This is a genomic window from Pseudomonas sp. BIC9C (assembly GCF_034541995.1).
Classification (GTDB): Bacteria; Pseudomonadota; Gammaproteobacteria; order Pseudomonadales; family Pseudomonadaceae; genus Aquipseudomonas; species Aquipseudomonas fluorescens_CC.
The window spans coordinates 57,672-173,014 of the sequence record NZ_JAWDGM010000006.1 but is presented as its reverse complement, the minus strand read 5'-3'; the positions used below and the strand labels follow the sequence as shown (position 1 = coordinate 173,014).

The window sequence follows — 115,343 nt, the reverse complement described above, 5'->3', positions numbered from 1 at the left end:
GTCTCGCACATGAACCTGCACAAGACTTTCTGCATTCCCCATGGTGGCGGTGGGCCGGGCATGGGGCCGATCGGTGTTCGGGCGCATCTGGCACCGTTCGTGGCCAACCATCCGGTGGTGCCGATCGAAGGGCCGCATCCGCAAAATGGTGCCGTCAGCGCCGCGCCCTGGGGCAGCGCAAGCATTCTGCCAATCAGTTGGATGTATATCGCTATGATGGGGCCGCAACTGGCGGATGCCAGCGAAGTGGCGATCCTGGCCGCGAATTACCTGGCGCGGCATTTGTCGGGCGCGTTCCCGGTGCTGTACACCGGGCGCAACGAACGAGTGGCTCACGAATGCATCCTTGACCTGCGACCGCTCAAGGCATTGACCGGTATCACCGAAGAGGACGTCGCCAAGCGCCTGATGGATTACGGCTTCCATGCCCCGACCATGTCATTTCCAGTGCCAGGGACGCTGATGGTCGAACCGACTGAAAGTGAATCGAAGGCGGAGCTGGACCGGTTTATCGGAGCAATGCTGAGCATCCGCGCGGAAATCAACGAGGTGCAAAATGGCAACTGGCCGGCTGAAGAAAACCCGTTGAAAGGTGCGCCGCACACGTTGGCCGATATCACCGGCGTGTGGGAGAGGCCGTACAGTATCGAGCAAGCGGTCACGCCGGACGCGCACACCAAGGCTCACAAGTACTGGCCGGTGGTGAACCGGGTGGACAACGTGTACGGGGACCGGAACCTGTTTTGTGCGTGTGTGCCGGTGGATGATTACCGCTGATCTCCCAAGGCAACACATAACCCTTGTGGGAGCGAGCTTGCTCGCGATTGCGGTGTGACAGTCAATGAAGCTTTTACTGATCCACCACTATCGCGAGCAAGCTCGCTCCCACAGGGGGGCTCGGTGAACATGGGATTTGGGTGTGTCAGGCAAAAAAATGCCGCTCATGTGAGCGGCATTTCCCATTCGCGATACTTACTCAGAAGCCACGGCATTCTTCGCCAGGATCGCGTTCGCCAGTTCCATGTCCGTGGCTTGCAGGCCCGGGTTGGCGGCGCGGACTTTCTGTATGGCTGCTTCCAGGTACGGGCCGCGGATACCGCCGTCGCTGGCGACGAAGCTGCTGGCGTCGTCCTGAGCCGCGACGATCAGCTTGTTATCCCTGGACGTCAGATAGCTCGAACCGGTGGTTGCGCCGGATGTAAGAACGTTACGCCAAAAAGTATCGGCCATCGCCGAACCGACAGGCAAAGACAACAGGGCGACGGTAGCGACAGCAAGTTTGAAACGCATGAAAGGGTGACTCCACTGGGTTAACTACGCCGTTGGATTGCCAACCCCCAATCGAGTTCCGTGGCCGCCTATTCCGCCGCTTCGACCAGCAGGACTGCGCCTTGCTGGCCGACCACCCGCACGCGGCTGCCAATGGCCGTGTCCGGTCCGCGGGCCATCCACACGCCGTCGGCCACCTTGATTTTTCCGCGGCCGTCGACAATCGCTTCATGCACTACGAAGGTTTTTCCGATCAGTTCCTGGCCGCGCAGATTCAGGTGCGGCTGATCGCTCGGGCGGCTCGCAGTGCGCTGACGCCGCCACCAGTACAACGCGGTGGCGATCGACAGCAGGCCGAACAACAGGAACTGCCATTCCCAGGACAGGCCCGGCAAGAGGAAGGTCAAGACGCCCACGGCTGCCGCCGCCATGCCGATCCACAACAGGTAGCCGCCAGCGCCGAACACTTCAAGAATCAACAGCACCGTGCCCAGCGCCAACCAGTCCCAGAACGAAAGGTGCTGCAAAAATGCCAACATGGCGCGCCTCAGGCTTTCTTGTTATCGAAAGTGGCCTTGACGATTTCGCCAATGCCGCCCACCGCACCGATCATTGAGCTGGCCTCCAGCGGCATCAGGATCACTTTACTGTTGTTGGCCGAAGACAACTTGCCCAGCGCATCGATGTACTTCTGCGCCACGAAGTAATTGACCGCTTGCACGTTGCCGCTGGCGATGGCCTCGGACACCACTTTGGTGGCCTGGGCCTCTGCCTCGGCTTGTCGTTCGCGGGCTTCGGCCTCCAGGAAGGCGGCTTGACGGCTGCCTTCGGCTTCGAGGATCTGTGCCTGCTTCTTGCCTTCGGCGGTCAGGATCGCTGCAGCACGCAGGCCTTCGGCTTCCAGAATTTGCGCACGCTTGATCCGCTCGGCTTTCATCTGCCCCGACATTGCCGCCATCAGGTCGGCGGGCGGGCTGATGTCCTTGATTTCGATCCGGGTGATCTTGATACCCCACGGCGCGGTCGCTTCATCGACGGTGCGCAGCAGCTTTTCGTTGATGGCGTCACGCTGGCTGAGCATGGCGTCGAGTTCCATCGAGCCGAGCACCGTACGGATGTTGGTTTGCAGCAGGTTGCGGATGGCGTGCTCGAGGTTGTTGACCTCGTAGGCGGCCTGGGCCGAGTTGACCACCTGGAAGAAACACACGGCGTCGATCTGCACCGTGGCGTTGTCGGCGGTGATGACTTCCTGCGGCGGAATATCCAGCACGCTTTCCATCACGTTCATCTTGCGACCGATGCGGTCCATGACCGGAACGATGACATTCAGCCCCGGCTTGAGCGTGTTGGTGTAGCGCCCGAAACGCTCGACAGTCCATTCAAAGCCCTGGGGCACGACCTTGAAGCCCATGAGCAGAATGGCGACCACCAGGCCAACAAAAAGCAAAAGCACACTACCGATCTGCATAACGATTCCTTGTTGATGTGTGGATCTGTGGAGTTGCACTCGCTGGAGTGTAGCGGGGCCGTGCCGGATAAGAACAGCCGGCCTCAGTTCTGCTCGCTTTGGGGCGTCACTCGCAGAACCTCCTCGATGGTCGTCAACCCAGCGGCGACCTTTTGCGCCCCTGACAACCGCAGGCTGCGCATGCCTTCCTTGAATGCCTGCCGCCGCACGGCCAGCAGATCGGTGTCGGGACTGATCAACGCTTTGATGCCGTCGCTCAGTTGCATGATTTCGTAGACCCCGGCGCGACCGTGATAACCGGTGTCGCGGCATTCCAGGCAACCGACGGCACGCTGGGCATTGCCCGGCAATGGTGCCTGCCAGGGGCGGGTCAGGGTTTGCCAGTCGTCTTCGCCCAGCGTCAGCGGCGCCTTGCAGTGCGGGCACAGGGTTCGCACCAGTCGCTGGGCCATGACGCCAAGCACCGTGGCCTTGATCAGGTAATGCGGCACGCCGAGTTCCAGCAGGCGACTGATGGCACCGGGTGCATCGTTGGTGTGCAGGGTCGACAGCACCAGGTGCCCGGTGAGCGCAGCCTGGATCGCCATCTCCGCGGTTTCGAGGTCGCGGATCTCGCCGATCATGATGATGTCCGGGTCTTGCCGCATCAGCGCGCGCACGCCGGCGGCGAAGGTCAGGTCGATATTGTGCTGGATCTGCATCTGGTTGAACGCCGGCTCGACCATTTCAATCGGGTCTTCGATGGTGCAGAGGTTGACCTCTGGCGTCGCCAGTTTTTTCAGGGTGGTGTAGAGGGTAGTGGTCTTGCCCGAACCCGTCGGCCCGGTGACGAGAATGATGCCGTGGGGCTGGCGGGTCATGTCCTGCCAGCGGCGCAGGTCGTCGACAGAAACCCGAGCTGATTGAAGTCCTTGAGCAGGACTTCCGGGTCGAAGATCCGCATGACCATTTTTCGCCGAAGGCTGTAGGCAGAGTCGACAAGCGCAGCTCGACTTCACCCCCGTCCGGGGTCTTGGTTTTCACCCGGCCGTCCTGGGGTTTGCGTTTCTCCGCGACGTTCATGCGCCCCAGGGTTTTCAGGCGACTGACGATGGCCATGGTGACCTGGGGCGGGAATTGATAGACGTTGTGCAGCACGCCGTCGATGCGAAAGCGCACCGTGCCTTGCTCGCGCCGGGGTTCGATGTGGATGTCGCTGGCCCGTTGCTGGAACGCGTACTGGAACAGCCAGTCGACGATATTGACGATGTGTGCGTCGTTGGCGTCCGGCTCCTGGTCGCTGGCACCAAGGTTGAGCAACTGTTCGAAATTGCCGAGGGTACTGACTTGCGGGTCGGCGCTGTTCGCCCCGGTGACCGATTTGGCCAGACGGAAGAATTCGACGCTCAAGCGCTGTATTTCCACCGGGTTGGCCACCACGCGCTTGATCGGCAATTTGAGCACGTGGGTCAGGTCAGCCTCCCAGCCGCTGACATAAGGCTGGGCGCTGGCTACGGTCACCGCATCGCGGTCGATCGCTACCGCGAGGATCTTGTGGCGCTGGGCGAAGGCATAGGACATCAGCGGGGTCACGGCCGCGACGTTGATTTTCAACGGATCGATGCGCAGGTAAGGCTGGCCGGCCTGCCGGGCCAGCCACAGGGTCAGGCTTTCGAGGTCCAGCGGTTTGCCGGGACGGCTGAGGTCGTCCAGTTGTTGGCTGGCGATGAACTCCAGCGGATGCATCTGGCCATGGGTGGCGTTGCGGCGGCGGGCATTGAGTGCGTGTTCGGCTGAATCCTGGCTGATAAAGCCCTGGGCGACCAGTTCGCGCAGCACATCATTGAGATCCAGCCAGCGGTCCTGAAGGGCGATTTGTACGGACATGCGGGCTCCTTTTGAACGACAGTCCGCAAAGGATAGCCGTGGCCCGACTGACCGCTGGGCCACTACCCGACAAAGCCGTTTCGGCGTTTTTCAGCCTGTCGCTTGAACCGCTTCGGCCCATGGGGAATCAGCTTCTTGCAGCTCCACCGAACAGACGCTGATCAGGTTACGAAGTTTTTCCGCAATCACTTGCGCACGGTGCCAGCTCAAACCGTCGATGACGATCTCGATGACTAGCCAGTCGTCCTGGCGCTGCACGCTGACCTGCTCCGGCGTGAGCAATTGCAAGGCGAACAGGTTGAGGGCGCGACACAGCAGGTCGGGTTCTGCCTCGGCCTGCATTTGATAGCGAACGCGGCAATGGGTGCTGCTGACGTTCCACACATCGGCGCGGGCAGGTGGGGTGTTCACGGCTTCGAGATACGGCATGGTCAGGCTCCAGAAATACTGGAGAAATGTTTACATCCTGTGCCGGGTATTTCTTCTCTATGATTGGCTGTATTGCACAAATGAAGAATCAATCAATTCACTAGTTACTCAGTTAAGGGTTTTTTTATGCAAAGCGAACTGGACAGCTACGACCGCAAGATCCTCGCCTTGCTGCAAGAGGATGCTTCGCTTTCCAGCGCGCAGATCGCCGAGCAGGTGGGGCTCTCGCAATCGCCGTGCTGGCGGCGAATTCAGCGGATGAAAGAGGAGGGCATCATTCGCGGCCAGGTGACCTTGCTCGACCGCAAGAAAATCGGCCTGAACACGCAGATCTTCGCGGAGGTGAAACTCAATGCCCACGGGCGTTCGAACTTCACCGAATTCACCGAGGCGATTCGCGGTTTTCCGGAGGTGCTGGAGTGTTACGTGCTGATGGGGGCGGTGGATTTCCTGCTGCGGATTGTCACGGCGGACATCGAGGCGTATGAGCGCTTCTTCTTTGAGAAGCTGTCGATGGTGCCGGGGATTCAGGAGGTCAATTCGATCGTGGCGTTGTCGGAGATCAAGTCCACGACGAGTTTGCCAGTCTGAGGTTATTGCGGTGGATGTGCGGGCCTCATCGCTGGCAAGCCAGCTCCCACAGATACCGCACTGAACCTGTGGGAGCTGGCTTGCCAGCGATGGCGGTATTACAGACGCAACAGCATTTTCCAGGCGCGGTTCTGATAAACCGCAATCGCCTGCTGCTTGCGCGCATCCAGGACTTCGTCGGTGATCGACTCGTTGGCCAGCTGTGCCAGCTTGTTCAGCTCACCGTACAGGCGATCCATTTCCGGGATCTCCAGCACGCTACGCGCATGGTGCAGCCAGACCTGGATGCGTTCGATGCGCGGCAGTTGCTCGGCCAGGTCTTCCGGTTGTTGCTGGTAGCGCTGCAATTGCAGCGAGTTGGCTTCTTCGCCCAGCAGGCGCGGCAACCAGCTGCCCAGTTGCGCAGCGCCCTGGCGATTGCCACGGGTGTTGCGGTCGGCGGCCCAGGTGCGGGCCAGCAACCAGCGCGAGGTGCTCAGGGAGAACAGGCCCCAGCGCGGGTCTTCGAGTTCTTCGAGGAACTGCTCGGGTGCGGCCTTGCGCACGTCTTCATCGTCCAGACCGGCCTGGACCAGCGGACGCCAGTCCTCCAGCAAGGCATCGAGGGCGATACGCAGGTCGTGGGTCGACTGACGCGGAGCGGCCTGGCCCAGGCTGCTGATCAGCGCGCGCATTTCCGCGAGGTTTTCGACCCAGTCCTGCAACAGGCGCCAGTGACCGTTGAAGCGATACTGTTCGGCCAGACGCTGGCTGCTGCCGAGCAAATGCCAGCTTAGCGCGGCAAAGGCGTCGTCCAGCGGCGTTTCGGCGGTGATCTGCGGCGCTGGCAGGCTCAACGAATAACTGTGGGCGTCGTACAAGCGATAACCGCGCTCGGCCTTGCTGATGTCGCAGGGCATCAGGGCCAGTTTCTCGGCCAGCTCGGCGGCCAGTTCCAGCAGGGCGGCCGGCTCGCCTTCACGCAGTTCCAGTTCCAGCTCGCAGATTTCTTCTTTCTGCTTGCCGACCACGACGTGACCCAGGTCCAGTGCGGCTTCGATGACCACTTTGGTCTTGCCACGGCCCCAGGCGATTTCCGCGCGTTCGCGGACGAAGTCGGTGGTGAAGATCGGCTTCAGGGTTTTCTTGTCCAATTCGGCCAGTTCCTCGGGCCAGCATTCGCCGTCGAGTTTCTTCAGGTCGAGCTTGGCTTTGGGCAGGTTCCAGTCGTACTCGTTACGTACCGACAGACCGGCGACGCTCTGGCCGCGGGTCTTGAGGGTCTGGATCACTTCGTCGCCGTCCTTGCGCAGGCGCAGGGCGACCTTGGCCTGGGCCAGGTCACGCTCGGGCGTGTCGAAGTACTGGTTCATCAACTCACGGCGTTCCCAGCCACTTTTGTTGCGTTTTTTCAGTAACGGGTGCTCGCGCAGGGCGGCGAGGGTTTCGCGGCTGACGCGGAGTTTGATTTCGGTTTCTTTCTGCATGGCCGGAAAATCCAGGATCGGGAGCGCAGCCGGGGGAATGTGTGGCTGCCAAGGTCGTGCAGTGTACAGGACTCAAGGTTAGTACGCGCCGCGACGGTTTATTCCTGTCATCGGTTGGTTCTATGATGGACCTCAATTCGGGACCCGGGAGTCAGCGATGCCATTGCCATCGATGAAAGAACAATTCGCTGCGCTGATTGCTGCACCGTCCGTCAGTTGCACTCAACCCAGTCTCGATCAGACCAACCGCCCGGTCATCGATCTGCTGGCGACGTGGCTCGGTGAGCTGGGTTTTACCTGTGAGATCCAGCAGGTCAGCCCCGGCAAGTTCAACCTGCTGGCCAGTTTCGGTTCCGGCCCCGGCGGCCTGGTGCTGGCCGGGCACAGCGACACCGTGCCGTTCGACGGCGCGTTGTGGCAAACCGACCCGCTGAAGCTGACTGAAGTCGACGGTCGTTGGGTCGGCCTGGGCAGTTGCGACATGAAGGGCTTTTTCGCCCTGGCGATCGAGGCGGTCATACCGCTGCTCGATAAACCGTTCAAACAGCCATTGCTGATTCTCGCCACCTGCGATGAAGAAAGCTCGATGTCCGGCGCTCGCGCGCTGGCCGAAGCGGGGCGACCGCTGGGGCGGGCGGCGGTGATCGGCGAGCCGACCGGGCTCAAGCCGATCCGCATGCACAAAGGCATCATGATGGAGCGCATCGACATCCTCGGTCAGAGCGGTCACTCCTCCGACCCGCGCCTGGGCCACAGCGCCCTGGAAGCCATGCACGATGCCATCGGCGAACTGCGTGGCCTGCGCTTGTTATGGCAGCGCGAATTCCGCAATCCACAGTTTGGCGTGCCGACGCCAACGATGAATTTCGGCTGCATCCATGGCGGTGACAACCCCAACCGCATCTGCGGCCAGTGTTCGCTGGAATTCGATTTGCGGCCGTTGCCCGGCATGGACCCCAAGGTCCTGCGCGCCGAGATCCTTCAGAAGCTCAAGCCGGTTGCCGAGCGGCATCAGGTCAAGATCGATTACGCGCCGTTGTTCCCCGAAGTGCCGTCATTCGAGCAGGCCGAGGACGCAGAGCTGGTGCGCCTTGCCGAAAGGCTCACCGGCCACAGCGCCGAAGCAGTGGCGTTCGGCACCGAAGCACCTTATCTTCAGCGCCTTGGCTGTGAAACGCTGGTGCTTGGCCCAGGTGATATCGCCTGCGCCCATCAGCCGGGGGAATACCTCGAAATGTCACGTTTGCAGCCTACGGTGCATCTATTAAGGCAACTGATCGAACACTATTGCCTGACCCCAGCGGCTTGACTTTGTGGGAGCGGGCTTGCTCGCGAAGGCGTCGTGTCAGTCAACTCAGTGCTGAATGACCCACCGCTTTCGCGAGCAAGCCCGCTCCCACAGGGGTCTGTGATTTACATGACAAGCCGTATAAATTGCCGGTACCCAAACCCGTATTCATGAGGAGAGCGCGCGTGTCGCCAAGCCTGTTCCGACGATAACCATCAGCCCGCTGTGCGTTTTCAGTTTCGCCCTTTTTTCGGCTGCTATTTATTACAGGCCCAGGTTCATGCCCGAATACGTCAATTGGCTTCGTCACGCTTCGCCTTACATCAACGCCCACCGCGATTGCACCTTTGTCGTCATGCTGCCCGGCGACGGCGTTGAACACCCGAACTTCGGCAATATCGTCCACGACCTGGTGCTGTTGCACAGCCTGGGAGTGCGTCTGGTACTGGTTCACGGTTCCCGGCCGCAAATCGAGGCGCGCCTCGCCGCCCGTGGCCTGACCCCGCATTACCACCACGGCATGCGCATCACCGATGCCGCGACCCTGGAGTGCGTGATCGACGCGGTTGGCCAGTTGCGCATTGCCATTGAGGCTCGGTTGTCGATGGACATGGCTTCGTCGCCGATGCAGGGTTCGCGCCTGCGGGTGGCCAGCGGCAACCTGGTGACGGCACGGCCGATCGGCGTGCTTGAAGGCGTCGACTATCACCACACCGGTGAAGTGCGCCGGGTCGACCGCAAGGGCATCAATCGTCTGCTGGACGAGCGCTCCATCGTGCTGCTGTCGCCGCTGGGCTATTCGCCGACCGGGGAGATTTTCAACCTGGCCTGCGAAGACGTCGCCACCCGCGCGGCCATCGACCTGGGCGCGGACAAGCTGCTGCTGTTCGGCGCCGACCTGGGCCTGATCGACGAACACGGGCGCCTGGTGCGCGAACTGCGTCCGCAGCAAGTGCCGGCGCATCTGCAACGGCTGGGCAGTAACTATCAGGCAGAACTGCTGGACGCCGCTGCCGAAGCCTGTCGTGGCGGCGTGGCCCGCAGCCATATCGTCAGTTATGCCGAAGACGGTGCACTGTTGACCGAACTGTTCACCCGCGACGGTGGCGGTACGCTGGTGGCCCAGGAACAGTTCGAAGTGGTGCGCGAAGCGGCCATTGAAGACGTCGGTGGTTTGCTGGACTTGATCAGTCCGCTGGAAGAGCAGGGCATCCTGGTGCGCCGTTCCCGCGAGGTGCTGGAGCGCGAGATCGAGCAATTCAGTGTGGTTGAACGCGAAGGCATGATCATCGCCTGTGCGGCGCTGTACCAGATCGCCGACTCGGACGCGGGTGAGTTGGCCTGCCTGGCGGTGAATCCGGAATACCGCCATGGCGGTCGCGGCGATGAGCTGCTGGAGCGTATCGAAACCCGCGCACGGGCGCAGGGCTTGAAAACCTTGTTCGTCCTTACCACCCGCACCGCGCACTGGTTCCGCGAACGTGGTTTCGAACCCAGCAGCGTCGACCGACTGCCGTCGGCGCGGGCATCGCTGTACAACTATCAGCGTAATTCGAAGATCTTCGAAAAAGCCCTGTAACGCTCTGGCTTTTGTGGCGAGGGAGCTTGCTCCCGCTGGGCAGCGTAGCGGCCCCAATTGGGAGTCCTTCGGCCTGGAGCGCCAGCCCGGTCCAGCGGGAGCAAGCTCCCTCGCCACAGAGTTCGCGTTACTGCCGCACAAACTTCGCACTGACATACGGCGAATAATCCGGCAACACCGTTTCAACCTTCCCTTGTTCCTTCAAGAATTTCGCCGTCTCGCCAATCGCCTTGGCCGTGCCGCCATCCAGCAGCGCGGTGCTTTGTTGCGCCTTGGCATCCGGGAAGGCGGAACCGGCCAATAGCTCCGGAACATCGGCGGCGTTGGCACCCGTCAGTTTGGCGATTTTCTGGACGGGCACCGAATCAACGGTCCATTGGTCCTTATGGGCGGCATAGTCGGCGAACGAATCAAGGGTGACCCTGGTGAACTTTGCCACGACCTCAGGATGTTTTTCGGCGTAATCCTTGCGTGCCACCCAGACCTCAAAGGTGGGTGCATCCCATTGGCCTACCTGCGCAGCGTCGGTCAGGGTCTTGCCAGTCTTGCGGATTTCTCCCAGGGCGGGCGACCAGACAAACGCGCCATCGATATCGCCTCGTTTCCAGGCTGCCGCGATTTCCGCCGGCTGCAGGTTCACCACTTTGACTTTCGAGCCGTCCAGGCCCCAGTGCTTCAGCGCACCGAGCAGGCTGTAGTGGGAGGTTGAAACGAAAGGCGTGGCGATGGTCTTTCCAATCAGATCTTGCGGCTTTTCGATGCCGCTGCCGTTGCGAACCACCAGCGCTTCGGCGGCATTGATCTGGGCCGAGACGATGAACGCGACAATCGGCAGGTTGCGCGAGGCGGCAGCGGCCAGCGGACTGGAGCCGAGATTGCCGATTTGCACATCGCCCGAGGCAATCGCCGTGACCACTTCCGGACCGCTGTTGAAGCGCCGCCAGTCGATGGGCTGGCCGATGGTTTTTTCATAAAGGCCATCGGCCTGGGGGACTTTGCTGGGGTCGATTCCGGTTTGATAGCCGACGGTGAGGTTCGCTGCCTGTGCCGTGAAAGAAAATGCCAGCGATACACAAACTGTAACAATTGACCCGGATAGTGCGCGTTTGGTCGTCATGGGATCGCCTTTCGGTAAAAGATTTGTTTCCGATTTATGGCAGAAACTAATCGATCTAAAAAAGCGAAAATAAATACCGTTTAGTAATTAGCTTATGAGCCGAACCGTCTATTCTGGGGTAATCGTGCAGTGGGGAGCTAAATTCCTAAACGGTATTAGAAAAGAATCGGGTAATTCTTTTCAGGTTCATGACGAAATCATGACCCTGCAGGGACCAAAAAATCGGGGATTAGACTATGGTCGTAGACACACATAGTTACGATTGACTTGTGGGTCACGGTCTGGCGCTAATCGCGCATCTTAGGATTTCGGGCGACGACTCGAGACCAGGAATACAAGAATTAGAATCGAGAGGAGCTACACAATGTACAAGTCCACCTTGGCTTTGGCCGTGACCGTAGGGGTTTTGGCGCAGCAGGCAGGCGCCGCAGGTTTCCTGGAAGACAGCAAGGCTTCCATCAGCTCTCGCACCATGTACTACGACGCCGATATGCGTGAAGGGGCGAGCACGCCCGGTAACCGTCAGCGAGAAACCGCTGAGGGTCTGAAGTTCGACTACCTGTCCGGTTTCACCCAGGGTACCGTAGGTTTTGGTATCGACGCCCAGGCTCTGGTGGGTATCCACCTGGATGGCGGCAAGGGGCATCACCCGACCGGTAACGCCAACTCCTTCTTCCCTAGCGATGGCAAAGAGGCGGCCGACGAGTGGAGCCGTCTGGATGGCAACGTCAAGGCGCGCTTCTCGAAGACCGAAGCCCACCTGGGTGGCGCTCTGGCACCTAACCTGCCGATCCTGATCGCGAACGACAGCCGTTTGCTGCCGCAGACCTTTGAAGGTGGCACCATCACCTCCAAAGAAATCGACAACGTGACCTTCAACTTTGGTCAGCTGGAGCACGCGTCGGGTCGCGCCTCCTCGAACTCCACTGGCCTGTCTGTGGCTGGCGCGACTCAGGACAGCAACAAGTTCCTCTACGGCGGTGCTGACTGGAAGGTCACCAAAGACCTCTTGCTGCAGTACTACTATGCGAACCTGGAAGACTTCTACAAGCAGAACTTCCTCGGCCTGGTGCACGTCTACCCGATCGCGGCCAATCAGTCGTTCAAGACCGATATCCGTTATTTCGACAGCAGCTCCGACGGCAAGAACGGCGATCCGGGCTTCCGTTTCAACAACAACAACGGTTTCGCCAAGACCCCGGGCGAGGTCGATAACAAGACCTGGAGCGCCATGTTCACCTATACCCTGGGTGGCAACGCGTTCCTGCTCGGGCATCAACGTGTCAGCGATGACGGCGGCTTTGTATTCCTGAACCAGGGCAGCCTTGTCGATGACAAAGGTCGCCAGGAAGGTGCCGGCGGCTCCAGCTTCTACTCGTTCACCGATGCCACGGTCGGCAGCTTTATCCGTGCCGGTGAAAACACCACGTTCGGTCAGTACTCCTATGACTTCGCCTCACTGGGCGTACCAGGCTTGAAAGCTTCGATTGCTTACTTGAATGGCCAGGACATCAAGGCAACCAGCGGTGTGGGTAAAGACCTGAGTGAGCACGAGACTGACGCGCGTATCGATTACGTGATTCAAACGGGCGCACTGAAAGGGTTTGGTACGACGCTGCGTCACGGTACCTACCGTGGCAACACCAGCACCCTTGATCAAGACCAGACCCGTCTGATCTTCAACTACACCTACAGCTTCATGTAATAGCCACAAAAATGTATGGTCAGCCCATCTCCTGCAACCTCATTGGTTGTTTTCGGTAAAGCTGGCTTGCGCTAATGTATTCGGGCTCATGGTGAGCGTTGCTGTAACAACGCTCGGCCCTCGATGAGTAGCCGCTCCCGACTGTCCTGAAAAAGCCCTCAGCCTCTAAAGCTGAATTTTGTGCCAGGTCCTCAGTCGGGCCGTTTGCCGTTTACTGTCATCAGTCAGTGACGTCGCAAAAGCCGGTGATAAAGCTGTACGTTCAAGCGTTCGGATGTGGGTCGTACTGGCCGCCTTTGGCCAGTACCGCCCACACGATTCGCGCCAGTTTGTTGGCCAACGCGCACGCTACGACATTGGAATGTCGGCGCGTCAGCAGTTCTCGAACCCAAGGCCCCAGGGCATCTTCCCGCTTGTCGATATAACGCATGATGGCTCGCGCGCCCTGCACCAGCAGTTGGCGTATGTGCTTGTCGCCACGCTTGCTGATCCCCAATAGCACTGTTTTCCCTCCCGTTGAATACTGCCTCGGCACCAGTCCTAATGAAGCGGCAAAGTCGCGTCCACTTCGATAGTTCGACGCATCGCCCACATCCGCCAGTACTGCGCTGGCAGTGATCGGGCCGATGCCTGGAATACTCTGCAAACGACGCCCGGCATCGTCTTCTTTCAGCTGCTGCTTCAGGTCGGACTCGATGTCCTTGATTTCATCATTGAGCTGTTGAATTTGACGATAAAGACGCATCACCACGCCCTTCAAGCGCACAGGAACGGGGTGTTGTGGATCGTCCAGCAGCGCCGGCACGCGGTGCAACGCAATAACGCCAATAGGCAGGCTGATCCCGAACTCCAGCAGAAAGCCATGAATCTGATTGGTCGCGACAGTGCGATGGCCAATCAATGATTCGCGGACACGGTGCAGCGCTGAAAGCGTTTGCTGCTCTTGGGTTTTGATCGAGCAGAAGCGCATCGCGGGGCGGCTCGCCGCCTCGCAAATCGCTTCGGCATCAATGAAGTCGTTTTTGTTGCCTTTGACGAATGGTTTTACGTACTGCGGGGCGATCAGCTTCACCTCATGGCCCATTGCACCGATCTGTCGAGCCAGCCAATGGGCGCCACCGCACGATTCCATCACCACCGTACAGGCCGGCAGCTGGGCCAATGTGCTGAGCAACTGAGCGCGGCTGGTTTTCTTGCGTAAAACCTGATGACCTTTGGCGTCCTGGCCGTGCAGGTGGAAACTGTGTTTTCCAATGTCGATACCGAGAAGCGTCATCGTGTTCATGAGAGATCCTCCGCCGAAAACGAGAAAAGCCCTGCAAGCGTAAACCTGCAGGGCTTCTCGGTCAGGCTGACCATCTCATTAAGCCCCGTCCGTTGGCGGGGCTTTTTTTCGTGCCGAGCTTTATATTCCATAAACAAAGATGCTATTTCTTTTTTATTCTTTTTTGTTTTTTAATCCGCACACTAAAGTGCGTCTTCCGACACTCATCCCTGAGCTCGGATTTGGCAATTTCGTCCCTCGACAATCGATCAGGTTCAGGAATCGGCCTTGGCGCCGATACCTCGGTTCTGTCGTGGGAAGTCATATTCCATAACAATATTAAAAATACTCAAGAAATTCTTTTTGGCTTTAATGCCATGTATCCTGCGGCCCGCCAAACGACCGGCTCAGACGGTTTGCCGCGAAATTATGCATTCAGGATCCCGGGCAAACGATTCGGGACCAGGAACATCAGAATTAGAAACGAGAGGAGCGAAACATGAACAAGTCCACCCTGGCCATGGCTGTGGCCGTCGGGGTATTGGCCCAGCAGGCAAACGCCGCGGGTTTTATCGAAGACAGCAAGGCAACATTGGGGCTGCGTAACTTCTACATCAACACTGACAACCGTGACGGTGCCGGTGCCAACAAAAACGAAGAATGGGGCCAGGGCTTCGATCTGCGTTTCATCTCCGGCTACACCCAGGGCACCGTCGGCTTCGGTATCGATGCGATCGGCCTGTTGGGCGTCAAGCTGGATTCGGGCGGCGGTACCAACGGCGCCACGGCGACCTCTTACGGCGGCACGGTTTTCCCGAGCAAGTCCAACGGCGAGGCGGTGGATAATTTCTCCAGCCTGGGCCTGACGGCCAAAGCCAAAATTTCCCAGACCGAACTGAAGCTGGGCACCCTGCAGCCGAAAAACCCGGTGATCGTGACCAACGATGGCCGCCTGCTGCCGCAAACCTGGCAGGGTGGCCAGATCACGTCCGGTGACATCAAGGATCTGACGCTGGTCGGTGGCCAGATCGAAGCCGTTAAAGGCCGTAACTCCAGCAACAATGAGCAGATGTCGATTTCGGGCGCGAACACTCGCGGCACCAAATTCCGCGACAGCAACAAGTTCATCTATGCCGGCGGCGACTACAAGATCACCAAGGACCTGACTGCCCAGTACTACTACGGCAACCTGGAAGAGTTCTACAAGCAACACTTCCTGGGTCTGGTTCACAACTGGGCTATCGGCCCTGGCGTGTTGAAGTCGGACTTCCGTTACTTCAACAGCTCCGATGACGGTGCCAACGGTCATGACCCTCTGTTCTTCAGCACTGGCAACTACAGCGGTGCAGCCAACGGTAAAGGCAAAGTCGACAACAACCTGTACAGCGGCCTGTTCCTGTACAGCGTTGCCGGTCACACCTTCGGTGGCGGATACCAGGTCAGCAACGGCAGCAGCGACTTCCCTTGGCTGAACCAGGGCGACGGTTCGTCGAACTACACCATCACCGACTCGCAAATCCAGAAGTTCGGCCGTGCCGGCGAGAAAACCTGGCAAGCACGCTATGCGTTTGACTTCGCCAAGGTCGGCGTACCTGGCCTGACGGCGGGTCTGGTGTACCTGCATGGCGACAACATCGATACCGTTAACGCCAAGGGTGGCGAGGCGGCCAATGGTGCTTCCGAGTGGGAGCGCGATCTGAGCGTGGCTTATGTCGTTCAGGAAGGCCCGCTGAAGAACCTGGGTCTGGCGTGGAAAAACGCTACCTGGCGCACCGACCTGCCGAACACCCGTTCGCAGGACGAAAACCGCCTGATCGTCAGCTACTCGATCCCGCTGTTGTAATAGCGCTCGCGTAAGCGAAACAAAAAAGCCCCGCCCGGTACTGCACCGGGCGGGGCTTTTACATTTTCAAGACGGGTTCACCCCCGTAATCCCGTCTTGAAGTTCCCTCTTTGCAGCAACTCAAGGCCTTCTCGAACCTTGTGGCCGATGTTCGGCGGGTTGTGCGTGTACGTCCAGTGAACAGATCTTTAATATTTCTTTATGATCTAAATAAATCAATATTTATTCTTTTTAATAGATAAAAAACACAGGCACAGTGGAACCCATCAAGCACTCACAAGGAGCAGCACCATGGGTCTCAGACTTGGCGATATCGCCCCCGATTTCGAGCAGAACTCCAGCGCCGGCATCATCCGTTTCCATCAGTGGCTGGGCGATAGCTGGGGCGTGCTGTTTTCCCATCCGGCGGATTTCACACCAGTGTGCACCACCGAACTGGGTTTCACCGCCAGGCTCAAGGATGAGTTCGCGGCGCGCGGCGTCAAGGCTATCGCGCTGTCCGTGGACCCCGTCGAGTCGCACCACAGGTGGATCGAAGACATCAACGAAACCCAGGGCACCGTGGTCAATTTTCCGATCCTGGATGACGCCGACCGCAAGGTCTCGGACCTGTACGACCTGATCCACCCCAATGCCAACGACACCTTGACCGTGCGTTCTCTGTTCGTGATCGACCCGAACAAAAAGGTCCGGCTGACGATTACCTACCCGGCGAGCACCGGCCGCAACTTCAATGAAATCCTGCGGGTGATCGATTCGCTGCAACTCACCGACAACTTCAAGGTGGCCACGCCGGCCAACTGGCAGGACGGTGACGAAGTGGTGATCGTGCCGTCGCTCAAGGATGAGGATGAAATCAAACAGCGTTTTCCCAAGGGGTATCGTGCCGTTAAGCCTTACTTGCGCCTGACGCCGCAGCCTAATCGGTGAGCCATCAATATTTACGGTGAGGCTGATGCCGCCTTCGCGAGCAAGCCCGCTCCCACAGTTGACCGCGTAAGCCCTTGTGGGAGCGGGCTTGCTCGCGAAGGCGGCAGGTCAGACACCACAGGTTTCACAGTTAACAGCATCCACAAAGCAGGGGATTTCAGGCCGTTTCGACGGCCTGTTTTTTTGCCTGGAAGAAGTGAATTTTAATATCTCTAAAATGCATAACCAAATGAATAAATATGATTTATGGATATATAAATCAACTGTTAAGGTCACTCCATCGAAGTGAGATCGCAAACCGCGAATCGCCAGCACTACACAAGGAATCGTTTGAATGTTGGTTGTTTCACTCGGTGGCAGTCCCAGTCAGCGCTCTCGTTCCGGGGTGCTGCTGGATCGCTCCCGGAGATGGTTACAGGAGCAGGGCGTGGAGGTGGTGAGTTATCAGGTACGGGACTTCCCGGCCGAGGACTTGCTGCACGCACGCTTCGACAGCCCCAAGGTAATCGACCTGCTGCAACAGATTGAAAACGCCGATGGCCTGCTGATCGCCACACCGGTTTACAAGGCATCGTTTTCCGGAGCCCTGAAAGTCTTGCTGGACCTGCTGCCCGAACGCGCCCTGAGCCACAAGGTTGTTTTGCCAATGGCCACTGGCGGCAGCATCGCCCACATGCTGGTGGTGGATTACGCGCTCAAGCCGGTGCTGTCGGCATTGAAGGCCCAGGAAATGCTGCAGGGGATTTTTGCCGTCGACAGCCAGATCGCTTACGGCGAAGGCAGCTCGCTGGCGCAATTGGCACCGGAGCTGGAGCAACGTTTACATGAAGCACTGGAGCAGTTTTTCAGCGCCATGGCGCGACGGCCCAAGCCGCTCGATCCGAACCTGTTGAATGATCGTTTGTTGAGTGCTCGCTGGAGCATTTAAGCCTCACCGAAAATTGAAGTACTGGCCTTACTCGCCCGCCAACGGGCAAGCAGGTGCAGCCAAAACCCAACTGCAAAAAGGAGAGCGCCATGCGCCCTGTCATTTTGCGTCGTGGTCTGGTCGCTCTGTTTGCTGCGGCTGTCACCTTCGGCGCCATTACTCAAGCTCAGGCCGAGACTTTACGAATCGGCTATCAGAAATACGGCACCCTGGTGCTGCTCAAAGCCAAGGGTACCCTGGAAAAACGCCTCGCCGCCCAAGGCGTGGACGTGCAATGGACTGAATTCCCCGGTGGCCCGCAACTGCTGGAAGGCTTGAACGTCGGCTCCATCGACTTCGGTGTCACCGGCGAGACTCCGCCAGTGTTCGCCCAGGCGGCCGGTGCTGATTTGCTCTACGTCGCCTACGAACCGCCAGCGCCGCACAGTGAGGCGATCCTGGTGCCGAAGGACTCGGCAATCAAATCGGTGGCAGAACTCAAGGGCAAGAAAGTCGTGCTCAACAAAGGCTCCAACGTGCACTACCTGCTGGTGCGTGCGCTGGAAGACGCCGGCCTCAAATACACCGACGTCCAGACCGTATTCCTGCCACCGGCCGATGCCCGTGCGGCGTTCGAGCGTGGCAGCGTTGACGCCTGGGTCATCTGGGACCCGTACCAGGCTGCCGCCGAACAACAGCTGCAAGCGCGCACCCTGCGTGATGGCCAGGGCATCGTCGACAACCATCAGTTCTACCTGGCGACCAAACCTTACGCGCAAAAAAATCCCGAGGTGATCAAGACCCTGGTGGAAGAAGTGCGGGCGGTGGGCGAGTGGTCCAGGGCCAATCCCCAGGACGTGACCCAGCAGGTGTCGCCACTGCTCGGCCTGCCGGCGGATATCACCCTGACCTCGGTGAAACGCCAGGGTTACGGCGCGCTGTTCCTCACGCCTGAAGTGGTCGCCGCACAGCAGAAAATCGCCGACAGCTTTTACCAGCTCAAGCTGATTCCAAAGCCGCTCAGCATCAAAGACGTGATCTGGACGCCGCCGGCTGCCGTTGCCAAAGCCCAATAATTCGATTCCCCAAGGAGACCACTCCATGAGCCTCAATATCTTCTGGTTCCTGCCTACCCACGGCGACGGCCATTACCTTGGCACCGCCGAAGGCGCACGCGCCGTTGACCACGGCTACCTGCAACAGGTCGCGCAAGCGGCGGATCGTCTGGGTTTCGGTGGCGTGCTGATTCCCACCGGCCGCTCCTGCGAAGACTCGTGGCTGGTGGCGGCGTCGCTGATCCCGGTGACCCAGCGTCTGAAGTTCCTGGTTGCGCTGCGTCCCGGGATCATTTCCCCGACGGTGGCGGCGCGTCAGGCCGCGACCCTGGATCGTCTGTCTGGCGGGCGGGCGCTGTTCAACCTGGTAACGGGCGGTGATCTGGAAGAGTTGGCGGGCGATGGTCTGTTCCTGAGTCACGAAGAGCGCTACCAGGCCTCTGTGGAGTTCACCCGCATCTGGCGCCGCGTGCTGGAAGGTGAAACCGTCGATTACGACGGCCAGCACATCAGCGTGAAGGGTGCGAAGTTGCTCTATCCGCCGATCCAGCAGCCGCGTCCACCGCTGTACTTCGGCGGCTCGTCGGAAGCCGCGCAAGACTTGGCCGCCGAACAGGTGGAAATGGTCCTGACCTGGGGCGAGCCACCGGCCGCTGTGGCCGAGAAGATCGAACAGGTCCGCGCCAAAGCCGCCAAGCTCGGACGCACCGTGCGCTTCGGTATTCGCCTGCACGTGATCGTGCGCGAAACCAATGCCGAGGCCTGGCAAGCGGCGGATCGACTGATCTCGCATCTGGACGACGACACCATTGCTCGTGCCCAGGCTTCGCTGGCGCGTTTCGATTCGGTCGGTCAGCAACGCATGGCCGCATTGCATGGCGGCAACCGCGACAACCTGGAAGTCAGCCCCAACCTGTGGGCCGGTGTTGGCCTGGTGCGCGGCGGTGCCGGCACGGCGCTGGTGGGCGATGGCCCGACCGTGGCCGCCCGGGTGAAGGAGTACGCGGACCTGGGCATCGACACCTTTATTTTTTCCGGATACCCGCACCTGGAAGAGTCGTATCGGGTGGCGGAGTTGTTGTTCCCGCACCTCGATGTCGAGCGTCCTGAACTGCCGAAAAGTGCCGGCTACGTCAGCCCGTTCGGCGAGATGGTCGCCAACGACATCTTGCCCAAAGCCGCGTCCCAGAGCTGAGGCGCAGCCATGAAGAGAAAATCATCCACAGCCTGGCACCCTGGGCGTTACCGGTGTTGCTGCTGGCGGTGTGGCAGTTGAGTGTGTCGGCGGGCTGGTTGTCGACACGGATCCTGCCGGCACCGATTGCCGTGATCGAAGCCGGCGTGAGCCTGGTGCGCAGCGGCGAAATCTGGACGCACCTGGCCATCAGTGGTTGGCGTGCCGCGTTGGGTTTCACTATTGGTGGCGGCATCGGTCTGACCCTGGGCTTTATCACCGGCCTGTCGAAGTGGGGCGAGCGTCTGCTCGACAGTTCAGTGCAGATGATCCGCAACGTGCCGCACCTGGCGCTGATTCCACTGGTGATCCTGTGGTTCGGCATCGACGAGTCGGCGAAGATTTTCCTGGTGGCGCTGGGCACCTTGTTCCCGATTTACCTCAACACCTATCACGGCATCCGCAATGTCGACCCGGCGCTGGTAGAGATGTCGCGTAGCTATGGCCTGACCGGTTTCAGCCTGTTCTGGCAGGTGATTCTGCCAGGGGCGCTGCCTTCGATTCTGGTCGGCGTGCGTTTCGCCCTGGGCTTCATGTGGCTGACGTTGATCGTCGCGGAAACCATTTCCGCGAGTTCCGGCATCGGCTACCTGGCCATGAATGCCCGGGAGTTTTTGCAGACTGACGTGGTGGTGCTGGCGATCCTGTTGTACGCGGTGCTCGGCAAACTGGCCGACCTCGCGGCCCGTGGGCTTGAACGTGTGTGGCTGCGCTGGCACCCGGCGTATCAGGTTGCCAAGGGAGGTGCGGCATGATCGCGGAGCAACCTCCACGCCTGCTGCGCGGGATTCCGCTGGCGGTGCGCAAGCTGCAAAAAACCTTTGGCGCGCGGCAGGTGCTGCGTGAAATCGACCTGCACATTCCGGCCGGCCAGTTTGTCGCCGTGGTGGGCCGCAGTGGTTGCGGCAAAAGTACCTTGCTGCGCTTGCTCGCCGGTCTCGACCAGCCCACGGGCGGTGAATTGCTGGCCGGTGCCGCGCCGTTGAATGAGGCGCGGGAGGACACGCGGCTGATGTTCCAGGAAGCGCGTTTGCTGCCCTGGAAAAAGATCATCGACAACGTCGGTCTTGGCCTCAAGGGCAACTGGCGGCCGCAAGCGCTTGAAGCTTTGGAGGCGGTGGGCCTGGCCGATCGCGCCCACGAGTGGCCGGCAGCGCTGTCCGGTGGACAGAAACAACGCGTGGCGTTGGCCCGTGCATTGATTCATCAGCCGCGCCTGCTGTTGCTCGACGAACCCTTGGGGGCGCTGGATGCTCTGACCCGAATTGAAATGCAGCAACTGATCGAACGGCTCTGGCAACAGCATGGCTTCACCGTGTTGCTGGTCACCCATGACGTCAGCGAAGCGGTGGCGATTGCCGATCGGGTAATCCTGATCGAAGAGGGCGAAGTCGGTCTCGACCTGCATGTCGAACTGCCGCGCCCCCGGGTCCGTGGCTCCCATCGGCTGGCGGCGCTGGAAACCGAAGTGCTCAATCGCGTGCTGGCGCTGCCCGGTCAGCCACCGGAACCGGAACCTGTTTCACCCTTGCCTACGCAATTGCGCTGGGCTCAATAACTCAAGTCTTATCCCACGACAGGAATCAACATCATGACTATCAAAGCCATCAACGTTCGTAACCAGTTCAAAGGCTCCATCAAGGAAATCGTCCTCGGCGACGTGCTGTCGGAAATCGACGTGCAGACCGCGTCCGGCATCGTCACTTCGGTGATCACCACACGCTCGGTGAAAGAGCTGGAACTGGCGGTCGGCAGTGAAGTGATCGCGTTCGTGAAATCCACCGAGGTGTCGATCGCCAAGTTGTAAGCCGTGCGCGCAAACAATACCCCCGAAGGGTTTGAGCCCTTCGGGGTTTTTTGTGCGTGTGATTCAGTGCGATCGGCGGTGTGGCATTCGCGAGTAAGCCCGCTCCCACAGGGCAACGCATTCCAAATGTGGGAGCGGGCTTGCTCGCGAAGGGGCCGGTGTGACTAATAAAAATCTCAGGCCGGAATGCTGCGCTTGGGCAAATATGGCGGCAAATACAACCCGATGTAAGCATCAAACACCCGCATCCCTTCCTCGGCCATGCGCGGTGTAATCTGCCCGTGCTGCTGCACCGAACGCGCATACACCCGGTCGCCCAGCTCCATGGCCAGGGCGAACACATCGACATCACCCGGCAATGTCGGCAGTTCGAAGTGATGGTCGAACAGCTTGTGCATCAGGTCGCCCAGTTCGATGTCGTGCTGGCGGTCGGCCTGGGTGACTTCGGTCAGGCCGTGCTGGGCCAGGATGAGTTGGCGGGCGGCAGCGTCCTCTGCGTAGATGTCCAGCATGCGTTGTTCTACCAGTCGCGACAGATCGCGCCAGCCGTTCAAGGCATGGTGATCGATGGGGGCTTGCAGGCAGGCTCGGAACGCGGCGTGGATGTCGGCGGTCAAGGCCTCCAGTAACGCCGGCACGCTGGCGAAGAAATGGTAGACCGAGGAGGGCGGAATCTCCGCGCGCTCGGCGACGCTGTAGATCGACAGACTGGCCACGCCCTCGGCCGCCAGCAATGTGCGGGCCGCATCGAGTATCGAATCGATCCGCGCCTGGCTGCGGGCGCGGGGTTTGCGGGGGCTGGCAACGCGTGTCATGGGTGTCTCCTGCGGGGCAGCGGGCATTGTACGAGGCGGGTGGCACCTTGTCTGTATGGGCACCGCTGCCCGAATCAACTGTCAGGACTGTTTAGCCACCGACGTGCACACTCCGGCCGTTCAAGGGTTGAACCGGGCGTGCATTCATCGGATAGAGCGCCTGGAAAGCCTCCAGTTGCGCGCGGGAAATTTCCAATGGAGTGGTCAGCACATTCCAGCGCACGCCTTCGGTACAGGGAGGTGTTGTCAGGGAGCCCATGTAGGAATAGGCGTTGTGGTTTGCAGGTAATAGCTGCGCAAGGTTCATTGCTTCCAGGTTCGCAGTGCCGCCTGTACTTTTTGGCATGGCTGCCAGGATTGGCTCCAGGGTCGGGTTGTGTGCACCCTCTTCAAACAGCACGGCCACCACGGCCAGTTCGCCTGCAGCGTTGCGGTGAACCAGATGCGCGTCCAGAGGATAGGTGCGCCCCTGGATCATTTCTTCACTTGGCGTATGAAAATGCATTTGCACGAATGAGTAGTGACCGGATTCCAGGGTGATGCCTCCGGCGTCGACCGGCGTTACCTGAATGGTGTGGCCGTTGTTCGACACAGTGGCTTTGCTTGGCTGATAAGCAACGTTCAGCATCTTGGCGTCAGTCTTGACCGCGTCACGAATATCGATGGGCGACTGTGTTTGGCCAGACGAGCAGAGGCTGTACTCGTTCTTCAGTTCACCCCAGTTGTGTGGACCGGTGGGGGCGGAATAGCTCCATGGGGCCGTGTCGCCGGCGGCTGCCCAGGCGGTCGAGCACAAACCGGCGACGGTCAGAGTCATGGCTGTACCCAATAGCTGTTTTTTCATGTGTGTTCTCATGCGTAGTCAGGAAAACGGGAAGAGTCCCGGTGTCTGGAGTGTGAGGTGGTGGTCAGGGTGCAGATGTCGTCAGTGTCTGACGAATCCGTAGGAATTTTCCTTGGTTTTTTGGTCGTAAGCATTCCATAACAAATCGCGAGCAAAAAAAACGCCGCAGGCTGTGAGGCCGGCGGCGTTTTTTTTACTGCAACCGCTTACACGGTATGCAGGTACCAGTTGTACTCGAGGTCGGAGATGGAGTGTTCGAACTCCTCCAGCTCGCTCTCTTTACAGGCCACGAAGATATCGATGTCTTTCGGATCGATGTACCTGGCCATGACTTCGCTGTCGTCCAGTTCGCGCAGTGCATCGCGCAGGTTGTTCGGCAGGCTCTGCTCGTTCTGCTCATAGCTGTTGCCTTCGACCGGAGCGCCAGGTTCGACCTTGTTGACCAGACCGTGGTGCACGCCTGCCAGGACCGAAGCCATCAGCAGGTACGGGTTGGCATCGGCGCCGGCCACGCGGTGTTCGATGCGCACGGCATCGGAGGAGCCGGTCGGCACACGAATCGCCACAGTGCGGTTGTCCAGGCCCCAGCACGGCGAGTTCGGCACGTAGAACTGAGCGCCGAAACGACGGTAGGAGTTGACGTTCGGGCAGAGGAAAGCCATCTGCGCCGGTAGGGTCTCGAGCACACCGCCGATCGCGTGACGCAGTGCGGCGTTCTGCTCGGGATCCTCGCTGGCAAAAATGTTCTTGCCATCTTTATCAAGAATCGAGATATGGACGTGCAGACCATTACCCGCCTGGCCTGGATACGGCTTGGCCATGAAGGTGGTGTCCATCTCATGGTCATAGGCGATGTTTTTGATCAGACGCTTGAGCAGCACCGCGTAGTCGCAGGCCTTGATCGGGTCAGCCACATGGTGCAGGTTCACTTCGAACTGCGCCGGGGCACTTTCCTTGACGATGGCGTCGGCCGGGATGCCTTGCTCTTTGGCACCTTCCAGAATGTCCTGGAGGCAGTCGACGTATTCGTCGAGGTCGTCGATCAGGTAGACCTGGGTCGAGTGCGGACGCTTGCCGGAAACCGGCGAGCGAGGTGGTTGCGGACGACCGTTCACGTTCTCCTGGTCGATCAGGTAGAACTCCAGTTCGAACGCGGCGCAGATGGTCAGGCCCATTTCGTCGAACTTGCGCACCACATTGGCCAGCACTTCCCGCGGGTCGGCGAAGAATGGCTCGCCTTCGAGTTCGTGCATGGTCATCAACAGTTGCGCGGTAGGGCGCTTCTGCCATGGCTCGTTGCATAGGGTATCGGGGATTGGATAGCAGATTCGATCGGCGTCGCCGATGTCCAGACCCAGGCCGGTGCTTTCCACCGTCGAACCATTGATATCCAGAGCAAATAGAGAGGCCGGCAGGTTGATGCCTTTCTCGTAAACCTTGTGGAGGCTGGTGCGTTCGATGCGCTTGCCGCGCACCACACCATTCATATCCGCAATCAGAAGGTCAACGTACAGAACCTCAGGATGTTCCTTAAGGAACGCGTTCGCTTCGTTAAGCTGAACGGCACGCGGGGGTACCGACATGATGCAACACCTTTGTTGTTAAAAATATCAATCATTGATCTTTTCAGATTCCAGTCAACCCGAACGGCATGCCGAAGTCAAGCGAGGCCTTTTTTGCCCTAAAAAAGCGCTCGTGTGGCTTTTTTGAGGCACTTTAGGGTGTTTTTAATCCGCTGGACGCGGCGGCGGCCGCGAGCTTGAGCGGGCCGTGTTGTATTTTTTACGGGGGTGTTGTGTAAAAAAATGAACAAGGCTAAGCTCGAATCAAACCCATAACAGCAATAATACCGGGGTGCTTCATGTCTCGCCTGCCGATAATCGGCGTCACCGACTGCTCAAGACAGGTCGGTCGGCATGCTTATCACATCAGTGATGACACGTCTGTCCATTCCGTGGCCTCAGCGGTACCGGTGATCCTCCCATCCGTGACGGGTCAACCGTCCCCGTCCGTTATTCTGGACGGTCGCGGTGGCACCCCCATTACGGTTACTCCATTCAATATAGAACCGATTCACAATAGCGGCCTGACCATCGTTCAGGGCACCGCTCGCGATTCTGCACGCCCGGCCTCTGCGGCAGTGTTGGCAAACACGATAATCTGCCGCAGGAACGCTCTACAACGCGACGCCGATGCGTCAAACAACGCCTGACCTTAAAAGGGTCAGACAACTCAAGCCTAGAGGCATTTATGAGTAACAACCTCGACCAGCTCACCGATTGGTTGAAAAACCACAAGATCACAGAAGTCGAATGCATGATCGCCGACTTGACCGGGATTACCCGGGGCAAGATTTCGCCGACCAACAAATTCATCGCCGAAAAAGGCATGCGCCTGCCAGAAAGCGTGCTGCTGCAGACCGTGACCGGCGATTACGTCGAAGACGACATCTATTACGAACTGCTCGACCCGGCCGACATCGACATGGTCTGCAAGCCGGACGCCGACGCCGTTTACGTGGTGCCGTGGGCCATCGAGCCGACCGCCATCGTCATCCACGATACCTACGACAAGCAAGGCAACCCGATCGAGCTGTCGCCGCGCAACGTGCTGAAGAAAGTCCTGCAGCTGTACACCGACAAAGGCTGGCGGCCGATTGTCGCGCCGGAAATGGAGTTCTACCTGACCCAGCGCTGCGAAGACCCGGACTTGCCGCTCAAGGCGCCGATGGGTCGTTCAGGCCGCGCCGAAAGCGGTCGTCAGTCGTTCTCCATTGACGCCGCCAACGAATTCGATCCGCTGTTCGAAGACGTCTACGACTGGTGCGAACTGCAAGGTCTGGACCTCGACACGCTGATCCACGAAGACGGCCCGGCACAGATGGAAATCAACTTCCGGCATGGCAACGCACTGGACCTGGCCGACCAGATCACCGTGATCAAGCGCACCATGCGTGAAGCGGCGCTCAAGCACAACGTGGCGGCGACCTTCATGGCCAAACCGGTCGGCGATGAACCTGGCAGCGCCATGCACCTTCACCAGAGCGTGGTGGACATTGCCACCGGCCAGCCGATCTTTGCCGATGCCAATGGCAACATGAGCGAGCTGTTCCTGCACCACATCGGTGGCTTGCAGAAGTACATCCCGAAGGTGCTGCCGATGTTCGCGCCGAACGTCAACTCGTTCCGCCGCTTCCTGCCGGATACCTCGGCGCCGGTGAACGTCGAATGGGGCGAGGAAAACCGCACCGTCGGCCTGCGCGTGCCAACCTCCAGCCCGGACGCCATGCGCGTCGAGAACCGTCTGCCGGGCGCCGATGCCAACCCGTACCTGGCCATCGCCGCCAGCCTGCTGTGCGGCTACCTGGGCATGGTCGAGCGCATCGAGCCGAGCGCAGCGGTACAGGGCCGCGCCTATGAGCGTCGCAACCTGCGCCTGCCGATCACCATCGAAGACGCCCTGACCCAGATGGAAGAGTGCGACACCATCAGCCGCTACCTGGGCAGCAAGTTCGTGCGGGGCTATGTCGCGGTCAAGCGCGCCGAGCACGAGAACTTCAAACGGGTGATCAGCTCCTGGGAGCGTGAGTTCCTGATGCTCAGCGTCTGACAAACCAATTCCTACCTGCAACCGCGTCCCCTTGTGGGAGCGGGCTTGCTCGCGAATGCGGTGTGTCATTCAGCAAAAATGGTGGCTGACCTGGCCCCTTCGCGAGCAAGCCCGCTCCCACAGGGAGAACGCCAACGCCTGAATATCCAATAATTCGAAGAGGTGTCGATATGCGTCTATTGAAATCCATGGTCCCGGTCGCGCTGGCAGCGCTGTGCAGCGCCGGTGCCCAGGCTAAGCCACAAGTCAGTGTCTACAACTGGACCGACTACATCGGCGAAACCACCCTCGCCGACTTCCAGGCCAAAACCGGGGTCAAGGTGATCTACGACGTATTCGATTCCAACGAAACCCTGGAAGGCAAACTGCTTGCCGGTCGTACCGGGTATGACGTGGTGGTGCCGTCGAATCACTTTCTCGCCCGCCAGGTAAAGGCCGGTGCGTTTCTCAAGCTCGATCGCGAGCAACTGCCGAATTTCAACAATCTCGACCCGAAACTGCTGACGCTGCTGGAAAAAAACGATCCGGGCAACGCGCACTCGGTGCCGTATCTGTGGGGTACCAACGGCATCGGCTATAACGTCGACAAGGTCAAGCAGGTGCTGGGCATCGACCACATCGATTCCTGGGCCGTGCTGTTCGAACCGGAAAACATCAAGAAGCTAAGCGCCTGCGGCGTGTCGATGATGGACTCGGCGGACGAAGTGTTCCCGGCGATTCTCAACTACATGGGCATGGACCCGCGCAGCGAAAACCCCGAGGACTTCAAAAAGGCTGAAGCCAAGCTGTTGCAGATCCGCCCTTACATCACCTACTTCCACTCTTCCAAGTACGTCTCGGACCTGGCCAACGGCGACATCTGCGTGGCGTTCGGTTACTCGGGTGACGTGTTCCAGGCCGCTAACCGCGCCAAGGAAGCCAACAACGGTGTGAACATCGCCTATGCCATTCCCAAGGAAGGCGCCAACCTGTGGTTTGACCTGCTGGCCATCCCCTCTGACGCCAGCAATCCAAAAGAAGCCCACGCCTTCATCAACTACCTGCTGGACCCGCAAGTGATTGCCAAGGTCAGCGCTTCGGTCGGCTATGCCAATCCGAACCCGGCCGCCAAGCAGTACATGGACCCTGAGCTGGTCAGCAATCCCGAGGTTTACCCGTCCCAGGAAGTCCTCGACAAACTCTACATCTCCACCACGCCGCCGCAGTCGATCATGCGCCTGATGACCCGTTCGTGGAGCAAAGTGAAGTCCAACAAATGAATCAGTACACCAAGGAACACGCCCTCTCCTACTACGCGGCGTCCGCCAAGGGCATGAAGCAGCGTCCTGCGCTGGCCTCGAACCTTGAAGCGGATGTCTGCGTGGTCGGCGCGGGTTTCACTGGCATCAACACCGCCATTGAACTGGCCCAGCGCGGGCTCTCGGTGGTCCTGCTGGAGGCCCGGCGGATTGGCTGGGGCGCCAGCGGGCGCAACGGCGGCCAGTTGATTCGTGGCATTGGTCATGACGTCAGCGGCTTTGCCAGGCATGTGGGCGCCGAAGGGGTGCAGTACCTGGAACAGTCCGGGGTCGAATCGGTGCAAGTCGTGGCCAATCGCATTCGCGAACACGGCATTGATTGCGACCTGCGCTGGGGGTTCTGCGAGCTGGCCAACACCCCGGCACACTTTGCGGGGTTGAAGGCCGAGCACGCCGAACTGCTTGAGTCCGGTTACGCCCACGAAACCCGTCTGATCGAGCCTGGGCAGATCCGGGAGCAGGTGGTGAACTCCGGTGTTTACGCCGGCGGTCTGGTAGACATGGGCTCGGGCCATCTGCATCCGCTGAACCTGGCACTCGGCGAAGCGCAGGTCGCCGAGTCCCTTGGCGTGCAGATCTTCGAACAGAGCCCGGTACTGGAGCTGATTCACGGCAGCACCGTGCAAATACGCTGTGCCGGTGGCACTGTGCGTGCCGGCACCCTGGTGCTGGCCTGCAATGCCCATCTGGAAGAGCTGGAGCCGAAGCTCAGTGGCAAAGTGCTCCCGGCGGGCAGCTACATCATCGCCACCGAACCCCTGTCAGAAGACGCCGCCAGGCAATTGATCCCTCACAATGTCGCGCTGTGCGACCAGAAAGTCGGACTGGATTACTACCGGCTCTCGGCTGATCGGCGCTTGTTGTTCGGCGGTGCCTGTCATTATTCCGGGCGTGACCCGGCGGACATCGCTGCCTACATGCGCCCACAGATGCTCAAGGTCTTCCCGCAACTGGCCCGTGCGCGCATTGATTTTCAGTGGGGCGGCATGATCGGCATCTCGGCCAACCGCTTCCCGCAGGTCGGGCGCTTGAGCCAGCACCCGAACGTGTTCTACGCCCAGGGTTACTCCGGCCATGGCCTGAACGTGACTCACTGGTGCGCCAGGCTGCTGGGAGAAGCGATCCATGCCGGCCACAGCAAAGGCTTCGACGTGTTCAGCGCCGTGCCGCACATGACCTTCCCCGGCGGGCGTGCCCTGCGCTCGCCACTGCTGGCCCTTGGCATGTTCTGGTATCGGATGCGGGAAATGCTCGGCTGAAACCTGCACAAAACCCTGTGGCGAGGGAGCTTGCTCCCGCTCGACCGGGCTGGCGCACCAGTGCGCAGCACTCGCAAAAAGGTTAATTGTTATCGGACTTTTTGGGGCCGCTACGCGACCCGGCGCGAGCAAGCTCGCTCGCCACATATCCCCGTTTGCTCTCATCATCCTGCTCTGTATATCCCCTTGTTTCGACTTTCGATTTGCTCAATTGCAAGGCACTTCTATATTGAGGGGGTGCTCTGAATTTCCTGCCTTCTGTTGAGCCTGGCCCATGGCAACTACTGATCAGCTGATCATCTGCGAGCACTGCGACAGCGTGTACCAGAAAGTAACGCTCGCAAAACATCAGAAAACCCTGTGTACGCGCTGCGGCGGCGTGCTTCAACGCTATAACGGCCTCACGGTGGAACAGCGTCTTGCGTTGACCTTCACCGCGTTGATGCTGTGGCTGTTTGCCAACTTCTATCCGGTGATGAGCATCAGCCTCAAAGGCATGAAAAACAGTGCGACTTTGTGGGACTCGGTGCTGGCCCTGAGCCTGGGGCCCATCACGTTCATCGCCATGGTGGCGGCGATCGCCATGATCATCGCGCCGATCTTCCAGTTGTTGCTGCTGATCTGGGTGCTGGGCTTCGCCCTCGCCCGGCAACGCTCGCCCGGATTCAGATTCTGCATGCGCTGGCTGGAAGCCTTGCGGCCCTGGAGCATGCTCGAAGTCTGCCTGCTGGGCGCCATGGTCGCGGTGATCAAGCTCGCCGGGCTGCTCGACGTGCTGCCCGGCATAGGTCTGTTTGCCCTGGCTGTGCTGAGTCTGATGATGATCCGCATCGCCGGGCGCGATATCCGCGACTTATGGGACATTTTATGAGCACGCCTCCGTATGCCGACGAGCTCAACCTGTGCCTGTGTCACAGCTGCGGGCTGGCCTGCGACATGACTGGCGAACCTCACGAATGCGAGCGCTGCGGCGCGCCTTTGCATCGACGCAAAACCAATGCCTTGACCCGGACCTGGGCCTACATGATCGCGGCCCTGGTGTTTTACATCCCGGCCAATTTGCTGCCGGTGATGAACACCAAAATGGTCGGCCACGGTGCCGACAGCACGATCATGAGCGGCGTGCTGGAGTTCTGGGAGGCCGGGGCCTGGGACATTGCCCTCATCATTTTCATTGCCAGTATCGCGGTGCCGGGCGTCAAGTTCGTCGCCATCACATTGCTGCTGGTCACCGTACATCGCGACAGCGAGTGGGCACGCATTGAGCGGTCGAAGCTGTACCGGTTCGTCGAGGTCATCGGCTACTGGTCGATGCTCGATGTGATCGTGGTTGCTTTGGTGGCCTCGCTGGTGAAATTCCAGGCCCTGGCCGACATCGAGCCGCGTCCGGGCATTCTGTTTTTTGGTCTGGTTGTGGTGTTCACCATGCTCTCGGCGATGAGCTTCGATCCACGCATGATCTGGGATAAAGAACGGGAAAACCCACACAATGAGGAGGTCACGGATGAAGTCACAAGCCACTGACGGGCCGCAAGCCCCAGGGCCGGCGCCGGTCAAGACCCGCCGCTTCAGCGTTTCGCTGGTCTGGATCGTCCCGATCGTCGCGGTGCTGGTGGGTATTTCGCTGGTGGTTCACAGCATGCTCCAGGAAGGCCCGACCATCGTTGTCACGTTCAAGACCGGGGACGGCCTGACCGCGAATAAAACCGAGGTCAAATACCGAAATGTCGTGATTGGCCAAGTCTCTGATGTGGAACTGAGCAACGACCAGAAGAGTGTCAACGCCACCATCAAACTGGCCAAGCAGGCCGAAAGTTTTACCCGCGAAGATTCGCAGTTCTGGGTCGTGCGGCCGCGAATTGGTGCTGGCGGTGTGTCCGGTATCGATACGCTGCTGTCGGGCGATTACATCGGTGCCGATATCGGCCAGGCCAACGGTCGGGCTAAAAACTTCAAGGGGCTGGAAAACCCGCCACCCATCACCTACGGCGAGCCGGGCAAGCGTTTCACCCTGTTCACCCAGGACCTGGGGTCGCTGGATATCGGTTCTCCGGTTTACTACCGCAAGATCCCGGTGGGTCAGGTGGTGGCCTACGCGCTGGACCCGGACGGCAAGGGGGTGAACATTGAAGTGTTCATCCATGCACCCAATGACAAGTACGTCACCGAAAACACCCGGTTCTGGAACGCCAGCGGGATTGACGTGAACGTCGGCGCCAACGGTTTTGCGGTCAAGACCGAATCGTTGTCGTCCTTGCTGGTGGGCGGCATTGCTTTCCGCGCCCCCGACTACAGCCCTGGCGATAAACCCGCTGCGGCAGAGTATGCCTACGAGCTGTTCGACGACCCCCAAACCGCCCTCGCCCCACCAAGCGGCAAGCCGCAGTACCTGTCCATGCGATTCGACCAGGCACTGCGCGGGCTCAAGGTTGATGCGCCGGTGGAGTTCCTCGGTGTGGAAATCGGCAAGGTGGTGGCGGTCAATCTGGATTACGACGAGAAAAAACGTTCCTTTCCGGTCAATGTCGGCATCGTGATCTACCCGCAACGCCTGGGCCAGGCCCACGTCAAAATGATCAAGGCGCTCAATCATGATCCCAATGACGAAGCCGGGGGTGTGCGCCTGATCGGCACCTTTATCGACAACGGCCTGCGAGCCCAGGCCCGTACCGGTAACTTCCTGACCGGCCAGTTGTACATTTCCCTGGATTTCTACCCCAAGGCAGAAAAAGTCGCTTTCGATACAAACGCACGCCCGGTCGTCATTCCGACCATTCCGGGCAGCCTCGAGCAACTGCAGGAAAAACTCGAAGCCATGGTCGACAAGCTCAACAAACTGCCGATCGAGCGTATCGCCGGCAACCTGGATGGCAATCTCGTCGAACTGCGCAAAGGCATGATGCAATTCAACGGCAAGATCCTGCCTGGCGTGCACTCCACCTTGTCGGATGTCAGCAAGACGCTGGAAACGGCCAATTCGACCCTGCAATCCGCCAGTTCGACCTTGGCCGATGACTCGCCGCAGCGGGAAAAACTCGGACAAACCCTCGATGAACTGGGACGCACGTCGAGATCCTTGCGTGATCTTTCGGATTACCTGGGACGGCATCCGGAATCGCTGCTTCGCGGCCGTCCGGACAATGCCGCCCCCATGGACATGCAAGGGCCACCGCGCAATTGAACACAGGAGCATCACCCATGGCTTTTCCGCTGAAGTTCACCCTGGTCACCGCGATGTTGCTGCTTGCCGCTTGCCGCAGTGACCCGATTCAGTTCCACACCCTGACCCCGGCCCAGGTGGGTGATCATTCAAGGACCACCGCCGGGGTGATTCAGATCGAGACGATCAGCGTGCCGCCCCAGGTCGACCGTGCGCAGATTGTCATTCGCCAGGGCAACAGTGGCCTGGCAATCCTGGAAACCCAATGGTGGGGTGCGACCCTCGTGGACGAATTGCGCAGTGCGCTGGCCGATCAACTGGGCAACAGTCCGGTACAAGGCAAATATTCAGTGCGGGTCGATGTGCAGCGTTTTGACTCGGTTCCCGGCCAATACGCGTTGATGGACGTGAAATGGCGCCTGCGCAGTGCCGACACAGCCGATACGGCACGGGTGATTTGCCGCAGCACCTTGCAAACGCCGTCAGGCGTGAGCATCGACGACCTGGTGCTTGCCCAGCAAAACAACGTCAAGCGCCTGGCCGCGCTGATCAGCCAGGCTGCCACCAGACCACAGGCGAACTGCCCTTCGCCCTGAACGCCTTTTCCCGGCTACCGGACTGACGGCGACGGGTTCGCCGTCAGTCCGTACCATACGTCCCCTCTGTTTCCCGCTGTTATTTCGCAATAGCGCAAAAGATATCAATTCCCAGTAACAAACTAATTAGCCGCTGGAGTCTCTTATGCAAATTTTTCACATTCCTTTCACCGTTCCGACAGCTGTGCAGACTTAACTTTGGCAGCGGTCAATTCGCTGAACCTGGTCTCGGCGGAAATTTATCGTATTTATCGTGCTGTTCCACACGTTGTTCAACAGCACTTCCCTGCGCTCCAACTGGTGGACAAACTTGGTCAACTCCGTCTCGCGTAAACCGTCTTCGCGCCTGTCCAGATCGGTCATGGCCATTGGTGCATTAACCATCGCCGTGCTGGTCACCGGTTCTCTCCTGTGGCCAAAATCACCGACCAACCTGGCCCAAGAGGGCGCGCAAGCCCGGGCCCAATTGCTGCAACAGTGGGGTGCCGGCGAGATCGCGGTGCTGGTGCGTCATGCCGAGCGCTGCGACCGTTCCAGCAATCCTTGTCTGGGTCCGGCCGATGGCATTACCCGTGTTGGCAGTGAGGCGGCCGCCGGTGTCGGGCAAGGCCTGGCACGCCTGGGTTTGACGCAAACCGACATCCTGACCAGCCCGGTGACGCGCACGGTGCAGACCGCGCATTACATGTTCAACAGCGACCCACGGACCCAGGAGTGGCTGGCCACCTGCGGTACGACCCTGCGTAACGACGTCGTGGCGCACAAGGTGGCCCATCGCAACCTGGTGCTGGTGACCCACAGCGGTTGCATCGCTGATTTTGAAAAGCAGACCGGCTTCAAGCATTCGGCGAAGGACGCCGAGTACGCCAGTTCGTTGTTTGTCCGCATCGATGGCAATGGCCAACTGCAAGTGCTCGGCATTGTGAATGCCGAAGACTGGAACACTCTGTTACAAGAAAAAAACTGAAATCACTACGGATCGAGAACTTTGACTCTAAGGTATTTCAAGCCGGACTGAATGAAACCTGAACAGAACAGCGAGAAGTGTGATTGAGCTTCTCGCCGTTCAATATCACTCCGGTTTTCTTTCTTGCAAGTTGCACATCACACTTCAACCAGCCATCCAAGCGCCAAGGTCGAGACATGACGTCAAATCAGCCACTGCCAGATTTTGCTGGCCATTCTTCCCGCCTGCACACTCCAACGGTACCTGCCAATGAACGCTGGATGCTGTTCGCCTTGGTACTGGCGTTCATCGCATTCTATTTGCTGCCGCTGATGAGCCACGGCCTGTGGATTCCCGATGAAACCCGTTATGCCCAGATCAGCCAGGAAATGCTGCAGGGCGGGAACTGGGTCTCGCCGCACTTCATGGGCCTGCGCTATTTCGAGAAACCGATTGCCGGGTACTGGATGATCGCCATCGGTCAGGCGGTGTTTGGCGACAACCTGTTCGGGGTACGCATCGCATCAGCGCTGAGTACCGGGCTGAGCGTGTGGCTGACCTGGCTGATTGCCCGCCGGTTCTGGGGCGATCCGCGTAAAAGCTTTGCCTGCGCACTGTTGTACATGAGCTTCGGGCTGATTGCCGGCCAGGCCGGGTACGCCAACCTCGACCCGCAGTTCACCCTCTGGGTCAACCTGAGCCTGGTTTCCCTGTGGTTTGCCATCGACAGCCGGACCCTTCGCGCCCGCCTGGGGTCCTGGGCAGTCCTGGGTATCGCCTGCGGCATGGGCTTCATGACCAAGGGCTTTCTGGCCTGGCTGCTGCCGGCGGTGATCGCCCTGCCCTACATGCTCTGGCAGCGTCGCATCGGCGAGCTGTTGCGTTACGGGCCACTGGCTGTGGTGATCGCCGCGGCAGTCTGCTTGCCCTGGGCATTGGCCATCCATCATCAGGAACCGGATTTCTGGAATTTCTTCTTCTGGAACGAGCACGTACGCCGCTTCGCCGCCGACGATGCGCAGCACGCCCGTCCGTGGTGGTTCTACCTGCCGATGCTGGTCGTTTCCGCCCTGCCCTGGGCTGTGTTGTTGCCGACAACGTTCATCCAGGCCTGGAACGACAAGCGTCAGCCCGTCAGCGGTTTTCTCCTGCTCTGGCTGTTGTTGCCATTGGCCATTTTCAGCATGAGCAGCGGCAAGTTGCCGACCTATATCATGCCGTGCCTGTTGCCGCTGGCGCTGCTGATGGGCCATGCGCTGACCAGCCTGCTGCAACAGGCACGGGGACGGACGATTCGCTTCAACGGATGGCTCAACGTCGTCATTGCCACCACGGCTCTGATTGCCTTGCTGTACCTGCAACTGAGCAAAGAGATTTATCAAAATACCGAGATGTTCAGCCTGTCCCTGGCGTTCATCGTGCTGCTGGGCTGGATCATCGCCAATGCCCTGCAAATCCTGCGGCCGTTGACCTTATGGGCGATGCCGGCCCTCGGTATCTGGCTGCTGGTGGCGCTGCTTCCCGCCGCCATGCCGGGCCAGATTGTCGACAGCAAGATGCCCGACCGGTTTATCTCCGAGCACCTGGACAGCTTGAATCAGACCACCTCGCTGCTGAGCAACGACCTGGGCGCAGCCTCGGCCTTGTCGTGGTTGACCGGGCGGCCGGAGGTGGCGCTCTATAATGTCATCGGCGAGCTGAAGTACGGCCTTTCGGATCCGGCCGCGGCCTCGCGCAAAGTGACCAGCGAAGATGTCGGGCGATGGATGACCGAGGCACGTAAAAAAGGCTCGGTCGGGGTGGTGATGAGGGTCAATAGCGTCGACGAGATTCAGGAGGTCGAGGCACTGCCCACCGACGGCAAGCGTTATCAGCGCGGCAATCTGCAGGTCCTGATCTTCCCGCAAATCCAGCCCTGATAGCCGAGACGAAAAAAACCCGAGTGGCCAAACCGGTCTCTCGGGTTTTTTCGTTTGCGCCAGGTGCAATCAAGCCGATCTGCGTGGGTGGGGTGTTCAGCAACACAGCAAGGCCGGTACTCTTCGCGCCATCCATCGATAGCGTTTAACCACCGAGAGCCGTCAATGCCCGCTGCAGGTACGTTCCAGGGATCGAGCGTCAGAATCCTGATTTATCTTTTGTTCACGATCCAGCTTGTCTCCATGGGTGCAATGGAAATGAGCGGCCCGTTCTGGCCCATGTACCTGCGTGGGCTGGCAGGCTCCGAGGCGCTGTTCAGCTTCGCCAGCATCGCCGTCTACATCGGCCCCATGCTGGGCATCATGCTCACCAGCGCGTTCTGGGGGCGCATCGGTGACCGCCATGGACACAAGCTGATGATGATCCGCGCGCTGGCCGGCTTGTCCCTGACGCAGCTTGGCCTGGCCCTGTGCAGCGATATCTGGGTCATCCTGCTGTTGCGCTTTTTGCAGGGCGCGTTCGCCGGCTACATTGCCCCGGCCCAGGCCTATGGCGTGAGTATCGAAGCGCCGGCGCGGCGGGCGCGATTGTTCGCCATTCTGCAGATTTCGACCAATGTCGGTTCCTTGCTCGGTGCGGTGGTCGGCGGTCTGATTCTCGATTACGCGACGTTTTTCTGGATCAATCTCATCGCCTCGGCGCTGTGTGCGGTGTGCACCGTCGTGGCGGCGCTGACACTGCCGAATGTGCCGCCCGCACCGAAAGGGCCCGTGGTGGATGCAGCGGCGCAGTCCAACCGGCCGGACAGTCTCTGGCGACATTCGCCGCTGCTGCCGCTGTTGGGCGTCACGGGCATCCTGTTGCTGGCGCGGATGCTCCCGCAAACCTCGTTCTCGCTGTATGTCAGCTCGGTATTCCAGGTCAGCCATTCGGTGGTGGGTCTATGCTACGGCTTGCTGGCGCTGGGTTTCATCCTGTCGGCAAACCCATGGGCGCGGTATTTCGAAAACAGAAACCGACAGCAGACGCTGCACCGCCTCACCTACATCATCGTCGGCTGCGCCGGCCTGAGCGCCGTTGCCGCCCTCACCCGGCAGCCGCTTGTGTTCGTCAGCGCCTATTTCATCTGGGGCGTGCTGCTGGGGGCAACGACCCCGGTACTGATGGCGCAGATTTCCAAAGCCGCTGGCAACGCTCAACAAGGTTATGTAATGGGAATTGCGCAAAGCGCCCTGCAACTGGCGTCCATCGTCGGCATCTCGGTCGGCGGGCTGCTCAGCCAAGTGTACGGCTTGCAGTACACCTACCTGTTCGTTTGCGCCGCCTACCTGCTGGCCTTGATTCCCATCGTCGCCCTGCGCACTCGCGATACGCGCTTGCCATCGGGAGAGACCGCAGCGGGCGACTGACCGGGCAGGATCGCGCTTGCGTCAGAGGCAGGCTGTCCATTAGTATTGGGAATACTTCTCAATTACAAAAAAAATCATTCATGAGCGACGCCCTCCCCGCACCTCACAACAACCACCTGGACGCGATCGAAGCGCTCTACAGCGGCCATCATGGCTGGCTGTACGCCACGTTACGGAAAAAATTGGGCAACGCCATGGATGCGGCGGATCTGACGCAGGACACCTTCACCCGCATTCTGGCTTCGCGGGTAGCGGTCATTGATCAACCTCGGGCCTACCTGAGTTGCGTGGCCAAGGGCATCCTCGTCAATTGGTATCAGCGCAAGGCACTGGAACGCGCCTATCTGGATGCCCTGGCCTTGCTGCCCGCCCCTGAAACGCCATCACCCGAATTGCGCTTCATCGTGCTGGAAACCCTGCATGAAATCGATGCAATGCTCGATGCCTTGCCGCCATTGGTCAAACGGGCATTCCTGCTGTCGCAGATCAGCGGCCTGAAATACGACGATATCGCCGAGCAACTGGGGGTTTCACTGATCACCGTCAAACGCTACATGAAGCAAGCCTTCGTGCAGTGCCTGCTGCTGGTGGAATGAATGTCGACCTTGCGCAGTCATACCGAGCTCGATACCCAGGCGCTCGAAGAAGCCGCTGATTGGCTGATCCGCCTGAGCGAAGGCGAACTCGACGAAACCGAACGAGCGCAATGGGAACGCTGGCAGGTCAGCACGCCTGAGCGCCATCGCGCCTGGGCCCGCGCCCGGATGCTGCAAACCAAGCTTGGCGGGCTGCCGCCGGCGCTGGCGATGTCGGCTCTCGACCGTCCGAGCAGTCCGGCACGCCGGGTGGCGCTGGGCAAACTGGCAATGATTCTGGCGACATTGCCCGTGGGTTGGGGTAGCTGGAAGCTGATGCAATCGCAACAATGGACAGCCGATTACCGCACCGCCGTCGGCCAGCAGCGCCAGCTGACCCTGGCCGACGGATCGCAGATCACCCTGAACACCGACACCGCCATCGATGTGCTGTTTGACGCCAACCAGCGCCTTATCCGGTTGCGCGAAGGCGAAATCCTGGTGCAGACCGCCGCCGACAGCCTGCCCCAGGCGCGGCCGTTCCTGGTCAGCACACGCCAGGGGCTGATGCAGGCCTTGGGCACCCGCTTCACCGTCCGGGAACTGTCGGCCCGCACCCGACTCGCGGTCCTTGAGGGCGCAGTCCGGGTGCAGTTGGCCGACGCCAATCGTGCGGCGCCCTTGATCGTCAATGCCGGAGAACGTACCGATTTTTCGTCGCACAGTTTTGCTCAACCGAGTCCGGTTGACCGCTCCGTCAGCGCCTGGACCCAAGGCATGTTGATGGCCGACAACCTGCGGCTGGCGGATTTCGTGATCGAACTGGCGCGTTATCGCAGCGGCATCGTGCGCTGCCACCCGGCGATTGCCGATCTGCGGATCTCCGGCGCCTTCCCCATCCGGGAGACCCAACGCACCCTGAACATGCTGGTGCAGACCTACCCAGTCATCGCCACCGGTCATTTGAGCGGTTACTGGGTGACGCTCTACCCCGCCTGACGCCATGCAAAAAAAACTGCTACGCGGGTGATACTTTTTTTGATCTCGGCTGGCAAGGAAAGGAAGAACTTCTCAACCTCGTCGAAAGGGTCATCACTCCATGTTCGTTGCACGACCTCTGCGCTCGGATCGCTCACTCAAACTGGCGATCCGCAGCGCACTGCTAAGCCTTGCCCTGACCAGCGCCGCCACCCCTTACGCCCAAGCGGCCGAGCCGGCGCAACTGGACGCCACAGCCACCCGCACCTACAACATTGCCCCGGGCCCACTCGGTACGACGCTGTCGAAATTTGCCGTGGAGGCCGGCATTGCGTTGTCGTTCCAGCCATCGCTGACCGACGGCCTGACCAGCCCGGGCCTGTCCGGCACCTATTCGCCCCAGGAAGCCGTCAACAAACTGCTGGCTGGCAGCGATCTGGAAATCGTTGGGCGCAGCGACGGCAGCTACACCCTGGCGCGACGCCCCGCCAGCAGCGCCGGTACGCTGACGCTTGGCGCCACTACGGTCAGCGGCACCGATGGGCGCACCGACGGCTTGCCGCCGGTGTACCCCGGCGGTCAGGTCGCCCGAGGTGGCCGGCTCGGCCTGCTGGGCAACAGGGATGTGATGGACGCCCCCTTCAGCGTCAGCAACTACACCTCGACCCTGATGAAGGATCAACAAGCCGTGACCGTGGCCGACGTACTGGAGCGCGATTCTTCCGTGCGCTCCACCGGCCAGGCCGGTGGCGTGGTGGATTCGTTCTTCATCCGTGGCTTTCCGGTGGGTGAAGGCAACCTCGGCGAGCTGGCCTTCGACGGTGTGTACGGTGTCGCACCCAACTACCGGGTGTTCACCGAGTACGCCGAGCGCATCGAGGTGATCAAGGGCCCTGGCGCGCTGCTCTACGGCATGTCGCCCAACAGCGGTGTCGGCGGCGTGATCAACGTGGTACCCAAACGCTCGCTGGAGGAGGACCTGACCCGTTTCACCGCCAGCTACGCCATGAACGCCCAGGTGGGCGGGCATATCGACCTCAGCCGGCGCTTCGGTGAAAGCCGCGAGTTTGGCGTGCGCATCAATGGCAGCATGCAAACCGGCGACACCGCCATCGACGACCAGTCCCGTGACGTCGACATCGGCGCCATCTCCCTGGATTATCAGGGCGAACGCCTGCGCACCTCCCTGGACCTGATCAGCCAGAAAGAAGAGTTCGACGCCCCTTCGCGGCCCTTCCTGATTGCCAAGGGCATCGACATCCCTTCCGCCGCCAACGGCCGCACCAACGTGACACAGGAATGGGGCTGGTCCGAAACCCGCGACAAATCGGCACTGCTCAGCGGCGAGTACGACCTGAACGACGCATTGACCGTGTTCGCCCATGCCGGTGGCGGCAAGTCCGACGTGTCACGGATGTCCGACCAGACCCCGACCATCCTCAACAGCGCCGGTGACACGTCCTCGATTCCCGGTTACTACAAGTTTGAAGTCGAGCGCTATACCGTCGACGCCGGCGCCCGGCTGCGCTTCGACACCGGCCCGATCAGTCACAGCACCACCCTGCAAGTCACCCGTTACCGCGACGAACTGTCCCGCGGCATCATTTCCGGGCCACCCGTGCTGTCCAACATCTACCACCCGATCGATCGCCCAAAGCCGAACATCGCCACGCCTGACACACCGAAAGTGTCAGAGACCGAGCTGTCCGGTGTGGCGCTGGCCGATACCCTTTCGGTGCTGGATGAGCGCGTGCAAGTCACCCTGGGCCTGCGCAAACAGAACATCAAGTCCGACAACTTCAACCCGGCCGGTTTCGTCACCACGTCCTACGACGAAAGCGAAACCACGCCGATGTTCGGGGTGGTGGTCAAACCCTGGGACCATGTCTCGTTCTACTACAACTACATCGAGGGGCTGAGCAAAGGCGATATCGCGCCGGCCACCGCGTCGAACTCCGGCGAGATATTCGCGCCCTACATCTCCCGGCAACAGGAAGTCGGGGTCAAGGTCGATTACGGCACCTTCACCTCGACCCTCAGCCTGTTCCAGATCAAGAAACCGAGTGGCGAACTGGCCAATGGCGTGTTCTCGGTGCAAGGCGAACAACGCAACCGCGGCGTGGAGTTGAATGTGTTCGGCGAAATCGCCCAGGGCACTCGCCTGCTCGGTGGCGTCACACTGCTGGACGCCGAGCTGACCAAGTCCGGCACGCCCGCCAACCGCGGCAACAAACCGGTGGGTGTGCCTGACGTCCAGGCCAACCTCTGGGCTGAATGGGACACCCCCTGGGTCGAAGGCCTGACGCTCACCAGTGGTGCGATCTACACCGACAGCCAGTTCGTCAACCAGGCCAATACCCAGGAACTTGACGCGTGGACCCGTTTCGATGCCGGCGCCCGCTACACCACGCGTATCGCCGAGCACCCGACCACGTTCCGGGCGACCGTACAGAACGTGTTCGACCGTGAATACTGGTCCGGCGTTGCCTCATACGGTGCGTTCTCCCAAGGCGCGCCGCGCACCCTGCTCATGTCGGCCACCGTCGACTTCTGAAACGCCCGGCCCCGGACAGCGACCTGAGCCGTTGTCCGGGCTGGCCTTTGGTAAAGGATTCAACCATGGCATCTGTTCATCGACGCAGCCTCGCTGCGTTTTTGCTTGTCGGGCTTCTGGGCGTGGCGGCGTTCATATTGACACCGCTTCCTGCCAGCGCGGCGCAAGACCCGGCCGCCATGACCGTGACTGACCTGCTGGGCCGCAAGGTCAAGGTTCGCGTGCCGGTGAGGCGGGTCATACTCGGCGAAGGCCGCCAATTGTACCTGGTGGCCGCGCTGGATACGCAAAACCCGATCCAGCGCATCGTCGGCTGGCGCAAGGATTTGATCCAGTCCGACCCGGATACGTACCGCGCTTACCTGCGCAAATTCCCGGACATCGCGAAAATCCCGACCTTCGGCGGCTTTGAAGACGGCACGTTCGACATCGAGCAGGCCATCTCCCGGCAACCCGATGTGATCATCCTCAACATCGAAGCGCAGCACGCCACCGAAGACGCCCGTTACATCGAGAAACTCGATGCGCTGGGCATCCCGGTGGTCTATGTCGATTTTCGCAACAACCCGATGCAAAACACCGAGCCGACCATGCGCCTGTTTGGCCAGCTGTTTGGCAAGGAAGATCGCGCCGAAGCGTTCATCGATTTTCGCAACGAGCAGATTCGCCGGGTGACCTCGCTCATCGAGGCCCGCCAGCCAACGCGGCCGAACGTCTTCATCGAGCGCATTGGCGGTTACACCGACGATTACTGCCTGAGTTTCGGCGACGAGAACTTCGGACGGTTCGTCGAAATGGCCGGCGGCAACAACATCGCCAAAGGCATCATCCCCACGACCTTTGGCCAATTGAACGCCGAACAGGTGGTGGTGGCCAACCCGGACCAGGTGGTGGTCACCAGTGCCAACTGGCAGGCCTTTGCACCGGGCGGACACTGGGTCGGTGTCGGACCTGGCGCCGATCTGCAGCAGGCGCGCAGCAAACTGGCGTGGTACACCCGGCGCCCGGCTTATGCCGGGATCAAGGCGCAAAACGATCAGGCGTTTCACGCGATCTGGCATCAGTTCTACAACAGCCCCTACCAGTTCGTGGCCATTCAGCAACTGGCCAAATGGTTTCATCCGCAACTGTTTGCCGACCTCGACCCCGATGCCTCGTTTCGCGAACTGCATGAGCGGTTCCTGCCGGTCCCTTACGAGCCAGGCTATTTCGTCAGCCTGAAGAACCCGGAGGTCACGCCATGAGTTCTCTGGGCGAAGCGCCTGTGGTGCAGCGCGACGTGTACCGGCAGCTGGTGTTGCGCAAACGCTTGGTCCTCGTGGCGCTGGCCGCCTTGCTGCTGTGCAGCGTGCTGCTGGACCTGGCGCTGGGACCGGCGAGCTACAGCTTGAGTGAAGTACTGGGCGCCCTCTTTTCCCCGCAAACCGCACCGGCACAAGTGCGGGTGGTGATGTGGGACATCCGCTTGCCGGTGGCGTTGATGGCGGTGGCGGTCGGCGCCGCGTTGTCCCTGGCCGGCGCCCAGATGCAGACCATCCTCAACAACCCACTCGCCAGCCCTTTTACCCTGGGCATTTCCGCCGCGGCCAGCTTTGGCGCGGCCATGGGCCTGGCCTTCGGCGTGGCGCTGTTTCCCCTGGCGGCGCAATACATGGTCCCGGTCAATGCGTTCATCATGGCGATGCTGTCGGCGCTGCTGATCCACTTCCTCAGCATGCGTCGCGGCGTCACGGCCGAAACCATCGTATTGCTGGGGATCGCGCTGGTGTTCACCTTCAATGCACTGCTGGCGCTGGTGCAGTTCTTTGCCACGGAGCAAGCCGTGGCGGCCGTGGTGTTCTGGACCATGGGCAGCCTGACCAAAGCCACCTGGCCCAAACTCGGCATCATTTGCCTGGTGATCCTGATCACCCTGCCGATCTTCGCCAAACGGGCCTGGGCACTGACCGCCCTGCGCCTGGGCGATGACAAGGCCGCAAGTTTCGGTATCAACGTGCGCAGCCTGCGCTTTCAGACGCTGATCATGGTCAGCCTGCTGGCGTCGTTTCCGGTGGCCTTTGTCGGCACCATCGGTTTTATCGGGCTGGTCGGCCCGCACATCGCACGGATGCTGATTGGCGAAGACCAACGCTTCTTCCTCCCCGCATCGCTGTTGACCGGGGCGCTGATCCTGTCCGCCAGTTCGGTGGTCAGTAAAACCCTGATACCGGGTGCGATATTTCCGATCGGGGTGGTCACCTCGCTGATTGGCGTGCCGTTCTTCATTTCTCTGATTCTGGGCGGGAAGAAAAACTCATGGTGAAGATACAATTCGAGAACCTTGGCGCCCGCTACGGTCAGCGCGAGATCATTTCGGGCATCACCACGTCGACCTTCAGCGGCGGCCAGGTGGTCGCCGTGGTCGGGCCGAATGCCGCCGGCAAATCCACATTATTCAAACGCATGGCCGGGTTGATCGACGGTCCCGGCCGGGTCAACTTGCAAGACTCGAAAAAAGGCCATCAGGGCATCAGCTACATGCCCCAGGGCCTGAACGCCAGTGCCCGCCTGACGGTCTACGAATCGGTTCTACTGGCGCGCAAACAGCTGACGCCCGGCTGGACCGTCGACGACGACGAGTTGAAGCGGGTAGACCAGATCCTCGGCGCACTGGCCATCACCGAGCTATCATTTCGCAACCTGGGTGAACTCAGCGGCGGCCAGCAGCAACTGGTCTCGATTGCGCAAACCCTGGTGCGTGAACCGGAAGTGCTGCTGATGGATGAACCCACCAGCGCTCTGGACATGCACCGTCAGGTGCAGGTGCTGAACTTCATGCGCGAGCTGGCGCGACAGCATGAGGTGATCGTGTTCATCGCCATCCATGACCTGAATCAGGCGCTGCGCTTTGCCGATCAGGTATTGGTCATCGCCGAGGGCACGACAAAAGGCAGTGGCCCCAGCGAAGCCGTGATCACCGGGCAGATGCTGCGAGACGTCTACAAGGTCGATGCCAGGATCGAAAAATGCAGCCGGGGACAGCGTCATATTCTGATCGACGACATCGTTTGATCGACAAGTCGAACCACCGTGGGCGCAGTGCTGCTAATCTGAATGAAAATTACATGTATTAACGGTTTTTTTGACGTTATTTTCTCATTTGGATCTCTACATTCCCTGCAATTCAAAATATGCAAATGATTCGCATTGGTTTACAGGCGATTCAATGCCCATGATTTTTCATAAAAAATGCACTAGGAGCAGCCCGCAGAATGATACCCAACATCCCTTCGTTCTTGAAAAAGGCCCTGCTGGCCACCGCTTTGCTGAGCGCTGGCCAGGCCTATGCAGCTGACTCCGTCGGCATTGTGGTGTACAACGCGCAACACGAAGGCCTGACCAAGGCCTGGGTCGAGGGTTTTACCCAGGAAACCGGTATTCCCGTCACCTTGCGTAATGGCGACGACACCGAGATGGGCAACCAGATCGTGCAGGAAGGCGCAGCTTCTCCGGCGGACGTGTTCCTGACCGAAAACTCCCCGGCCATGGTCCTGGTCGACAACGCCGGGCTGTTTACACCTGTCGATAAGGCCACGCTGGAGCAGATTGACTCCGCCTACCGTCCGGCCCACGGCAAATGGGTCGGGATTGCCGCGCGCTCTACGGTGTTTGTGTACAACCCGAGCAAACTGCCTGCAGCCAATCTGCCGCAATCGATCATGGACCTGGCCGATCCCAGCTGGAAAGGTCGCTGGGCTGCGTCGCCAGGCGGTGCTGACTTCCAGGCCATCGTCGCTGCCATCCTGGAACAAAAGGGTGAAGCCGCCACGCTGGATTGGCTGAAAGCGATGAAAACCAACTACAGCAACTACCGTGGCAACAGCGCTGTACTCAAGGCGGTGAATGCCGGGCAGATCGAAAGCGGCGTGATCTACCACTACTACAGCCTGGTGGATCAGTCCAAGACTGGCGAAAACAGCAAAAACACCACCCTGCACTATTTCAAGCACAAAGACCCGGGCGCTTTTGTTAGCATCTCCGGCGGCGGCGTCCTCGCCTCCAGCAAACACAAAGAACAAGCCCAGGCGTTTCTCAAATACATTACCGGCAAGGATGGCCAGGCTGTGCTGAAGAACGGCAAGTCGTTTGAATACGCCGTGGGCAAAGGCGCTGAATCCAACCCTAAACTGGTGCCTCTGAATCAACTCGATGCGCCGACTGTCGATGCTTCGAAACTCGACAGCAAAAAAGCCGTGGAGCTGATGACACAGGCCGGACTGCTCTAAATTGATGCCTGAAACCCTGCCTGCGGGGGTCGCTGAGGCGACACCCGCAACATTGCGTCGACGATCCCGCGGAGTCTTTGCGGGACGTGGCGGTGTATGGGTGATCGGTTTGTCGGTGCTGGTTTCATTACTGGCACTGCTACCGATCGCTTACGTTATTGGCGTGTCCCTGCAGACAGGCTGGTCAACCGTCGTGACCCTGGTGTTCCGCCCCCGGGTCGGTGAACTGCTGGTCAACACTGTGTTGCTGGTGCTGCTGACGATTCCCTTGTGCGTGGCGCTGGGGGTGACGCTGGCCTGGCTGACCGAACGCACGAATCTTCCGGGGCGACGCTGGTGGTCGTTGCTGGCCACCGCACCTCTGGCGGTGCCTGCGTTCGTTCACAGCTACGCCTGGGTCAGCCTGGTGCCACCCATTCACGGCTTGTTTGCCGGTGTCCTGGTCTCGGTCATCGCCTACTTCCCGTTTCTGTATTTGCCGGTGGCGGCCACCTTGCGCCGACTGGACCCGGCCATCGAAGACGTCGCCGAATCCATGGGGCTCAAACCCTGGAAAGTGTTTTTCCGCGTGGTGTTGCCGCAATTGCGCCTGGCGATCTGCGGCGGCGCCTTGCTGGTCGGCCTGCACCTGCTGGCCGAATATGGCCTGTACGCCATGATCCGCTTCGACACCTTTACCACCGCGATCTTCGATCAGTTCAAATCGACCTTCAACGGCGCAGCGGCGCACATGCTGGCGAGCGTGCTGGCGCTGTGCTGCCTGGCAATGTTGACGGCCGAATCCGCCGCCCGGGGTTCGGCACGCTACGCTCGCGTCGGTTCGGGAAGTGCCCGGGAGCAACGGGTCGTCGTCCTGAAGACGACTTCAACGCTGCTGTCGTTGGCCCTGCAAATCGTGACCTGCGCCCTGGCCCTGGGAGTTCCACTGATCACCCTGGGCAAATGGCTGATTGCCGGCGGTGTGGAAGTCTGGGACATGGCCGAGTTGTTGCCCGCGCTGGAGCAAACCCTGCTACTCGGCGTCGCCGGTGCGGCGCTAACCACCTGCGCGGCCATTCCGATTGCCTGGCTGTCGATCCGCTACCCCGGCCGACTGCAACGGGTGCTGGAAAGCTGCAACTACATCACCAGTTCCTTGCCCGGAATTATCGTGGCGCTGGCGTTGGTGACCGTCACGATCCATTTCGCCCGGCCGATTTACCAGACCACCTTCACCGTGCTGCTGGCGTACCTGCTGATGTTCTTGCCCCGTGCCCTGGTGAGCTTGCGTGCAGGCATTGCCCAGGCCCCGGTGGAACTGGAAAACATCGCCCGCAGCCTTGGCCGCTCCCCGGCCCGGGCCCTGTGGCTGATCACCTTGCGCCTGGCCGCACCGGGGGCAGCCGCCGGTGCGGCGCTGGTGTTCCTGGCAATCACCAACGAACTGACCGCCACCCTGCTGCTGGCCCCTAACGGCACGCGCACGCTGGCAACCGGATTCTGGGCCATGACCAGCGAAATCGATTATGCCGCCGCTGCACCCTACGCCTTATTGATGGTTGTGCTGTCGCTTCCGTTGACCGGACTTCTTTATCACCAATCGAAAAAAACGGCTGGCCGATGAACACTCTTGAATTGAATGCCCTCTACAAGTCCTATGGCGCCCATTGCGCTCTGGACAACGTCAGCCTGTCGGTGCCAAGCGGCAGTCGCACGGTCATCGTCGGCCCTTCAGGCTCAGGCAAGACTACCTTGCTGCGGATGATTGCCGGCTTCGAATTCCCCGACTCCGGGCGTCTTTCGCTCAATGGCCAGACCCTGGTCGACGGCACCCACGAAGTGCCGGCGCACCAACGCCTGATCGGCTACGTGCCACAGGACGGCGCACTGTTCCCGCACATGACCGTGGCGGCGAACATCGGCTTCGGTTTGTCCATCAAGGGCAATGAAAAACAGCAGCGGGTCGCTGAACTGATGGACAGCGTGGCGCTGGACGCGAAGATGGCCGAGCGCTGGCCTCACGAATTGTCCGGCGGCCAGCAACAACGAGTGGCCCTGGCCCGGGCGTTGGCGCAACAGCCACGGCTGATGCTGCTGGACGAGCCGTTCTCGGCGCTCGACACCGGATTGCGCGCCGCGATGCGCAAGATGGTTGCGCGACTGCTGGAAGACGCGGGTGTCACCACCATTCTGGTCACCCATGACCAGAGTGAAGCCCTGTCGTTCGCCGACCAGTTGGCGGTGATGCGCCATGGTCGGCTGGTCCAGTCAGGCCATCCACTGGACCTGTATCGCTACCCCGAAGATGAGCAAACCGCCCTGTTCCTGGGGGATGCCGTGGTCATGCCCGCACGCATCGAGGCCGGTTGGGCCCATTGCGACCTGGGGCGGATCCCGGTCAACAACCACCGCAACAACAGCTCGGCGCAGATCATGCTGCGCCCTGAACAGCTGCAACTGGCCAGTATCCTCCCCAGCGACCCGGAAGCCAGCGGTTGCCGGGCCGTGGTCACCGATCGGGATTTCAGCGGCAACACCTGCACGCTGACGGTGGAACTCCAGCCCCTGGCCCGCCGCGAGCAACCGGGTCGATCACTGCTGGTGCGCAGTTCAGGCATGTATGCGCCACCCGCCGGCAGCTCGGTTCAGGTCTCGACCATTGGCCACGCCCATGTGCTGAGCGAGATCTGATCGTTCACAGATCGAATCGATCCACTGCCCGACGTCGCTCGTTGTCGTCGCGCACATCGTAGTTGGCTGTGGTCTGGATGTTGCTGTGGTGTGCCAGCTTCTGCGCAATCGACAGGTCATGCTCTTCGATCACCCGGGTTATGAACGAACGCCGGAAGTCGTGGGGCATGATTTTCACCCCGACTTGCGCGCCCCGTTGCCGGGCAATGTAGTAGATCGCATGCTTGGTGATGCGCTCACGGGTGATATGGCTGCCACGGCGGATGCGGTTGAACAGGAACGGGTCATCCGCCTCTCCGTCCTTGAGCAACGAACGGCGCAGCTCAAGCCAGGCTTCCAGCCTGGCGAAGGCCCAGGCCGGGGCGTACTTGATCAACTGCTTGTTGCCCTTGGCCGTCACGCGCAGGCTGCGCTCGGTGAAATCGACCTGGCTCAGTTCCAGGTTCACCGATTCGGACTTGCGCATCCCCGAGCCGTACAAAATCCCGATGATCGCGGCATCCCGCAGGCCTTGCGGCCTCGGATCCGCCGCGCAGACCGCCATCAGTTCCTGAATCAGCGTCCGCCGCAGATTGCGCCCCTGGGACAAACGTGTACCGGCCATGCCCTTCACCGTACGCATCTTCAACAGATGTTCCTGAGAAATCAGGCTCATGCGCCACGCTTCGTTCATCACCCCGCGCACCGCGTTGACATACAGCGAGGACGTGTTGGGCGCATAACCGTCGGAACGCAAAGTGGCCACCAGTGCGATCACGTCTTCGGGCTGCAAGTTGTGCCAGGGTATCTCCTCGATATCGTGGTCTTCGAAGCCCAGGCGGTCGGCGGCATCCTGCAGCACATAACGCATGGTCAGTTGGCTGGACGGCGCCAGTCGCGCCAGATACAGGGTCAGCGGATTGGTGCGGGGTGTGTGTGAATCAGTAACAGGTAAGTCAATCAAACGAAACGGCCTTGAATGTAAACAGTTCAATGAAACAACTAAGAGGTTAAATAACAGTCATGTTAAAAACATTATTGCTGTAGGACTTCTCCTAAAAAACGCGATGAATGGAAGAAGTCTGAACAGCGCCTTAATAGTCTTCAGATAAAACGATTCCCCAACCGTTTTTTCATGTTCCTTTCACAAAATCGGGCATAACCTTCTGTAAAGTCGGCGCACCCCCCCCAATGGATGCCCAACCTGCCGGCCATGACGAGAGAAGTCAACTGATACGGTTTTTTCGCCTCCACCCAGTAACTAGTTGATTTGATGCAGATTCTGATTTAGCGTCTATGCTAATTTTTGGATCCCTTTTAGCCTCAAAGGCTATTTACGTTTTCAGCCCCTGAGGTGCCCATGAGTCAGGCGTTTCTCCCTTTCTCCCGTCCCAGCATCGGCGACGAAGAAATCGCTGCCGTAGAGCAAGTATTGCGCTCCGGGTGGATCACTACCGGTCCGAAGAACCAGGCACTGGAAGAACATTTCGCCAACTACGTCGGTTGCCGACATGCCGTGGCACTGTCCTCGGCCACCGGCGGGATGCATATCACCCTGCTGGCCTTGGGCATTGGCCCCGGCGATGAAGTCATTACGCCGTCGCAGACCTGGGTGTCCACCGCCAACATGATCACCCTGCTGGGTGCCACGCCGGTGTTCGTCGACGTCGACCGCGACACGTTGATGACCGACGTGGCCACTATCGAAGCAGCGATCACGCCGCGCACCAAGGCCATCATCCCGGTGCATTACGCCGGTGCGGCATTCGATCTCGATCCGCTCTACGCCCTGGCCGACAAACACGGTATTGCCGTGATCGAAGACGCCGCCCACGCCGCAGGCACTCTCTACAAAGGTCGTCACGTCGGCTCCAAAGGCACGGCGATCTTTTCGTTCCACGCGATCAAGAACATGACCTGCGCCGAGGGCGCGATGTTCGTCAGCGACGATGAAGCCCTGGCCTCGCGGGTACGCATGCTCAAGTTTCACGGGCTGGGGGTTGATGCCTACGACCGCCTGACCCACGGCCGCAAGCCCCAGGCCCAGGTGGTCGAACCCGGCTTCAAGTACAATCTGGCCGACATCAACGCGGCCATTGCACTGGTGCAACTGGAACGCCTGGACGAGATCAACGCCAGGCGCACTCAACTGGCCCAGACCTACCTGCAGCGCCTGGAAGGTTTGCCGGTACAACCGTTGAGCGTCCCCGCCTATTCGCAAAAACATGCCTGGCACCTGTTCATCCTGCGCATCGACGCCGAGCAGTGCGGGCTGGATCGCGAAGCGTTCATGAAAGCCCTCCAGGAACAGAATGTCGGCACCGGTATTCACTTCATTGCAACACACCTGCACACTTACTACCGACAGCGTTACCCCAACCTGTACCTGCCCAACACCGAATGGAATTCGGCGCGGCTGTGTTCGATCCCGTTGTTCCCCGACATGACCACCGATGATGTCGAGCGCGTCGTCGGTGCCATCGAAAACTGTATGGACAGAAGCCTTTGAGACCTTACCCAATCAACTTCGTTTCGATCGTCATTCCGGTCTACAACGAGCAGGACAGCCTGCCTGAATTGCTCCGGCGCACCGAAGCGGCTTGCCAGCAGTTGCACCAGGCCTACGAAATCGTGCTGGTCGACGACGGCAGCCGCGACGACTCCGCACAGATCCTGGAAGACGCCGCCTCCCGCGAAGGCAGCCCGGTGGTGGCGGTCATCCTCAACCGCAACTACGGCCAGCATGCGGCGATCATGGCCGGTTTCGAACAGTGCAAGGGCGATGTCGTCATCACCCTCGATGCCGACCTGCAAAACCCGCCCGAAGAAATCCCGCGGCTGGTCGCACAGGCCGAACTCGGCTATGACGTCGTCGCGACGGTACGCAACAACCGCCAGGACTCGGCCTTGCGCCGCTGGCCATCGAAGCTGATCAACCTTGCCGTGCAACGTTCCACCGGCGTGGCCATGAGCGATTACGGCTGCATGCTGCGCGCCTACCGACGCACCATCGTCGACGCCATGCTCGCCTGCCGTGAACGCAGCACCTTCATTCCGATCCTGGCCAACAGCTTTGCCCGCCACACCACGGAAATCCTCGTGACCCACGCCGAGCGTGAACACGGCGATTCCAAGTACAGCCCCATGCGCCTGATCAACCTGATGTTCGACCTGGTCACCTGCATGACCACCACGCCGCTGCGACTGCTGAGCATCGTCGGCGTCGGCATGGCGGCCCTGGGCGTACTGTTCGCCTTGGCCTTGATCCTGTTGCGCCTGGTGTTCGGCGCCGGCTGGGCCGGTGGCGGCACCTTCGTACTGTTCGCCGTACTGTTCGTCTTCACCGGTGGTCAATTCATCGGCATGGGCCTGCTGGGTGAATACCTGGGCCGCATGTACAGCGACGTGCGCGCACGTCCGCGCTTCTTCATTGAAAAGGTGCTGCGTAGCCAGCCCGCCTCCCCCGCTTCCGTTGTTACCGTCGACGGCCTTACTTCCACTTCTTCAGATCAGGTTCCTTCATGAGTGCAAAAGCTGTTGTCTTCGCCTATCACGATATTGGCTGTGCCGGCATCGAATCCCTGCTCTCCTCCGGTTTCGAGATCGCGGCGGTGTTCACCCACGCCGACGATCCGAAGGAGAACGCGTTCTACGGTTCCGTCGCACAGTTGTGCGCCCGCCACGGCATTGCCGTGCATGCACCGGAAGATGCCAACCACCCGTTGTGGATCGAACGTATCGCCAAGCTCGATCCCGACTACATTTTCTCCTTCTACTACCGCAACCTGCTGAGCGAAACGCTGCTGGCCACGGCCCGTAAAGGCGCGTTCAACCTGCACGGTTCCCTGCTGCCACGCTATCGTGGTCGCGCACCGGCCAACTGGGTGCTGGTCAACGGCGAAACGGAAACCGGCGTGACCCTGCACCGCATGGTCAAGCGCGCCGATGCGGGCGCCATCGTTGCCCAGCAAAAGGTTGCGATCGAGCGCAGCGACACCGCGCTGAGCCTGCACGGCAAACTGCGCGCGGCGGCCTCTGACCTGCTGCGCGACACCTTGCCGGCGCTGCTGCAAGGCAAGGCCAGCGAAACACCGCAAGACGAATCCAAAGCCACCGTGTTCGGCCGTCGCACCCCGGCTGATGGCAAACTGGTCTGGGCCAAACCGGCCGAAGAACTGTTCAACCTGGTCCGCGCCGTGACCCAGCCGTACCCGGGCGCCTTCTGCGCAGTGGGCGAGCACAAGCTGGTTGTCTGGAGCGCCGAAGTCGCCAAGGGCAACGAAGGCCTGGCGCCAGGCCGCGTCATCAGCGTCGACCCGCTGCGCATCGCCTGCGGTGAAGACTCGCTGATCATCAATGCCGGCCAGCGCAACGATAACGGCCTGTACCTGAGCGGCCCGCAACTGGCCAACGAACTGGGCCTGGTGGACGGTTCCGTGCTGCGCGGTGCCGAATCCGGTCGTGCCCCGCGTCGCACCCGCGTGCTGATCCTTGGTGTCAACGGCTTCATCGGCAACCACTTGTCCGAGCGCCTGCTGCGCGACGACCGCTACGAAGTCTACGGCCTGGATATCGGTTCGGACGCCATCGAGCGCCTGCGCAGCCACCCGAACTTCCACTTCGTCGAAGGTGACATCAGCATCCACTCCGAGTGGATCGAGTACCACATCAAGAAGTGCGACGTGGTGCTGCCGCTGGTGGCCATCGCGACGCCAATCGAATACACCCGTAACCCGCTGCGTGTATTCGAACTGGACTTCGAAGAGAACCTGAAACTGGTTCGCTACTGCGTCAAGTACAACAAGCGCGTGATCTTCCCGTCGACCTCGGAAGTCTATGGCATGTGCCAGGACCCTAACTTCGACGAAGACAGCTCCAACCTGGTGGTCGGTCCGATCAACAAACAGCGCTGGATCTACTCGGTCTCCAAGCAACTGCTGGACCGCGTGATCTGGGCTTATGGCCAGAAGGGTCTGAACTTCACCCTGTTCCGTCCGTTCAACTGGATGGGTCCACGCCTGGATCGCCTGGATTCAGCCCGTATCGGCAGCTCCCGCGCGATTACCCAGTTGATCCTGAACCTGGTGGAAGGTACGCCGATTCGCCTGTTCGACGGTGGCGAACAAAAACGCTGCTTCACCGACATCGCCGACGGTGTGGAAGCACTGGCACGGATCATCGACAACGACAACGATGTCTGCAACGGCCAGATCATCAACATCGGCAACCCGGAAAACGAGGCCAGCATCCGTCAGTTGGGCGAAGAACTGCTGCGTCAGTTCGAAGCTCACCCGCTGCGCGCCAACTTCCCTCCGTTCGCCGGTTTCCGCGACATCGAAAGCAAGGCGTTCTACGGCACCGGTTACCAGGACGTGTCGCACCGCAAGCCAAGCATCGCCAACGCCAAGCGCCTGCTGGACTGGACGCCAACCGTGGAGATGAGCGAAACCATCGGCAACACCCTGGACTTCTTCCTGCGTGAAGCCATGCTCGAAATCGCGGACAAGCGCTGATGCAGGCGGGACTGCGGATCGATGTCGACACCTACCGGGGTACCCGTGAAGGGGTGCCCCGGCTGCTGGAAATCCTTGATGAAGCTCAGGTCAAGGCGACGTTCTTCTTCAGTGTCGGGCCGGACAACATGGGGCGCCACTTGTGGCGCCTCATCCGTCCACAGTTTCTCTGGAAAATGCTCCGCTCCAACGCAGCCGGCCTGTATGGCTGGGACATTCTGCTGGCCGGCACCGCATGGCCCGGAAAACCGATCGGCCGCGACCTGGGGCACTTGATGCGCCAGGCCCGGGATGCCGGGCATGAAGTTGGCCTGCACGCCTGGGATCACCATGGCTGGCAAGCCAATGCCGGGCGCTGGAGCGACGCACAACTGGTCGAACAGATACGCCGTGGCGTGGACACCCTCAGCGACATCCTCGGGGAAAAGATCACCTGCTCGGCGTCCGCCGGCTGGCGTGCCGACGAGCGTGTGATCGAAGCCAAGCAGGGATTCGGCTTTCGCTACAACAGCGATTGTCGCGGCTTGGGCCTGTTCCAGCCAAGACTGGCCAATGGTCGCCTGGGCGCTCCACAAATACCGGTAGACCTGCCGACCTTCGACGAAGTGGTCGGGCCGACCGTCGCCGCCAAGGATTTCAACACGTTCATCCTGGACCGGTTCACCCCGGAAAAACTCAATGTCTACACGATCCATGCCGAGGTAGAAGGGATTCTGATGGCCAACGATTTCCGTCAACTGCTGAGCGATGCACATCAGCGGGACATCCGTTTTCAACCCTTGGGCGACTTGTTGCCCGAGACCCCTGACAGTTTGCCGATCGGCCGCGTGGTACGCGGTGCACTCAAAGGTCGCGAAGGCTGGCTGGGAGTGCAAGGCGCATGAGCAAACGCTGGGCTTTGCCGTTATTGCTGGTCATGGTGGCGCTGGCCTACCTGCTGCCACTGGGCAGTCACGGCTTATGGATTCCTGACGAAACCCGCTACGCCCAGATCAGCCAGGGCATGCTCCTGAGCGGCAACTGGGTGTCGCCGCATTTCATGGACGTGCGCTATTTCGAAAAACCCGCGGCCGGCTACTGGATGATTGCCATCGGTCAGGCGCTGTTCGGCCAGAACCTCTTCGGAGTGCGCTTCGCTTCGGCACTGAGCACCGGTTTGAGCGTACTGCTGTGCTACCTGGTCGCCCGCCGGATGTGGAACGAACCGCGCAAGAGTTTCGCCTGCGCGCTGCTGTACATGAGTTTCTCGGTCATTGCCGCTTCGGCGGGGTATGCCAACCTCGATCCGCAATTCACGTTCTGGGTCAACCTGAGCCTGGTGGCCTTGTGGTTTGCACTGGACAGCGTCAGCCGCAGTCAGCGCCTGATCGCATGGGCGGTGCTGGGCCTGGCCTGCGGCATGGGCTTCATGACCAAGGGCTTCCTGGCCTGGTTGCTGCCGGTGCTGATCGCCCTGCCCTGGATGATCTGGCAAAAACGCTGGCGTGAACTGCTGGTCTACGGCCCGGTGGCGGTCGTGGTCGCCATCGCCGTCAGCCTGCCATGGGCCCTGGCGGTGCATGCCCAGGAGCCTGACTACTGGCGGTTTTTCTTCTGGCACGAACATATCCGCCGTTTTGCCGGGGACGATGCCCAGCATGACGCGCCGTGGTGGTACTACCTGCCGCTACTGGTGGCGTTCAGCATGCCGTGGGTTGCATTGCTGCCGCCGGCGCTGAAGCAAGCCTGGCAGACCCGACGCCAGTCCAATATCGCATTCCTGCTGCTGTGGCTGTGGATGCCGTTGTTTTTCTTCAGCCTGAGCAAGGGCAAGCTGCCTGCCTACATCCTGCCGTGCCTGCTACCTCTGGCATTGTTGCTCGGCCATGCACTGGCTGACCGCTTGAAGCTGGAGCAAGGTCGCGTGCTGGGCATCAACGGCTTGCTGAACCTGGCGGCGGGCGTGGTCACTCTGCTGGCCCTGGTTTATCTGCAACTGAAAAAGCCGATCTACGATCATGAACTGCACAACCTGGTGTTGGTGTTCATCGGCTTGATCGGCTGGATCATGGCCAACCTGCTGCAGGCCTTCCGCCCGTTGCAGTGCTGGGCAGCCCCGGCTTTTGGCAGCCTGCTGCTCATCGGTTTGGTGCCTGCCGGACTGCCCAATTCCGTAGTCGCCAACAAAACGCCTGACCAATTCATCCTCGATCACGCCCAGGAACTCGGCCAGACCGCGAAGTTGTTGAGCAATGACCTGGGGGCCGCGTCGGCGTTGTCCTGGCGGGTGAAACGCCCGGAAGTGGCTTTTTTCAACACGATAGGCGAATTGAAATATGGCCTTGCCTATCCTGATTCGCTGAATCAGCGCGTCGGCCCCGACCAGGTACAACAGTGGATGGACGATGCTCGCCAGCTTGGCTCGGTGGGCGTGGTCATGCGGGTCAAGGGCGAGGAAGAGCTGCGCGAACTTGATCAATTGCCCAAAGAGGGCAAGCGCTACGAACAAGGCAACCTGGTGATTTTGATCATCCCTCAGGCGACGCTATGAGCCTGCTATTGCTACTGGTCGCCTGCCTGCTGACCTGCCTCGGCCAGATCGCCCAGAAATATGCGGTGGAAAGCTGGCGCGGCCAATCTGCCGGGTGGATGGACAAACTGCGCTCGCCCTGGCTTTGGCTGGCCCTGACCTCTTTGGGACTGGGCCTGCTGGTGTGGCTGCTGGTGCTGCAACGCCTGGAAGTCGGGATTGCCTACCCGATGCTGAGCCTGAACTTCGTGCTGATCACCCTGGTTGCGCGTTTCGTGTTCCACGAAACCATCGACCGCCGCCACTGGCTGGGTGTGGCGCTGGTGATCGGCGGCGTGGCATTGCTGGGGCAACACGCATGAACCTGAGTCGCGGAATTACCTTCGCACTGGGCAGCGTGTTGCTGGTCAGCGCCGCCCAATTGGGCATGCGCTGGAGCATGAGTCACCTGCCGCAACCCGAACAATGGCTCACCGCTCACATCGACTTGACGGCCGTTGCCGTGGTGCTCGTGGCCATCTGCGCCTACGCCCTGTCGATGCTCTGCTGGCTCGCCGCCCTGCGGGACCTGCCCCTGGGTCGTGCCTACTCGTTGCTGAGTATCAGCTACGCGCTGGTGTACCTGCTGGCCGCCAGCCTGCCGCTGTTCAACGAAACGTTCAGCCTTACAAAAAGCCTTGGCGTGGCATTGGTCATCCTCGGCGTCATTACCATCAATTCTCGACCTGCTCGTGCGCCTGAATTAAGGAGTGCCCCATGAAAATAAGTGTATTTGGTAGCGGTTATGTTGGCCTGGTGCAGGCTGCGGTACTGGCGGAAGTTGGCCACGACGTGGTCTGCATGGACGTTGACGAGAAAAAAGTCGAACTGCTCAAACAGGGCCACGTGAGTATTTTCGAACCCGGACTGGCCAGCCTGGTACGCGAAGGCCTCGACGCCAAACGGTTGCAGTTCACCAGCGACGAAAAATTCGCGGTCCAGCACGGACAGGTACTGTTCATCGCGGTCGGTACTCCGTCCCGGGACGACGGTTCAGCGGATTTGCGCTATGTGATGTCGGTGGGCGAAGCCGTGGCACGGCATCGCGAGCAACCGGCGATCCTGGTGGAAAAATCCACCGTCCCGGTCGGCACCGGCGACGCCTTGCGTGCACACATCGACAAATGCCTGCTCAATGCCGGGCGTGTCTTACAGTTCGATATCGTCTCCAACCCGGAATTCCTGAAGGAAGGTTCGGCCGTTTCCGACTGCCGACGCCCGGACCGTATCGTCGTCGGCTGTGAACGCGATGAAGTACGCGACGTGATGCGTGACCTGTACTCGCCTTTCAACCGCAATCATGAGCGCATCATGTTCATGGACCTGCGCAGTGCCGAACTGACCAAGTACGCCGCCAACTGCATGCTGGCGACCAAGATCAGCTTCATCAACCAGATCGCCGAGCTGGCCGAACACCTGGGTGCCGACATCGAGTCGGTACGCCTGGGCATCGGGGCCGACTCGCGGATCGGCTACCACTTCATCTACCCCGGTTGCGGCTACGGTGGCTCATGCTTCCCCAAGGACATGCGCGCCCTGATCCACAGCGCCGAAGAGGCCCATTGCTCCAGCGACCTGCTGCAAGCGGTGGAAGCCATCAACGAGCGGCAAAAACACAAACTGTTCGACCGCATCAACGCGTTCTATAAAGGCGACTTGCGTGGCAAGACTTTTGCCTTGTGGGGCCTGGCGTTCAAGCCGAACACCGACGACATGCGCGATGCACCGAGCCGGGTGTTGCTGGAATCGTTGTGGGCCGCCGGGGCGAATGTCCGTGCGTTCGATCCGGAAGCCATGCAGGAAACCCAGAAGCTGTATCCCGATGAATCGAAACTGATGCTCATGGGCACGCCTGAGTCGGTCCTGTCCGGTGCCGATGCACTGATCATCTGCACCGAATGGCAACAGTTCAAGGCGCCGGACTTCGAGCTGATCCAGCAGCGGCTCAATGCACCGGTGATCTTCGACGGCCGTAACCTGTACGACGCAGACCGCCTGGCACGCATCGGTTTCACCTACTTCCCGATCGGCCGGGGCGAATCGCGCAAATTGCCAATGCCTTACCAGCAATGGTCAACCGAATCAGTGGTCGCCTGAACCTCATGATCCCTCACATCCGCCAACAGTCCCTCGCGCTGGGTCTGTTGGCGCTGTTGTTGTTCTGCGCCGGGATGTATCAGCAGGCGGCCATCGGTTTCGATTCGCGCTTCGTGCTGTTCGCCCAGGAGATGCTGCGCAATGGGCCGTCGTTTTTTCCGACGACCTATGGCCAGCCCTATGCAGACTATTCGGGACTTTCAACGATATTCATCTGGCTGCTCTCACTGCCATTCGGCCAGGTCACCAGCCTGACCGCGTGGCTGCCGAGCGCCATCGCCGCAGCGGTCATCGTCACATTGATGTACCGCCTGCTGGCGCCCTATTCCACGCGTTGGGCATTGTTGAGCATCGCCTTGATGCTGTTGACCAACACCTTCATCACGGAAACCCGCGCCGTTTCCCTCGACCTGATGCTGGCGGCCGTCGCGTTCAGCGTGTTCTACCTGGGCTATGCCGCCGATCACTTCGCGGCGCCGCGGCGCCAGGTTCTGATCTTTGCCTTGCTGATGCTCGGCTTCTGGATTCGCGGGCCGATCGGCCTGGTCATTCCGACAGGGATGCTCTGCAGCTATTTTCTGGTCAATTGCCAATGGCGACGGCTGATTGTCTTCGGATTGCTGGCATCGGTACTGCTGGCAGGATGTATCGGTTTATTGCTGTGGCGGGCAGATGTCAGTGGCGGCCCGGCGTTTTTGCAAGACGTGATTCGCATGCAGTTCATGGGACGCATGGACGGCACCGAGGGTTCCAACGATTTGCTGTATTACTTCACCAGTTCGGTAGGTAATTACGCATTGGCCTGGCCCTTGGCGGTGCTGGCACTGTTGGCGGTCGGAATCTCCGGCCGCCGGGAAACCGGCCCGGCATTGCGCCTGTTGCAATACTGCGTCGCCGCCGGACTGATCGTGATGATCGGCCTCTCGATCCCCCAGGCGAAAAAAGCCCGCTACCTGCTGCCGATGCTGCCCATGGCGGCAATCGTGGCGGCCTATCCGTTTTACGCCACACAGGGTCGATTGTTTGCCTGGCTGCGGGGGTTGATGCTGGGACTGTGGCTGCTGATCCCGGGGCTGCTGATCGTGACCTTGCTGGTTGTACGACGAAAATTTCCCGATGAAGTGGCTCACCTCACTTCGTTGTTCATCATGCTTGGCGTGCTGCAAGTGGTCGCTGTGGCAGCGCTCAAGCAACCCCGCTGGCGAGCGCAGCGAGCACAGGCATTGGCCCTTTGCGCGATTCTGGCACTCTGGTCGTTCTACATCCTGCAATTCGAGCCCGTTCAACGACAGCTCTACGATACCCGGACCTTCAGCCGCGAGGTGTTCGAACGGGTGCAAGAAACCCCGGCACCGCTGGTGATGCACGGGATGGGCAAAGACGCGAAGGCCATCAAGTTCATGGTCAACATCCCGCAGGAACTGCACCCGGTTTTCACCGACTCCCCTGCGGAACTTGAAGCCCTGCAGGGCCCGGCGTGGCTGATGATGGACCTGACCGCGTACAAGACATTGCAAGGCACGGCTGTTGGTGCATTGCCGCCCGTACTGAGCGGACGCTTCGACAAGAATGATTTCGTGCTGCTGCACCTCAAGTAAATCCCGTGGCAACAATCGAATCGTCCGGCTGCTAGAGTAGCGCTCATGATCGGGCTGATGCCGGCCCGATCGAATAAGGACATTCACGCCGTGACCACCTACTCCCCCCTCATCCGCCGCCTGCTGATCTGCTCGCTGACCATCGTCGTCAGCCGCGCCATCACCAGCCCATTACTCACTCTGTTCGTCAGTGACAAGCTTGGCCTCAACCAACAGGACGTTGGCTTGCTGCTCGGCATTGCGGTGTTCGTCGCCACCCTGCTCTCACTCTACGGCGGCTACATCATTGATCGCTTCGAAAAACGCCGACTGCTTGTTCTCTCGATGGCCTCCAGCGCGATCGGCCTGGTGTTGCTGACCTTTGCTGAAAACCTCTACCTGACAACAATCACCCTGATCGTCACCGAAACCGCCTCATCGCTGTTCCTGATCGGTTCGAAAGCGATCCTCAGCGACAACCTTGAGGTCGGACAGCGCGCCAAGGCGTTTTCCCTGAGCTATACGCTGACCAACATTGGCTACGCTGTCGGGCCGATGCTCGGTGTGTTGATCGCCGGCGCCTTTGCCAGTGCGCCGTTCCTGATCGCTGCGGCCATCGCTTTTTTCAGTATTTTCCTGATGACCGGCATTCCCGGGAACCCGGCCAGTGTTTCTCTGACCGGTCAAGCGCAGAGTTTTCTCAAAACCCTGGTCACCCTGAAAAACGACCGCACCCTGATCACGTTCACCGCCGGTTGCCTGCTCAGCACGGTGGTGCACGGGCGATTTACGTTTTACCTGTCGCAGTACCTGCTGGTGATCAGCAATCCCCGCCACACCATGGAAATCATGGCCGCCCTGCTCGCCTGCAACGCCATCAGCGTGATCTTGCTGCAATACCAGATCGGGCGTTTTCTCAAGCGCGAGCAACTGCGCCAATGGATCGTTGCCGGCAGTGGCCTGTTCATCCTCGGGCTGATCGGCTTCAGCCTGGCAGACAGCCTGGTGAGCTGGTGCGTGGCGATGTTTATCTTCACCCTCGGTGAAATCATTATTTACCCGGCCGAGTTTCTCTTCGTCGACACCCTGGCACCGGAAGAACTGCGCGGCAGTTACTACGGGGCGCAAAACCTTGCTGCGCTTGGCGGCGCGTTGAGCCCGATGATTTGCGGCTTCATGTTGATGCACACCCCGGCACCGACGATGTTTTATGCCTTGAGTGCACTCGCTGCCGTGGGTGGTTTGCTGTGTTACATAAGCGGCCGACGGAGTCATTCAAAGCAAAATTAATGCACTGAAAACTCATTAATATGAATTTGTCAGCAGCAGGATTGAACGGCACACTGTGCGCGTTCCTCCCCCAACAGTTGGAACACCTTCAAGGGCTTTCTGGTTCTCCCAGCCAAGCCCTTTTTTTTTGCCTCGCTTTTTTCTGCCGGAGTTTTTCTCGGAATGCTTGCTCGCTGGTTGCCCGCCGCCATCAACACCCGCCCCACTGAATGGAGCCGAGCCGCCATTGGCATGGCCTTGGGAACCCTGCTCAGCGTGTGGCTCTGTGCCCAGGTGTTCGGCATTGAGGTGGCCCAGCACCTGATCGGCCCGTTGGGGGCGTCGGCGGTGCTGTTGTTTGCCGTGTCTTCGGGCGCACTGGCCCAACCCTGGTCGATACTGGGCGGCTACCTGAGTGCCGCGGTAATTGCGTTGCTGGTGGCCCATGTGCTGGGCCGAACCCTCGGTAGCGCTTGCCTGGCCGCGGGCATGGCATTGATCCTGATGTGCTGGTTGCGGTGCCTGCATCCACCGGCAGGAGCATTGGCCCTGACCCTGGTACTGGCCGATCCGGCCACCATTGCCATGGGCTGGAAAGCCATTGAACCGGTAATGCTCAGCGCGGCGACGATGCTGACCTGCGCCCTGGCCTACAACAACCTGACCCGCATTCGTTACCCCAAAGGCGCCAGCGAACCGGTGGTCATGATCCCGGCCGGTCAGCCGCCGGTCGACGGTCAAACCATCACCGCCGAAGACCTGAAACTGGCGCTGGCCGATATGGAAGCGTTCTATGACGTCACACCCGAGGACCTCGAACAGTTGATCCAGGCCAGCCAACTGCACGCCAAACGCCGCAGCGTTGGCGAGGTGCTCGCTCCACGACTGTAAGCCACTGTTTTTGAGGTTCTTTTGCCGTGGCCGGGCGGTTCTGGCATCCTGCGCCTCCATTTTCTGACCCGGCCCGCCTTCTGGCACGCAAACCACCATGACCGCCTCCGAAAAAGCCCCTGCTCCACGCCACAGCGACCTGATTTATGGCCTCGATGACCGCCCGCACCTGACCGCCACCGTCTTCGCCGCCCTGCAACATGTGCTGGCGAGTTTCGTCGGCATTATCACCCCGACGCTGATCATGGGCAGCGCCCTGGGGCTGCAAAGCGAAATTCCTTATCTGATCAGCATGGCGCTGTTCGTCTCCGGCCTGGGCACCTTCGTGCAGGCGCGGCGCTTTGGCCCGGTGGGCTCCGGCCTGTTGTGCCTGCAAGGCACCAGTTTCTCGTTCATCAGTGTGATTCTCAGTGCCGGCTTCATGGTCAAGGCCCGGGGCGGTGGCACCGAGGAGATTCTCTCGACCATCTTCGGTGTGTGTTTTTTTGCCGCGTTCATTGAAGTGGTGTTGAGCCAGTTCATCGGTAAACTGCGCATGCTGATCACCCCGGTGGTGACTGGAACGATCATCACACTGATGGGCTTGTCGCTGATCAAGGTGGCCATGACCGACATCGCCGGCGGCTTCGGCGCCCCTGACCTGGGGGCTGCCAGTCACCTCACCCTGGCGGCGCTGGTGCTGGGAACCATCGTGGTGTTGAACCGGGTGGACGTGCCGTTTCTGCGCCTGGGAGCGATCGTCATCGGCCTGACCCTGGGCTACGTGGTGGCATGGCTCATGGGCCAAGTGGATTTCACCAGCCTGCCCGAAGTCCCGCTGGTGAGTGTACCGGTACCGTTCAAGTACGGGTTCTCCTTCGATTGGGTGGTGTTCATTCCGGTGGCGGTGATTTTCCTCGTTTCGCCGCTGGAGGCCGCCGGTGACCTCACGGCCAACTCGATGATCTCCCGGCAACCGGTCAAAGGCCCGGTGTACATTCGCCGGATCAAGTCCGGCCTGCTCGCCGACGGCCTCAATTCGGCCATGGCAGCGGTGTTCAACAGCATGCCGATGGTGACCTTCGCCCAGAACAACGGGGTGATCCAGCTCACTGGCGTGGCCAGTCGCTACGTGGCGTTTTTCATTGCCGGCCTGCTGGTGGTGCTCGGTCTGTTCCCGATGATCGGGGCCGTGTTGCAGTTGATGCCCAAGCCGGTGCTGGGTGGCGCGGAGCTGGTGATGTTTGGCACCGTCGCCGTGGCCGGGATCAAGATTCTCGCCGAGGCCGGCCTGCATCGACGCAACATGCTGATCGTGGCGATTTCGCTCGGCATGGGCCTGGGTGTGGCCGCCGTGCCGGAAGTGTTGCGCGAACTGCCCAAGGCCCTGCACAACATTTTCGAATCGCCCATCACCGTCGGCGCGCTGTGCGCTATCGTTCTTAATATCTTCCTGCCCGAGGAATTCATCGAGCTGGAAGAGGACGAATTCGATCCGGAGGCCTCCGTGCTTCAGGTGATGCAGAACCCCGATGTGACCCCCAGGGATGAACCGGCAAAGGCTGCGGCGGTCGCACAGTCAAACCGCTAGACGGGCTCGAGGGCTGAGCCGCTGGCGGTTCAGCCCTTTTCAGATGAGAGCACGTCCATGCGCAGCGTCCACGCGGTCCTGATTTCCCTCCTGCTCTGCCTGAGCGCCTGTACCTCGCTGCCCTATAGAGACCCGGTGAAAGTCAACGTCGTGGGCATCGAGCCCCTGCAAGGTGAAGGCATGGAAGTGCGCTTTGCCGTGAAAATCCGCGTGCAGAACCCCAATGACATCAACCTTACTTATAGCGGCGTCGCCCTGGACCTGGACATCAACGGCCAGCCATTCGCCTCTGGCGTCACCGATGAGCGGGGCGAAATCGGGCGTTTTTCCGACACCGTCGTGAGCGTGCCAGTCAGCGTTTCGGCGTTTTCGGCGATCCGGCAGACCTATGGCATCAGCCAGATGAAATCACTCAACAACCTGCCTTATATCCTGCACGGCAAACTCTCGGGCGGGGTGTTCAACACGACGCGTTTCGTGGACAGTGGCACGCTCAATCTGCCAGGGTCGATCACTGGAAGCCGTTGAAAACCTGCGCTTGATCCGCACCGATGCCATTCAATTTGTCAGCGGGACTTCCCCCGAAGCAAATCCGGGAAATCACTCGCGATGAGTGGTCATTGCGCCGCTGAACTCACTCGATGTCATTGAGAATCAGGCTGCGGTAATGCCCCGGATTTGACCCCGACCACTTGCGAAACGCCTTGTAGAACGAGCTGACGTCGGCGAACCCGAGCCGCGTGGCGATGTCACTGAAGCTGATCGCCGGCTCGGCCAGCCAGACAATCGCCAGTTCCTTGCGCACGCCATCCTTGAGGCCTTGATAGGTTTGCCCTTCTTCGGCCAGTCGACGGCGCAAGGTTGAAGCCGACATGCACAGGCGTTGTGCCAGGGCTTCGGTTTCCGGCCAGTGTTCGGCCGGCAGGTGGCGTAGATCATGTTTGATACGGCTGGCCAGGCTCTGCGGATCGCGGTACTTCACCAGAATGTTCGCCGGCGCCTGGGCCAGGAATCGCTTGAGTTCCTCGGGGCTACGCTTGATCGGCAAATCCAGGCAATCGGCGGAGAAAATCATCCGCGTGCGCGGACGGTCGAAACGCAGGTTCTCGGAAAACATCACCTGATAGTCATCGCAGAAATCCGGTTTCGAACAACGCAGTTCGATGGCCAGAATCGGAATCCGCCGCCCTGCCAGCCAGCAGGCAACGCCATGCACGATCATCCAGTAGGTGAAATAGGTGAAGGCCCGGCGCGGGTCCTTGTCGTCCTCCAGCAGGACGATTTCCGCCAGGCTTTGCTGACGCACCAACTGCGCCGGCAGGTGTTCAAGGATCAACGACAGAAACGCCAGGCCGCTGGCCAGCCCCGCCGCCACGTTGGGCTGGAGCATGGCGCTGCGACACAGAAACGCAAAGCTGCCGGATTTCAGTTTGCGTGGGTCCATGCCAAAAAACTCATCATCCCCGCGCCGTGCCAGCAATCGCCACAGTCGCGCATAAGCCGTGGCCGGCACACGGGCATCGGCGTTACCCAACAGCTGTGGGTCGATGCCAACCTTGATCAGCACCTCGTCCATAGCGATGCCTGGTGCGCAGCTTTGCAACAGTGCTTCACGCACCAGTTGGATGGAGATGGTGTCTTTTTCCGACATGGATCGCGGCAAGCCCTGTTCTTGTTCGAGTGGGGGGCATATTAGCCGAAACCGCCCACTCAACGCAGATCCTGTGGGAGCGGGCTTGCTCGCGAAGGCGGTGTGTTGGGCGACGTGTCTTTTACTGGTGTACATATCCGTTCCTGCGGTAACGGCTACTTATGGTTCCGCTTTTACAGCGGGTCACTTTGGAAAAGCCCCAAAGTAACCAAAAGGCTCTTGCCCCTGACGTTCGGTGCCTCGCCAAGGCTCGGCATTCCCTCGCTCCGGTCCTGCTCCGTGGGCCCGCGGCCTGCGGTCCGACCTGGTTTTCATGGCTGTACTCAATCTCCTGTAGGAGCGAGCCTGCTCGCGATGGACGTCAACGATGACGCGGGGTGTCTGGATGCCCGCGTTGCCCTGACATTTTTCGCGAGCAAGCTCGCTCCTACAGGGGGGGCTGATCTTAAGGCTCGTTCAGCTCAGGTTCAGGTAATTGGCAATCAATACCATATGTGAATGAGTGTCATTATGTTACAACTTAGCTCCCTATCTAAGTTCGAGACGTCACTGAATGCTGGTTCCTTTTCTGATCATGCTGCGCGAAGGTGTCGAGGCCGCGCTGATCGTTGGCATCATCGCCAGTTACCTCAAACAGACCGGTCGCGGCCAGTGGCTGCCGGCGATGTGGATCGGGGTGTTTCTTGCCGTCACCCTCGCCCTGCTGGTGGGCGGTGGCCTGGAACTGGTCAGTGCCGAGTTTCCACAGAAACAACAGGAGCTGTTTGAAGGCGTCGTTGGACTGGTAGCCGTCGGCATTCTCAGCTCCATGGTGTTCTGGATGCGCAAAGTGGCGCGCTCAATCAAGCATTCACTGCACGAGTCCCTCGACCACGCGTTGACCGGTTCCGGACACCAGGTGATTGCACTGATCGCCATGGTGTTTTTTGCCGTGGCCCGCGAAGGCCTGGAAACGGTGTTCTTCCTGCTCGCGGTATTCCAGCAAAGCCAGGGCCCGGCAGCACCGATTGGCGCCCTGCTCGGCCTGGTCCTGGCCATCGTCATCGGCTTCCTGATCTACAGCGGCAGCATGCGCCTGAACCTCGCGGCGTTTTTCCGCTGGACCGGCCTGTTCATCCAGGTGGTGGCGGCCGGCATCCTCGCCAACTCGGTGCAGGCGTTGCATGAAGCCGGGCTCTGGAACCATCTACAAACGGTACTTTTCGACTTCAGTGCAACGCTGCCGATGGACAGCCCGCTGGGTTCGGTGCTGGCCGGCATGTTCGGTTACCAGGATGCGCCGACCGTCAGCACCCTGGGTGCGTATCTGATCTATCTGCTGGTGGCGCTGGTGATGTTCTTCTCCCCGGCCGGCGCACCCGCCAGGCAAACCTCTTCCGTATCCAGCCAGTAAGGGCTCCCATGCCAAATCAAGCCCCATCCCAGGCTTCCCCACCCCGCGCCTTGCGCTGGGCGGTGGCCGGCTCGGCGATCGTAATGTTCGCCGCCGGCGGCCTGTTCTACTACGCCGCACAATTGGCGGCGGCCAAACGCCAAACCAACCACGATGAAGTGATGGTGACCATCCACCCGCACAGTTGTGAACCCAATGCCCTCACCGTCCCGGCCGGGCGCGCCAGTTTCCGCATCGTCAACCGCTCCGAGCGCGCCGTGGAATGGGAAATCCTCGACGGCGTGCTGGTGATCGAAGAACGGGAAAACATCGCACCCGGTTTGAGTCAGGTCATCAACGCCAACCTGCTGCCCGGCGATTACAGCGTCACTTGCGGACTGCTGAGCAATCCCCGTGGCACCTTGCACGTCACACCGACAGTTGCCTCCGACGCCGCCGCCAAAGCCAGGCCGTCGATGGTCGCTTTTATCGGGCCACTGTCGGAGTTCCGCGTGTACCTGAGCAGCCAGGGCACCGCGCTGATCAAAGCCGTCACCGCCCTCCAGCAAGCCATCGAGTCCGGTGACCTGAGCCAGGCGCAAGCCTTGTATGGGCCTGCGCGCGCGGCGTATCAGCGTGTGGCGCCTGCCGCTCAACGTCTGGCGGAACTGGACAACGCCATCAATGCCCGCGCCGACTATTTCGAAAAACGCGAGCAGGACCCGGGCTTCACGGGTTTCCACCGCATCGAATACGCACTGTTCCAACAACGCGATCTCGTGGACCTGACGCCGATTGCCCAGCGTCTACTGACGGACGTCACCAGCCTCAAACAACAGTTGCTGGCCCAGTCACTGCCGCCGGAGCAACTGGTGAGCATCATGGTGCGCAATTTCAACGGCATCGCCGATGTCCGCGCCGGCAGCGGCGAAGAAGAACGCTACAGCCATAGCGACCTGAACGGCTTCGCCGCCAACCTCGACGCCACCCGCAAAGTCGTCGACCTGTTGCGTCCGTTGCTGAGCAAATCCGCAACCGGGTTGCTGTCGACAATCGACAGCGCCCTCAACGCTTTCGACGCTGAACTCAATGGTTTCAAGGTCGGCGCCAGTTACGCCAGCTACGACAGCGTCAGCGTCGAGCAGCGCAAACAGATCGCCGACAAGGCCAAGGCACTGGCCACCGCACTCGATGGAATCGATCCCGCCCTTGGCCTTTCCGGCCTGTTAGCAGAAGACGCAAACCGATGAACGATCCAGAGCAATTCAACCCCCAGCGCCGCCGCGTACTGATGGGCATGGGCGCCGCCGGTGTCACCCTCGCCGGCTCAGCCCTCAGTTGCCCGGCCATGGCCGCCAGCCCCGCGCAAGTCACGCAAGCACCGAGCAGCGACAAAACCGCTTACTGCCACGAGTTCCATGGCCAGCACCAGAGCGGCATTGTTACCCCGCGCCCGGCGGCCGGCATGCTGGTGTCCTTCGATGTGCTGGCCAGCGACCGTGAAGACCTTGAGCGACTGTTTCGCACCCTGAACCAGCGCATTGCGTTCCTGATGAAGGGCGGCCCGGTAGCCCAGGTCGATCCGAAGCTGCCACCTGTGGACTCGGGCATCCTCGGTTCGGTGGTGACCCCGGATAACCTGACCGTTACGGTGTCGGTGGGCGAATCGCTGTTCGATGAACGCTTCGGCCTGGCCAATGCCAAGCCCAAGCGGCTGATACGCATGGTCGGCTTCCCCAACGATGCGCTGGAAGCCGATTGCTGCCATGGCGACTTGAGCATCCAGTTCTGCTCCAACACCACCGACACCAACATCCACGCGCTGCGTGACATCGTGAAAAACCTGCCAGACTTGCTGCTGGTACGCTGGAAACAGGAAGGCAGCGTGCCGCCCCAGGCCCAGGCGAAACCCGGCGTGCCGGCGCAGAGCGCGCGCAACTTCCTCGGCTTCCGCGACGGTTCGGCCAACCCCGATTCCAACGACGCCAAGGCCATGGACAGCATCGTCTGGGTGCAGCCCGGCAGCGATGAACCCGCGTGGTCAGCCAACGGCAGCTATCAGGCCGTGCGAATCATCCGCAACTTCGTCGAACGCTGGGACCGCACGCCGTTGCAGGAACAGGAAAGCATTCTCGGCCGGGTCAAAAGCACCGGTGCGCCCATGGGCGGTGCCCACGAATCCGAAGTGCCGGACTACAGCAAGGATCCGCAAGGCAAGCTGACGCGGCTCGACGCCCACATTCGCCTGGCCAACCCGCGCACTGCCGCAACCCGGGCCAACCTGATCCTGCGCCGGCCGTTCAACTACTCCAACGGCGCGAACAAGAACGGCCAGCTCGACATGGGACTGCTGTTCATCTGCTACCAGGCCGACCTGGAGAAAGGCTTCATCACCGTGCAAACCCGGCTCAACGGCGAACCGCTGGAGGAATATCTCAAGCCGGTCGGCGGCGGCTATTTCTTCACCTTGCCCGGTGTCAGCGGCGACCAGGACTTCATCGGTCGTTCGCTGCTTGAGGCGACACAACCCGCACATCCATCAAAAACAACCGCCTGACCACAACAACCCTCACGGAACCGCCCCATGAAGAAGTCACCCCTCGCGTTAATGCTGACCCTTGGCTTGCTCAACACTTCGCTTTCGGCATACGCAGCGACAGCGCCGATGGACCTGGTGGGGCCGGTCTCGGACTACAAGATCTACGTGACCGGGCAACTGGATGAACTGGCCAGCCACACCCGACAATTCACTGACGCCGTGAAAAAAGGTGACCTGGCCACCGCGCAAAAACTCTACGCGCCGACTCGCGTCTACTACGAGTCGATCGAGCCGATTGCCGAGCTGTTCAGTGACCTGGACGCGTCCATCGACTCCCGCGTTGATGACCACGAAAAAGGCGTGAAGGCCGAAGACTTCACCGGTTTCCACCGCCTCGAATACTCGCTGTTCTCGGAAAAAAGCAGCAAAGGCCTGGGGGAACTGGCAGACGGCTTGAACAAGGACGTGAAGGACCTGCAAACCCGCGTGGCCGGCCTGACCTTCCCGCCTGAAAAAGTCGTGGGCGGTGCCGCTGCACTGCTCGAAGAAGTCGCGGCGACCAAGATCTCCGGCGAAGAAGATCGCTACAGCCACACCGACCTCTATGACTTCCAGGGCAACATCGACGGCGCGAAGAAAATCGTCGACCTGTTCCGTCCGCAGATCGAGAAGCAGGACGCCGCTTTCGTGGCCAAGGTCGACAAGAACTTCGCCACCGTGGACAAGATCCTGGCCAGGTACAAGACCAGCGATGGCGGTTTCGAGACCTACGACAAAGTGAAGGACGCCGACCGCAAAGCACTGGTCGGGCCGGTCAATACCTTGGCTGAAGATTTGTCGACATTGCGTGGGAAGCTGGGTCTGAACTGAGTTTTACAGCGCCGGCAAGGTCCTCATCGCGAGCAAGTCGGATCGCCGCACCGTCGCTCCCACAGTGGATCTGGGTCGAACACAACATTGTCGCCGACACCAAACCCTGTGGGAGCGAGCTTGCTCGCGATTGCTTTTCTGAGCCCCACCGGGTTTACAGAATGCGGTAGAGCAATCGCTCGATTCGCACGCGACTCACGCGCTTGAGGAACTTGGCGACGCCCATCGGGTATTCGGCGAGGGTTTCCAGGTTCTGGAAGTGCTCGATACGACGGGTGTGCTGGAAGATCTCTGTCAACTCGTTGCGACGCGGCTCCAGCCACTCGCCGTGTGGATCATCGATCAACAAGGCGTTTTCCAGGTCGAGTCGAAACGCCCGCGGGTTGAGGTTGTTGCCGGTCAGCAAGGTATAGCGCTGATCGATCCACATGCCCTTGAGGTGATAGGAGTTGTCGCCATCACGCCACAGGTGCAGGTTCAACTGACCGCTGTCGATGTTGCGCTGATGGCGCTTGGCAAACCGGCGCAGGCTGATTTCGTACAGGTACGGCAGCGCCGAAATGACCCGGAACGGTTCGCTCGGCGGGATGTAGAAGTCATTGGCCGTCTTGTCGCCGACCACAATATCGATCTTCACTCCACGGGCCAGCGCACGGTTGATCTCGCGGATGATCGCCAGCGGCAGGTTGAAGTACGGTGTGCAAATGGTCAGTTGCTGCCGGGCGCTGGCAATCAGTTCGCAGATCACCCGGTTCAGCGGATTGTTCTTGCCGACGCCGAGCAACGGGCTGACAGACAGACCCGCCCTGTCGGTGGTGCCCCGCGTGGTGTCGTACGCCGCGTGCTTGAGACGGCTGCGCAGGTCGCCGATGTCATTGCGCAGGCTGCGGGTGGTCGGCAGGTTCGGCAGGTCGAGGCGGTGCACCGCTTTCGAGGCCACCAGGCCGTGCTGCACCAGGTGCTGCATCGAATCGGCCAGTTCGCGATTGTGCAGCAGGTGATAGCGGTCGTAGCGGTACTTGTCGAACTTTTGCAGATAGACGTTGTTCAGGCTCGCGCCGCTGTAGATCACACAGTCATCGATCACGAAGCCTTTGAGGTGCAACACACCGAACAGTTCGCGGGTTTGTACCGGGACACCGTAGATCGGCACTTCGCTGGCATGGGTGCGGGTCATTTCCTGATACCAGGCGGAGTTGCCCGGTTGCTTGCCTGCACCGATCAGGCCGCGCTGGGCGCGCAGCCAGTCGACGACCAGCACCACGTCCAGTTCCGGACGCGCCAGTTTGGCCGCGTGCAAGGCATCGAGGATTTCCTGGCCGGCTTCATCCTGTTGCAGGTACAGCGCAACGATGTAAATGCGCCGGGTCGCGCTGGCGATTTTCTCCAGCAGGCAACGACGGAATTCGGCAGCGCCGGAAAGGATGCTGACGGCATCGGCTGTCAGCGGAAAACTGCGCAGTTTGGGCAGCAGGGAACGTTTGAAAAGCGACGGCATAGGGCTCGCAATGGGTCGAATCCGAAGAACCCGAGAGCTTACACCATCGCTAGCTTCGGGTCTTGTTACTGTCTGTTAAGGCCCCTTCGCGAGCAAGCCCGCTCCCACAGAGGAATGCATTTCAATGTGGGAGCGGGCTTGCTCGCGAAGACCATTTATCAGGCACCGCAAAAATATCAATTGACCATGGAGAACGATCGTTCTACTGTTAGCCACATGAACGAAATCACTAGCAATGATACACGCGACATCATTCTGGATGTCACCGAAAAGTTGATCTACAAAAGTGGCATAGCTGCCACTGGCATGGATCTTCTGGTGAAAACCGCCGGCGTCTCCAGAAAAAGCATTTACCGCTACTTCGCCAACAAGGACGAACTGGTGGTGGCCGCCCTGCAACGCCGCGACCAGCGCTGGATGCACTGGTACCGCGAGGAAGTCGGCCAGGCCGAAACCCCGGCTGAGCGACTGCTCAACCTGTTTACCGTACTCAAATCGTGGTTCGCCTGCGAAGGCTTCCGCGGTTGCGCCTTCATCAACACCAGTGGCGAAACCGGCGACCCGCAAGACCCGGTGCGCCTGGTCGCGAAAGAACATAAACAGAAGCTGCTCGACTACGTGTGCGAGTTGTGTACCGAACAGGGTGCCGAGGATCCGCAGATGCTGGCCAGACAGCTGCTGATCCTGATCGATGGTGCCATTACCGTGGCGCTTGTAATGGGTGATCACAGTGCCGCCGATAATGCGCAATGCATGGCGCGAAAGTTATTGGGCCTGTAGCAACTTAATCAAGCTCGACATGATGTTTGAACTTTAACTTGATACGGAGACTTGAAATGTCTAATGCCGAAGTTCGTCCGCCATTACCCCCTTTCACCCGTGAATCGGCCATTGAAAAAGTTCGCCTGGCTGAAGACGGCTGGAACTCCCGCGACCCAGAGCGCGTGTCCCTGGCCTACACCCTGGACACCCAATGGCGCAATCGCGCCGAGTTCGCCCACAACCGCGAAGAAGCCAAAGGCTTCCTGACCCGTAAATGGGCCAAGGAGCTGAACTATCGACTGATCAAGGAGCTGTGGGCCTTTACCGACAACCGCATCGCCGTGCGTTATGCCTACGAATGGCACGACGACTCGGGCAACTGGTTCCGCTCCTACGGCAACGAAAACTGGGAGTTCAACGAGGACGGCCTGATGGCCCGCCGCTTCGCCTGCATCAACGACATGCCGATCAAGGAAAGCGAGCGCAAGTTCCACTGGCCGCTGGGGCGCCGTCCTGACGATCACCCGAGCCTGTCGGATCTGGGTCTGTAAACACTGAGCAAAATGTGGGAGCGGCGGTGCGGCGATCCGACTTGCTCGCGAAGGGGTCTTCAGATCCAGCATCAATGCTGGCTGACACACCGCTTTCGCGAGCAAGCCCGCTCCCACAATGGTTTTGTGGCGTTCAGGCCGGTAACATACCGGCCCTTCCCTGCAGCCCTTTCTGCACCCGCCGAATAAGCCGATCCCATGCCTTTCGAACTCAGTGTTGACCTCTCCACCCTGGCCATCCTGGCCCTTGTCGCTTTTGTTGCCGGTTTCATCGACGCCATTGCCGGTGGCGGTGGTCTGTTGACCACCCCGGCCCTGTTGACCGCCGGCCTGCCGCCGCATCTGGTGCTGGGCACCAACAAGCTCAGTTCGACCTTCGGCTCGGCGATTGCCAGTTTCACCTTCTACCGCCGCAAGCTGTTCCACCCTGCGCAATGGGTGCACGCCATCGTCGGTACCCTGGTCGGCGCGCTGACCGGTGCCGTGGTCGCGCATTACCTGCCGGCGGAATGGCTGAACAAAATGCTGCCGGTGATCGTCTTCGCTTGCGGTGTCTATCTATTGTTTGGCGGTACGCCGACAGCGCCAACGGACAGCGATGCACCGATCAAGAAAACGTGGCAGTCGACCCAAGGCTTCAGCCTCGGCTTCTATGACGGCGTGGCAGGACCCGGCACGGGCGCGTTCTGGACCGTGAGCAGCCTGCTGCTGTACCCCATCGACCTGGTGAAGGCCAGCGGAGTGGCGCGCAGCATGAACTTCGTCAGCAACGCGGCGGCGCTGTCGATCTTCATCTTTTCCGGCCAGGTGGACTGGATCATCGGCCTGTGCATGGGCTCGTCGTTGATGGTCGGCGCGTTCTTCGGCGCCCGCACCGCCATCAGCGGCGGCGCGAAATTCATTCGTCCGGTGTTCATCACCGTGGTGCTGGGCCTGACCGTGCGCCTAGCCTGGCAACACTGGTTCAGCGTGACCTAAACGCCGCGCCACATAGACGTCGATCAGGTAACGGGCTATCGAGCGTGACGCCGGCAACGGCGGCAACTCGTGCACGTTGAACCACTGGGCATCCTCGATCTCGTCTTCCTGACAGACGATCTCGCCACCGGCGTATTCGGCATGAAAGCCGAGCATCATCGAGTGCGGGAACGGCCAGCACTGGCTGCCCATGTACTGGATGTTCCTGACCTCGATGCTCACCTCTTCGCGAACCTCGCGAATCAGACAGTCCTCGGCCGACTCGCCCGGCTCGGCAAACCCGGCCAGGGTGCTGTAGACACCCGGCACGAAACGCGGCGAACGTCCCAGCAGAATCTCGTCGCCGCGGGTCACCAGCACGATCATGCTCGGTGAAATGCGCGGGTAATAGCGCAAGTCACACGGTTCGCAGTACATCGCCCGTTCACTCACCACCTGATGGGTCGCCTGCCCGCAATTGCCGCAAAAACGGTGCTCGCGGGCCCAGGTGCCGATCTGTGCGGCGTAACCGAGCACCTTGTAGAGCGTGTGATCGCCTTCCAGCATGAACGCCCGCAGGCCTTTCCAGTTGCAGCCCGGTACCTCGCTGTGACTGCGCAACTCCAGCAGATAGACCGGCTCGCCGTCGAGATGACCGATGCCATGCTCGGCGAGAATCGACAGGTCCTGACGCTTTAACCATTCGCGCGCAAACAAGGCGCCATTGTCATCGAACAGAAAGCCCTCGGGGCTGCGCGCGACGGCCCAGCCGCCAGGTTGATCAGTGTCCAGTACTGCAGTGGTCCAGCGAGGAGTCATGGTTAATCAATCCAGAAATTCGGGTTTCTGTTTGCTCATATGGGCGGCCATGGCCACGCGCAGATCGGTGGATTGCAGCATGGCGGCGTTCCAGGTGGCGATGTATTCGAGACCGTCATCGATGCGATGGTCGCGCATGTAGCTGATCATCTCTTTGGTGCCGGTGACGGCGATCGGCGACTTGCCGGCGATTTCGCGGGCAATGCCCATGACGCCGTCGAGCAGACTGGCGTTGTCGCTGTAGACGCGATTGACCAGGCCCATGCCCCGCGCTTCGTCGGCGCCAAAGGTGCGACCAGTGTAAGCCAGTTCACGCAGCATGCCGTCACCGATGATTCGCGGCAAGCGTTGCAATGTGCCGACGTCGGCGGCCATGCCGATGTCGATTTCCTTGATTGAAAACTGTGCATCTGCGGCGGCATAACGCATGTCGCACGCGGCAATCAGGTCGATGGCGCCACCCAGGCAGTAACCCTGTATGGCCGCGAGCACCGGTTTGCGGCAGTTATCGACCGCATTGAACGACGCTTGCAAGGTGAGAATCTTGCGTCGCAACAGGCGCGCATTGCGGCCGACGTCCTTGCCCAGCTCATTGGCCACGCCGGCCAGCATCATCAGGTCGATCCCCGAGGAGAAATGCTTGCCTGCCCCGCTGAGGACCACCACGCGCACTTCATCGGTGTCGTCGATCCACTGGAAGATCTCGACGATCTCGCTCCAGAACGCAGCGTTCATCGAGTTGATCTTCTCCGGGCGGTTGATCTGCACATGGGCGATTTTATCGACCAGTTCGACGTTGAACGCGCTGTACTGAGACATGCCAGTGATCCTTTTGCGGGCAAAAATGAGGCCCGAACTATAACAAGGCATCAAGGCGGGCAGTAAGGCAGTGGTTCAGCCAAATGCGGGACTCACGGCACGCACCACAACGGTGCGCAGCCACTCGTTCACGGCGCACATTTATATGACTGCCCGGTGACTTCTTGAGGCCAAAATGCAAAAAAACATGCACTTCGTCGGGGCGTTTGCACCTCGATCAGGCACGTCCGTACCGCTACAAACCGATTGTCGAACAATTTTGCCATCTGCCCTTTACCGCTCTAAGTTCTGGCCTAGACTCATTTTCTCGAGACGAGACCGATCGGTCACAAAGTGGAAAAATAGTCGAAACTTTTTCCAGTCCCGATCGGTCCTCTGACAAGAAGGTGCGTTGCGACTGGTGCAATCCTTGCAACGGCCCGTTCACCCCTTTTGCTTCGACGCATCGGGCAGCGCTTGCTCACTGATGCGTAGCGCGATTGCGCCCGGCCAGCGGAATTGGCCATGAAACACCGTTTGCCAGACCTAAGAATTAGATCAACAACACGGGAGATTCATATGATCGGTACGGCTTTGGAAATACAGGGAGAGCGTGCTCATCAGGTCGGCGAATCGAGCGCCGTAACTGCCGCAAGTACCCACCCCATCAGCGTTCCTGGCACCAGGACGCTGACCCCGGCAGCCAACCAGAATCCGAACCGTAAAAAAGTGTTGTTCGTTACCTCGGAAATTGCCGACCTGGTGAAAACCGGTGGCCTGGGCGACGTTTCCGCAGCGCTGCCTCGGGCCATGGCCCACCTGCATGATGTGCGGGTGTTGATCCCGGGTTACCCGCAGGTGCTGCACAGCGAGAACCCCATTCATATCATCGGTGAGCTGGGCGGTCATGCTGCGTTGCCACCGTGCAAGATCGGGCGCATGGACATGCCTGATGGTCTGGTCATTTACGTGTTGATCTGCCCCGAACTCTACGAGCGCGAAGGTTCGCCCTACGGCGCCAACAACGGCCGCGACTGGCCGGACAACCATATCCGTTTCGCCCGTCTGGGCCTGGCGGCAGCCGATATTGCCGCCAACCTCGCACAAATCCACTGGTGCCCGGACCTGGTGCACGCCCACGACTGGCCCGCCGGCCTGGCCCCGGCCTACATGCACTGGCGTGGGCAGCGCACGCCGACGCTGTTCACCATTCACAACCTGGCGTATCAAGGCGTGACCAGCCTGGGCTCGTGCCCCGAACTGGGCATTCCCCATCACGCGCTGCAACAGGAAGGCATGGAGTTCTACGGCAAGATGTCGTTCCTCAAGGCCGGCATGGCCTATTCGAGCCACATCACCACCGTCAGCGCGACCTACGCCCAGGAAATCACTACCCCGGATTTCGGTTGCGGTCTCGACGGCTTTCTCGCCGCCAAGACCCAGCAAGGCCTGCTCAGCGGGATACCCAACGGCATCGATGAAAGCTGGGATGCGGCGACTGATCCGCACCTGTTCTGCCCGTTCAGCATCGGCGACTGGGATGGCAAGGCCGTGAACGCCGCCCATGTCCGCGAGCTGTTCGGCCTGCAAGACTCCGAGGGGCCGCTGTTCGCCGTGGTGTCGCGCCTGGTCTACCAGAAAGGCCTGGACCTGACGGAAGCAGTCTCCGAATACATCGTCAAATCCGGCGGCCAGATCGCGATCATCGGCCGTGGCGAGCCCGAAGAAGAACAGTCGATGCGCGAACTGGCCCTGCGCTTCCCCGGGCAGATCGGCGTGCGTATTGGCTTTAACGAAACCGATGCCCGGCGCATGTTCGCTGGCAGCGACTTCCTGCTGATGCCTTCGCGTTACGAACCCTGCGGCCTGAGCCAGATGTACGCCCAGCGCTTCGGCTCGTTGCCGGTGGCTCGCAATACCGGTGGCCTGGCCGACACCATCGAAAACGGCGTGACCGGGTTCCTGTTCGATGAATCCACGGTGCAAAGCTACCAGGAAGCCCTGAGCCGCGCGTTCAAGGTGTTTGCCTTCCCCGACCTGCTGCACGCCATGCGATGCCGGGCCATGGCAGCGCCGTTCAACTGGTGCAAGGCGGTCGAACCCTACGCCGAGCTTTACGAACAGCTAGTGGCGAAAGCGTTGGGGAAATCGAACAAACAGTAAGAGGCTTTCAAGATGCCGTTACGGACCCTTGAGACCTGGCCCCACGGCGCAATCATGCTGGACGCAGAGCACACGCGATTCGCGTTGTGGGCGCCAGATGCGTTTTACGTCAGTGTCGAACTGGAAAATGGACAGTCCTTGCCGTTGCTGCCCCAGGCCGACGGCTGGTTCGTGAGCAACACCCGATGCCCGGCAGGTACGCGGTACCGCTACAGCATCGATGGCGAGCTGGAGGTGCCCGACCCGGCCTCCCGCGCCCAGGCTGGCGATATTGACCGACACAGCGTGGTGGTCGATCCGCTGGCCTATGCGTGGCAACACAGTACCTGGCCGGGACGACCGTGGAACCAAGCGGTGATCTACGAATTGCATGTCGGTGCGCTCGGCGGCTTCAGTGCCGTCGAGCAGCATCTGGCACGCCTGGTCGAACTGGGCGTCACCGCGATCGAACTGATGCCCATCGCGCAGTTTCCCGGTGAGCGCAATTGGGGTTATGACGGCGTCCTGCCCTACGCGCCACAGGCTTCATACGGCTCACCCGAGCAGCTCAAACACCTGATCGACACCGCCCACGGCCACGGCCTGGCGGTGATCCTCGACGTGGTCTACAACCACTTCGGCCCGGACGGCAATTACCTGCATCGTTACGCCAAGGACTTTTTTCGCCAGGACAAACACACGCCGTGGGGCGCAGCCATCGACTTGCGCCGTCGCGAAGTACGGGACTTCTTCATCGAAAACGCGTTGATGTGGCTGCTGGAATACCGTTTTGACGGTTTGCGCCTGGACGCGGTGCACGCCATCGAAGACCCGGATTTCCTCCAGGAACTGGCGCAACGGGTGCGCCAGCAGACGGGGCCGGCGCGGCATGTCTGGCTGATGATCGAGAACGAACACAACCAGGCCAGCCTGCTCGAACAGGGTTACGACGCGCAGTGGAACGATGACGGCCACAATGCCCTGCATGTGTTGCTGACCGGCGAAACCGACGCCTATTACGCCGATTACGCGCAAAACCCCACCGAGCAACTGGCGCGCTGCCTGAGCCAGGGTTTCGTGTTCCAAGGTGATCTCAACCGCCATGGTGTGGCGCGCGGTGAACCCAGCGGGCATTTGCCGCCCGGCGCATTCATCCTGTTCTTGCAAAACCATGACCAGATCGGCAACCGGGCCTTCGGCGAACGCCTGCATCAACTCGCCCACCCGCAAGCGCTGCGTGCCGCCACGGTATTGCTGCTGTTGTCGCCGATGATTCCACTGCTGTTCATGGGTGACGAGTTCGCCGTCGAACAACCCTTCCTGTATTTCACCAGCCATCATGGCGAATTGGCAAAGCGGGTGCGCGATGGCCGGCGTAGCGAGTTCGCCGCGTTCAGCGCGTTTGCCGACCCGCGTCAACGCGAACACATTCCGGACCCGAATGATCCGCAGACATTTGCAGCGTCGCGCCCGGTCCTGCCATCCACTGGTCATTCAGAGATGCACGATCTGTATTGCCGACTCTTGCAGATCCGCCATCGGCTCATCATGCCGCGCCTGCCGGGCACCCAGGCACTGGGCACCGACGTGCTGGGCGAAGGCGCGGTGAGTGCATCCTGGCGCTTGGGTGATGGCAGCCAACTGCGTATTGACCTGAACCTCGGCGACAGGTCCGTAGTCCACACCGCACAGACCGGTGCCGCGCGGTTGTTCGAATACCCACCAGAAAGCGCCGACCTGCTGGAACAGGGCACCCTTGCTCCGTATTGCGCGCTCGTCAGCCTCGCCGCAGCAGCCCCCTTTGCTACCCCGTATGGAGAGCGTCCATGAGTGATGCGCAACTGGAAATTCTGGCCAGCCGTGCCGGCCTCGCGGTCGACTGGATCGACGCCAACGGCCGCCCGCAAAAAGTCGCGCCTTCAGTGTTGCGCAACGTGCTGACCGGCCTGGGCCACCCGGCTGGCAGTGCCCAGGAAATCGACGCCAGCCTGCTGGAGTTGCAGGCGGTGCAACAAACACACCGCTTGCCACCATTGATGACCGCCGATGAGGGGGGCGGCCTGGACCTGGCGCGTTACTTCGAGCCCGAAACCCCTTGCGAAATCCACCTCGAGGACGGTTCACGGCTCAACCTGAAGCTGGACGCCAACTCGGTGCTGCCGGGGCTGGTACCGGTCGGCTATCAACAGGTCAGCATCGACGGACAAACCTTCACCCTGGCGGTGGCCCCGGCCCGTTGCTACAGCGTGGCCGATGCCGTGGATAACCCAATCCCCCGTGCGTGGGGCCTGAGCGTGCAGTTGTATGGATTGCGCCGCCCCGGCGATGGCGGGTTTGGTGACACCCAGGCGCTGGAGGACCTCGCCCGGGTCGCCGGTGAACGTGGCGCCGAGGCCTTGGCGATCAGCCCGTTGCATGCGATGTTTTCCAGTGACACACAACGCTACAGCCCGTACTCCCCGTCCAGCCGTTTGTTTCTCAACAGCCTTTACTGCGCCCCCGGCACCCTTCTCGGCGAACACGCACTGCGTACCGCCATTGATGCAACCGGGCTGGCCATTGAATTCAAGGCGCTGGAAGAACGCCCACTGATTGACTGGCCGGCAGCCGCCAAAGCCAAGCATCGATTGTTGCAGGCACTGTATGAAGGCTTCGTCCAGGATGAACACCCGTTGCATGAAGACTTCAGCAGTTTTCGTCACGCTGCCGGCGAAGCGCTGGAAAACCATTGCCGCTTCGAAGCCATCCAGGAAGCTCGCGCTGCTCGCGGTGAACACCTCGACTGGCGGCAGTGGCCCGAACCCTGGCGCAACCCGCGCAGCGCCGAAGTGGCGGCATTTGCCGAAGAGAATGCCGGGCGCATTGGCTTCTTTGCTTTCTGTCAGTGGCTGATCACTCGCTGCCTGGAGCGTGCGCAAGCCGCCGCCCGCGCCAGTGGCATGAGTATCGGCCTGATCGCCGATCTGGCCGTCGGTGCCGATGGCGGCGGCAGCCAGGCCTGGAGCCGTCAGGACGAACTGCTCGCCGCCCTGACCGTCGGTGCGCCACCGGACATTCTCAACCGCAGTGGCCAGGGCTGGGGAATTTCCGCATTCTCCCCTGAAGGCCTGGTACGCAATGGTTTCCGTGCCTTCATCGAAATGCTGCGGGCCAATTTCGCCCATTGCGGTGGCTTGCGCATCGATCACGTCATGGGGCTGCAGCGTTTGTGGGTGATCCCCAACGGCTCGCCACCGGCCGACGGCGCTTACCTGTACTACCCGGTGGACGACCTGCTGCGTCTGTTGACCCTCGAATCCCATCGTCACCAGGCCATCGTCCTTGGCGAAGACCTCGGCACCGTGCCGGACGGCTTGCGGGAAAAACTCATCGCCCGCTCCATGCTCGGCATGCGGGTATTGCTGTTCGAGCAGGACAACACTCACTTCAAGCCAATCCTCGACTGGCCAGACAATGCCCTGGCGACCACCAGCACCCATGACCTGCCCACCCTCAACGGCTGGTGGCATGGCCGGGACATCGACTGGAACGCCCGGCTCGGCATGGTCGATGCCAGCGGTGAAATCGAATGGCGCCAGCACCGCGAGCGCGAGCGTGAAGGCCTGCGGCGGGCGTTGAGCCAGGACCCGCAGAACTTTCGCGAGGAATCCCACGAAACCGACCAGGTGCTGGATGCCAGCGTGCGTTTTCTCGGCCACACCCGGGCACCCTTGGTGTTGCTGCCGCTGGAAGATGCCCTTGGCGTCGAACAACAGGCCAACTTGCCGGGCACCATCGACACGCACCCAAACTGGTCGCGGCGCTTGCCCGGTTACAGCGAAGCCTTGCTCGATGGGGCGGATGCTGCGCGGCGCCTGGAACTGCTCGCCTGTGCGCGACTTCAGGCGGCTGAGCGTGATCGATGATTGACGTGCCGACCCGACCGCTGCGCGCCACATTGCGCCTGCAATTTCATAAAGGCTTCACCCTGGAAGACGCGGTGCCCCTGGTGCCCTATTTCGCCCGCCTCGGCATCAGCCATGTCTACGCCTCCCCGCTGTTGCGCGCCCGTGCCGGGTCCATGCATGGCTATGACGTGGTCGACCCGACCCGGGTCAACCCGGAGCTGGGCGGCGAAGCGGCGCTGCGCTGCCTGGTCAGTGCCTTGCACGGGCAGAACATGGGCTTGATCCTCGACATCGTCTCCAACCACATGGCGGTCGGTGGCAGTGATAATCCCTGGTGGCTGGATTTGCTGGAGTGGGGGCGCCTGAGCCCCTACGGCGAGTTTTTCGATATCCAGTGGCACTCTGCCGATCCGCTGATGGAAGGCCAGTTGCTCCTGCCATTTCTGGGCAGCGATTACGGCGTCGCGTTGCAAGACGGCACCCTGCCCTTGCGATTCGATGCCTGGCACGGCACCTTTCATGTCGAGCACTACGAACACCGCTTTCCCGTTTGCCCCTGCGATTACGGGGAGCTGCTCAAGACCGATGCACCGCTCGATACGCAACAGGCCGAACAACTCAGATCCCTGGCCAATCGCTTCAGCACCCTGAGCTACCAGAGCGACGCCCACAGCCTGGCCATCGCGCTGAAAGCAGAACTGCGCGATCTGGTCAGCGATCCGGCCATTGCCCAGGCCATTGACCGGCACCTGAAAAACTACGACTCAGTGACCGGCGAAGGCTTCCAGCGCCTGCACAGCCTGCTGGAACGCCAGAGCTATCGCCTCGCCAGCTGGCGCACTGCCGCCGATGACATCAACTGGCGACGCTTCTTTGATATCAATGAACTCGGCGGACTGCGTGTCGAGCGTCCCGCCGTGTTCGAAGCCACCCACGCAAAGATCTTCCAATTGGTGGCTGAGGGGCTGATCGACGGATTGCGCATCGACCACATCGACGGCCTTGCCGACCCGCGGGGCTACTGCCGAAAGCTGCGGCGGCGGGTCGACAGTCTGTCCGCGGGTCGTCACCTGACCATCCATGTCGAAAAGATCCTCGGCGAAGGCGAAAACCTGCATCGCGACTGGTCGGTGGATGGCACCACCGGTTACGAATTCATGAACCAGTTGTCACTGCTGCAACATGATCCACAGGGCGCGCAGACACTGGCCGAACTCTGGCATCGTCACAGCGAGCGGCCCGCCGATTTCGACCGGGAAACACAGCTGGCCCGCCAGCAAATCCTCAGCACTTCCCTGGCCGGGGATTTCGAAAGCGTCGCCCAGGCCCTGCTGCAAGTGGCCCGGGACAATCTCATGACCCGCGACCTGACCCTCGGCGCCATTCGCCGGGCATTGCAGGCGCTGATCGTGCACTTCCCGGTGTACCGCACCTACATCAGCCCCCTCGGCCGATCAGCCCGGGACGAGGTGTTTTTTCAGCGGGCCATGGACGGCGCCCGTCAAACCCTGGGCGAGGCAGACTGGCCGGTGCTCGACTGCCTGGCCGGCTGGCTCGGCGGTGAACCCTGGCGGCAACGCCCGGCCGGTCGTCAGCGCAAGCGCCTCAAGCACGCCTGCGTACGCTTCCAGCAACTGACCTCGCCGGCCGCGGCGAAAGCGGTGGAAGACACCGCGTTCTATCGTTCGGCCGTCCTGCTCTCGCGCAATGACGTGGGGTTCAACACCGAGCAGTTCAGTGCCCCGGTTGCCGATTTTCATCAGGCCTGTATCGAGCGTCTCGACACCTTCCCGGACAATCTGCTGGCCAGCGCCACCCACGACCACAAGCGTGGCGAAGATTCACGCGCGCGGCTGGCGGTGTTGAGCGAACGCAGCCACTGGTACGCCGGGCAGATCGGCCTGTGGCGCACCCTCGCCCGGCCATTGCGCAATGACGATCAAGCGCCGTCGGCGGGCGACGAACTGATCCTGTATCAAACGATCCTCGGCAGTTGGCCGCTGGACCTCGATATCGATCATCGGCCAGCGCTCGAGGCCTACGCAAAACGCCTCTGGCAGTGGCAACGCAAGGCCTTGCGCGAAGCCAAACTGCAAAGCAGCTGGAGCGTCCCCAATGACGCTTACGAGCAAGCGACCGAAGACTTTATCCAGCGCTTGCTGCTCAGCCCCGAAGGTGAGCTGTTGCGTGCGGCCCTCGCCAAGGCTGCCCGCTCGATTGCCATCCCCGGGGCGCTCAACGGTTTGGCGCAAACCTTGCTGCGCATGACCGTACCCGGCGTGCCGGACCTTTATCAGGGCAACGATTTCTGGGACTTCAGCCTGGTCGATCCGGACAACCGTCGACCGGTGGATTACACCCGTCGCCAGCGGGCGATACAGCAACCTGCGGATCTGACTGACCTGCTGGCGAACTGGCGTGACGGGCGCATCAAGCAGGCCTTGATTGCACGCACACTGGGCCTGCGGGCCGAGCATGCCGAGCTGTTTCGGCGAGGCACTTACCAGGCCCTGGAAGTGGTGGGCAGCGAGGCCCATCGAGTGCTGGGCTTTATCCGTGAACGGGAGGGCAAACGCGCCATCGTGATTGTGCCGATACGCTGTTCCGAACTGCTGGAAAACGGTGCCGAACCACAGGTCCATGCGCCGCTGTGGGGCGATACCCGGGTCAAGTTGCCGTTCACCGTCCCCGAGGAACATCTGAAGGGACTTTTTTCCGGCATCACAGTCACAAAACACAGGGAGCTGCTGATCAGCGCCGCGCTGGGGGATTTCCCGGTCAATCTCATTATTCAAATTACCCACACTTGAGTTCAGTTCAGGAGCATTGCGATGAGTACCGACGAAAAACGCATCCGCGAATTCGCCTATCAGATCTGGGAGTCCGAAGGAAAACCCGAAGGTCAGGAAGCCCGCCACTGGGAAATGGCGCGCAAGCTGGCAGAATCCGAAGCCCTGGCCCCGAAAAAGTCTCCGAAGGTCGCCGCCAGCAAGGCAGCGCCGAAGAAAACCGGCGACGCAAAACCTGGCCCTGACAAGACACTCAACGGCAAGACCGCCGCACCGAAAACCAAAGCCAAACCGGCGGCGGCTTCAAAGATGATCCCGCCAGGAGAAAAGGCCGTCGAGAAAAAGCCCCGGGCGGCGCGAAAACCGCCCGCGGTTTGAATATGTCTTGAGGCCCCTTCGTCGGAACGCCGCCCAGGGCAGACCCGCTCCCACAGTGTTTGATGGTGTGGCTGCAATCTGTGGCAACTCACAGGTCCCTGTGGGAGCGGGCTTGCCCGCGAAGGGGCCATCACTTCCAGCATTGATGTTACCTGACACACCGTTTTCGTCGGAACGCCGCCCGGAGCAAGCTCGCTCCCACAGGTAACCCCCGTTTACAGGAGTACCTATGACCAGTCCGAAGAAAGCCGCCGCGCCAGCCCCTCGTGCCGAAGCGACACGAATCCGTGAAGGGCTGCCCTTCCCGCTGGGTGCCACCTGGGACGGACTGGGAGTCAACTTCGCCCTGTTTTCCGCCCACGCCACCCGAGTTGAACTGTGCCTGTTCGACGACACCGGCGAAGTGGAGCTTGAACGCATCGAGCTGCCCGAATACACCGACGAGATCTATCACGGCTACTTGCCCGATGCGCATCCCGGGCTGATTTATGGCTATCGCGTCTACGGTCCGTACGACCCGGCCAACGGCCATCGTTTCAACCCCAACAAACTGTTGATCGACCCCTACGCCAAACAACTGGTCGGCAAGCTGAAATGGTCCGAAGCGCTGTTCGGCTACACCATTGGCCACCCCGACGCCGACCTCAGTTTCGATGAACGGGACAGTGCGCCCTTCGTGCCCAAATGCAAGGTCATCGACCCCGCGCACACCTGGGGCCACGACCACCGCGTCAGCGTGCCGTGGGACAAGACGATCATTTATGAAACCCATGTGCGCGGCTTCACCATGCGTCATCCTTCGGTTCCCGAAAACGTGCGCGGTACCTTTGCCGGGTTGATGGTCGACGACGTGATGGAGCACATCCGCAAGCTCGGCGTGTCGACCGTGGAGTTGCTGCCAATCCACGCGTTCGTCAACGACCAGCATTTGCTGCACAAGGGCATGACCAATTATTGGGGCTACAACAGCATTGCGTTCTTCGCCCCCGACCCGCGTTACCTGGCCAGTGGCAAGATTGCCGAATTCAAGGAAATGGTCGCGCACCTGCACGAAGCCAATCTGGAGGTGATCCTCGACGTGGTCTACAACCACACCGCCGAGGGCAACGAACAAGGCCCGACCCTGTCCATGCGCGGCATCGACAACGCCTCCTACTACCGCCTGAAGCCGGATGACAAGCGCTTCTATATCAACGATTCCGGTACCGGCAACACCCTGGACCTGAGCCACCCGTGCGTGCTGCAAATGGTGACCGACTCCTTGCGCTACTGGGCTTCGGAAATGCATGTGGACGGTTTCCGCTTCGACCTGGCGACCATTCTGGGGCGCTATCACGATGGCTTCGACGAACGCCACAGTTTCCTGGTGGCCTGCCGCCAGGACCCGGTATTGCGCCAGGTCAAACTGATCGCCGAACCATGGGACTGCGGCCCCGGCGGTTATCAGGTCGGCAATTTTCCGCCGGGCTGGGTCGAGTGGAACGACAAATTCCGCGACACCGTGCGCGCCTTCTGGAAAGGCGACGACGGGCAACTGGCGGACTTTGCCAGCCGCCTGACGGCTTCCGGCGAGATGTTCAATCAACGTGGCCGCCGACCCTACTCATCGGTGAACTTCGTCACCGCCCATGACGGCTTCACCCTCAATGACCTGGTGTCGTACAACGACAAGCACAACGAAGCCAACGACGAAAACAATCAGGACGGCAGCAACAACAACCTGTCCTGGAACCACGGCGTCGAAGGCCCCACCGACGACCCCGAGATCAACGCGCTGCGTCATCGGCAGATGCGCAATTTCTTCGCCACCCTGCTGCTGGCCCAGGGCACGCCGATGCTGGTGGCCGGCGACGAGTTCGCTCGCACCCAGGACGGCAACAACAATGCGTACTGCCAGGACAGCGAGATCGGCTGGGTCAACTGGGACCTCAGCGAAGACGGCAAGACCCTGCTCAAGTTCGTCAAACGCCTGATCAAGTTGCGCCTGACGTATCCGATCCTGCGCCGTGGGCGTTTTCTGGTGGGTAATTACAACGAGGACATCGGCGTCAAGGACGTGACCTGGCTGGCGCCGGACGGTAAGGAAATGACCACCGAGCATTGGCACGACGCGCATAATCGATGCCTGGGCATGCTGCTCGATGGTCGCGCCCAGGAAACCGGCATTCGCCGCAAAGGCGCCGACGCGACGTTGATGCTGGTGGTCAACGCGCATCACGACATCGTCAATTTCCGGCTACCACAAGTGCCTGACGGTGGTTTCTGGACCTGCATGATCGACACCAACCAGCCGTCGATTCGCGGCCAGGAGCGCTTCGAGTTTGGCCACGAGTACTCGGTCACCGGCCGCTCGTTGCTACTGTTCGAGTTGCAGCATGAGGATGAAGAGTAACGACAAGGTTCAGGAATTCACGGCGCTACTGCCGTAGAGCGGAAAAATCATATTGCTCAGGTTCGCGATGCGACGAATAGCGTTACATGAGCAATACTCGATGCGCGGCAATCCAGGGTTTGGCTTGGCGCACATTGTTTTCAACGAGCCCTCACGGGTCTGCCGGGTCTGGATCGCGCACGACTGAAGGCAAAGCAGAACAAGGACGTAATGCCCATGAAATCCGTTTCCGTCAGTGAAACCAGCTTGCCATCACAGATCTGGAACAGTGCCCCGCAACTGGACAGCATTCCGGTCATCAGCGCCCAATCACTGGTACCCACTGGCGCACGCGCGGTGCTCATTGCTCCGCACCCCGGCGATGAAGTCGTGACCTGCGGCGGCCTGCTGCAATTGCTCAGCAACCTGGGCCACCCACTGCAATTGATCTCGATCACCGACGGCAGCGCCAGCCATCCGGGCTCTGTGCAATGGTCGGAAAAACGCCTCAGTGTATTCCGTCCCCAGGAAAGCGTCGAAGCCATACGCCGACTCGGATTGCCGATGCACAGCCTGAAGTGGATACGTGGCGGGTTTACCGACAACGCCCTGGTGGAACACGAAGAACAGATCGCCCGATTCATCGCGCGTTACCTGCGCCCCGGTGATGTGGTGTTCAGCACCTGGCGCGAGGACGGCAACGCCGACCACGACACTGTTGGCCGCGCCAGCGCCTGGGCGGCGGCCAGCGCAGGGGCAACCTATAACGACGTACCGCTCTGGGCCTGGCACTGGCCGGCACGGGACCGGGAGCTGATCCCCTGGCATCGTGCCCGCAAGGTGCGCCTCGACACCTGGACCGTCGCCCGCAAGAGCCACGCCATCCACGCCTACGCCAGCCAGCTCGACGGCGAACCGGCCATCGGCCTTGCGCCGTTACTGCCCCGGACGCTGCTGGAGCGTATCCGTTTGCCTTATGAAATTGTGCTGGTTTGAAAACGCAGCCCATCAGACTGAACTGCCTGCAGTCGCATCAGTCGCATACATAAGCAGCCCTGAATCAGAGGAGTGCATGTGGCCAGTCATTCAAAACCGCAGGTAGCCGAATCAATGCCATTGAACACGCCCCCCGCGATTCATCGGCTTCGCGTACTGACGGTCAACACCCACAAGGGATTTACCGCACTCAACCGGCGCTTCATCCTCCCCGAGTTGCGTGAAGCGGTGCGCAGTACGTCAGCAGACCTGGTGTTTCTGCAAGAGGTCGTCGGCGAGCACGACCGCCACTCCTCCCGCTACAACGATTGGCCGCAAACCTCGCAATATGAATTCCTTGCCGACAGCATGTGGAGCGACTTCGCCTATGGGCGCAACGCCGTCTATCCCGACGGTCATCATGGCAACGCCCTGCTGTCGAAGTACCCGATCCGCGAGTACCGTAACCTGGATGTTTCCATCACCGGTCCGGAACGTCGCGGCTTGCTGCACTGCGTGCTGGACGTGCCGGGGCATAGCGAAGTCCACGCCATCTGCGTGCACCTCAGCCTGCTGGAAAGCCATCGTCAGCTGCAAATGCAGTTGCTCTGTCAGCTCCTTGAGTCCCTGCCTGAGCAGGCGCCGGTCATCATTGCCGGCGACTTCAACGACTGGCAGATGCAAGGCAATGCGGCCTTGGTCCGGCGCGATGACTTGCACGAAGCTTTCGAACGCCACCTTGGGCGTCCGGCCAAAACCTACCCCGCGCGGTTTCCCTTGTTGCGACTTGATCGTGTCTACCTGCGCAATGCCAGCAGCCATGAGCCGAAAATACTCGGGCACAAGCCGTGGACGCACCTTTCCGACCATTTGCCGTTGGCGGTGGAAGTGCATCTCTGAATCGCGGCCATTCGGTGCCAAGTACCGAAAAATCGTCCCCCACCTGTTATTTCTGACAGTAGCCATGGTGCATTAGTGACTGCTACGTTGGTAATGCCCTGACAGACTCCTGTAGGGGCTTGTACTACTCGCGTAGCGCCTTGGTTGCTGAAGGTATTCACGGGGCGTTGGTTTTCCCGACGCCATCTTGCAACTCGCGCTGCCGAATACGTCAGTTTCCTGGCCACTCATGACGGCCCAGGGAACGGAAGTTGATCCCGTCGCGGAGGCAACATGGAGTTTTCGACAGATCTGTCCAAGTACCGTCATGGCGTCTGCCTGTTCTCGATCTGGTTGTGTGCGAACTGGTCCCAACCTGTGTACGCCGCCTGCACACTCATCCCCACCGCCGGTAACGACAATTTTGTCTGCGACAGTGCCACCAGTGGGCCGCTGAGCGATTTGGCAGGCAATAACACCCTGACCTTCCCCGCCAATGGCAGCGGCAGGATCAACGGCAACGTGACCTTCGGCGCCGGCGCCGACACGGTGAACATGGCTTCCGGCATCGTGGCCGGCGCCGTGGATCTGGGCGACGGGGCGGACAGCTTTACGATCAGCGCCGGGCAAGTCACCGGTGCGGTCAGCCAGGACAATGGCATCGATCACTTCGTCATGTCGGGCGGCTCCCTTCAGTCCCTGGCCCAAGGGGACGGCCGCGACACCTTCCTGATGACTGCAGGCACCATCGTCGGCGCCTTCGAAGATGGCGACGTCGCCAAAATGACCGGTGGCACCATTGGCCGCGTCGACATGAAACTCGACAACAATATTTTCGAGATGTCCGCCGGGCAGATCCTCGGCAATCTGGTGACGGGTTTGGGTACCGACATCATCATCGTTTCCGGCGGCCGAATCGGCGGCAATATCAGTGTCAGCAACGGCAACGACAGTATCACGGTCACGGGTGGGGAAATCGTTGGCGAGATCCGCACCGGCAACGGCGATGACACCCTGGTCTGGGACGGCGGCGGGATCATCCGCTCGCCAATCCTCCTGCAGGCGGGCCACGACCGCGCCGCCTTGCGCAATCTGACCGAAAGCACCCTCGCGCTCACCCCGAGCATCGATGGCGGTATCGGCAACGATCTGCTGACCTTCGATCACACCACCTCATCGGGCGCCACCCGGTACATCAACTGGGAAACCGTCAATCTGGAAAACGGCTCGCGCTTCGATCTGGATAGCAACTTTCAACTGGGGGACAGCACCAGCGGCACGGGCGTATTCAGTATCGACAGCAGCAGTGCGCTGACCTCGGTGCAAGGCAGCATTACGCCATTGACCGCGGGCCGGCTCGCAACCTTGAACAACAGCGGGGTCATCGATCTCACCCGTGGTAACTCGAGCACCAATGACACCCTGACTGTCGAGGGTAATTACGTGGGTAACGGCGGTCAGTTGCTATTGCAAAGCGCAGTGGGCGATGACAGCTCCCCCGGCGACAAACTGGTGGTGAACAATGGGACGCTGACCGGCAACACCCTGATTACGCTCAGCAACATCGGTGGCGTAGGCGCACTGACGCAGCAGAACGGCATCCAGTTGGTCCAGGCCCAAGGCACGGCCGTCAGCGACAACACCGCGTTCACCCTTAAAGCCCCGGTGTCGGTCGGTGCCTTTGATTACCGCCTGTTCAAAGGCGGCATTACACCGGGTAGCGAAAACAGTTGGTACCTGCGTTCATCGGTGGTGGCGCCGCCATTGGTCGCGGTCGCCAACCCTGATCCCGCCTTGCCGCCGACGCTGGAGCCCATCGTCGCAGTGCCGGTGGCCGCGCCGGTGGTTATGACCTCCACGGTTAATGGGGCTGAAGAAGTCGTGACGGTCGTAGCCCCGGTGTTACCGGCCGCTGTACCAGGCGCGGCCCCGATCCCCCTGTATCGCGAAGCGGTGCCTGCCTGGTCGGTGGTGCCGCCAGCCGCAGCACAATTGAGCCTGACAGCGTTGGGCACGTTCCATGACCGTCAAGGCGATCAGCGCCTGCTGACAGAAACCGGGGCCTTGGGCGCTGGTTGGGGCCGGGTCTACGGCAAGAATCTCGAGCAGACCTGGGCCGGCACCGTCACGCCAAAACTGGACGGCTCGCTCAATGGCTTCCAGGTCGGCAATGACCTGTTCAGTTCGCAGCTGGCGAGTGGACAAACCCAGCGCAGTGGTTTCTTTGTCGGCCACAGCCGCCTGCACGGTGATGTCGACGGTTTCAACGAGGGCTTCGAAGGCAAACGCTCCGGCAAGGTGGAATTGCAAGGCGACAGTCTTGGCGTTTACTGGACCCTGACCGATCCTGCCGGCGCCTATCTCGATACCGTGGCCATGTACACCTGGCTCAACGGTGACAACCATTCGCAAAGCGGCCTGAAGATCGACAGTGAGGGTCACGTCACGACGTTATCGGCAGAGGTCGGATACCCGATCGCAGTGGCCGGCAACTGGGTGGTTGAACCCCAGGCCCAGGCGATTTACCAGAAGGTCAAACTCGACAGTCAGGACGACGGCATCTCCCATGTCTCGTTCGATTCCGACAGCGCCTGGACAGGTCGCGTCGGCGCTCGCCTCAAGGGTCGCTACGAGGTCAGTGGCCGGCCGCTGGAACCCTATCTGCGGGCCAACATCTGGCACACCTTCACCGGTACCGACACCGTCACCTTTGATCATGTCGATCAGGTCGAAACCCAACAACGAACCTCGTCCGCCGACCTCGGTATCGGGATGGTGCTGAGCGTCGCGGCATCCGTCAGTGTGTATGCCAGTGTCGACTACAGCAGCAATATCGACAGCAACCAGCAACGGGGAACATTCGGTAACGCGGGGGTCCGGGTGAAGTGGTGAGGGTCGAAAACCACTCTGTCCCGAGAGTTTTTTTGACGATCCGTCGAACAAACAAGAACTTAGATGCACGCCATAAATCAGGCACTTAAACCTTTACCACTTATCGGCCGTCTTCTTGACGTGATCGTTCCGGTCTTCTTGACTCAGTTACTACCCCCCGGAATTACCATCAGGATCAGCCTCGGGCTCCCGTAAAAACGGGCAGCCCGTGGCGAGCCCTATTCCATTCGGTCGTCCCTCATTCGGGGTAGGAGAGACGCCAGAGCGAGATACCGCATGCGACTGCAAGGTAGACCGCCATGAAAACTTCACTCACCTCAGAAGAGATCAAAGTCACTTTTTGCACCGTGTCGAGTTCAATCCTGTTGTGTTCCTCCCTGGAAATACAAGCCGCCCCTGCCGAACAAGAAACAACGCCGTGGTATCGCCAGGACATCCCGACGCTTAGTCTGTCTACCCTTGCAGTAACGTACCCCGGTCAGTTCAGCGCTCATCCCGATCTGCGAAGTTCGAACCTGACCACCGAAGACGCCGCGCCCACGGCCTGGGACCAACTCTACGGCCAACCTTCTCGCCAGGCACAAGCCGATTTCCTTTCCCTGAAGCTGGCCGTTCCCGGCAACCACGAATTCAAAGGCCCGGCGATCCTCACGCTGCAAAGCGCCAGTGGCCATACGCAGAGGGTCGGGCTGGTCGGCGGTACGAGTCAGTTCCATCTCAACAACAACGGCGCGCAAATAACCCCGGTAATGTCCGACTCCAATAGCGACACGCTCAACCTCCAGGGGCAAAGCCTCGGCGCCTACTGGAGCCTGACCGGACCACAAGGCTGGCACGTCGACCTGACCGCCAGCGGTGGCCGGGTCAGCGGCTTCAGCCGCAACGAGCAAGGGACCCGAAGAGCCACCGAGGGCAGCGCGGTGACGCTGTCGGTGGAAGGTGGCTTCCCCATCGACCTTGGCGAAAACTGGGTGATTGAACCCCAGGCACAATTGATCAATCAGCGCATCAGCCTGGACACCCCTTATGGCGGTTCCGGCAACGCGGCTTCCACTGATCTGATTTCGTGGAGTGGCCGGGTCGGCGCGCACTTGAAAGGCAGTTACGACATCAACGGCCTGCCGGTCGAACCTTACGTGCGGACCAACTTGTGGCACACGGTATATAGCGGCAGTACCGTGACACTCGATCAGGTCGACAAGATCAGCAGCAGCCGCAGTTCCTCGACCGTCGAACTGGGCCTGGGCCTGGTCGCCAGGGTCACGCCGACCGTGAGTTTTTACGTCAGCGCCGATTACAGCAGTGACGTGGATGACAATGACCTGAACGGTTTGATCGGCAGCCTTGGTGTGCGGATGCGCTGGTGAAAAACTGGTATTTCTTACAGTATCCACGGCTCTGCGGGTGATGCATTGTGATGGCAGGTCACTCTGATCGAGACCATCACTCATGCCATTGAATTCTGCGCACCACGGCACACCGAACCTTGCGGTTTCAGATCCGCGTGGCTTGGCGGTCAGGACCATTCAATACCATCGGCGGCTAGCAGCTGATCCGGTTGAGGCGCGGGTGACGCATCAACGGTTCGATACCGCCGGCCGGGCGGTGGCCAGTCGGGATCCGTATCTGTTTGCCCTGGCACAGAACGATGCGTCGGTGCCGGCCAACTTGAGCCAGGTGTACAGCCTGTCTGGTGCACCCTTGTCGAGTGACAGCGTGGACGCGGGTTGGCGAGTGGCGTTGCACAGTGCTGCCGGGCAACGCGTCGAGGCTTGGGACGGCCGTGGCAGCCACTCCCGGACTGAGTTCGATGAACTGCTGCGGCCGCTGGCCGTACATGAACGTGGCGAGGATGTCGCCGAGCACGTCCTCGAGCGTTTCACGTATGCGGGAGTCGATGCCGACGCGGCCTCACACAATCTCTGTGGTCAACTGATTCGCCATGACGACCCGGCCGGCACCTTGCACCTGCGCGAACTTGGCATTGCTGGCGCCGTGCTGCAACAGACCCGGCATTTTTTGCGCGAGACCGATCCCGTGAATTGGCCCGACAGCGTGCCTGCTCGCGATGCGTTGCTCGAAGCTGTCGGGGGCGCCACCACCGCGCTGCACTATGCCGCCAGCGGTGAATTACTCCGGCAAATCGATGCACTGGGCAATCGTCAACGTTTCGCCTATACCGTCGCCAGCGAATTGAAGGACACGCACCTGACCTTGGCCGGCGACGATCAAAAAGAGCTGACGCTGGTCAGCGATTTGCACTACAGCGCCTCCGGTCAGATCGAGTCGGAAACCGCCGGCAACGGCGTCGTCACCCGCCACCGCTACGATCCGGCGGATGGCCACCTCATCGGCCTGAGCGCACACAAGGCCAACGGCACACCGCTGCAGGACCTGAAATATAGCTACGACGCGGTCGGCAACGTACTGAGCCTGGAAGATGCCGCCCAACCGATCCGCTACTTCAACAACCAGCGCATCGAACCGATCAAGACCTACCGCTACGACACCCTCGATCAATTGATCGAAGCCACTGGATGGGAGGCAAGGACCGGCCATGACGGTCCTGCCCTGCCCGACCTGCAACCCTTGCCCCTCGACCCCAACCGGGTCGCCCGGTACACCCAGACCTTTCATTACGATGCGGGGGGCAATCTCCTGGATTTGGTGCATGTCGGCTCTCAGGCCCATGGCCGCACCTTGACCCGTGCCCAATACAGCAACCGTTGCCTGCCCGAACGCAATGGCCGACCGCCGACGGAAGAGGAACTGGCCACCGGTTTCGATGCCAACGGGAATTTGCGTGAGTTGCAAGCGGGCCAGTCGCTCGACTGGGACCTGCGCAATCAACTGTCCAGCGTGCGCCCTGTGGTCCGCGACGATGGCAATGATGACTATGAGCGCTACCTCTACGACGGCGGCGGGCAACGGGTGCGCAAACTGCGCTCTAAGCAGACCAACGCCCGCACACTGATCAGTGAAGTGCGCTACCTGCCCGGCGTGGAAATCCGCAGTCATGGCGGCACCGGCGAAATCCTTCACGTGATCAGTGCCAGCGCCGGTAGCAACAGCGTGCAGGTGCTGCATTGGGTCAACCAGAAGCCGGATGACATGGCCAACGACCAAGTGCGCTACAGCCTCAATGACCACCTGAAATCCAGCGCACTGGAACTGGACCAGAACGCCGACCTGATCAGCCAGGAATGGTATTACCCGTTTGGCGGTACGGCTTGTTTCGCGGCCCGCTCGGCCATAGAAGCCAGGTACAAGACCGTGCGGTATTCGGGCAAGGAGCGGGATGCGACGGGGCTTTATTATTACGGGTTCAGGTATTACGCGCCGTGGTTGCAGCGGTGGATTAATCCGGATCCTGCGGGGTATGTGGATGGAGCGAATTTATATCGAATGACGAAAAACAACCCGATTACATTTTTGGATAATAATGGGCTTATTACGAAAGAAGATCGAGCTGAACGGCGCCAGATCGAGCGTAACCTGCCGATAAGAGCCCGAGGCATGACAGCCATAACGAAGTACAACCCAGAATTCGCCGACAAAATAAAAACCGGCTTAGATGACGCAAGAATTAAAATAGCCAACGCCATCAAGGCTGTGGAAAAAATTGTAAACAACGAAGATGATGGCACCTATTCAGGAATTATCAGTGATTTCATGGGGAAAGCCGCACCACCGGAGCCTTTGTTAGAGAAGCTCAAGTCACTCTATGCATTCAGCAGGCAATACGGCCACAACTCCCAACGAATAGTTGCTGTAGAGATTACTCAACCTAAAGCTGGACATAGCTCGCCAAGTTATGCTTTTGTTTATAATCATTCAACACTAAAAAACATCTACATCAATTCCATCTCACTAAAACACCCAAGAGGATACTTTTCCAACACACTCATTCATGAGTACACGCATATTTCTGACGACTTGAATACTAGAGATTTTTATTACATCAACGACGACTCGACCTCCGAGACATTCAACGCCCAACTCAGGGCTTTCGATTGGCTGGAGGGTAAATACAAACTAACTGTAGGAATTAGGGACGAAGATGACTTCATTGACGCGTCCAACGAACCCGACATGCCATCCGCACTGAATAAATACTCCAATGACAGAGAATTCAGAGAGCTAGTTTCGACAGGTAATGCCGACACATGGAGTGAAATGATCGCCACACTGAGCGATAGAACAATCGCTACACATCAGCACATATTTGTGTGAGTCAACATCAATCGCTGACGATATGATTGAATTCGCCACACCCCAACCAATGTCCAAAAAACTCAGCGAGGTGCCTCCCTATAAATCATACAAAGCCAACTCAGGAAGGCACCTGCAAATACGTTATATCTCCGGCCTTAACATCAACACCGCCAACGGCGGTAAATTCAGCACCAACGACAACGCCTGCCCATGGCTCGGTGCGTCTTCGGCAACCGCCCCGCCACTGTTGCCGTAGTTGGAGCCGGCATAGATCGACGAATCGCTGTTGAGCACCTCGTTCCACTGCCCGGCAAACGGTACCCCGACGCGATATGCCTCACGTGGCACCGGGGTAAAGTTGGCCACCACCAACAGTGGCTTGCCGTCCTTGCTCCAGCGCAGCCATGCATAAACGCTGTTGATCGCGTCATCGCCGATCAGCCATTGGAACCCCTGCGGCACATCGTCCTGCTCGTGCAACGCCGGCTCTTCGCGGTACAGGTGGTTGAGGTCGGCCACCAGTTTCTGCACGCCCTTGTGCTCAGAGTATTGCAAAAGGTACCAGTCCAGTTGTTGGTCGTGGTTCCACTCGCGCCACTGGCCGAACTCGCAGCCCATGAACAGCAGCTTCTTGCCCGGATGCGCCCACATGAAACTCAGGTAGGCCCGCAGGTTGGCGAATTTCTGCCAGCGGTCGCCGGGCATCTTGTCGATCAGCGAGTGTTTGCCGTGCACCACTTCGTCGTGGGAAATCGGCAGGATGAAGCGCTCGGACCAGGCGTACACCAGGCCGAAACTCAGCTCGTTGTGGTGATGGGCGCGGTAGACCGGGTCTTGCTGAATGTAGTGCAGCGAATCGTGCATCCAGCCCATGTTCCATTTGTAGGCAAAACCCAGACCGCCCTGTTGCGTGCCCTGGCTGACGCCCGGCCATGCGGTGGATTCTTCGGCGATCACCAGTGCACCGGGCGCTTCCAGGGCCACCACGTCGTTGAGGTGGCGCAGGAAGTCGATGGCTTCGAGGTTCTCCCGGCCGCCATGGCGGTTCGGCACCCATTCGCCGGCCTTGCGCGAGTAGTCGCGGTACAGCATCGAGGCCACCGCATCGACCCGCAGGCCGTCGACATGGAAATGCTTGAGCCAGTGCAGCGCCGACGCCAGCATGTAGCCGTGCACTTCGGTGCGCCCCAGGTTGTAGATCAGTGTGTCCCAATCCTGGTGGAAGCCCTCCTGCGGGTTGCCGTACTCATACAGCGCCGTGCCGTCGAACTGGGCCAGGCCATGGGTATCGGTGGGGAAATGCGCCGGCACCCAGTCGAGAATCACCCCGAGCCCGGCCACATGGCAGGCGTTGACGAACGCGGCGAACTCGTCCGGCGTGCCATATCGCGCACTCGGCGCGAATTGCGACAGCAACTGATAACCCCACGAACCGCCGAACGGGTGCTCCATGATCGGCATCAGTTCGATGTGGGTGAAGCCCAGGTCTTTCACATAGGGAATCAACCGCTCGGTGAGTTCCGGCCAGGTGTACTGGCGAGCCACTTCGCCGAGGTCGTCCAGCTCGCATTGCCACGAGCCGGCGTGCAATTCGTAGATCGACAATGGCGCCGTCACCCGCTGACGATCGCCCCGGCCCATCATCCAGTCCTGATCCTGCCAGTCGACTTTCAAGGGGGAAGCGACTTTCGAAGCGGTGTCCGGAGGCAGGCTGGTGGCCAGCGCCATGGGATCAGCCTTCAACGGCAGAATGCCGTGGGCACCGAGAATCTCGTATTTGTAGGCGTCGCCCGCTTGCAGGCGCGGAATGAACAACTCCCAGACACCGGTGGGATGACGCAGGCGCATCGGATGCCGGCGCCCGTCCCAGACGTTGAAATCCCCGACCACCGACACTCGCCGGGCATTCGGTGCCCACACGGCGAAGCGCACACCATCGACGCCGTCCACGGTCTTGAGTTGTGCGCCCAGGCACGCGCTGAGGTCACGGTGATTGCCTTCGGCAAACAGGTACAAATCCATTTCGCCCAGCAATGGGCCAAAGCTGTAAGGGTCTTCGGCCGTTTGCTCTCCGCCGGCCCAACGGGTGCGCAGCAAATACCCTTGCACACGGTCGAAATGCCCGACAAACAACCCCGGCGTCTCAGTGGCCTCAAGCTTTCCAAGCTCCTTGCCCGAGTCCCTGGCAAGCACTTCTACACTCAGGGCGCCCGGCAGATAAGCGCGAATGAACTGCCCGCCGGCGCCATCACCGTGGGGGCCGAGAATGGCGAAAGGATCGATATGCTCGGCGCGCACCAATGCATCGATATCCCGTGCGCTGGGCAGTAGCGCTTCTTTGTGATGACCCTGTTCCTTGTTCGAGACACTCATGACTACTCTCCACCAAGATCGGAAAAGGGTTTAAGCCCACTCAATAATCCATATAAACCGTGCAACGGCACGGGAAGCCAGGTGGGGCGATTTTCCGCCTCATAGGCCACTTCATACGCCGCCTTCTCCAGGCCGAACAACGCCAGCGCGGCGTCCTCGCCTTCGGGATCTTGCCATGCATGGGCAAGACTAGCTGCCGCCAGCCGATAAGCGTCGACAAATGCTTGCCGCGCCTCGCTCAGGTAGCGCTCGGTGACCCGCGAACGCGCGGCAGCGGCTGCGGCCGTGTTGTCGACGCCCTGCACGTTGATCGCCATCGCCGCCGCATAGTCGAAGGAACGCAGCACGCCGCTGACATCCTTGTACGGGCTGTGTTTGCCCCGTCGTTCCTGCAACGGCCGTGCCGGTTCACCTTCAAAGTCGATCAGATAGGCATCGCCCTTGACCACCAGCACCTGCCCCAAATGCAGGTCGCCGTGCACCCGAATGCGCAAGCCGCCTGCAGTCTTTTTGCCCAACGCTTGCACATGACCAAGAATGGCTTTTTTGTTGTCCAGCAAACGGCTGACCAGGATCTGGTCTGCCGTATTCAGTTGATTTTCATGTTGCTTGAGCACGTTCAGCGCGTGCTCGACTTGCGCCGCGACATCCTTGGCCGAGGCCGTCGCTTCCTTCTGCGTGGTGACCTGCGGCAAGAAGTCCGGATGGGTACCCGGCGCTGCCAGTACCTGATGCATTTCCCCCAGGCGCTGGCCGAGCATAGCGGCGAAATCTTTCAGTTCGCCGAGCGCGTTGTAATGTTGCTCCTGCTCGGACACGGCGTCGGCCAGCTCATCGCGAAGCGCCCGTTCGAGGTTGTTCTGGGTCCACTCCCAGGCGTCACCCTGATTACTCAGATAGCCTTGGGCAATCATCAGCAAGTTGTCTTGACCCGCTGCATCCCGACGCACCACGGCACCCAGCAATGGCGAAATATTGCCGAACCCGGCTTGCGTCAGGTAAGCGCTCATCTCCAGTTCAGGATGCACCCCGGAGGCGACCTTGCGGATCAACTTCAACACCAGGCTGTTACCGATCACCACTGAGCTGTTGGACTGTTCGGCGGACAGGTAGCGCACCGGCGACTCGGCATTGAGGCCGAGTTTTTCAAGCTCCGCGGTGGACTCGAAGCGGATGTCGCCATCGCTGGAAGCCAACACTGTGCCGGCCTGAATGCCCTGCAATACGGCATGCACAAAAGTTTCCAGGCTGAAGGCATCGGTGATCAGACCGACCTGGCGCCCGCGCCGTACCCGCGACAACGCCAATTGCTGCGGTAGCGGCGTACCAACCTGGTCTTCCGGGATAAAGCCGAACGGCAACTGGTAGCGGCTGCTCTGGCCTGCGCTGGTGACATTGATCTCACTGAACAGCACCGGATGCTGCGGATCGCCGAACCGCACGCCATACACCAGATCGACCTGTTCGATGTCGGCGTCCTTGCCGGCAAACCAGCGGCGGTTCTGCAACCAATTGGGCAGGATGCTTTGCTCCAGCGTGGTCCTCGATGGTGCTTCGAGCAGTTCTTCCATGCGTTTTTGCAGCACCAGCGTAGTGAAGTCCGGCAGGCTTTGTGCGGGCTCCACGTGCCAGCTCGGCATCTGGTTTTCCGCGGCGAGGCCGAACCAGTAAAAGCCGTAAGGCGCCAGCGTCAGGAGGAAATTCAGCTGGCCGATGGGCGGGAACGCGTTACCACCGAGCATTTCCACCGGCACCATGCCGACGTAGGCCGACAAATCCAGCTCGGCGGCCTGGGCACTGCGCGACACGTTGGCCACGCACAGAATGACTTCGTGCTTGCCGTCCACCCCGGTGTACTCACGGGTGTAGGCCAGAATCCGCCGGTTGCTGGGCGACAGCATCTTCAACGTACCGCGCCCGAAGGCCTTGGATTGCTTGCGCACGGCGAGCAGGCGTCGGGTCCAGTTCAACAGCGAATGCGGGTCGCCGGCCTGGGTTTCGACGTTGACCGACAGGTAGCCATATTGCGGGTCCATGATCGGCGGCAGCACCAGGCTGGCCGGGTCGGCGCGGGAGAAACCGCCGTTGCGGTCGATGGACCATTGCATCGGCGTGCGCACACCATCGCGGTCGCCGAGGTAGATGTTGTCGCCCATGCCGATTTCGTCGCCGTAATACAGGGTCGGCGTGCCGGGCATGGACAGCAGCAGGCTGTTGAGCAGCTCGACCCGACGGCGGTCGCGCTCCACCAATGGCGCCAGACGGCGACGAATCCCCAGATTGATCCGCGCGCGACGGTCGGCGGCATAGTAATTCCACAGGTAGTCGCGCTCCTTGTCGGTGACCATTTCCAGGGTCAGCTCATCGTGATTGCGCAGGAAAATTGCCCATTGGCAGTTGGCGGGAATTTCCGGAGTCTGGCGCAGAATATCGGTGATCGGGAAGCGATCCTCCTGGGCCAGCGCCATGTACATGCGCGGCATCAGCGGGAAGTGAAAGGCCATGTGGCATTCGTCGCCGTTCAGGCCTTTTTTATCGGTGTCGCCAAAGTACAACCGGGTGTCTTCCGGCCACTGATTGGCCTCGGCCAACAGCATGCGGTCGGGGTAGTTGGCGTCGATTTCCGCACGGATCCTTTTCAGGACGTCATGGGTTTCCGGCAGGTTCTCGTTGTTGGTGCCGTCGCGTTCGATCAGGTAGGGAATCGCGTCCAGACGCAAGCCGTCGATGCCCATGTCGAGCCAGTAGCGCATCACCGACAGCACCGCTTTCATGACTTGCGGGTTATCGAAATTCAGGTCCGGCTGGTGGGAATAGAAACGGTGCCAGAAGTATTGGCCGGCGACCGGGTCCCAGGTCCAGTTGGACTTTTCGGTGTCGAGGAAAATGATACGGGTGCCGTCGTATTTCTGATCGTCATCGGACCACACGTAGAAGTCCCGCGCTGCCGAACCGGGCTTGGCCTTGCGTGCGCGCTGGAACCACGGGTGCTGGTCGGAGGTGTGGTTGATGACCAGCTCGGTGATCACCCGCAGGCCGCGCTTGTGCGCCTCGGCAATGAAGCGCCTGGCATCGGCCATGGTGCCGTAGTCACTGTGTACGCCGCGGTACTCAGCGATGTCATAACCGTCATCGCGCCGTGGCGAGGGGTAGAACGGCAACAGCCAGATGGTGTTCACGCCCAGGTCGGCGATGTAGTCGAGCTTGGCGATGAGGCCGGGAAAGTCGCCGATCCCGTCGTTGTTGGAGTCGAAATACGATTTGACGTGAACTTGATAGATCACCGCGTCCTTGTACCAGAGCGGGTCATTGATGAACGTGGCTGCCTTGGGTTTCTTCGCCATTTGAAACTCCTGGTGAGTTCGATAAGGCCGCTGGGGCCGTTCGCCTGCCTCGAGTGCAATGACTTACCTGTGGGAGCGAGCTTGCCCGGGCGGCGATCCGACGATGGCGAACTGTCTGACACATTGATGTTGGATGTGCTGACGTCATCGTCGGATCGCCGCCCGGAGCAAGCTCGCTCCCACAGGTTCAGCGTCTAGGCAGTAATGCGCCAGATCCCGAACGGCTGGAACGCCGGGTCGATCCGCATGAACTGGTACTTGCCGTGCCAGGTCCAGCGATGGCCATTCATCAAGTCTTCGCCCTGGGTGCTGGCATCGTCGGGCAGGCCCAATTCCCATAACGGCAACTCGAAGTTCGCCTCCTGCACGTTGTGCGGATCGAGACTGACCGCCACCAGAATAAAGTTGCTGCCGTCGGTGCTGCGCTTACCGAAATACAGAATGTTGTCGTTCCAGGCGTTGTAGACCTTCAGGCCCAGATGCGTGTGCAACGCCGGGTTCTGTCGGCGAATGCGGTTGAGCTGGGCGATCTCGGCAATGATGTTGCCCGGTGCATTGAAGTCCCTGGGGCGGATTTCGTACTTCTCGGAGTCGAGGTACTCCTCCTTGCCCGGCACCGGCGCCGACTCGCACAGCTCGAAACCCGAATACATGCCCCACAGGCCCGAGCCCATGGTCGCCAGCACGGCGCGAATGAGGAACCCGGGACGCCCGGATTCGTGGAGGAACGCCGGGTTGATGTCCGGTGTATTGACGAAAAAATTCGGCCGGTAGCACTCGCGCCAAGGCGACTCGTTGAGTTCGCTGAAGTAGCTCGCCAGTTCGGCCTTGGTGTTGCGCCAGGTGAAATAGGTGTAGCTCTGGGAGTAACCGACCTTGCCCAGACGCGCCATCATTGCCGGGGTGGTAAAGGCTTCGGCGAGGAAGATCACCTCGGGGTACAACGCCCGTACATCGGCGATCAACCATTGCCAGAACGGCAACGGCTTGGTGTGCGGGTTATCGACGCGGAAGATCTTCACGCCCTCCTCGACCCAGCCCACCACGATATCGCGCAACTCCAACCACAGGCTCGGAATCGCCTCGGGGGTATAGAAGTCGACGTTGACGATGTCCTGGTACTTCTTCGGCGGGTTCTCCGCGTATTTGATCGTGCCGTCCGGCCGCCAGTTGAACCAGCCAGGGTGTTGCTTGAGCCACGGATGGTCCTGGGAACACTGGATGGCGAAATCGAGGGCGATTTCCAGGCCATGGGCCGCGGCGGCCGCTACCAGTCGCCGGAAGTCGTCGCGGGTACCCAGCTGCGAGTGAATCGCCTCGTGCCCGCCCTCCTCGCTGCCGATCGCATAAGGGCTGCCCGGATCATCGGGCCCCGCCGTCAGGGCGTTGTTCGGGCCCTTGCGGTAGCTGCGCCCGATCGGATGGATCGGCGGGAAATACAGCACATCGAAACCCATGTCCTGGATCATCGCCAGCCGTGAATGCACGTCATTGAACGTGCCATGGCGCACAGGATCGTCGGTGATCGAACGCGGGAACAACTCATACCAACTGGCGAACTGCGCCAGTTCGCGTTCCACATCCACCGGGTACTCCGGGCTCAGGCTCAAGTACGCACGGTGTTGGACGCGGGCCATGAGGTCGGCGCTACGCTGGTGCAAAAACAGTGCGATCTGCTCGGTTTCGAGCAGTCCTGACAGTTCATGGTGCAAGGCCGCCAATTGTTCACTGAGCTGCCCTTCGCTGCGTTCGGCGGCTTGTTGCACATGAATCCGCCCTTCCTGCAGTTCCAGGCTTACCGGAACGGCAGCTGCATGTTTCTTTTCCAGCTCATGGCGAAAACTGGCGAACTGATCGATCCAGGCTTCGATGCAGAACAGATAACGACCCTGGCTGTCGACCCGGAACTGCCCTTGCCAACCGTTGTTGCCCAGGTCGAGCATGACAGCGCTTTGCCAGACGTCCTCGTCGTCGGCCCGCCAGCGCACGCGAACCGCCAGCTTGTCATGCCCGTCGGCGAAGACCTTGGCCGTCACCACCACGTCCTGCCCCACCACGGCCTTGACGGCGAACTGCCCGCCTTCAAGGGTCGGCATGATGTTTTCCATGACGATACGCGGCAGCAACAGCGCCTGCGACAGCGGCATGTGCGGGTTGTAGCTCAACTCAGTCGGTTTTTCAGCCGTCATCGAGCCTCTCTCCTTACGCCCCATGGACGCGCTTGTGTCAGTTCGCCATCCCGGCGGGCCATCCGCCTCGGGATTCACTCACTTAGGTTCCGAGCGACAGCCACCGTGAAAGTTCATCTGCAATTTCCGGAATAAAACCTATCGCGCAGCGATCATCCAACCAGTCCACCTACTTAAGCACGACTCACGCCATGTGCCACCGGAGGTTTGAACAATGAACAATCCATTCCCGGCTGCCCCAACGCCAACAACATACTGAACACCGCCGTCACCTCCCTGCCCGGCCCGGCCGTGACGCCGGCACTTGAAAGCCACCGACAGTGATTCGGTGATTTGATTGACGTTGATCAACACCCATCTCAGCTGTTTTGCATAGGCGTTTGCACCTTTGTGCGACGAGTGCTTCAAGTTGTCGCAGGTAGTGCAATCATCACCATCTGATCCGCTTTTTAATGCAATACCTGAGTCTGTTATGCAAACAGATCAGCACTCATAGTGCTCATGCCTGATGGAGGCTGATGAGCGAAAGACCATGAGCGAGAGAATCCCCGTCCGAACCGTAGAAACATTCGAGCCTTCGCGTCCAAAGATGAAGGCCAAAACCAGCGACAACCTGATCCACACCCGCAGCTTCACCGGGCTGTTTCGCAACCTGCGCATCAGCGGCGCGGGTTTTCTGTTTCTGCTGTTCTTCGGCACCGTGTGGCTGAACTGGGGCGGTCGCCAGGCGGTGCTCTGGGATCTTTCCGAAAGCAAGTTCCATATCTTCGGTGCGACCTTCTGGCCGCAGGATTTCATCCTGCTGTCGGCGCTGCTGATCATTGCCGCGTTCGGTCTGTTTGCGATCACCGTGTTCGCGGGCCGGGTCTGGTGCGGCTACACCTGCCCGCAAAGTTCGTGGACGTGGATCTTCATGTGGTGCGAGAAGATCACCGAAGGCGAACGCAACCAGCGGATCAAGTTGCAAGCCGCGCCCTGGGGCCTGAACAAACTGATACGTCGCGCGGCCAAGCACACCTTGTGGCTGGCCATCAGCCTGCTGACCGGCCTGACCTTCGTCGGCTACTTCACGCCGATCCGGCCGTTGGCCGAAGAGCTGCTGACCTTTCAAATGAGCGGCGTCAGCCTGTTCTGGGTGCTGTTCTTTACCGGCGCCACGTACATCAATGCCGGGTGGCTGCGTGAAGCGGTGTGCATGCACATGTGCCCCTATGCGCGGTTCCAGAGCGTGATGTTCGACAAGGACACCCTGACCATTTCCTACGATGTGGTCCGAGGCGAAAACCGTGGCCCGCGCAAACGCGAGGTCAAACCCGCCGAAGTCGGCCTGGGCGACTGCATCGATTGCCAGCTCTGCGTACAGGTCTGCCCCACCGGCATCGACATCCGTGACGGCTTGCAGATGGAGTGCATCGGTTGCGCCGCCTGCATCGACGCCTGTGATTCGATCATGGACAAAATGGGCTACGCCCGCGGATTGATCAGCTATACCTCCGAGCACCAGTTGCAGGGCGGTAAGACACACCTGCTGCGCCCACGCCTGATCGGCTACACCGCCGTACTGCTGGTGATGATCGCCGCGCTGGTGGTGGCGCTGATGGAACGGCCGATGGTCTCGCTCGATGTCAGCAAGGACCGGGGCCTGTTCCGCGAGAACAGCCAGGGGCAGATCGAAAACATCTACAGTCTGAAGGTGATCAACAAGACCCAGCAGCGTCAGGACTATCAATTGCAACTGGTCGATGCCAACGGTTTCGAGTTGCAGGGCAAGACCGGCTTGAGTCTGGCCCCGGGCGAGATCGTCGATGTGCCCGTGTCGGTGGTGATGCTCACGGAGCGTCCGGCCAGCAGTTCGCAGAGCCTCGGTTTCAAGGTGGTCGACAGCGATGAGCCTGGCGTCTACAGCGTGGCGAAGAGCCGGTTTGTTGCACCGATGAATCGTTAAGGCTTTAGACTGCGGTGCGCCATTCGCGAGCAAACCCGCTCCCACATTAGATTTGTGAACACTGGAGATCCAATGTGGGAGCGGCGGTGCGACGATTCGACTTGCTCGCGAAGAAGTCACCTCGTTTTTTCTGAATGACACCAATCCGGGCTACCGATGAAACGCTACGAAAAATTCGCCGACGATATCGCAGAACTGATCCGCACCGGCGTCCTCGGCCCGGGCCAGCGTGTGCCGTCGGTACGCTACGCCAGCCAGACCTACGGCGTCAGCCCGTCGACGGTGTTCCAGGCCTACTACTTGCTGGAACGTCGTGGATTGATCCGCGCCCGTCCGCGCTCCGGCTACTTCGTCAATGCCCATGCGCCACGGCCGTTTTCAGAGCCGGTGATCAGCAATCAGGTCAACGAGTCCACCGAAGTCGACGTCAGCGGACTGGTGTTCTCGGTACTCGACTCGATCAAGGACCCGAACACCGTGCCCTTCGGCTCGGCGTTCCCCAGCCCGACACTGTTTCCCCTGCAGCGCTTGTCCCGCTCCCTGGCCAGCGCCAGCCGCGAAATGGACCCGCGCATGGTCGTCACCGACATGTCGCCCGGCAACCCGCAGCTGCGTCGGCAAATCGCCCTGCGCTACATGGTCGGCGGGCTGATGCTGCCCATGGAAGAACTACTGATCACCAACGGCGCGCTGGAAGCCCTCAACCTGTGCCTGCAAGCGGTGACGGAGCCTGGCGATCTGGTGGCCATCGAAGCCCCGGCGTTCTATGCCTGCCTGCAAGTGCTCGAACGGCTGAAACTCAAAGCCGTGGAAATCCCTGTACACCCGCGCGATGGCATCGACCTTGGCGTACTCGAACAAACCCTGGAGCGCTATCCGATCAAGGCCTGCTGGTGCATGACCAGCTTCCAGAACCCCATGGGCGCGACCCTGCCCGAGGCAAAAAAACAGGCGTTGGTGGAGCTATTGCGCCGCCATCAAGTGCCGCTGATCGAGGACGATGTCTACGCCGAGCTGTATTACGGCCAGCAAGCACCGAAACCTGCCAAGGCGTTTGATACCGAAGGCCTGGTGATGCACTGCGGCTCGTTCGCCAAGAGCCTGGCCCCTGGTTACCGCATCGGCTGGGTCGCCGCCGGGCGCTATGCGCAGAAAATCGAACGGCTGAAACTCATGACCTCGCTGTGCGCCTCGATGCCCGCCCAGGCAGCTATCGCCGATTACCTGCAACACGGCGGCTACGACCGGCACTTGCGCAAACTGCGTCACGCGCTGGAAGACCAGCAAAGCGCCATGCTCGCCGCCATCGCCCGGTATTTCCCGGCACAGACACGGGTCAGCCAACCGGCGGGCGGGTACTTTTTATGGCTGGAATTGCCGGAGCAGATGGATTCGCTGAAGTTGTTTCAGATGGCACTGGCACAAGGCATCAGCATTGCACCGGGGCCGATTTTCTCCCCGACGCAGCGGTTCAGGAATTGTATTCGGTTGAATTATGGGAGCCCGTGGGATGAGGCGGCGGAGAAGGCGATGGAGACGTTGGGGCGGATTGTGCGGTCGTTCTGATAGGCTGCTATTGCTAGGTTCTATTGCCTTCGCGGGCAAGCCCGCTCCCACAGGGTTCCTTGGTGTACGCAAAGTCTGTGAGCACCGGAGATTCCTTGTGGGAGCGGGCTTGCCCGCGAAGAGGTCAGCACTGACAACGCAAACCTCAGATCAACGCCCACCACCCAGATCAACAAACGTCCCCGTCGCATAAGACGCCTTGTCCGACAGCAACCACACAATCGCCTCCGCCACTTCATCCGGACGCCCGCCCCGCGCCATCGGAATCGCCGATTCCAGTTTGCTGACCCGATCCGGGTCACCACTCAAGGCATGGAAATCGGTATGGATGTAGCCGGGGCGCACGGCGTTGACGCGAATACCCTCGCCTGCCACTTCCTTGGACAGGCCGATGGTGAAGGTGTCCAGCGCGCCTTTGGAGGCGGCGTAGTCGACATACTCGTTGGGCGAGCCCAAACGCGCGGCCACCGAGGACACGTTGACGATGCTGCCGCCCTGCCCGCCGTGTTTGGGCGACATGCGCAGGATCGCGTGCTTGGCGCAGAGGATCGGCGCCAGGACGTTGGTTTTCATGATTTTGAGAATGCGGAACTCGGACATCTCGTCGACCCGGGACTTTTGCCCGACGGTACCGGCGTTGTTCACCAGCGCGGTGACCCGGCCCAGTTCGCTGTCTACCCGATTGAACAGCGCGATGACTTCGTCTTCGATGCTGACGTCGGCCCGTACTGCAATGGCTTGCGCACCGAGGGCGCGGACTTGCTCCAGCACGCCGAGTGCAGCCTGTTCGTCAGCCTGGTAGTTGATGCAGATCCGATAGCCCTGCGCGGCGGCCAACAGGGCGGTGGCGGCACCAATGCCGCGGCTGCCGCCGGTGATGACAATGACTTTGTCCATGCGAGCTTTCCCCCCAATTCAAAGCTTAAGCGGTCGGGGCAAGAATAACCGCCATTGGCGGTTTTTGCATGGCTACCCATCAGCTGTCATGTCATCGACATTTCGCGCTCGGCACTGGCTTTCAACTGCTCGACCAATTGCTCCCCGCGATGGATTTCCACCATGAAACCCGCAGCCGGCAACGGATGCCCCAGCAGGTAACCCTGCAACGAATCGCAACCGAGCTTCGTCAGGAAATCCTGCTGCACACCCGTCTCCACACCTTCGGCGACGATGCGCAACCCCAGCGCCTGGCCGAGGGCCACGATGGCTGAAACGATGGCGGCGTCATCGCTGTCGTGCTCCAGGTCGCGGACAAAACCGCGGTCGATCTTCAGCTCGTTGGCCGGCAGGCGCTTGAGGTACATCAGACTCGAATAGCCAGTGCCAAAATCGTCGATGGACAGGTCGACGCCCATTTCCGACAGTTCCTGAAGCACTGTCATGCTCGCATCGGCATCACTCATGGCAGTGGTTTCAGTGATTTCCAGGGTCAGGCTGTTGGCCGGCAAATGATGAGTCGCCAGGGCCTTGGCGACGCTCTGGACCAGCCCGGAATGGCAAAACTGAATGGCCGAAAGGTTCACCGCGATGCGCCAATCGGTGTAGCCCAGCACGTACCACTCGCGCATCTGCCGGCACGCTTCGTTGAGTACCCACTCGCCGATCGGAATGATCAGCCCGGTTTTTTCCGCCAGCTCGATGAATTTGTCCGGCAACAGCATCCCGTGCGTCGGGTGCTCCCAGCGCAGCAAAGCTTCGGCGCCCACCGGTCGGCCATCGGCAGCATCGAACTTGGGCTGGTAATGCAGGCTGAACTCCTGATGTTCCACGGCATTGCGCAAGTCCTGCAGCAATTGCAGCTGTTTGCGGGCATTGCTGTTCATCGAGGCATCGAAAAAGCTGTAGCCGTTTTTACCCGCACCCTTGGCGTGATACATCGCCGCGTCGGCGTTCATCAGCAATTCATCGGCGGACTGCCCATTACCCGGGTAGAGCGCAATGCCGACGCTGGCAGAAATGTGCAAATCATGTTCGGCAACCCGGAACACACCCGCAATCAACCCGACCTGACGGGCCGCCAGGTTCAAGGCGTCAATCTGTTCGCTCAATTGCACCAGCAACACGAACTCATCGCCGCCGATCCGCGCCAGGGTGTCCTGGCTACGCAAGTCTTCGCGCAGGCGATGAGCCACTTCGCGCAACAGCAAATCGCCCATGTGGTGGCCAAAGGCATCGTTGACCGGCTTGAAACCGTCCAGATCGATGAACATCAGGGCAAAGCAGCCACCCTCTTCCCGGACCCGCGACATCGCCTGATCGATACGATCGGCGAGCAGCATCCGGTTCGGCAACCCGGTCAGGGTGTCGTGCAGGGCCAGTTGGGTCAGTTCCCGGTTGGCCTCGGTCAGTGACTGGGCCAGGCTCGCGGTGCGGGCTTCCAGGCGTGCATCGAGGATCGAGGTCAGCAAGGCAATGCTCAGCACCGCCAGCGTGGTGACCAGCACCAGGTTGTCCAGGCCATTGCCGGTCAGGCCATTGACCGCCGCCCCGCAAAAACTGCCATCGGCAAAGCGTGCGGCGGCCATCCCGGTGTAGTGCATGCCGACGATGGCGATGCCCATGATCACGGCGGCCCCGCCACGGATCAGACGGACATAAGGCGTGTGCTGGCGCAAATGGAATGCAATCCACAATGCCGCGCCCGACGCACCGACCGCGATCAGAAGCGAGGCGCCGAACAGTGTCGGATCGTAGTCGATACCCGGTTGCATGCGCATGGCGGCCATGCCGGTGTAGTGCATCGCGCTGATGCCCGCGCCCATGACCAGCGCGCCAAAGGCCAGTTGCCAGGCCGGCAATTGCGGTTGACTGACCAGCCACAGCGCAAAACCGCTGGAGAGTACTCCGATCAGCAGCGACAACAGGGTGATCGCGGCGTCGTACCCCAGGTCGATCGGCAACTTGAACGCGAGCATGCCGATAAAGTGCATCGACCAGATGCCGATACCCATGGCAATGGCCCCGCCCGCGGTCCACAAATGCACGGCGCGGCCTTTGGCGGTGGCAATGCGTCCGGTCAGGTCGAGTGCGGTATAGGACGCGAGAATCGCTACGCAGAGGGAAATGATGACCAGGGTGGGGGAATAGCTACCGATGAGCATGGAGACTTCTCGCGAATACCCCCTTTAATGGTATTGATTCTCGCTGGGGGGGGCAAATGCGGCGATTGTACTGATTCCGATTGAGAACGCACTCACAAAATTAGCAAAAGGCCATCAGTCCGATGAAACGCTTGTTTTCAGGTTTTACATTAAGCTTGAAAGAAGCCGGACTTGAGGCCGAAATGGCCGTGCCAGACACGTTGCGTCAATGGCGAAGCACTCATTGTGGCGAGGGAGCTTGCTCCCGCCGGGCTGCGGAGCGGCCCCGAAACCTGCCCCCGAGGCCATTCAGAGGATCACGGTCGGCAGTTTTGCGAGCGCTTCGCGCTCGAACGGGAGCAAGCTCCCTCGCCACAAGCAAGCCCCCTCGCCGCAGCTAGCACCCTGCTCCTCCAGTCTGGGTTATTGGCTATCGCTCACTTGTAGCTGCCCATCCCAGCCACCGCCCAACGCGGCAATCAATTGCACGCTGGCAATCAGGCGGCTTTGCAACAGGTCCAGGTTGCTGCGCTCATTGCTCAGTGCCGCTGCCTGGGTCACCACCACATCGATGTACGCGATCAAACCGGCCTTGTACTGGTTCTGGGTCAGGCGCAACGATTCACGGGCGGCGTCCAGTGCCTGCTGGCGCACAACGGCTTCGTCCTCAAGCACCTTGAGCTGCACCAGGAAGTTTTCCACCTCGCGGAATCCATCCAGCACGGTCTGGCGGTACTTGGCCACCGTCTCGTCATAGGCCGCCTCACTGCGGTCGACTTCCGCCGAGCGCTGTCCGCCGTCGAACAGGGTCATGGCCAATTGCGGCCCGACCGACCAGAAGCGGTTCGGCAGGCTGATCCAGTTGGCATAGGTGCTGCTGCTGTAACCGCCGTTCATGTTCAATGTCAGGTCAGGGTAATAGGCGGCCTTGGCCACACCGATGTTGGCGTTGGCGGCTATCACCGAGCGCTCGGCGGAAGCAATGTCCGGGCGTCGCTCCAGCAACTGCGAAGGCAGCGCCGGCGGTACTTGCGGCAACTGCGGAATGTCCTGGCTTTCCGCCAGGCTGAATTCCGCTGGCGGCAAGCCGATCAGCACAGCGATGGCGTTCTCGAACTGGGCGCGTTGCCAGATCAGGTCGACCATGTCCGCTTCGGTGCTCTTGAGCTGAGTCTGGGCCTGGGCCACCGCGTCCTTGCCGGATACGCCGGCACGGTACTGGTTCTCGGTCATCTTCAACGATCGCTGATAAGCCTCGACCGTGTCCTGGAGCAGGCGCTTCTGGCCATCGATCACGCGCAATTGCAGGTAATTCTGCACCAGTTCCGACTGCTGGCTCAGGCGCATCGCCGCCAGGTCGGCAAAGCTGGCCTGGGCATTCGCGGTATCGGCTTCGAGGCCGCGGCGCAGCTTGCCCCATACATCCGCCTCCCAACTGACGCCCGCCTGGGCAGAGTAGGTGTTGCGAATACCGCTGGACGAACTGCTCAGGCTGGAACTGCTGCTGCCGGTGCCCTGGCTTGAACGGTTCTTGCTGACGTTCAGGTCGACCGTCGGAAAAAACGCCCCGCGAGCGCTGCGTACCAAGGCCTGGGCCTGACGATACTGGGCTTCGGACTGGGCGACGGTCTGGTTGGAGCTGTTGAGTTTTTCGATCAGGCCATTGAGCTGCCGGTCGCCATACAGCTCCCACCACGCGCCGCGCGCCAGGGCATCGCTCAGGTTGGCCTGGCGCCAGCCTTGCGCCGCCTTGTACTGTGCCGGCTCTGCGGTTTGCGGGCGCTGGTAATCCGGGCCGACGGCGCAGGCACTTAGCATCGCCACATACAGTGACAGGCTCAACAGACGCGAGCCTCGAGCCGCGATCAGCGGTGCAGCCAGGTTGAAAAGCGAACGTTCAGTCATAGCGGAGTTTCCAGAGCAGCATCGGTACGCACCCCACGCCATTTATTGAAGCGATGGCGCAGTTTGTCGAGATAGAGGTAAACCACCGGGGTGGTGTAAAGCGTCAGCACCTGGCTGAAGATCAGCCCGCCAATGATGGTCAGGCCCAGCGGCTGGCGCATTTCCGCCCCTTCGGCGCGGCTCAGCAACAACGGCAAGGCACCGAGGATCGCCGCCAGGGTGGTCATCAGGATAGGTCGCAAACGTTGCAGGCAGGCGTTGCGAATCGACTCCAGCGGTGCCATGCCCTGTTGACGCTCCAGTTGCAACGCCAGGTCGATCATCAGAATGGCGTTTTTCTTCACCACACCGATCAACAGAAACAGCCCCAGCAAGGAAATCAGGCTGAACTCGCCGCCCAGCACATAGATCGACAGCAACGCGCCGACCCCGGCCGACGGCAGGGTGGACAGGATGGTCAGCGGATGAATGTAGCTTTCGTACAGCACACCCAGCACCAGATACACCGCCACCAGCGCCCCCAGAATCATCCACGGCTGACTTTTTTGAGTCGCGGCGAAAGCGTCGGCTGTACCGGCCATTTTCGCGATCACGTCTTCCGGCAGGCCGACCTTGGCAATCGCCCGCTCGATGGCGGCACCGCCCTGCTCCACGGTCACGCCTTCGGCCATGTCGAAGGCAATGCTTTCCGAAGCAAACTGGCCTTCGTGGCTGACCCGATCGTTCTCCAGGCTGTTTTCGTAATGGGCGATGGTCGACAGCGGGATCCGCGCGCCGTCAGCGGTGATCACCTGGACCTGCTTGAGGGTGATCGGGTCCTGTGCGTACTTCGGGTTGACCTCCATCACCACCTGATACTGGTTGAGGCTGTCGTAGATGGTCGAAATCTGCCGCTGGCTGTAGGCGTTGTTCAGCACCGCCGTGACCATGTCCATGTCGACACCCAGGCGCTTGGCCTGGTCACGGTCGACGATCAGGGTCACTTGCCGGGCGCCCCGGCCCTCCCGTGCATCGATCGCCGTCAGCTCCGGCAAGGCCCTGAGCGCAGTGACGACTTTCGGATACCACTCGCGCAACGCCCCGAGATCTCCGCTTTGCAGGATGTACGAGTATTGCGAGGTGGTCTGCTCACGGCCGCCACCGAATTGCAGGTCCTGGTCCGCCATGAGCATCAGTTGAGCGCCAGGCACCTTGGGCATTTCCTTGCGCAGGCGCTCGATGACTTTCTGCGCGGATATGTTGCGTTCCTTGATCGGCTTCAGGCGCACCAGCATGAAGGCGTTGTTGGTACCGTTGGAGCCGCCAATGAACCCGGCGACGCTTTCTACCGCCTCATCCTTCAACACGGCCCGGCGGAAAATCTCCATCTTCGGCTGCATCACACTGAACGACAGGCCGTCGTCGCCGCGTACGAAACCGATCAGTTGGCCGGTATCCTGTTGCGGCAAAAACGTTTTAGGAACAACAATATACAGCGCAATGTTCACACCAATTGTCACGAACAGGCTGAGCAAGGTCAGGCGCTTGTGGCGCAGCACCCAGTCGAGACTGGTGGCGTATTTGCCGACCATCCAGTCGTTGGTCCGTTGACTCCAGCGTTGCAGGCGGTTCTCCTGTCCGGGCGTATGCGGCTTGAGCCAGCGTGCGCAGAGCATCGGGGTCAGGGTCAGCGAGACCAGCAGCGAGACCACGATGGCCGCCGCCAGGGTGATGGAGAATTCGCGGAACAGGCTTTCAATGATCCCGCCCATGAACAGGATCGACAGGAACACCGCCACCAGCGATACGTTCATCGACAGCAAGGTAAAACCGACTTCCTGGGCTCCGAGGTACGCGGCCCTCATCGGCCGTACGCCTTTGTCGATGTGCCGGGAGATGTTCTCCAGCACCACGATGGCATCGTCCACCACCAACCCGGTGGCCAGAATCAGCGCCATCAGCGACAGGTTGTTCAACGAAAAGCCGTAGAGGTACATCACGGCAAAGGTGCCGACCAGCGACACCGGCACCGCCAGGGTCGGGATCAACGAGGCGCGCAAGTTACCGAGGAACAGGAACACCACCAGAATCACCAGTGCCACGGCGATCAGCAGGGTCATTTCCGCTTCGTGCAGCGTGGCCTTGATGACGGGCGAGCGGTCCATGGCCAGGTTCAGCTTGACGCTGGCCGGCAACACCGCCTGCAACGCCGGCAGCTGGGCCTTGATCTCGTTGACCGTCTCGATGATGTTGGCGCCGGCCTGGCGGTTGATCACCAGCAGCACCGCTGCGTCGTCGTTGAAGAAACCGCTGTTGTAACGGTCCTCGACGCCATCGCTGACCTTCGCCACATCCTTCAGGCGCAGGGCCGCGCCGCCGTTGTAGTGGATGATCAGCGACTCGTAGTCCCTGGCCTTTTCCAACTGGTCGTTGGCCTGGACCTGCCACAGCCGTTGA

88 protein-coding genes and 1 pseudogene (2 of these 89 cut by a window edge) are annotated in these 115,343 nt (G+C 60.4%); 65 read left to right on the top strand and 24 right to left on the bottom strand.

Annotation, left to right across the window (positions count from 1 at the left end; translation table 11 throughout):
* Nucleotides 1-777 carry the final stretch of an aminomethyl-transferring glycine dehydrogenase gene (gene gcvP, locus RS887_RS24435; RefSeq protein WP_322617416.1) on the top strand. It extends 2,097 nt beyond the left edge of the window, so 777 of the gene's 2,874 nt are visible here — the last part of the coding sequence; its start codon lies beyond the left edge, outside the window; its stop codon occupies nt 775-777.
* Nucleotides 778-972: 195 nt separating this feature from the next.
* Here gcvP and RS887_RS24430 read toward each other — a convergent pair whose 3' ends face one another.
* The 6 genes and pseudogenes from RS887_RS24430 to RS887_RS24410 all read right to left on the bottom strand — a co-directional run bounded on the left by RS887_RS24430 (nt 973) and on the right by RS887_RS24410 (nt 5,032).
* Nucleotides 973-1,290 carry a DUF2388 domain-containing protein gene (locus RS887_RS24430; protein WP_322617415.1) on the bottom strand — a complete coding sequence of 106 codons (318 nt, stop codon included), beginning with the start codon at nt 1,288-1,290 and terminating at the stop codon, nt 973-975.
* 68 nt (nt 1,291-1,358) lie between these two features.
* Entirely contained in the window at nt 1,359-1,808 is a 450-nt protein-coding gene (locus RS887_RS24425) for an NfeD family protein (protein ID WP_322617414.1), read from the bottom strand.
* An 8-nt stretch (nt 1,809-1,816) separates the two neighbouring features.
* Nucleotides 1,817-2,737, bottom strand: a complete 921-nt coding sequence (locus tag RS887_RS24420; protein ID WP_322617413.1) for an SPFH domain-containing protein — start codon at nt 2,735-2,737, stop codon at nt 1,817-1,819.
* Nucleotides 2,738-2,820: 83 nt separating this feature from the next.
* Entirely contained in the window at nt 2,821-3,735 is a 915-nt protein-coding gene (locus RS887_RS30455) for a GspE/PulE family protein (RefSeq protein WP_323131771.1), read from the bottom strand.
* A gap of 34 nt (nt 3,736-3,769) precedes the next feature.
* Nucleotides 3,770-4,297: pseudogene (locus RS887_RS30450) on the bottom strand (GspE/PulE family protein); the annotation flags it as partial.
* Between the two features lie 396 nt (nt 4,298-4,693).
* A complete protein-coding gene (locus RS887_RS24410; RefSeq protein ID WP_322617412.1) occupies nt 4,694-5,032 on the bottom strand; it encodes a hypothetical protein in 339 nt (112 codons plus the stop codon).
* A 126-nt stretch (nt 5,033-5,158) separates the two neighbouring features.
* Between RS887_RS24410 and RS887_RS24405 the strand changes: the two genes are divergently transcribed.
* Nucleotides 5,159-5,623, top strand: a complete 465-nt coding sequence (locus tag RS887_RS24405) for an Lrp/AsnC family transcriptional regulator (RefSeq protein WP_008015415.1) — start codon at nt 5,159-5,161, stop codon at nt 5,621-5,623.
* Between the two features lie 98 nt (nt 5,624-5,721).
* Here the strand turns inward: RS887_RS24405 and RS887_RS24400 are convergent, their stop codons facing one another.
* Complete coding sequence (locus tag RS887_RS24400; RefSeq protein ID WP_057398761.1) at nt 5,722-7,089, bottom strand: inorganic triphosphatase; 1,368 nt, start codon at nt 7,087-7,089, stop codon at nt 5,722-5,724.
* A gap of 157 nt (nt 7,090-7,246) precedes the next feature.
* On the opposite strand from RS887_RS24400, the gene argE reads away from it, so the two are divergent.
* On the top strand, nt 7,247-8,398 hold the full coding sequence (gene argE / locus RS887_RS24395; protein ID WP_322617411.1) for an acetylornithine deacetylase: 1,152 nt from the start codon (nt 7,247-7,249) through the stop codon (nt 8,396-8,398).
* A 259-nt stretch (nt 8,399-8,657) separates the two neighbouring features.
* Entirely contained in the window at nt 8,658-9,956 is a 1,299-nt protein-coding gene (gene argA / locus RS887_RS24390; RefSeq protein WP_007978929.1) for an amino-acid N-acetyltransferase, read from the top strand.
* Between the two features lie 127 nt (nt 9,957-10,083).
* Here the strand turns inward: argA and tauA are convergent, their stop codons facing one another.
* Complete coding sequence (tauA, locus tag RS887_RS24385) at nt 10,084-11,073, bottom strand: taurine ABC transporter substrate-binding protein (RefSeq protein WP_322617410.1); 990 nt, start codon at nt 11,071-11,073, stop codon at nt 10,084-10,086.
* A gap of 364 nt (nt 11,074-11,437) precedes the next feature.
* On the opposite strand from tauA, the gene RS887_RS24380 reads away from it, so the two are divergent.
* Entirely contained in the window at nt 11,438-12,778 is a 1,341-nt protein-coding gene (locus RS887_RS24380) for an OprD family outer membrane porin (protein ID WP_322617409.1), read from the top strand.
* 262 nt (nt 12,779-13,040) lie between these two features.
* Here RS887_RS24380 and RS887_RS24375 read toward each other — a convergent pair whose 3' ends face one another.
* A complete protein-coding gene (locus tag RS887_RS24375) occupies nt 13,041-14,063 on the bottom strand; it encodes an IS110 family transposase (protein WP_322615595.1) in 1,023 nt (340 codons plus the stop codon).
* A 478-nt stretch (nt 14,064-14,541) separates the two neighbouring features.
* Here RS887_RS24375 and RS887_RS24370 point away from each other — a divergent pair, with 478 nt between their 5' ends.
* From RS887_RS24370 to RS887_RS24335, 8 genes are all read left to right on the top strand, one after another.
* On the top strand, nt 14,542-15,885 hold the full coding sequence (locus RS887_RS24370; RefSeq protein WP_322617408.1) for an OprD family porin: 1,344 nt from the start codon (nt 14,542-14,544) through the stop codon (nt 15,883-15,885).
* A gap of 291 nt (nt 15,886-16,176) precedes the next feature.
* Nucleotides 16,177-16,815: a peroxiredoxin gene (locus RS887_RS24365; protein WP_322617407.1), complete on the top strand. Its 639-nt coding sequence runs from the start codon at nt 16,177-16,179 to the stop codon at nt 16,813-16,815.
* Between the two features lie 334 nt (nt 16,816-17,149).
* The gene (gene ssuE, locus RS887_RS24360) at nt 17,150-17,743 is read left to right on the top strand and encodes an NADPH-dependent FMN reductase (protein WP_322617406.1); all 594 of its coding nucleotides are present in this window, start codon (nt 17,150-17,152) and stop codon (nt 17,741-17,743) included.
* 89 nt (nt 17,744-17,832) lie between these two features.
* Nucleotides 17,833-18,798, top strand: coding sequence for a sulfonate ABC transporter substrate-binding protein (locus tag RS887_RS24355; RefSeq protein WP_322617405.1), 966 nt, complete (start codon nt 17,833-17,835; stop codon nt 18,796-18,798).
* A gap of 25 nt (nt 18,799-18,823) precedes the next feature.
* Nucleotides 18,824-19,972, top strand: a complete 1,149-nt coding sequence (gene ssuD / locus RS887_RS24350; RefSeq protein WP_322617404.1) for an FMNH2-dependent alkanesulfonate monooxygenase — start codon at nt 18,824-18,826, stop codon at nt 19,970-19,972.
* 20 nt (nt 19,973-19,992) lie between these two features.
* Complete coding sequence (ssuC, locus tag RS887_RS24345; protein ID WP_416340010.1) at nt 19,993-20,766, top strand: aliphatic sulfonate ABC transporter permease SsuC; 774 nt, start codon at nt 19,993-19,995, stop codon at nt 20,764-20,766.
* Nucleotides 20,763-21,569, top strand: coding sequence for an aliphatic sulfonates ABC transporter ATP-binding protein (ssuB, locus tag RS887_RS24340; protein ID WP_322617403.1), 807 nt, complete (start codon nt 20,763-20,765; stop codon nt 21,567-21,569). The genes ssuC and ssuB overlap by 4 nt, the downstream gene beginning before the upstream one ends.
* 33 nt (nt 21,570-21,602) lie before the next feature.
* Nucleotides 21,603-21,818 (top strand): TOBE domain-containing protein, encoded by a 216-nt coding sequence (locus RS887_RS24335; protein WP_007967989.1) that lies wholly within the window; start codon nt 21,603-21,605, stop codon nt 21,816-21,818.
* Between the two features lie 176 nt (nt 21,819-21,994).
* On the opposite strand, the gene RS887_RS24330 is transcribed toward RS887_RS24335, so the two are convergent.
* The 3 genes from RS887_RS24330 to RS887_RS24320 all read right to left on the bottom strand — a co-directional run bounded on the left by RS887_RS24330 (nt 21,995) and on the right by RS887_RS24320 (nt 25,060).
* Nucleotides 21,995-22,633: a TetR/AcrR family transcriptional regulator gene (locus RS887_RS24330; RefSeq protein WP_322617402.1), complete on the bottom strand. Its 639-nt coding sequence runs from the start codon at nt 22,631-22,633 to the stop codon at nt 21,995-21,997.
* Between the two features lie 91 nt (nt 22,634-22,724).
* Nucleotides 22,725-23,477, bottom strand: a complete 753-nt coding sequence (locus RS887_RS24325; RefSeq protein ID WP_322617401.1) for a carbonic anhydrase family protein — start codon at nt 23,475-23,477, stop codon at nt 22,725-22,727.
* Between the two features lie 206 nt (nt 23,478-23,683).
* Complete coding sequence (locus RS887_RS24320) at nt 23,684-25,060, bottom strand: glutamine synthetase family protein (RefSeq protein ID WP_322617400.1); 1,377 nt, start codon at nt 25,058-25,060, stop codon at nt 23,684-23,686.
* Between the two features lie 667 nt (nt 25,061-25,727).
* Between RS887_RS24320 and RS887_RS24315 the strand changes: the two genes are divergently transcribed.
* The 19 genes from RS887_RS24315 (at nt 25,728) to RS887_RS24225 (ending at nt 48,716) form a co-directional block, all read left to right on the top strand.
* Nucleotides 25,728-27,086 (top strand): glutamine synthetase family protein, encoded by a 1,359-nt coding sequence (locus tag RS887_RS24315; protein ID WP_322617399.1) that lies wholly within the window; start codon nt 25,728-25,730, stop codon nt 27,084-27,086.
* A gap of 170 nt (nt 27,087-27,256) precedes the next feature.
* Complete coding sequence (locus RS887_RS24310; protein WP_322617398.1) at nt 27,257-28,345, top strand: polyamine ABC transporter substrate-binding protein; 1,089 nt, start codon at nt 27,257-27,259, stop codon at nt 28,343-28,345.
* On the top strand, nt 28,342-29,643 hold the full coding sequence (locus RS887_RS24305) for an FAD-binding oxidoreductase (RefSeq protein ID WP_322617397.1): 1,302 nt from the start codon (nt 28,342-28,344) through the stop codon (nt 29,641-29,643). Before RS887_RS24310 ends, RS887_RS24305 begins: the two co-directional genes overlap by 4 nt.
* Nucleotides 29,644-29,917: 274 nt before the next feature.
* The gene (locus RS887_RS24300) at nt 29,918-30,514 is read left to right on the top strand and encodes a paraquat-inducible protein A (protein ID WP_008021587.1); all 597 of its coding nucleotides are present in this window, start codon (nt 29,918-29,920) and stop codon (nt 30,512-30,514) included.
* Entirely contained in the window at nt 30,511-31,167 is a 657-nt protein-coding gene (locus RS887_RS24295; protein WP_322617396.1) for a paraquat-inducible protein A, read from the top strand. The genes RS887_RS24300 and RS887_RS24295 overlap by 4 nt, the downstream gene beginning before the upstream one ends.
* Nucleotides 31,148-32,824, top strand: a complete 1,677-nt coding sequence (locus RS887_RS24290; RefSeq protein WP_322617395.1) for an intermembrane transport protein PqiB — start codon at nt 31,148-31,150, stop codon at nt 32,822-32,824. Before RS887_RS24295 ends, RS887_RS24290 begins: the two co-directional genes overlap by 20 nt.
* Before the next feature lie 17 nt (nt 32,825-32,841).
* Nucleotides 32,842-33,399 (top strand): PqiC family protein, encoded by a 558-nt coding sequence (locus tag RS887_RS24285; RefSeq protein ID WP_322617394.1) that lies wholly within the window; start codon nt 32,842-32,844, stop codon nt 33,397-33,399.
* Nucleotides 33,400-33,709: 310 nt separating this feature from the next.
* The gene (locus tag RS887_RS24280; protein WP_322617393.1) at nt 33,710-34,366 is read left to right on the top strand and encodes a histidine phosphatase family protein; all 657 of its coding nucleotides are present in this window, start codon (nt 33,710-33,712) and stop codon (nt 34,364-34,366) included.
* Between the two features lie 176 nt (nt 34,367-34,542).
* Entirely contained in the window at nt 34,543-36,264 is a 1,722-nt protein-coding gene (arnT, locus tag RS887_RS24275) for a lipid IV(A) 4-amino-4-deoxy-L-arabinosyltransferase (RefSeq protein WP_322617392.1), read from the top strand.
* A gap of 165 nt (nt 36,265-36,429) precedes the next feature.
* Nucleotides 36,430-37,674 carry an MFS transporter gene (locus RS887_RS24270; RefSeq protein WP_322617391.1) on the top strand — a complete coding sequence of 415 codons (1,245 nt, stop codon included), beginning with the start codon at nt 36,430-36,432 and terminating at the stop codon, nt 37,672-37,674.
* A gap of 80 nt (nt 37,675-37,754) precedes the next feature.
* The gene (locus RS887_RS24265; protein WP_322617390.1) at nt 37,755-38,270 is read left to right on the top strand and encodes a sigma-70 family RNA polymerase sigma factor; all 516 of its coding nucleotides are present in this window, start codon (nt 37,755-37,757) and stop codon (nt 38,268-38,270) included.
* Nucleotides 38,271-39,248: a FecR domain-containing protein gene (locus tag RS887_RS24260; RefSeq protein WP_322617389.1), complete on the top strand. Its 978-nt coding sequence runs from the start codon at nt 38,271-38,273 to the stop codon at nt 39,246-39,248.
* 100 nt (nt 39,249-39,348) lie between these two features.
* Complete coding sequence (locus RS887_RS24255) at nt 39,349-41,781, top strand: TonB-dependent receptor (protein WP_322617388.1); 2,433 nt, start codon at nt 39,349-39,351, stop codon at nt 41,779-41,781.
* A 65-nt stretch (nt 41,782-41,846) separates the two neighbouring features.
* A complete protein-coding gene (locus tag RS887_RS24250; protein ID WP_322617387.1) occupies nt 41,847-43,025 on the top strand; it encodes an ABC transporter substrate-binding protein in 1,179 nt (392 codons plus the stop codon).
* On the top strand, nt 43,022-44,083 hold the full coding sequence (locus RS887_RS24245; protein WP_322617386.1) for an iron ABC transporter permease: 1,062 nt from the start codon (nt 43,022-43,024) through the stop codon (nt 44,081-44,083). The genes RS887_RS24250 and RS887_RS24245 overlap by 4 nt, the downstream gene beginning before the upstream one ends.
* The gene (locus RS887_RS24240; RefSeq protein ID WP_322617385.1) at nt 44,077-44,832 is read left to right on the top strand and encodes an ABC transporter ATP-binding protein; all 756 of its coding nucleotides are present in this window, start codon (nt 44,077-44,079) and stop codon (nt 44,830-44,832) included. Before RS887_RS24245 ends, RS887_RS24240 begins: the two co-directional genes overlap by 7 nt.
* A 200-nt stretch (nt 44,833-45,032) precedes the next feature.
* Nucleotides 45,033-46,046 (top strand): iron ABC transporter substrate-binding protein, encoded by a 1,014-nt coding sequence (locus RS887_RS24235; protein WP_322617384.1) that lies wholly within the window; start codon nt 45,033-45,035, stop codon nt 46,044-46,046.
* A gap of 4 nt (nt 46,047-46,050) precedes the next feature.
* Nucleotides 46,051-47,649, top strand: coding sequence for an iron ABC transporter permease (locus RS887_RS24230; RefSeq protein ID WP_322617383.1), 1,599 nt, complete (start codon nt 46,051-46,053; stop codon nt 47,647-47,649).
* Complete coding sequence (locus tag RS887_RS24225; RefSeq protein ID WP_322617382.1) at nt 47,646-48,716, top strand: ABC transporter ATP-binding protein; 1,071 nt, start codon at nt 47,646-47,648, stop codon at nt 48,714-48,716. The genes RS887_RS24230 and RS887_RS24225 overlap by 4 nt, the downstream gene beginning before the upstream one ends.
* A 4-nt stretch (nt 48,717-48,720) precedes the next feature.
* On the opposite strand, the gene RS887_RS24220 is transcribed toward RS887_RS24225, so the two are convergent.
* The gene (locus RS887_RS24220) at nt 48,721-49,659 is read right to left on the bottom strand and encodes a site-specific integrase (protein ID WP_322617381.1); all 939 of its coding nucleotides are present in this window, start codon (nt 49,657-49,659) and stop codon (nt 48,721-48,723) included.
* 396 nt (nt 49,660-50,055) lie between these two features.
* Between RS887_RS24220 and arnB the strand changes: the two genes are divergently transcribed.
* The 13 genes from arnB (at nt 50,056) to RS887_RS24155 (ending at nt 64,688) form a co-directional block, all read left to right on the top strand.
* Nucleotides 50,056-51,204, top strand: coding sequence for a UDP-4-amino-4-deoxy-L-arabinose aminotransferase (gene arnB / locus RS887_RS24215; RefSeq protein ID WP_322617380.1), 1,149 nt, complete (start codon nt 50,056-50,058; stop codon nt 51,202-51,204).
* Entirely contained in the window at nt 51,201-52,220 is a 1,020-nt protein-coding gene (arnC, locus tag RS887_RS24210) for an undecaprenyl-phosphate 4-deoxy-4-formamido-L-arabinose transferase (protein WP_322617379.1), read from the top strand. Before arnB ends, arnC begins: the two co-directional genes overlap by 4 nt.
* Nucleotides 52,217-54,208: a bifunctional UDP-4-amino-4-deoxy-L-arabinose formyltransferase/UDP-glucuronic acid oxidase ArnA gene (arnA, locus tag RS887_RS24205; protein WP_322617378.1), complete on the top strand. Its 1,992-nt coding sequence runs from the start codon at nt 52,217-52,219 to the stop codon at nt 54,206-54,208. Before arnC ends, arnA begins: the two co-directional genes overlap by 4 nt.
* Nucleotides 54,208-55,092 carry a 4-deoxy-4-formamido-L-arabinose-phosphoundecaprenol deformylase gene (gene arnD / locus RS887_RS24200; RefSeq protein WP_322617377.1) on the top strand — a complete coding sequence of 295 codons (885 nt, stop codon included), beginning with the start codon at nt 54,208-54,210 and terminating at the stop codon, nt 55,090-55,092. The genes arnA and arnD overlap by 1 nt, the downstream gene beginning before the upstream one ends.
* Nucleotides 55,089-56,738 carry a lipid IV(A) 4-amino-4-deoxy-L-arabinosyltransferase gene (gene arnT / locus RS887_RS24195; protein ID WP_322617376.1) on the top strand — a complete coding sequence of 550 codons (1,650 nt, stop codon included), beginning with the start codon at nt 55,089-55,091 and terminating at the stop codon, nt 56,736-56,738. The genes arnD and arnT (RS887_RS24195) overlap by 4 nt, the downstream gene beginning before the upstream one ends.
* The gene (arnE, locus tag RS887_RS24190) at nt 56,735-57,079 is read left to right on the top strand and encodes a 4-amino-4-deoxy-L-arabinose-phosphoundecaprenol flippase subunit ArnE (protein ID WP_322617375.1); all 345 of its coding nucleotides are present in this window, start codon (nt 56,735-56,737) and stop codon (nt 57,077-57,079) included. Before arnT (RS887_RS24195) ends, arnE begins: the two co-directional genes overlap by 4 nt.
* Nucleotides 57,076-57,477, top strand: coding sequence for a 4-amino-4-deoxy-L-arabinose-phosphoundecaprenol flippase subunit ArnF (arnF, locus tag RS887_RS24185; protein ID WP_057397666.1), 402 nt, complete (start codon nt 57,076-57,078; stop codon nt 57,475-57,477). Before arnE ends, arnF begins: the two co-directional genes overlap by 4 nt.
* Nucleotides 57,474-58,853, top strand: coding sequence for a UDP-glucose/GDP-mannose dehydrogenase family protein (locus RS887_RS24180; RefSeq protein WP_322617374.1), 1,380 nt, complete (start codon nt 57,474-57,476; stop codon nt 58,851-58,853). The genes arnF and RS887_RS24180 overlap by 4 nt, the downstream gene beginning before the upstream one ends.
* A gap of 5 nt (nt 58,854-58,858) precedes the next feature.
* A complete protein-coding gene (locus RS887_RS24175; RefSeq protein ID WP_322617373.1) occupies nt 58,859-60,451 on the top strand; it encodes an ArnT family glycosyltransferase in 1,593 nt (530 codons plus the stop codon).
* Between the two features lie 90 nt (nt 60,452-60,541).
* Entirely contained in the window at nt 60,542-61,720 is a 1,179-nt protein-coding gene (locus RS887_RS24170) for an MFS transporter (RefSeq protein ID WP_322617609.1), read from the top strand.
* Between the two features lie 162 nt (nt 61,721-61,882).
* Entirely contained in the window at nt 61,883-62,590 is a 708-nt protein-coding gene (locus RS887_RS24165) for an HPP family protein (RefSeq protein WP_322617372.1), read from the top strand.
* 97 nt (nt 62,591-62,687) lie between these two features.
* On the top strand, nt 62,688-64,160 hold the full coding sequence (locus tag RS887_RS24160) for a nucleobase:cation symporter-2 family protein (protein WP_322617371.1): 1,473 nt from the start codon (nt 62,688-62,690) through the stop codon (nt 64,158-64,160).
* A 57-nt stretch (nt 64,161-64,217) separates the two neighbouring features.
* Nucleotides 64,218-64,688 carry an LEA type 2 family protein gene (locus tag RS887_RS24155; protein ID WP_322617370.1) on the top strand — a complete coding sequence of 157 codons (471 nt, stop codon included), beginning with the start codon at nt 64,218-64,220 and terminating at the stop codon, nt 64,686-64,688.
* Nucleotides 64,689-64,794: 106 nt separating this feature from the next.
* Here RS887_RS24155 and RS887_RS24150 read toward each other — a convergent pair whose 3' ends face one another.
* A complete protein-coding gene (locus tag RS887_RS24150; protein ID WP_322617608.1) occupies nt 64,795-65,811 on the bottom strand; it encodes an AraC family transcriptional regulator in 1,017 nt (338 codons plus the stop codon).
* 553 nt (nt 65,812-66,364) lie between these two features.
* Between RS887_RS24150 and efeU the strand changes: the two genes are divergently transcribed.
* From efeU to efeO (RS887_RS24130), 4 genes are read left to right on the top strand one after another with little or no spacing between them, the layout of a single operon-like run.
* Nucleotides 66,365-67,204: an iron uptake transporter permease EfeU gene (gene efeU / locus RS887_RS24145; RefSeq protein WP_322617369.1), complete on the top strand. Its 840-nt coding sequence runs from the start codon at nt 66,365-66,367 to the stop codon at nt 67,202-67,204.
* Nucleotides 67,205-67,212: 8 nt separating this feature from the next.
* On the top strand, nt 67,213-68,433 hold the full coding sequence (efeO, locus tag RS887_RS24140) for an iron uptake system protein EfeO (protein ID WP_322617368.1): 1,221 nt from the start codon (nt 67,213-67,215) through the stop codon (nt 68,431-68,433).
* Entirely contained in the window at nt 68,430-69,740 is a 1,311-nt protein-coding gene (gene efeB / locus RS887_RS24135; protein ID WP_322617367.1) for an iron uptake transporter deferrochelatase/peroxidase subunit, read from the top strand. The genes efeO (RS887_RS24140) and efeB overlap by 4 nt, the downstream gene beginning before the upstream one ends.
* A 27-nt stretch (nt 69,741-69,767) precedes the next feature.
* Complete coding sequence (efeO, locus tag RS887_RS24130) at nt 69,768-70,592, top strand: iron uptake system protein EfeO (RefSeq protein WP_322617366.1); 825 nt, start codon at nt 69,768-69,770, stop codon at nt 70,590-70,592.
* Nucleotides 70,593-70,746: 154 nt separating this feature from the next.
* Here the strand turns inward: efeO (RS887_RS24130) and pssA are convergent, their stop codons facing one another.
* On the bottom strand, nt 70,747-72,090 hold the full coding sequence (gene pssA, locus RS887_RS24125; protein ID WP_322617365.1) for a CDP-diacylglycerol--serine O-phosphatidyltransferase: 1,344 nt from the start codon (nt 72,088-72,090) through the stop codon (nt 70,747-70,749).
* Nucleotides 72,091-72,306: 216 nt separating this feature from the next.
* On the opposite strand from pssA, the gene RS887_RS24120 reads away from it, so the two are divergent.
* From RS887_RS24120 to RS887_RS24110, 3 genes are all read left to right on the top strand, one after another.
* Nucleotides 72,307-72,870, top strand: coding sequence for a TetR/AcrR family transcriptional regulator (locus RS887_RS24120; RefSeq protein ID WP_322617364.1), 564 nt, complete (start codon nt 72,307-72,309; stop codon nt 72,868-72,870).
* Between the two features lie 56 nt (nt 72,871-72,926).
* Nucleotides 72,927-73,403 carry a nuclear transport factor 2 family protein gene (locus tag RS887_RS24115; RefSeq protein WP_322617363.1) on the top strand — a complete coding sequence of 159 codons (477 nt, stop codon included), beginning with the start codon at nt 72,927-72,929 and terminating at the stop codon, nt 73,401-73,403.
* 198 nt (nt 73,404-73,601) lie between these two features.
* Nucleotides 73,602-74,381, top strand: a complete 780-nt coding sequence (locus tag RS887_RS24110; protein WP_322617362.1) for a TSUP family transporter — start codon at nt 73,602-73,604, stop codon at nt 74,379-74,381.
* Here RS887_RS24110 and nudC read toward each other — a convergent pair.
* Both nudC and RS887_RS24100 read right to left on the bottom strand, forming a co-directional pair.
* On the bottom strand, nt 74,349-75,179 hold the full coding sequence (nudC, locus tag RS887_RS24105) for an NAD(+) diphosphatase (protein WP_322617361.1): 831 nt from the start codon (nt 75,177-75,179) through the stop codon (nt 74,349-74,351). The genes RS887_RS24110 and nudC overlap by 33 nt on opposite strands.
* Nucleotides 75,180-75,185: 6 nt before the next feature.
* Entirely contained in the window at nt 75,186-75,998 is an 813-nt protein-coding gene (locus RS887_RS24100) for a crotonase/enoyl-CoA hydratase family protein (RefSeq protein WP_322617360.1), read from the bottom strand.
* A 558-nt stretch (nt 75,999-76,556) separates the two neighbouring features.
* On the opposite strand from RS887_RS24100, the gene glgA reads away from it, so the two are divergent.
* From glgA to RS887_RS24045, 11 genes are all read left to right on the top strand, one after another.
* On the top strand, nt 76,557-78,140 hold the full coding sequence (gene glgA / locus RS887_RS24095) for a glycogen synthase GlgA (RefSeq protein ID WP_322617359.1): 1,584 nt from the start codon (nt 76,557-76,559) through the stop codon (nt 78,138-78,140).
* A gap of 12 nt (nt 78,141-78,152) precedes the next feature.
* On the top strand, nt 78,153-79,949 hold the full coding sequence (gene treZ, locus RS887_RS24090; protein WP_322617358.1) for a malto-oligosyltrehalose trehalohydrolase: 1,797 nt from the start codon (nt 78,153-78,155) through the stop codon (nt 79,947-79,949).
* On the top strand, nt 79,946-82,024 hold the full coding sequence (malQ, locus tag RS887_RS24085; RefSeq protein WP_322617357.1) for a 4-alpha-glucanotransferase: 2,079 nt from the start codon (nt 79,946-79,948) through the stop codon (nt 82,022-82,024). The genes treZ and malQ overlap by 4 nt, the downstream gene beginning before the upstream one ends.
* Nucleotides 82,021-84,816: a malto-oligosyltrehalose synthase gene (locus RS887_RS24080; protein WP_322617356.1), complete on the top strand. Its 2,796-nt coding sequence runs from the start codon at nt 82,021-82,023 to the stop codon at nt 84,814-84,816. Before malQ ends, RS887_RS24080 begins: the two co-directional genes overlap by 4 nt.
* Before the next feature lie 21 nt (nt 84,817-84,837).
* Complete coding sequence (locus RS887_RS24075; RefSeq protein ID WP_322617355.1) at nt 84,838-85,173, top strand: DUF2934 domain-containing protein; 336 nt, start codon at nt 84,838-84,840, stop codon at nt 85,171-85,173.
* A gap of 229 nt (nt 85,174-85,402) precedes the next feature.
* A complete protein-coding gene (gene glgX, locus RS887_RS24070) occupies nt 85,403-87,565 on the top strand; it encodes a glycogen debranching protein GlgX (RefSeq protein ID WP_322617354.1) in 2,163 nt (720 codons plus the stop codon).
* A 216-nt stretch (nt 87,566-87,781) separates the two neighbouring features.
* The gene (locus RS887_RS24065; protein WP_322617353.1) at nt 87,782-88,540 is read left to right on the top strand and encodes a PIG-L family deacetylase; all 759 of its coding nucleotides are present in this window, start codon (nt 87,782-87,784) and stop codon (nt 88,538-88,540) included.
* Nucleotides 88,541-88,654: 114 nt separating this feature from the next.
* A complete protein-coding gene (locus RS887_RS24060; RefSeq protein WP_322617352.1) occupies nt 88,655-89,419 on the top strand; it encodes an endonuclease/exonuclease/phosphatase family protein in 765 nt (254 codons plus the stop codon).
* A 273-nt stretch (nt 89,420-89,692) separates the two neighbouring features.
* Nucleotides 89,693-92,290: an autotransporter outer membrane beta-barrel domain-containing protein gene (locus RS887_RS24055; RefSeq protein WP_322617351.1), complete on the top strand. Its 2,598-nt coding sequence runs from the start codon at nt 89,693-89,695 to the stop codon at nt 92,288-92,290.
* Between the two features lie 299 nt (nt 92,291-92,589).
* A complete protein-coding gene (locus tag RS887_RS24050) occupies nt 92,590-93,657 on the top strand; it encodes an autotransporter outer membrane beta-barrel domain-containing protein (protein WP_322617350.1) in 1,068 nt (355 codons plus the stop codon).
* 82 nt (nt 93,658-93,739) lie between these two features.
* The gene (locus RS887_RS24045) at nt 93,740-96,523 is read left to right on the top strand and encodes an RHS repeat-associated core domain-containing protein (protein ID WP_322617349.1); all 2,784 of its coding nucleotides are present in this window, start codon (nt 93,740-93,742) and stop codon (nt 96,521-96,523) included.
* A gap of 123 nt (nt 96,524-96,646) precedes the next feature.
* Here RS887_RS24045 and glgB read toward each other — a convergent pair whose 3' ends face one another.
* From glgB to RS887_RS24030, 3 genes are all read right to left on the bottom strand, one after another.
* Entirely contained in the window at nt 96,647-98,878 is a 2,232-nt protein-coding gene (glgB, locus tag RS887_RS24040; protein WP_322617348.1) for a 1,4-alpha-glucan branching protein GlgB, read from the bottom strand.
* 2 nt (nt 98,879-98,880) lie between these two features.
* Nucleotides 98,881-102,222: a maltose alpha-D-glucosyltransferase gene (gene treS / locus RS887_RS24035; RefSeq protein WP_322617347.1), complete on the bottom strand. Its 3,342-nt coding sequence runs from the start codon at nt 102,220-102,222 to the stop codon at nt 98,881-98,883.
* Nucleotides 102,223-102,416: 194 nt separating this feature from the next.
* The gene (locus RS887_RS24030) at nt 102,417-104,411 is read right to left on the bottom strand and encodes an alpha-1,4-glucan--maltose-1-phosphate maltosyltransferase (RefSeq protein WP_322617346.1); all 1,995 of its coding nucleotides are present in this window, start codon (nt 104,409-104,411) and stop codon (nt 102,417-102,419) included.
* Between the two features lie 532 nt (nt 104,412-104,943).
* Between RS887_RS24030 and ccoG the strand changes: the two genes are divergently transcribed.
* Complete coding sequence (gene ccoG, locus RS887_RS24025) at nt 104,944-106,356, top strand: cytochrome c oxidase accessory protein CcoG (RefSeq protein WP_322617345.1); 1,413 nt, start codon at nt 104,944-104,946, stop codon at nt 106,354-106,356.
* A 156-nt stretch (nt 106,357-106,512) separates the two neighbouring features.
* Nucleotides 106,513-107,922 (top strand): GntR family transcriptional regulator MpaR, encoded by a 1,410-nt coding sequence (gene mapR / locus RS887_RS24020; RefSeq protein ID WP_322617344.1) that lies wholly within the window; start codon nt 106,513-106,515, stop codon nt 107,920-107,922.
* 150 nt (nt 107,923-108,072) lie between these two features.
* Here the strand turns inward: mapR and RS887_RS24015 are convergent, their stop codons facing one another.
* The 4 genes from RS887_RS24015 to RS887_RS24000 form a co-directional block, all read right to left on the bottom strand.
* Nucleotides 108,073-108,819 carry an SDR family oxidoreductase gene (locus RS887_RS24015; protein ID WP_057397634.1) on the bottom strand — a complete coding sequence of 249 codons (747 nt, stop codon included), beginning with the start codon at nt 108,817-108,819 and terminating at the stop codon, nt 108,073-108,075.
* A gap of 86 nt (nt 108,820-108,905) precedes the next feature.
* Nucleotides 108,906-111,023, bottom strand: coding sequence for a putative bifunctional diguanylate cyclase/phosphodiesterase (locus RS887_RS24010; protein ID WP_322617343.1), 2,118 nt, complete (start codon nt 111,021-111,023; stop codon nt 108,906-108,908).
* Nucleotides 111,024-111,425: 402 nt separating this feature from the next.
* A complete protein-coding gene (locus RS887_RS24005; RefSeq protein ID WP_322617342.1) occupies nt 111,426-112,907 on the bottom strand; it encodes an efflux transporter outer membrane subunit in 1,482 nt (493 codons plus the stop codon).
* Nucleotides 112,904-115,343 carry the 3' portion of an efflux RND transporter permease subunit gene (locus RS887_RS24000; RefSeq protein WP_322617341.1) on the bottom strand. 668 nt of this gene lie beyond the right edge of the window, so only the last 2,440 of its 3,108 coding nucleotides appear in the window; its start codon lies off the right edge, out of view; its stop codon occupies nt 112,904-112,906. The genes RS887_RS24005 and RS887_RS24000 overlap by 4 nt, the downstream gene beginning before the upstream one ends.

Excerpts from the sequence above, each read along its gene's own strand:
- RS887_RS24270 (WP_322617391.1), top strand. The coding sequence starts at position 36,430 with ATGCCCGCTGCAGGTACGTTCCAGGGATCGAGCGTCAGAATCCTGATT.
- RS887_RS24175 (WP_322617373.1), top strand. The coding sequence starts at position 58,859 with ATGATCCCTCACATCCGCCAACAGTCCCTCGCGCTGGGTCTGTTGGCG.
- RS887_RS24240 (WP_322617385.1), top strand. The coding sequence starts at position 44,077 with ATGGTGAAGATACAATTCGAGAACCTTGGCGCCCGCTACGGTCAGCGC.
- RS887_RS24430 (WP_322617415.1), bottom strand. The coding sequence starts at position 1,290 with ATGCGTTTCAAACTTGCTGTCGCTACCGTCGCCCTGTTGTCTTTGCCT.
- RS887_RS24110 (WP_322617362.1), top strand. The coding sequence starts at position 73,602 with ATGCCTTTCGAACTCAGTGTTGACCTCTCCACCCTGGCCATCCTGGCC.
- argE (WP_322617411.1), top strand. The coding sequence starts at position 7,247 with ATGCCATTGCCATCGATGAAAGAACAATTCGCTGCGCTGATTGCTGCA.
- RS887_RS24160 (WP_322617371.1), top strand. The coding sequence starts at position 62,688 with ATGACCGCCTCCGAAAAAGCCCCTGCTCCACGCCACAGCGACCTGATT.
- RS887_RS24260 (WP_322617389.1), top strand. The coding sequence starts at position 38,271 with ATGTCGACCTTGCGCAGTCATACCGAGCTCGATACCCAGGCGCTCGAA.
- RS887_RS24080 (WP_322617356.1), top strand. The coding sequence starts at position 82,021 with ATGATTGACGTGCCGACCCGACCGCTGCGCGCCACATTGCGCCTGCAA.
- RS887_RS24355 (WP_322617405.1), top strand. The coding sequence starts at position 17,833 with ATGCGCCCTGTCATTTTGCGTCGTGGTCTGGTCGCTCTGTTTGCTGCG.
- RS887_RS24425 (WP_322617414.1), bottom strand. The coding sequence starts at position 1,808 with ATGTTGGCATTTTTGCAGCACCTTTCGTTCTGGGACTGGTTGGCGCTG.
- RS887_RS24320 (WP_322617400.1), bottom strand. The coding sequence starts at position 25,060 with ATGTCGGTACCCCCGCGTGCCGTTCAGCTTAACGAAGCGAACGCGTTC.
- RS887_RS24150 (WP_322617608.1), bottom strand. The coding sequence starts at position 65,811 with ATGTCGGAAAAAGACACCATCTCCATCCAACTGGTGCGTGAAGCACTG.
- arnT (WP_322617376.1), top strand. The coding sequence starts at position 55,089 with ATGAGCAAACGCTGGGCTTTGCCGTTATTGCTGGTCATGGTGGCGCTG.
- efeO (WP_322617368.1), top strand. The coding sequence starts at position 67,213 with ATGCCAAATCAAGCCCCATCCCAGGCTTCCCCACCCCGCGCCTTGCGC.
- arnT (WP_322617392.1), top strand. The coding sequence starts at position 34,543 with ATGACGTCAAATCAGCCACTGCCAGATTTTGCTGGCCATTCTTCCCGC.
- RS887_RS24255 (WP_322617388.1), top strand. The coding sequence starts at position 39,349 with ATGTTCGTTGCACGACCTCTGCGCTCGGATCGCTCACTCAAACTGGCG.
- RS887_RS24055 (WP_322617351.1), top strand. The coding sequence starts at position 89,693 with ATGGAGTTTTCGACAGATCTGTCCAAGTACCGTCATGGCGTCTGCCTG.
- tauA (WP_322617410.1), bottom strand. The coding sequence starts at position 11,073 with ATGACGACCAAACGCGCACTATCCGGGTCAATTGTTACAGTTTGTGTA.
- RS887_RS24335 (WP_007967989.1), top strand. The coding sequence starts at position 21,603 with ATGACTATCAAAGCCATCAACGTTCGTAACCAGTTCAAAGGCTCCATC.
- ccoG (WP_322617345.1), top strand. The coding sequence starts at position 104,944 with ATGAGCGAGAGAATCCCCGTCCGAACCGTAGAAACATTCGAGCCTTCG.
- RS887_RS24030 (WP_322617346.1), bottom strand. The coding sequence starts at position 104,411 with ATGACGGCTGAAAAACCGACTGAGTTGAGCTACAACCCGCACATGCCG.
- RS887_RS24235 (WP_322617384.1), top strand. The coding sequence starts at position 45,033 with ATGATACCCAACATCCCTTCGTTCTTGAAAAAGGCCCTGCTGGCCACC.
- RS887_RS24115 (WP_322617363.1), top strand. The coding sequence starts at position 72,927 with ATGTCTAATGCCGAAGTTCGTCCGCCATTACCCCCTTTCACCCGTGAA.
- RS887_RS24380 (WP_322617409.1), top strand. The coding sequence starts at position 11,438 with ATGTACAAGTCCACCTTGGCTTTGGCCGTGACCGTAGGGGTTTTGGCG.
- RS887_RS24225 (WP_322617382.1), top strand. The coding sequence starts at position 47,646 with ATGAACACTCTTGAATTGAATGCCCTCTACAAGTCCTATGGCGCCCAT.
- RS887_RS24295 (WP_322617396.1), top strand. The coding sequence starts at position 30,511 with ATGAGCACGCCTCCGTATGCCGACGAGCTCAACCTGTGCCTGTGTCAC.
- RS887_RS24285 (WP_322617394.1), top strand. The coding sequence starts at position 32,842 with ATGGCTTTTCCGCTGAAGTTCACCCTGGTCACCGCGATGTTGCTGCTT.
- RS887_RS24265 (WP_322617390.1), top strand. The coding sequence starts at position 37,755 with ATGAGCGACGCCCTCCCCGCACCTCACAACAACCACCTGGACGCGATC.
- RS887_RS24120 (WP_322617364.1), top strand. The coding sequence starts at position 72,307 with ATGAACGAAATCACTAGCAATGATACACGCGACATCATTCTGGATGTC.
- glgB (WP_322617348.1), bottom strand. The coding sequence starts at position 98,878 with ATGAGTGTCTCGAACAAGGAACAGGGTCATCACAAAGAAGCGCTACTG.
- glgX (WP_322617354.1), top strand. The coding sequence starts at position 85,403 with ATGACCAGTCCGAAGAAAGCCGCCGCGCCAGCCCCTCGTGCCGAAGCG.
- RS887_RS24305 (WP_322617397.1), top strand. The coding sequence starts at position 28,342 with ATGAATCAGTACACCAAGGAACACGCCCTCTCCTACTACGCGGCGTCC.
- arnF (WP_057397666.1), top strand. The coding sequence starts at position 57,076 with ATGAACCTGAGTCGCGGAATTACCTTCGCACTGGGCAGCGTGTTGCTG.
- RS887_RS24245 (WP_322617386.1), top strand. The coding sequence starts at position 43,022 with ATGAGTTCTCTGGGCGAAGCGCCTGTGGTGCAGCGCGACGTGTACCGG.
- RS887_RS24015 (WP_057397634.1), bottom strand. The coding sequence starts at position 108,819 with ATGGACAAAGTCATTGTCATCACCGGCGGCAGCCGCGGCATTGGTGCC.
- RS887_RS24075 (WP_322617355.1), top strand. The coding sequence starts at position 84,838 with ATGAGTACCGACGAAAAACGCATCCGCGAATTCGCCTATCAGATCTGG.
- argA (WP_007978929.1), top strand. The coding sequence starts at position 8,658 with ATGCCCGAATACGTCAATTGGCTTCGTCACGCTTCGCCTTACATCAAC.
- RS887_RS24155 (WP_322617370.1), top strand. The coding sequence starts at position 64,218 with ATGCGCAGCGTCCACGCGGTCCTGATTTCCCTCCTGCTCTGCCTGAGC.
- RS887_RS24060 (WP_322617352.1), top strand. The coding sequence starts at position 88,655 with ATGCCATTGAACACGCCCCCCGCGATTCATCGGCTTCGCGTACTGACG.
- RS887_RS24165 (WP_322617372.1), top strand. The coding sequence starts at position 61,883 with ATGCTTGCTCGCTGGTTGCCCGCCGCCATCAACACCCGCCCCACTGAA.
- glgA (WP_322617359.1), top strand. The coding sequence starts at position 76,557 with ATGATCGGTACGGCTTTGGAAATACAGGGAGAGCGTGCTCATCAGGTC.
- RS887_RS24045 (WP_322617349.1), top strand. The coding sequence starts at position 93,740 with ATGCCATTGAATTCTGCGCACCACGGCACACCGAACCTTGCGGTTTCA.
- RS887_RS24100 (WP_322617360.1), bottom strand. The coding sequence starts at position 75,998 with ATGTCTCAGTACAGCGCGTTCAACGTCGAACTGGTCGATAAAATCGCC.
- RS887_RS24065 (WP_322617353.1), top strand. The coding sequence starts at position 87,782 with ATGAAATCCGTTTCCGTCAGTGAAACCAGCTTGCCATCACAGATCTGG.
- RS887_RS24005 (WP_322617342.1), bottom strand. The coding sequence starts at position 112,907 with ATGACTGAACGTTCGCTTTTCAACCTGGCTGCACCGCTGATCGCGGCT.
- efeO (WP_322617366.1), top strand. The coding sequence starts at position 69,768 with ATGAAGAAGTCACCCCTCGCGTTAATGCTGACCCTTGGCTTGCTCAAC.
- RS887_RS24290 (WP_322617395.1), top strand. The coding sequence starts at position 31,148 with ATGAAGTCACAAGCCACTGACGGGCCGCAAGCCCCAGGGCCGGCGCCG.
- RS887_RS24420 (WP_322617413.1), bottom strand. The coding sequence starts at position 2,737 with ATGCAGATCGGTAGTGTGCTTTTGCTTTTTGTTGGCCTGGTGGTCGCC.
- arnD (WP_322617377.1), top strand. The coding sequence starts at position 54,208 with ATGCAGGCGGGACTGCGGATCGATGTCGACACCTACCGGGGTACCCGT.
- RS887_RS24250 (WP_322617387.1), top strand. The coding sequence starts at position 41,847 with ATGGCATCTGTTCATCGACGCAGCCTCGCTGCGTTTTTGCTTGTCGGG.
- RS887_RS24370 (WP_322617408.1), top strand. The coding sequence starts at position 14,542 with ATGAACAAGTCCACCCTGGCCATGGCTGTGGCCGTCGGGGTATTGGCC.
- ssuB (WP_322617403.1), top strand. The coding sequence starts at position 20,763 with ATGATCGCGGAGCAACCTCCACGCCTGCTGCGCGGGATTCCGCTGGCG.
- pssA (WP_322617365.1), bottom strand. The coding sequence starts at position 72,090 with ATGCCGTCGCTTTTCAAACGTTCCCTGCTGCCCAAACTGCGCAGTTTT.
- RS887_RS24230 (WP_322617383.1), top strand. The coding sequence starts at position 46,051 with ATGCCTGAAACCCTGCCTGCGGGGGTCGCTGAGGCGACACCCGCAACA.
- mapR (WP_322617344.1), top strand. The coding sequence starts at position 106,513 with ATGAAACGCTACGAAAAATTCGCCGACGATATCGCAGAACTGATCCGC.
- treZ (WP_322617358.1), top strand. The coding sequence starts at position 78,153 with ATGCCGTTACGGACCCTTGAGACCTGGCCCCACGGCGCAATCATGCTG.
- RS887_RS24315 (WP_322617399.1), top strand. The coding sequence starts at position 25,728 with ATGAGTAACAACCTCGACCAGCTCACCGATTGGTTGAAAAACCACAAG.
- arnB (WP_322617380.1), top strand. The coding sequence starts at position 50,056 with ATGAGTCAGGCGTTTCTCCCTTTCTCCCGTCCCAGCATCGGCGACGAA.
- RS887_RS24300 (WP_008021587.1), top strand. The coding sequence starts at position 29,918 with ATGGCAACTACTGATCAGCTGATCATCTGCGAGCACTGCGACAGCGTG.
- RS887_RS24405 (WP_008015415.1), top strand. The coding sequence starts at position 5,159 with ATGCAAAGCGAACTGGACAGCTACGACCGCAAGATCCTCGCCTTGCTG.
- arnA (WP_322617378.1), top strand. The coding sequence starts at position 52,217 with ATGAGTGCAAAAGCTGTTGTCTTCGCCTATCACGATATTGGCTGTGCC.
- RS887_RS24400 (WP_057398761.1), bottom strand. The coding sequence starts at position 7,089 with ATGCAGAAAGAAACCGAAATCAAACTCCGCGTCAGCCGCGAAACCCTC.
- RS887_RS24375 (WP_322615595.1), bottom strand. The coding sequence starts at position 14,063 with ATGAACACGATGACGCTTCTCGGTATCGACATTGGAAAACACAGTTTC.
- malQ (WP_322617357.1), top strand. The coding sequence starts at position 79,946 with ATGAGTGATGCGCAACTGGAAATTCTGGCCAGCCGTGCCGGCCTCGCG.
- nudC (WP_322617361.1), bottom strand. The coding sequence starts at position 75,179 with ATGACTCCTCGCTGGACCACTGCAGTACTGGACACTGATCAACCTGGC.
- RS887_RS24050 (WP_322617350.1), top strand. The coding sequence starts at position 92,590 with ATGAAAACTTCACTCACCTCAGAAGAGATCAAAGTCACTTTTTGCACC.
- efeU (WP_322617369.1), top strand. The coding sequence starts at position 66,365 with ATGCTGGTTCCTTTTCTGATCATGCTGCGCGAAGGTGTCGAGGCCGCG.
- RS887_RS24010 (WP_322617343.1), bottom strand. The coding sequence starts at position 111,023 with ATGCTCATCGGTAGCTATTCCCCCACCCTGGTCATCATTTCCCTCTGC.
- arnE (WP_322617375.1), top strand. The coding sequence starts at position 56,735 with ATGAGCCTGCTATTGCTACTGGTCGCCTGCCTGCTGACCTGCCTCGGC.
- ssuD (WP_322617404.1), top strand. The coding sequence starts at position 18,824 with ATGAGCCTCAATATCTTCTGGTTCCTGCCTACCCACGGCGACGGCCAT.
- ssuE (WP_322617406.1), top strand. The coding sequence starts at position 17,150 with ATGTTGGTTGTTTCACTCGGTGGCAGTCCCAGTCAGCGCTCTCGTTCC.
- RS887_RS24410 (WP_322617412.1), bottom strand. The coding sequence starts at position 5,032 with ATGCCGTATCTCGAAGCCGTGAACACCCCACCTGCCCGCGCCGATGTG.
- RS887_RS24180 (WP_322617374.1), top strand. The coding sequence starts at position 57,474 with ATGAAAATAAGTGTATTTGGTAGCGGTTATGTTGGCCTGGTGCAGGCT.
- RS887_RS24365 (WP_322617407.1), top strand. The coding sequence starts at position 16,177 with ATGGGTCTCAGACTTGGCGATATCGCCCCCGATTTCGAGCAGAACTCC.
- efeB (WP_322617367.1), top strand. The coding sequence starts at position 68,430 with ATGAACGATCCAGAGCAATTCAACCCCCAGCGCCGCCGCGTACTGATG.
- RS887_RS24310 (WP_322617398.1), top strand. The coding sequence starts at position 27,257 with ATGCGTCTATTGAAATCCATGGTCCCGGTCGCGCTGGCAGCGCTGTGC.
- RS887_RS24330 (WP_322617402.1), bottom strand. The coding sequence starts at position 22,633 with ATGACACGCGTTGCCAGCCCCCGCAAACCCCGCGCCCGCAGCCAGGCG.
- RS887_RS24325 (WP_322617401.1), bottom strand. The coding sequence starts at position 23,477 with ATGAAAAAACAGCTATTGGGTACAGCCATGACTCTGACCGTCGCCGGT.
- treS (WP_322617347.1), bottom strand. The coding sequence starts at position 102,222 with ATGGCGAAGAAACCCAAGGCAGCCACGTTCATCAATGACCCGCTCTGG.